The organism is Neobacillus sp. Soil_C_43 (assembly GCF_057656715.1).
Map to the genome: position 1 here is coordinate 159565 of NZ_JBDGJV010000002.1, position 115343 is coordinate 274907.

The 115343-nt window shown below is 37.6% G+C and carries 108 protein-coding genes, 2 tRNA genes, 1 other RNA gene and 1 pseudogene (1 of these 112 running past the window's edge); 101 read left to right on the forward strand and 11 right to left on the reverse strand.

Annotation, left to right across the window (positions count from 1 at the left end; all coding sequences use genetic code 11):
- The 41 genes from fdhF to AC3A54_RS05660 form a co-directional block, all read left to right on the forward strand.
- Nucleotides 1-313, forward strand: the 3' portion of a protein-coding gene (gene fdhF / locus AC3A54_RS05460; protein WP_487653637.1) for a formate dehydrogenase subunit alpha. It extends 2660 nt beyond the left edge of the window; only the last 313 of its 2973 coding nucleotides appear in the window; its start codon lies beyond the left edge, outside the window; the stop codon is at nt 311-313.
- Nucleotides 313-792, forward strand: a complete 480-nt coding sequence (locus tag AC3A54_RS05465; RefSeq protein ID WP_487653638.1) for a helical membrane plugin domain-containing protein — start codon at nt 313-315, stop codon at nt 790-792. The genes fdhF and AC3A54_RS05465 overlap by 1 nt, the downstream gene beginning before the upstream one ends.
- A gap of 93 nt (nt 793-885) precedes the next feature.
- Nucleotides 886-1242: a Na-translocating system protein MpsC family protein gene (locus AC3A54_RS05470; protein ID WP_309863247.1), complete on the forward strand. Its 357-nt coding sequence runs from the start codon at nt 886-888 to the stop codon at nt 1240-1242.
- Between the two features lie 16 nt (nt 1243-1258).
- The gene (gene fdhD, locus AC3A54_RS05475) at nt 1259-2074 is read left to right on the forward strand and encodes a formate dehydrogenase accessory sulfurtransferase FdhD (protein WP_487653639.1); all 816 of its coding nucleotides are present in this window, start codon (nt 1259-1261) and stop codon (nt 2072-2074) included.
- Nucleotides 2075-2265: 191 nt separating this feature from the next.
- On the forward strand, nt 2266-3120 hold the full coding sequence (locus tag AC3A54_RS05480) for a hypothetical protein (RefSeq protein WP_487653640.1): 855 nt from the start codon (nt 2266-2268) through the stop codon (nt 3118-3120).
- An 11-nt stretch (nt 3121-3131) separates the two neighbouring features.
- Nucleotides 3132-3722 (forward strand): gamma-glutamylcyclotransferase family protein, encoded by a 591-nt coding sequence (locus tag AC3A54_RS05485; RefSeq protein ID WP_487653641.1) that lies wholly within the window; start codon nt 3132-3134, stop codon nt 3720-3722.
- Entirely contained in the window at nt 3719-4609 is an 891-nt protein-coding gene (locus AC3A54_RS05490; RefSeq protein WP_487653642.1) for an ATP-grasp domain-containing protein, read from the forward strand. Before AC3A54_RS05485 ends, AC3A54_RS05490 begins: the two co-directional genes overlap by 4 nt.
- 60 nt (nt 4610-4669) lie before the next feature.
- Nucleotides 4670-5359 (forward strand): hypothetical protein, encoded by a 690-nt coding sequence (locus AC3A54_RS05495; protein WP_487653643.1) that lies wholly within the window; start codon nt 4670-4672, stop codon nt 5357-5359.
- A gap of 42 nt (nt 5360-5401) precedes the next feature.
- Nucleotides 5402-5722, forward strand: a complete 321-nt coding sequence (locus AC3A54_RS05500) for a ribonuclease E inhibitor RraB (RefSeq protein WP_487653644.1) — start codon at nt 5402-5404, stop codon at nt 5720-5722.
- 257 nt (nt 5723-5979) lie between these two features.
- Entirely contained in the window at nt 5980-7350 is a 1371-nt protein-coding gene (locus AC3A54_RS05505; protein ID WP_487653645.1) for a dipeptidase, read from the forward strand.
- Between the two features lie 334 nt (nt 7351-7684).
- Nucleotides 7685-8017 (forward strand): DUF3870 domain-containing protein, encoded by a 333-nt coding sequence (locus tag AC3A54_RS05510; protein ID WP_487653646.1) that lies wholly within the window; start codon nt 7685-7687, stop codon nt 8015-8017.
- 219 nt (nt 8018-8236) lie between these two features.
- Nucleotides 8237-9334, forward strand: a complete 1098-nt coding sequence (locus tag AC3A54_RS05515; RefSeq protein WP_487653647.1) for a M24 family metallopeptidase — start codon at nt 8237-8239, stop codon at nt 9332-9334.
- 39 nt (nt 9335-9373) lie between these two features.
- A complete protein-coding gene (locus AC3A54_RS05520; RefSeq protein ID WP_487653648.1) occupies nt 9374-10975 on the forward strand; it encodes an ABC transporter substrate-binding protein in 1602 nt (533 codons plus the stop codon).
- 64 nt (nt 10976-11039) lie between these two features.
- The gene (locus AC3A54_RS05525; protein WP_487653649.1) at nt 11040-12023 is read left to right on the forward strand and encodes an ABC transporter permease; all 984 of its coding nucleotides are present in this window, start codon (nt 11040-11042) and stop codon (nt 12021-12023) included.
- An 11-nt stretch (nt 12024-12034) separates the two neighbouring features.
- Complete coding sequence (gene nikC, locus AC3A54_RS05530; RefSeq protein WP_487653650.1) at nt 12035-12937, forward strand: nickel transporter permease; 903 nt, start codon at nt 12035-12037, stop codon at nt 12935-12937.
- 17 nt (nt 12938-12954) lie between these two features.
- A complete protein-coding gene (locus AC3A54_RS05535) occupies nt 12955-13893 on the forward strand; it encodes a succinylglutamate desuccinylase/aspartoacylase family protein (RefSeq protein ID WP_487653651.1) in 939 nt (312 codons plus the stop codon).
- 1 nt (nt 13894) lies between these two features.
- The gene (locus AC3A54_RS05540) at nt 13895-15094 is read left to right on the forward strand and encodes a hypothetical protein (protein WP_487653652.1); all 1200 of its coding nucleotides are present in this window, start codon (nt 13895-13897) and stop codon (nt 15092-15094) included.
- Between the two features lie 11 nt (nt 15095-15105).
- Nucleotides 15106-16425 (forward strand): aspartate aminotransferase family protein, encoded by a 1320-nt coding sequence (locus AC3A54_RS05545; protein WP_487653653.1) that lies wholly within the window; start codon nt 15106-15108, stop codon nt 16423-16425.
- Nucleotides 16426-16438: 13 nt separating this feature from the next.
- Nucleotides 16439-17449, forward strand: coding sequence for an ABC transporter ATP-binding protein (locus AC3A54_RS05550; protein WP_487653654.1), 1011 nt, complete (start codon nt 16439-16441; stop codon nt 17447-17449).
- The gene (locus AC3A54_RS05555; protein WP_487653787.1) at nt 17439-18419 is read left to right on the forward strand and encodes an ABC transporter ATP-binding protein; all 981 of its coding nucleotides are present in this window, start codon (nt 17439-17441) and stop codon (nt 18417-18419) included. The genes AC3A54_RS05550 and AC3A54_RS05555 overlap by 11 nt, the downstream gene beginning before the upstream one ends.
- A 16-nt stretch (nt 18420-18435) precedes the next feature.
- Nucleotides 18436-19620, forward strand: coding sequence for a M24 family metallopeptidase (locus AC3A54_RS05560; protein WP_487653655.1), 1185 nt, complete (start codon nt 18436-18438; stop codon nt 19618-19620).
- 161 nt (nt 19621-19781) lie between these two features.
- Nucleotides 19782-20102 carry a ribonuclease E inhibitor RraB gene (locus AC3A54_RS05565; RefSeq protein WP_487653656.1) on the forward strand — a complete coding sequence of 107 codons (321 nt, stop codon included), beginning with the start codon at nt 19782-19784 and terminating at the stop codon, nt 20100-20102.
- A gap of 256 nt (nt 20103-20358) precedes the next feature.
- Nucleotides 20359-21174 carry an SDR family NAD(P)-dependent oxidoreductase gene (locus tag AC3A54_RS05570; protein WP_487653657.1) on the forward strand — a complete coding sequence of 272 codons (816 nt, stop codon included), beginning with the start codon at nt 20359-20361 and terminating at the stop codon, nt 21172-21174.
- A gap of 10 nt (nt 21175-21184) precedes the next feature.
- On the forward strand, nt 21185-22234 hold the full coding sequence (locus AC3A54_RS05575; RefSeq protein WP_487653658.1) for a ketopantoate reductase family protein: 1050 nt from the start codon (nt 21185-21187) through the stop codon (nt 22232-22234).
- Complete coding sequence (locus AC3A54_RS05580) at nt 22218-22877, forward strand: GntR family transcriptional regulator (protein WP_487653659.1); 660 nt, start codon at nt 22218-22220, stop codon at nt 22875-22877. Before AC3A54_RS05575 ends, AC3A54_RS05580 begins: the two co-directional genes overlap by 17 nt.
- A gap of 14 nt (nt 22878-22891) precedes the next feature.
- Nucleotides 22892-23908 (forward strand): ABC transporter ATP-binding protein, encoded by a 1017-nt coding sequence (locus tag AC3A54_RS05585; RefSeq protein WP_487653660.1) that lies wholly within the window; start codon nt 22892-22894, stop codon nt 23906-23908.
- Complete coding sequence (locus AC3A54_RS05590) at nt 23862-24857, forward strand: ABC transporter ATP-binding protein (protein WP_487653661.1); 996 nt, start codon at nt 23862-23864, stop codon at nt 24855-24857. The genes AC3A54_RS05585 and AC3A54_RS05590 overlap by 47 nt, the downstream gene beginning before the upstream one ends.
- A gap of 20 nt (nt 24858-24877) precedes the next feature.
- Nucleotides 24878-25891 carry an ABC transporter permease gene (locus AC3A54_RS05595; RefSeq protein WP_487653662.1) on the forward strand — a complete coding sequence of 338 codons (1014 nt, stop codon included), beginning with the start codon at nt 24878-24880 and terminating at the stop codon, nt 25889-25891.
- A gap of 14 nt (nt 25892-25905) precedes the next feature.
- Nucleotides 25906-26724: a nickel transporter permease gene (gene nikC / locus AC3A54_RS05600; protein WP_487653663.1), complete on the forward strand. Its 819-nt coding sequence runs from the start codon at nt 25906-25908 to the stop codon at nt 26722-26724.
- An 88-nt stretch (nt 26725-26812) separates the two neighbouring features.
- On the forward strand, nt 26813-28444 hold the full coding sequence (locus tag AC3A54_RS05605) for an ABC transporter substrate-binding protein (RefSeq protein WP_487653664.1): 1632 nt from the start codon (nt 26813-26815) through the stop codon (nt 28442-28444).
- A 72-nt stretch (nt 28445-28516) separates the two neighbouring features.
- Nucleotides 28517-29458, forward strand: coding sequence for a M14 family metallopeptidase (locus AC3A54_RS05610; RefSeq protein WP_487653665.1), 942 nt, complete (start codon nt 28517-28519; stop codon nt 29456-29458).
- A gap of 1 nt (nt 29459) precedes the next feature.
- Nucleotides 29460-30779: an amidase gene (locus AC3A54_RS05615; protein ID WP_487653666.1), complete on the forward strand. Its 1320-nt coding sequence runs from the start codon at nt 29460-29462 to the stop codon at nt 30777-30779.
- The gene (locus AC3A54_RS05620; protein ID WP_487653667.1) at nt 30772-31911 is read left to right on the forward strand and encodes a M20 family metallopeptidase; all 1140 of its coding nucleotides are present in this window, start codon (nt 30772-30774) and stop codon (nt 31909-31911) included. Before AC3A54_RS05615 ends, AC3A54_RS05620 begins: the two co-directional genes overlap by 8 nt.
- 14 nt (nt 31912-31925) lie before the next feature.
- Nucleotides 31926-32651: a creatininase family protein gene (locus tag AC3A54_RS05625; protein ID WP_487653668.1), complete on the forward strand. Its 726-nt coding sequence runs from the start codon at nt 31926-31928 to the stop codon at nt 32649-32651.
- Nucleotides 32635-33909 carry a hypothetical protein gene (locus AC3A54_RS05630; protein WP_487653669.1) on the forward strand — a complete coding sequence of 425 codons (1275 nt, stop codon included), beginning with the start codon at nt 32635-32637 and terminating at the stop codon, nt 33907-33909. Before AC3A54_RS05625 ends, AC3A54_RS05630 begins: the two co-directional genes overlap by 17 nt.
- Before the next feature lie 78 nt (nt 33910-33987).
- A complete protein-coding gene (locus AC3A54_RS05635) occupies nt 33988-34524 on the forward strand; it encodes a GNAT family N-acetyltransferase (RefSeq protein ID WP_487653670.1) in 537 nt (178 codons plus the stop codon).
- A 114-nt stretch (nt 34525-34638) separates the two neighbouring features.
- Entirely contained in the window at nt 34639-36399 is a 1761-nt protein-coding gene (locus AC3A54_RS05640; RefSeq protein WP_487653671.1) for a M28 family peptidase, read from the forward strand.
- Nucleotides 36392-37129 (forward strand): SDR family oxidoreductase, encoded by a 738-nt coding sequence (locus AC3A54_RS05645; protein WP_487653672.1) that lies wholly within the window; start codon nt 36392-36394, stop codon nt 37127-37129. The genes AC3A54_RS05640 and AC3A54_RS05645 overlap by 8 nt, the downstream gene beginning before the upstream one ends.
- Before the next feature lie 201 nt (nt 37130-37330).
- On the forward strand, nt 37331-37714 hold the full coding sequence (locus AC3A54_RS05650) for a J domain-containing protein (protein ID WP_487653673.1): 384 nt from the start codon (nt 37331-37333) through the stop codon (nt 37712-37714).
- A 154-nt stretch (nt 37715-37868) separates the two neighbouring features.
- Nucleotides 37869-39239: a dipeptidase gene (locus tag AC3A54_RS05655; RefSeq protein ID WP_487653674.1), complete on the forward strand. Its 1371-nt coding sequence runs from the start codon at nt 37869-37871 to the stop codon at nt 39237-39239.
- 127 nt (nt 39240-39366) lie between these two features.
- Complete coding sequence (locus AC3A54_RS05660) at nt 39367-39687, forward strand: ribonuclease E inhibitor RraB (RefSeq protein ID WP_487653675.1); 321 nt, start codon at nt 39367-39369, stop codon at nt 39685-39687.
- A 170-nt stretch (nt 39688-39857) separates the two neighbouring features.
- On the opposite strand, the gene AC3A54_RS05665 is transcribed toward AC3A54_RS05660, so the two are convergent.
- The gene (locus AC3A54_RS05665; protein ID WP_487653676.1) at nt 39858-40853 is read right to left on the reverse strand and encodes an LLM class flavin-dependent oxidoreductase; all 996 of its coding nucleotides are present in this window, start codon (nt 40851-40853) and stop codon (nt 39858-39860) included.
- 18 nt (nt 40854-40871) lie between these two features.
- Nucleotides 40872-41156: a DUF3219 family protein gene (locus tag AC3A54_RS05670; protein WP_487653677.1), complete on the reverse strand. Its 285-nt coding sequence runs from the start codon at nt 41154-41156 to the stop codon at nt 40872-40874.
- A gap of 360 nt (nt 41157-41516) precedes the next feature.
- On the opposite strand from AC3A54_RS05670, the gene spxA reads away from it, so the two are divergent.
- From spxA to AC3A54_RS05705, 7 genes are all read left to right on the forward strand, one after another.
- The gene (gene spxA, locus AC3A54_RS05675; RefSeq protein WP_487653678.1) at nt 41517-41912 is read left to right on the forward strand and encodes a transcriptional regulator SpxA; all 396 of its coding nucleotides are present in this window, start codon (nt 41517-41519) and stop codon (nt 41910-41912) included.
- A gap of 25 nt (nt 41913-41937) precedes the next feature.
- Nucleotides 41938-42072 carry a BA3454 family stress response protein gene (locus AC3A54_RS05680; RefSeq protein WP_308079419.1) on the forward strand — a complete coding sequence of 45 codons (135 nt, stop codon included), beginning with the start codon at nt 41938-41940 and terminating at the stop codon, nt 42070-42072.
- A 139-nt stretch (nt 42073-42211) separates the two neighbouring features.
- Nucleotides 42212-42625 (forward strand): RrF2 family transcriptional regulator, encoded by a 414-nt coding sequence (locus AC3A54_RS05685; RefSeq protein ID WP_487653679.1) that lies wholly within the window; start codon nt 42212-42214, stop codon nt 42623-42625.
- A 103-nt stretch (nt 42626-42728) separates the two neighbouring features.
- Nucleotides 42729-43067, forward strand: a complete 339-nt coding sequence (locus AC3A54_RS05690) for an IDEAL domain-containing protein (RefSeq protein ID WP_487653680.1) — start codon at nt 42729-42731, stop codon at nt 43065-43067.
- A gap of 420 nt (nt 43068-43487) precedes the next feature.
- Nucleotides 43488-44354, forward strand: a complete 867-nt coding sequence (locus tag AC3A54_RS05695) for a ParA family protein (protein WP_487653681.1) — start codon at nt 43488-43490, stop codon at nt 44352-44354.
- The gene (locus AC3A54_RS05700; RefSeq protein WP_487653682.1) at nt 44341-44748 is read left to right on the forward strand and encodes a hypothetical protein; all 408 of its coding nucleotides are present in this window, start codon (nt 44341-44343) and stop codon (nt 44746-44748) included. The genes AC3A54_RS05695 and AC3A54_RS05700 overlap by 14 nt, the downstream gene beginning before the upstream one ends.
- 326 nt (nt 44749-45074) lie before the next feature.
- Nucleotides 45075-45302, forward strand: a complete 228-nt coding sequence (locus tag AC3A54_RS05705; protein WP_487653683.1) for a hypothetical protein — start codon at nt 45075-45077, stop codon at nt 45300-45302.
- A 277-nt stretch (nt 45303-45579) separates the two neighbouring features.
- On the opposite strand, the gene AC3A54_RS05710 is transcribed toward AC3A54_RS05705, so the two are convergent.
- Entirely contained in the window at nt 45580-46983 is a 1404-nt protein-coding gene (locus AC3A54_RS05710; protein ID WP_487653684.1) for an AAA family ATPase, read from the reverse strand.
- Between the two features lie 243 nt (nt 46984-47226).
- On the opposite strand from AC3A54_RS05710, the gene AC3A54_RS05715 reads away from it, so the two are divergent.
- From AC3A54_RS05715 to nadR, 3 genes are read left to right on the forward strand one after another with little or no spacing between them, the layout of a single operon-like run.
- Nucleotides 47227-47997, forward strand: a complete 771-nt coding sequence (locus AC3A54_RS05715; RefSeq protein ID WP_487653685.1) for an NUDIX domain-containing protein — start codon at nt 47227-47229, stop codon at nt 47995-47997.
- 13 nt (nt 47998-48010) lie between these two features.
- Entirely contained in the window at nt 48011-48706 is a 696-nt protein-coding gene (gene pnuC, locus AC3A54_RS05720; protein ID WP_487653686.1) for a nicotinamide riboside transporter PnuC, read from the forward strand.
- On the forward strand, nt 48707-49735 hold the full coding sequence (gene nadR / locus AC3A54_RS05725) for a multifunctional transcriptional regulator/nicotinamide-nucleotide adenylyltransferase/ribosylnicotinamide kinase NadR (RefSeq protein ID WP_487653687.1): 1029 nt from the start codon (nt 48707-48709) through the stop codon (nt 49733-49735). It abuts the gene before it with no gap.
- A 109-nt stretch (nt 49736-49844) separates the two neighbouring features.
- On the opposite strand, the gene AC3A54_RS05730 is transcribed toward nadR, so the two are convergent.
- Complete coding sequence (locus AC3A54_RS05730; RefSeq protein WP_487653688.1) at nt 49845-50087, reverse strand: glutaredoxin family protein; 243 nt, start codon at nt 50085-50087, stop codon at nt 49845-49847.
- Between the two features lie 211 nt (nt 50088-50298).
- Here AC3A54_RS05730 and AC3A54_RS05735 point away from each other — a divergent pair, with 211 nt between their 5' ends.
- The 21 genes from AC3A54_RS05735 to AC3A54_RS05835 all read left to right on the forward strand — a co-directional run bounded on the left by AC3A54_RS05735 (nt 50299) and on the right by AC3A54_RS05835 (nt 79374).
- Nucleotides 50299-51624, forward strand: coding sequence for a hypothetical protein (locus AC3A54_RS05735; RefSeq protein ID WP_487653689.1), 1326 nt, complete (start codon nt 50299-50301; stop codon nt 51622-51624).
- A 129-nt stretch (nt 51625-51753) separates the two neighbouring features.
- Nucleotides 51754-51990 (forward strand): hypothetical protein, encoded by a 237-nt coding sequence (locus AC3A54_RS05740; protein ID WP_487653690.1) that lies wholly within the window; start codon nt 51754-51756, stop codon nt 51988-51990.
- Between the two features lie 49 nt (nt 51991-52039).
- A complete protein-coding gene (locus AC3A54_RS05745) occupies nt 52040-53173 on the forward strand; it encodes a DUF6946 family protein (protein WP_487653691.1) in 1134 nt (377 codons plus the stop codon).
- 543 nt (nt 53174-53716) lie between these two features.
- A complete protein-coding gene (locus AC3A54_RS05750) occupies nt 53717-55927 on the forward strand; it encodes an McrB family protein (protein WP_487653692.1) in 2211 nt (736 codons plus the stop codon).
- Nucleotides 55927-57150, forward strand: a complete 1224-nt coding sequence (locus tag AC3A54_RS05755) for an McrC family protein (protein ID WP_487653693.1) — start codon at nt 55927-55929, stop codon at nt 57148-57150. The genes AC3A54_RS05750 and AC3A54_RS05755 overlap by 1 nt, the downstream gene beginning before the upstream one ends.
- A 95-nt stretch (nt 57151-57245) precedes the next feature.
- Nucleotides 57246-58307 (forward strand): restriction endonuclease, encoded by a 1062-nt coding sequence (locus tag AC3A54_RS05760; RefSeq protein ID WP_487653694.1) that lies wholly within the window; start codon nt 57246-57248, stop codon nt 58305-58307.
- Between the two features lie 428 nt (nt 58308-58735).
- Nucleotides 58736-61600, forward strand: coding sequence for a PD-(D/E)XK nuclease family protein (locus AC3A54_RS05765; RefSeq protein ID WP_487653695.1), 2865 nt, complete (start codon nt 58736-58738; stop codon nt 61598-61600).
- Between the two features lie 14 nt (nt 61601-61614).
- Nucleotides 61615-64995, forward strand: a complete 3381-nt coding sequence (locus AC3A54_RS05770) for a UvrD-helicase domain-containing protein (protein WP_487653696.1) — start codon at nt 61615-61617, stop codon at nt 64993-64995.
- A complete protein-coding gene (locus AC3A54_RS05775; protein WP_487653697.1) occupies nt 64988-65977 on the forward strand; it encodes a helix-turn-helix transcriptional regulator in 990 nt (329 codons plus the stop codon). The genes AC3A54_RS05770 and AC3A54_RS05775 overlap by 8 nt, the downstream gene beginning before the upstream one ends.
- Nucleotides 65978-66059: 82 nt before the next feature.
- The gene (locus tag AC3A54_RS05780; RefSeq protein WP_487653698.1) at nt 66060-66725 is read left to right on the forward strand and encodes a hypothetical protein; all 666 of its coding nucleotides are present in this window, start codon (nt 66060-66062) and stop codon (nt 66723-66725) included.
- Nucleotides 66726-66956: 231 nt separating this feature from the next.
- Nucleotides 66957-68042: a hypothetical protein gene (locus tag AC3A54_RS05785; RefSeq protein ID WP_487653699.1), complete on the forward strand. Its 1086-nt coding sequence runs from the start codon at nt 66957-66959 to the stop codon at nt 68040-68042.
- Between the two features lie 257 nt (nt 68043-68299).
- Nucleotides 68300-68614, forward strand: coding sequence for a hypothetical protein (locus AC3A54_RS05790; protein ID WP_487653700.1), 315 nt, complete (start codon nt 68300-68302; stop codon nt 68612-68614).
- Nucleotides 68615-68718: 104 nt separating this feature from the next.
- Nucleotides 68719-68910 carry a hypothetical protein gene (locus tag AC3A54_RS05795; RefSeq protein ID WP_487653701.1) on the forward strand — a complete coding sequence of 64 codons (192 nt, stop codon included), beginning with the start codon at nt 68719-68721 and terminating at the stop codon, nt 68908-68910.
- 215 nt (nt 68911-69125) lie between these two features.
- Nucleotides 69126-69482, forward strand: a complete 357-nt coding sequence (locus AC3A54_RS05800; RefSeq protein ID WP_487653702.1) for an HNH endonuclease — start codon at nt 69126-69128, stop codon at nt 69480-69482.
- A gap of 267 nt (nt 69483-69749) precedes the next feature.
- On the forward strand, nt 69750-69875 hold the full coding sequence (locus AC3A54_RS05805) for a hypothetical protein (protein ID WP_487653703.1): 126 nt from the start codon (nt 69750-69752) through the stop codon (nt 69873-69875).
- A 1174-nt stretch (nt 69876-71049) separates the two neighbouring features.
- Nucleotides 71050-72921 (forward strand): DNA adenine methylase, encoded by a 1872-nt coding sequence (locus AC3A54_RS05810; protein ID WP_487653704.1) that lies wholly within the window; start codon nt 71050-71052, stop codon nt 72919-72921.
- An 85-nt stretch (nt 72922-73006) separates the two neighbouring features.
- Nucleotides 73007-73963, forward strand: a complete 957-nt coding sequence (locus AC3A54_RS05815) for a hypothetical protein (RefSeq protein WP_487653705.1) — start codon at nt 73007-73009, stop codon at nt 73961-73963.
- Nucleotides 73964-73973: 10 nt separating this feature from the next.
- Nucleotides 73974-74969: an AAA family ATPase gene (locus AC3A54_RS05820; protein ID WP_487653706.1), complete on the forward strand. Its 996-nt coding sequence runs from the start codon at nt 73974-73976 to the stop codon at nt 74967-74969.
- 17 nt (nt 74970-74986) lie between these two features.
- Nucleotides 74987-76246, forward strand: coding sequence for a hypothetical protein (locus tag AC3A54_RS05825; RefSeq protein ID WP_487653707.1), 1260 nt, complete (start codon nt 74987-74989; stop codon nt 76244-76246).
- A 382-nt stretch (nt 76247-76628) separates the two neighbouring features.
- Nucleotides 76629-76955 carry a nucleoside triphosphate pyrophosphohydrolase gene (locus tag AC3A54_RS05830; protein ID WP_487653708.1) on the forward strand — a complete coding sequence of 109 codons (327 nt, stop codon included), beginning with the start codon at nt 76629-76631 and terminating at the stop codon, nt 76953-76955.
- Nucleotides 76948-79374: a DEAD/DEAH box helicase family protein gene (locus AC3A54_RS05835; protein WP_487653709.1), complete on the forward strand. Its 2427-nt coding sequence runs from the start codon at nt 76948-76950 to the stop codon at nt 79372-79374. The genes AC3A54_RS05830 and AC3A54_RS05835 overlap by 8 nt, the downstream gene beginning before the upstream one ends.
- Before the next feature lie 64 nt (nt 79375-79438).
- Here AC3A54_RS05835 and AC3A54_RS05840 read toward each other — a convergent pair whose 3' ends face one another.
- Genes AC3A54_RS05840 through AC3A54_RS05850 form a run of 3 tightly spaced genes read right to left on the reverse strand, consistent with a single transcriptional unit; the run spans nt 79439 to nt 80261 of the window.
- Entirely contained in the window at nt 79439-79654 is a 216-nt protein-coding gene (locus tag AC3A54_RS05840; RefSeq protein WP_487653710.1) for a hypothetical protein, read from the reverse strand.
- Nucleotides 79651-79812 carry a hypothetical protein gene (locus tag AC3A54_RS05845; RefSeq protein WP_487653711.1) on the reverse strand — a complete coding sequence of 54 codons (162 nt, stop codon included), beginning with the start codon at nt 79810-79812 and terminating at the stop codon, nt 79651-79653. Before AC3A54_RS05845 ends, AC3A54_RS05840 begins: the two co-directional genes overlap by 4 nt.
- Before the next feature lie 50 nt (nt 79813-79862).
- On the reverse strand, nt 79863-80261 hold the full coding sequence (locus AC3A54_RS05850) for an ABC transporter ATP-binding protein (RefSeq protein WP_487653712.1): 399 nt from the start codon (nt 80259-80261) through the stop codon (nt 79863-79865).
- Nucleotides 80262-80445: 184 nt separating this feature from the next.
- Here AC3A54_RS05850 and AC3A54_RS05855 point away from each other — a divergent pair.
- From AC3A54_RS05855 to AC3A54_RS05915, 13 genes and pseudogenes are all read left to right on the forward strand, one after another.
- Nucleotides 80446-82353: pseudogene (locus AC3A54_RS05855) on the forward strand (3'-5' exonuclease).
- Nucleotides 82354-82745: 392 nt separating this feature from the next.
- Nucleotides 82746-84062 (forward strand): M20/M25/M40 family metallo-hydrolase, encoded by a 1317-nt coding sequence (locus tag AC3A54_RS05860; protein ID WP_487653713.1) that lies wholly within the window; start codon nt 82746-82748, stop codon nt 84060-84062.
- 5 nt (nt 84063-84067) lie between these two features.
- A complete protein-coding gene (locus AC3A54_RS05865; RefSeq protein ID WP_487653714.1) occupies nt 84068-85273 on the forward strand; it encodes a M24 family metallopeptidase in 1206 nt (401 codons plus the stop codon).
- A gap of 2 nt (nt 85274-85275) precedes the next feature.
- Nucleotides 85276-86598, forward strand: coding sequence for a M20/M25/M40 family metallo-hydrolase (locus AC3A54_RS05870; protein WP_487653715.1), 1323 nt, complete (start codon nt 85276-85278; stop codon nt 86596-86598).
- The gene (locus AC3A54_RS05875) at nt 86558-87772 is read left to right on the forward strand and encodes a M24 family metallopeptidase (RefSeq protein ID WP_487653716.1); all 1215 of its coding nucleotides are present in this window, start codon (nt 86558-86560) and stop codon (nt 87770-87772) included. Before AC3A54_RS05870 ends, AC3A54_RS05875 begins: the two co-directional genes overlap by 41 nt.
- Nucleotides 87753-88712, forward strand: a complete 960-nt coding sequence (locus AC3A54_RS05880; protein WP_487653717.1) for an ABC transporter permease — start codon at nt 87753-87755, stop codon at nt 88710-88712. Before AC3A54_RS05875 ends, AC3A54_RS05880 begins: the two co-directional genes overlap by 20 nt.
- 26 nt (nt 88713-88738) lie before the next feature.
- Nucleotides 88739-89662, forward strand: a complete 924-nt coding sequence (gene opp4C, locus AC3A54_RS05885) for an oligopeptide ABC transporter permease (protein ID WP_487653718.1) — start codon at nt 88739-88741, stop codon at nt 89660-89662.
- 18 nt (nt 89663-89680) lie between these two features.
- Entirely contained in the window at nt 89681-91381 is a 1701-nt protein-coding gene (locus tag AC3A54_RS05890; protein WP_487653719.1) for a peptide-binding protein, read from the forward strand.
- 87 nt (nt 91382-91468) lie between these two features.
- Entirely contained in the window at nt 91469-92533 is a 1065-nt protein-coding gene (locus tag AC3A54_RS05895; protein WP_487653720.1) for a M24 family metallopeptidase, read from the forward strand.
- A gap of 11 nt (nt 92534-92544) precedes the next feature.
- Nucleotides 92545-93576, forward strand: a complete 1032-nt coding sequence (locus AC3A54_RS05900) for an ABC transporter ATP-binding protein (protein ID WP_487653721.1) — start codon at nt 92545-92547, stop codon at nt 93574-93576.
- Nucleotides 93542-94510 (forward strand): ABC transporter ATP-binding protein, encoded by a 969-nt coding sequence (locus tag AC3A54_RS05905; RefSeq protein ID WP_487653722.1) that lies wholly within the window; start codon nt 93542-93544, stop codon nt 94508-94510. The genes AC3A54_RS05900 and AC3A54_RS05905 overlap by 35 nt, the downstream gene beginning before the upstream one ends.
- 21 nt (nt 94511-94531) lie before the next feature.
- Nucleotides 94532-95674 carry an NAD(P)/FAD-dependent oxidoreductase gene (locus AC3A54_RS05910; RefSeq protein ID WP_487653723.1) on the forward strand — a complete coding sequence of 381 codons (1143 nt, stop codon included), beginning with the start codon at nt 94532-94534 and terminating at the stop codon, nt 95672-95674.
- 15 nt (nt 95675-95689) lie between these two features.
- Nucleotides 95690-96169 carry a DUF3830 family protein gene (locus AC3A54_RS05915; protein ID WP_335548691.1) on the forward strand — a complete coding sequence of 160 codons (480 nt, stop codon included), beginning with the start codon at nt 95690-95692 and terminating at the stop codon, nt 96167-96169.
- 107 nt (nt 96170-96276) lie between these two features.
- On the opposite strand, the gene AC3A54_RS05920 is transcribed toward AC3A54_RS05915, so the two are convergent.
- The gene (locus AC3A54_RS05920; protein WP_487653724.1) at nt 96277-97404 is read right to left on the reverse strand and encodes an aminotransferase class V-fold PLP-dependent enzyme; all 1128 of its coding nucleotides are present in this window, start codon (nt 97402-97404) and stop codon (nt 96277-96279) included.
- 37 nt (nt 97405-97441) lie between these two features.
- On the opposite strand from AC3A54_RS05920, the gene AC3A54_RS05925 reads away from it, so the two are divergent.
- The 9 genes from AC3A54_RS05925 to AC3A54_RS05965 all read left to right on the forward strand — a co-directional run bounded on the left by AC3A54_RS05925 (nt 97442) and on the right by AC3A54_RS05965 (nt 103050).
- A complete protein-coding gene (locus AC3A54_RS05925) occupies nt 97442-98146 on the forward strand; it encodes a Crp/Fnr family transcriptional regulator (protein WP_487653725.1) in 705 nt (234 codons plus the stop codon).
- Nucleotides 98147-98494: 348 nt separating this feature from the next.
- On the forward strand, nt 98495-99079 hold the full coding sequence (locus tag AC3A54_RS05930) for a hypothetical protein (RefSeq protein ID WP_487653726.1): 585 nt from the start codon (nt 98495-98497) through the stop codon (nt 99077-99079).
- A 375-nt stretch (nt 99080-99454) separates the two neighbouring features.
- Nucleotides 99455-100108, forward strand: a complete 654-nt coding sequence (locus AC3A54_RS05935) for a DsbA family oxidoreductase (RefSeq protein WP_487653788.1) — start codon at nt 99455-99457, stop codon at nt 100106-100108.
- A gap of 130 nt (nt 100109-100238) precedes the next feature.
- Complete coding sequence (locus AC3A54_RS05940; protein ID WP_487653727.1) at nt 100239-100790, forward strand: GNAT family N-acetyltransferase; 552 nt, start codon at nt 100239-100241, stop codon at nt 100788-100790.
- 111 nt (nt 100791-100901) lie between these two features.
- Nucleotides 100902-100992 (forward strand) — tRNA-Ser (locus tag AC3A54_RS05945).
- A 12-nt stretch (nt 100993-101004) separates the two neighbouring features.
- Nucleotides 101005-101086 (forward strand) — tRNA-Leu (locus AC3A54_RS05950).
- An RNA gene (ffs, locus tag AC3A54_RS05955) (signal recognition particle sRNA small type) lies at nt 101086-101171 on the forward strand. Before AC3A54_RS05950 ends, ffs begins: the two co-directional genes overlap by 1 nt.
- 107 nt (nt 101172-101278) lie before the next feature.
- A complete protein-coding gene (locus AC3A54_RS05960; protein ID WP_487653728.1) occupies nt 101279-101635 on the forward strand; it encodes a hydrolase in 357 nt (118 codons plus the stop codon).
- Between the two features lie 173 nt (nt 101636-101808).
- Nucleotides 101809-103050 (forward strand): Bcr/CflA family multidrug efflux MFS transporter, encoded by a 1242-nt coding sequence (locus tag AC3A54_RS05965; protein ID WP_487653729.1) that lies wholly within the window; start codon nt 101809-101811, stop codon nt 103048-103050.
- A gap of 64 nt (nt 103051-103114) precedes the next feature.
- Here the strand turns inward: AC3A54_RS05965 and AC3A54_RS05970 are convergent, their stop codons facing one another.
- Nucleotides 103115-103738 carry a LysE family translocator gene (locus AC3A54_RS05970; protein ID WP_487653730.1) on the reverse strand — a complete coding sequence of 208 codons (624 nt, stop codon included), beginning with the start codon at nt 103736-103738 and terminating at the stop codon, nt 103115-103117.
- Nucleotides 103739-103877: 139 nt separating this feature from the next.
- Here AC3A54_RS05970 and AC3A54_RS05975 point away from each other — a divergent pair, with 139 nt between their 5' ends.
- Nucleotides 103878-104423 (forward strand): helix-turn-helix domain-containing protein, encoded by a 546-nt coding sequence (locus AC3A54_RS05975; RefSeq protein ID WP_487653731.1) that lies wholly within the window; start codon nt 103878-103880, stop codon nt 104421-104423.
- 158 nt (nt 104424-104581) lie between these two features.
- Here AC3A54_RS05975 and AC3A54_RS05980 read toward each other — a convergent pair whose 3' ends face one another.
- A complete protein-coding gene (locus tag AC3A54_RS05980; protein WP_487653732.1) occupies nt 104582-104803 on the reverse strand; it encodes a hypothetical protein in 222 nt (73 codons plus the stop codon).
- A gap of 151 nt (nt 104804-104954) precedes the next feature.
- Between AC3A54_RS05980 and AC3A54_RS05985 the strand changes: the two genes are divergently transcribed.
- A complete protein-coding gene (locus AC3A54_RS05985) occupies nt 104955-105683 on the forward strand; it encodes a YwaF family protein (RefSeq protein WP_487653733.1) in 729 nt (242 codons plus the stop codon).
- A 107-nt stretch (nt 105684-105790) separates the two neighbouring features.
- Here AC3A54_RS05985 and ppsA read toward each other — a convergent pair whose 3' ends face one another.
- Nucleotides 105791-108391, reverse strand: coding sequence for a phosphoenolpyruvate synthase (gene ppsA / locus AC3A54_RS05990; protein WP_487653734.1), 2601 nt, complete (start codon nt 108389-108391; stop codon nt 105791-105793).
- A gap of 417 nt (nt 108392-108808) precedes the next feature.
- On the opposite strand from ppsA, the gene AC3A54_RS05995 reads away from it, so the two are divergent.
- The 5 genes from AC3A54_RS05995 (at nt 108809) to AC3A54_RS06015 (ending at nt 114861) form a co-directional block, all read left to right on the forward strand.
- Entirely contained in the window at nt 108809-110470 is a 1662-nt protein-coding gene (locus tag AC3A54_RS05995; protein ID WP_487653735.1) for a LytS/YhcK type 5TM receptor domain-containing protein, read from the forward strand.
- Nucleotides 110467-111246 (forward strand): LytR/AlgR family response regulator transcription factor, encoded by a 780-nt coding sequence (locus AC3A54_RS06000; RefSeq protein WP_487653736.1) that lies wholly within the window; start codon nt 110467-110469, stop codon nt 111244-111246. The genes AC3A54_RS05995 and AC3A54_RS06000 overlap by 4 nt, the downstream gene beginning before the upstream one ends.
- Nucleotides 111247-111395: 149 nt before the next feature.
- A complete protein-coding gene (locus AC3A54_RS06005) occupies nt 111396-112643 on the forward strand; it encodes an L-lactate MFS transporter (RefSeq protein ID WP_487653737.1) in 1248 nt (415 codons plus the stop codon).
- 484 nt (nt 112644-113127) lie between these two features.
- On the forward strand, nt 113128-114129 hold the full coding sequence (locus AC3A54_RS06010) for a macro domain-containing protein (protein WP_487653738.1): 1002 nt from the start codon (nt 113128-113130) through the stop codon (nt 114127-114129).
- A gap of 78 nt (nt 114130-114207) precedes the next feature.
- On the forward strand, nt 114208-114861 hold the full coding sequence (locus AC3A54_RS06015; RefSeq protein WP_487653739.1) for a vWA domain-containing protein: 654 nt from the start codon (nt 114208-114210) through the stop codon (nt 114859-114861).
- Nucleotides 114862-115343 lie beyond the last annotated feature (482 nt).

Consider the following 115343-nt stretch of genomic DNA (forward strand, 5'->3'; position numbering starts at 1 on the left):
TGATCGTGTGGAAGGAAAAACGGTTTATGTGCCAATGCATTCGTCAAGCCACGAGAGTGCGGTAAACCTTCTGACTGGTGGGGCAGTAGATGTCGTGACACATACACCAGCGTACAAACAAACGAAAGTACGGATGGAAGTACTTGAACTGAATGGTGAAAATCCACTTCCAAGGTATAATCCACGAAATGCCACTCGTACACCGCAAATGGGTCTTGAAATCTACCGCAAGTGGGAACGCGGCGATTACACACCGATTGCAGATGTAAACGAGCATATTAACCCTGGTTTCTATGACAGGAGGAATGCGTAATGGCACAACCGATTAAAGTCATTCAAAAGACAGAACTGACAGAAGAACAAAAGAAAATGCAATCCCTGGAGAATCTTCTCTCCGGGGTTGCGGAAAATAAAGATTCACTGCTCGAGACATTGAATCTGCTCCAGGAGTTACACGATAGCGGGATCTTGGACGCTTTTGGAAGTCTTCTAAAAGCCAAGGAGAAAGCAGCAAAAATTGCGGTCGGTCAGTTTACACGCCAGCCTGTTACAAACATGATCAATAATGCGATGGCTGCGGGCGGTATTTTAACGGAGCTAGATCCAGAAACTACAAGTAAGCTTGCCAAAAGCTTAACGGCCGGTTTGAAAAAAGCTGAGCAGGGATTAAAAGAGGATTCAAAGATTGGGATCTTTGATTTAATGAAGGCCTTAAAGGATCCTGATATTAATCGTGTCTTAGGGTTTGGATTTAACCTGTTAAAAGGTATGGGTGAAGGCTTAAAAGAGTAAGATGAAAGACAAAATACAAACCCATTCGTTAAAGTAATGAATGGGTTTCCTCTTTAGAATTAAACTATGTGGTATGGATAGGGAGGACAGTCAATGCCAAAGAATCTGGAGCATCAATTTAGTATGCTTGTTCGCGAAATTAGAAAAGAATATGTCGGCAATGGTCCGAAAGAAATCACCACCAAATTTATCGGTTCTTGGGCAATCAGTGAAATGAAAGGGAACCTGACAAATGTGGAGAAGTTTATGATTACTTCCGAACATGGCGAACAGATGGTCCATGAGACGAGAACGCGATTTGTAAAGGAAATCTATAAAAAGCCAGAGGTTCTTATACGGTTTGAAAACCTGATGGGGGCAAACGTAGTACGGTTATTTTCTGATATTAATATTAAAGAAGATATTGCCATGACTGTATTCGTTTTTGACCAGCCGATTGAGGGTAAGTAACTAGGAGTGAAAAAGTATGGATCAGCCAATGAAACTGGAAAGCAATATATGGCGGTATGAGGACGGGGCCATACAAAAAGTAACGGATACTATCGTTACGGAATATCCGATTACCATTGTTCTGAATGACCAAGAATTCGCAACACTTGTTTGCAGCCCTGAGCACATAGAAGAACTAGTGTTTGGCTTTTTGGCGTCAGAGGGGATTATCAGAAGTATTACAGAAATTAAAGAACTGACGATTATAGAAGCGACTGGCCGTGCCATTGTAAAAACGCACAAGGTCAACAAACTAAACGAATTGTTCCATTCGAAACGAGTAGTCACATCCTGCTGTGGAAAAAGCCGTCAAAGCTTTTATTTTTATAATGATGCTAGAACCGTTAAACCACTGGAAAACGTAGATGCGACGATTTCTATTGACCAATGCTTTCATTTAATGCGACAAATGCAAGAGTCGTCTGTAATCTTTCAGGATACAGGGGGCGTTCACAATGCTGCCCTTTGTGACACGAATGGCATCATCGTAGATAGAACGGACATAGGACGACACAATGCCCTGGATAAAATTTACGGTCATTGCTTGCAGAATTCAATTTCTCTTTCAGACAAAATTATTGTTTTTAGTGGTCGTATTTCCTCTGAGGTATTACTAAAAGTAGCTAAAATAGGCTGCGGTATTGTTTTGTCAAAATCAGCTCCAACCGAATTGGCCCTCAGGCTGGCGGAAGAGCTTCAGATTACGACCGTTGGTTTTCTTCGCAATCATTCTTTAAATATTTATACAAGACCGGATCGGATTGAGGTTCATGGGGTTCAATCACTTACTTAATGAAGTGCCGTTTCAGCATTGGAGCGGTGCTTTTTTATATCATAATAATTATTGGAACAGATCTATAAAAAGAAAATCAACGAAAAATTTCCTCATTGGGGTCTATCGTTTTCACTATGAAAATGGTAGAATACGGTAGGTTCATTCGGTTTTTTAGGATTGATAAATCTAGATAAGGAGGGAACCTACTATTGTCCAAATTCTTCTTTCATTTTTTTAGAAAAGAAACGAGTCACCCGATCACGCTGGATCATTTAAGGCCGTTTTTAGCCAAACATCGCCTTAGCGTCCTCGTTTTTTATTTTTTCTTATTTAATTTATTTCTAAGTTTAATGTTTGCAATTCTCTTTAAAAACTTCGAACCTCCACAACACAGCTTAAAGTTCTGGTGGTATTATACCTTTATGTACTTTCTAGGCGGAAGTGTCCCCGGTAAAGAAGTCATACTTACTTCAAATTATAGTTATATTCTTTATGGAATTGGAAAGATCCTCTCCATGCTGCTTCCATCTTTATTTTTCGGTTTAATTGTATTTAAAGTGTTCATACCACCTAAAATCATTACGTTTAAAAAGAAATGTAATATTTTTATGAATGATTCTAATCAACCCGTTCTAGCGATCCGTTTTTACAGCTCTACAAAATTACGATTAATTAATATCGATTTAAAAGTCACCGCACGTTTCACGAAATTACGGGAAGACCAAAAAACGCATTTTATAAAAAATGTGGATTTAAACCTAAAAAATAATAGCTGGAAATTAGCTGTGACACACGTTCCTTTTACCATCTATATACCTTTAGAAGAATCCGATTTTAATTACGGAACGAAAGAAATTACTCATATTCAAGGAAAAGATTTTACTGACTGTACGCTTTTAGTTTCACTTAATGGGAAATGTCCAGATTTGAACAGTGAATTTCAACAATTCCATAATTACAAGATTCCAAACGATTTAGATTGGAGCCGGTTTAACGATATTGATTCAAAGGATTACAATATTAAATCTGTCAGCTGGGATGGTTGGTCAGATTTTGATATGTAGGAGGTTTTAAAATGACCGACCATTATATTTTTGGTTACGGCTCTTTAGTGGACGAACAGCAACTTGAAGTGTATTTAGATCAGAATGAAATCAAAGAAGAGGTTATTCAGTTTTGCCGATTACGTAAATACAAACGCACGTGGAATGTCGCAATGGCCAACTCTGAAAATCTGCAAGGCTACAAGTATTATATAGATAAAGAAACAGGAGAACGCCCGGATGTATTCGTAACCTATCTAAATATTAAAAAAGACGATACCTGTTCAATTTTTGGAGTTTTATTTAAAGTGAATGTGGACGTTCTTGAACAACTTGACCTACGAGAGCGTAATTATGAACGTGTGGAAGTAACTGATTGTGTTGAGGTTCCAGTTAACGGGAAAGCATGGGCATACATTGGATTAAAAGAAGCGGAGCAAAGGTTTGAATATGGACTCAAACACGACAAAGCCGTGATCGCATTGGATTATTTAAATCTGGTAGAAAAAGCCTTTTTAACACATGGGAATGATTGTTTGGAAGATTATCGAATGACAACAGACACTCCAAATATTCCTAAAAGAGATCTGAAAAGAATAAAAATTAAGGATGGACATTCATGAAGTATGGGTGGATTATCAACAAGAGGAAAGTAGCCGAAAGACCTACTTTTCCTCACTATCAGAAATGGATTGCTGAGGAAGCCGAAAAACACCATTTTAAAATAGACATTTTATTTATTGAGGAAATCTCCATCCAGTTCATCAACGGGAAGGGCTATGTATTTGTTAATGGTGAAAGGGTCACTCTTCCAGACTTTGTTTTATTTCGTGCCTATGATTTTCATTTCGTTCGATTTTTGGAATCTGAGAACATCCCAACGTTTAATACGGCAGAATCACAAGAGTTGTCTCTTAATAAATGGAGAACACATCAAACTTTATCTCAATATCAGATTCCTCAACCGCTGTGCATGTATTATTGCTCCGTTGACCATTCTAATTTTGAACAGTTGAAACAGTCATTCGGCTTACCTTTTATTGCCAAGGAATCAAGTGGCGCACAAGGAAAAGAAGTCTACCTCATAGAGAATGAGACAGATTTTCTTTTGATAAAGGAATCGGCAAAAGAAAGCGGGCAGGAATGGTTTTACCAAGAATTTGTCAAGTCGAGCTTTGGTAGAGATGTTAGGATATATGTAGTAGGAGATAAAATTCTAGGCTCATTTCTCAGGACTTCTGATATAGATTTCCGATCGAATATTTCACTGGGGGCAACGGCAACTCCGATCGATCTGGATGATCAGACAAAAGACATGGTACTCAAGGTGACTCGAACAATTGGCCTCAGTATAGCAGGTGTAGACCTTTTATTTGGAGAAATGGGGTTTGTTTTCAACGAGATCAATGCAAACCCCGCAATCTCTTCGTTATTAAAATCAGACGTTAATTTTTATGGTGAAATTTTTCAATTTATTACAAGGAAGCTGCATGTGAGACAACCGCTGTAAACATGTAAAAAAAGATATTTAAATTCGTGTGATTGAATTTAAGTTTTGAGTGGAGAATAAATGGATATTGAACAGATTAATAAACAAAGTGAACAATACATAACGAACCAGTTTGAACCTGGTGATCCCCATGTTTTTTTGCAGGGTTCTCTCCCCATCATGATATCAGCACCACATACGGTCAGTCAGATGAGAAACGGGAAGGCCAAGAAATCGGAATCATATACAGGAGTGATGGCATCATTACTTCATAAAAATGAAGGTTTTCATGCTATCATCAAAACGAGAAATTTACAAGATGATGCTAACTTTGATCGGAACAGTTTATATAGAGATGACTTGATTGCCTATATCAATCGTCATTCGATTAAACTCCTAATTGATTTACATGTCATGCATGCATCAAAAGCAAATATATTAGAGATTGCTACTGGAAATGGGAAAAATATACACGGGCAATGGGAACTGATCAACGAGATGACAACCATAGCCATGAATCATGGCATTACGAATATTGGGATTGATCATAAGTTCCGTGCCTTAAACCCAAACTGCGTTTCTGCTCATATCGCAAATCAATGTCAGATTCCAACCCTTCAAGTGGAAATGAATTGGGGGTATATTAAAACTAGTAAAGAGAATCATCAAGGTTTTATGACCGTTTATGAGTTTTTAAAAAATATGAGTGACCTTGTCACGAAAGAAATCGCTTATGAAAAAATAAATGAACCGTCTATAATAAGTAGATAATTATGACACCATTGAATGTACTAGAATATGGAGGAAAAACAAATGAAATTCCCAAATGATGCAGATGGAGAAGCATTGCAAAGTCTATACAAAGATGGAGTGAATTTTAAGAAACCTCAATCTGTCGAATTTTTTGTAGCTGTGCCGGATCAAGCCACCGGTGAAAAATTATCGCAAGTACTTAAAGGAGAAGGCTACAATTGTTTCTTAGAACAAGACGATGAAACGGATGAGTGGGCATGTAGTTGTTCTAAAAGAATGGTATTAAATTATAATCAAATAGTTAAGATCCAAAAGGAATTAGATATTTTAAGTAAACCATATGGTGGTTATTCCGATGGGTGGGGCGTTTTTGTAGATTAAAAAGCAGGAAAATAGATGTATGTTAAAAAGGCGAACAGTGACTGACACTGTTCGCCTTTTTAATGTCTAAAAAACCACCAGAACCGTCCCTTTGGTCTTTTCAAAAAGAGAAAGTAGAAAAAGATAAGTTATTTGATAAATTACTGGAAATTTAGATGGTTTTTGTTCAAACTAAAAGAGACCAAAGAATACATAACATCTAAAGTCAATCCTCTCTTATCAAACAGAATTGAAAATAAACGAGAAAAGGTGAGAACATGAGTCAATTATCAGAATTAGTATCCAATGAACATACTCAAAATGTCGAGGAATTAAAAGATCTACTAAGAATTCCAAGCATTAGCTCCTTATCCGAGCATAAAGAGGATATTCAAAAAGCAGCGTCTTGGATTGCCAAAAAGCTAGAATCCATTGGAATGGAACACGTTGAAATCATCCAGACAAAAGGTCATCCTATTGTGTATGCAGACTGGCTTCATCAAGAAAATGCCCCAACCGTTTTAGTATACGGGCATTATGATGTACAGCCCGTTGATCCTGTTCATCTATGGGAAACGCCTCCATTTGAACCGACGATTCGTGATCAAAAGATTTATGCTAGAGGGGCAACTGACGACAAGGGGCAAACATTCTTACATATAAAAGCAGTAGAAACACTACTAAAATCAGAAGGTAAATTACCAGTAAACGTTAAATTTTGTATAGAAGGGGAAGAAGAAATCGGAAGTCCTCATCTTCCGCCATTTTTAGCCGAAAACAAAGAGAAATTAGCCTGTGATGTAGTTGTAATTTCTGATTCAGATATGTGGGACAGGGGTGTACCTGCGATTACCTATTCTTTAAGAGGTCTTTGTGCATTAGAATTTTCACTAAAAACCGCTAACTCTGATTTGCATTCCGGCATGTATGGCGGTGGAGTTCAAAATGCCAACCATCTATTGGTACAGCTTCTTTCCACACTTCATGACGAAAACGGAAAAGTAAAGGTTGAACATTTCTATGATGATGTAGTGGAACTCACCGAATTTGAAAAGGAACAAATTAAAGCATTAGATTTCAATGAAGATAAGTTAAAACAAACATTAGGGTTAATGGAATTAACGGGAGGAGAAAATAACGATTTTCCTTATTCTGAAAGAATCAATTCACGTCCAACATTAGAAATAAATGGGGTATGGGGAGGATTTCAGGGAGAAGGGACAAAAACAGTCATCCCGAACGAGGCTCATGCTAAAATTACCTGCCGTCTCGTACATAATCAAAACCCGGTAAAAATTCAGGGATTAATTAAAAAGCACCTGGAAGAACATGCTCCAAAAGGATGCACGGTGAATGTGACCTTGCAAGATACGGGTAATCCATTTTTAACGCCGATCGATAGTCCGATGATTCAAAAAGCGGCAGCAGCATATGAAACCGTATATGGGAAAGCGCCTGTTTACAAAAGAGAAGGTGGTTCGATTCCAATTGTATCGGATTTCAGCCATTCACTACATGCACCTGTTGTCTTAATGGGATTCGGTTTGCCAGACGAAAATCTTCATGCACCAAACGAACACTTTAACCTAGAAAACTTTGATAAAGGAATCTTAACTATTTGTTCCTTTTTAGGTCTTCTTAATAAGTAAAATAGTGCCGGTGGGGCGTTCTTGTTTATTAGAGATCAGAGGATTGGTTTTTGTTACGAAAATAACAAATATATGAATGTAAAAATTGCGAACTGTGACAATCACGGTTTGCAATTTTTTTTACATAATTTTATCTTCATATTTCAGCCAATTTTGATTGATTGGTGCGGATAACACTATACTCGGGGATTGGTTTAATTAGTAGGATAATAGGATACAATAGGTCATCTCTTTTTAGTATTATTATTGGATTGAAACGAATTATTTGGTATGATGATTTTATTATAAATATACAAAATATTTTTACTATTTAGGTAGAAGGGGGTACTTTTGAATGTTGACTAGTGAAACAATTATTTGTACTGGGTATTCTCGATTGCCTGATGGGATGGCTGCTAAGAATCTCTATGGGGTAATGGGGGTGGGATTTGAAATCGATCCAAATAATGATTGTATAGTAAATGCATCATGCACATTTGTCACCAATATGTGTACCGATTTTATTAAAAGTATTTTGACTGGTCATGATTTAAAAAAGGGAATAGAGGAACCGATTGAAAAGTTTGAACAAAGGTATTTTGGCTTAGGAAAAAAAGCAATTATTTCTGCTATGCGAGATGCATATAATCAATTTTCTATTTATAAATCATTGAAACTAGAAAAATAAAATAAAAAAGTATTGATTTAAATATAATTTTCAGTATAATTAGAATATATTAAGTATTCAATAAAAAGTAAAATTCAGCGTGCCTAAAGTTCAGTGGATAGGCGTCCCCTATTCATACCCAAGAATTTTAAGACCAAGCTGTTCGAAACCATACCTTTCCCAAAGGTGTATTTCGACATGGCTTGGTCTTTTATTTTTTATAAAAAGGAGTGAATATTAATGGATGCATATAATGCAAGGATGTTGAAATGTATAAAGCTTACTGAAGACCATCAGTTCGATCACTTAGTTGTATCTTCAATTTATAACCTAAAGTATCTTTTGGGTGCAAACATAGATACCGGTGAAAGAATGACAGTTCTACTAGTATCACCGGGGAAAAAAGTTAAATTATTCATACACCAAATGTTTTCCGATCAGGTTCCAATATCAGATGAACTTGAAATCGTCTACTACAGTGACGAAATGAACCCCTTACTAGTTTTAGCTGAAAACTTTACAAATAATGAAAGACTCGGAATTGATCAGAATTGGTTATGTTCCTATCTCATTGATTTATTAAAAGCACTACCAGCCATAAGAATAGAAAAAAGTATGGTAGTTGAAAAGTTAAGAGAAATTAAAGACGAAGATGAAATTGATATTCTTAGACAATCTGCAAGAATCGCTGATGCAGTTATGTATCAAATTATTCAACTTCAGTATCTTCCTGCAACAGAAAGAGAAGTGGCAGGTACGATTGCAAGTTTTTTCGCAGAACATGGAGTAAATGAACTATCATTTAAACCAATTATAGGATTCGGGAAGAATTCAGCAAATCCTCACCATACGATTTCAGATCAAACATGTCAGATCGATCAACCTATTTTGATTGATATGGGGGGACTGTTCAACCATTATTGTTCCGATATTACGAGGACCTTTTATTTAGGTAAAAAGAATCAACAATATGAAGATTTATATCAAATTATAAAGGAAACACAAATGCAGGCAATTGAAATGGTAAAACCAGGAGTTGCATTTTCAGAAATTGACTTATTCGTTAGACGTTCTTTTGCTAAATGGGGGTACGAGCATTTGTTTTTACATCGAACAGGTCATGGAATTGGATTAGAACTGCATGAGGGTGTATCTATACATCAAAAGAACCATGACGTCATCAAACCAGGTATGGTGTTTAGTATTGAACCAGGATTATATGTTCCGGACCAATATGGTATTCGGATTGAAGATATAGTGGCTGTTACCGATCATGGAAGTGAAGTTCTCAATCAGTGCAGTAAGGAGGTGCAGTATTTAGATTTTGTAGGTGTGTAAAGGATGGAACTATTAAACAATCAAAAGGGGAGAAATAATATGAAACAGAAGAATAGGTTATCTTTTTTATTTGTTATTGCTGTCATTTTCTCTGTGATTCTATCAGCTTGCTCCTACGACAAACCAACAAGTAATTCCAGCTCAGGCAAGTCTGATAAGGGAGATGCTGTAACTAAACGAGATGAGATAAAGGTAGGTCTTGATGTAGATGCAGGTACTATGGATCCGCGTCTTTCCAAAGATACTTCGGCTAAAAGGGTATCAGAACTGGTATATGATGGACTTATTCAACTTTCAGCTAATTTAGAGGCTGAACCTGCCCTTGCAACAAAGTGGGAAAATCCAGATCCGAAAACATGGATTTTCACACTCAGAGAGGGTGTAACCTTCCATGATGGAGAACCATTCACAGCCGAAGACGTTAAGTATACCTATGACAGCCTCATCGATCCAAACTTCAAAGCACCATATGCATCTCTCTATGCTCCAATTCAATCAGTCGAAGTCGTAAATGAGCACCAAGTGAAATTTACTTTAAAAGAACCCTCTGCACCACTATTAAGTTACATGGATATTGGTATCGTTCCGAAACATATCGGTGAAAAGAATGATAATTCCCTATCAAACACTCCAGTTGGTACTGGTCCTTACAAAATGGTGAAATGGGATAAAAACAGCAAAATTGCATTTGAAGCAAATGAAAATTATTGGAATGGAAAACCAAAGACCAAAAAGGTAACTTACTTTATTATTCCTGACAACTCAACACGAGTTGCATCCTTGGAATCAGGAGACATTGATTTAGTACATTCACCACTATCACCGCAAGATATTAAAAGGATAAAGGGAAATGATAAATTTGAAGTGAAAGAAATGGAAGGACTAGGATTTACTTATTTAAACTTTAATCAAAAAAATCCTATCCTCTCAGATTTAAAAGTTCGTCAAGCTATTGCACACTTGGTAAATAAGGAAGTCATTTCAAAAGATATTTATCAAGGAATGGATAAACCAGGAAAATCGCCACTCATTCCAGCATCTTGGGCATATGATGATTCAATTTCGGGATTCTCTTATGATCCTGACAAGGCAGCTGCATTATTTAAAGAAGCCGGATGGCAGGATACAGATGGAGATAAAATCCTAGATAAAGACGGTAAAAAATTATCAATCACTTTATCAACCCATAGTGAAGATCCAAACCGAATGCAAACTGTTGAATTTTTACAAAATGAATTTACCAAATACGGCATTCAAACAGAAGTTAAAACAAGTGAATGGCCTACTTTTAGCACCAGTTTAACAGAAGGTAAATTTGATATCGCTCTCGTTGGCTGGCTAAATCTAGTGGACCCTGACCGTTCTTTCTATAATCCATTCCACACTAACGGAGGAAGTAACTACGGTAAATATAGTAATCCAACAGTTGATAGTTTAATTGAAAAGGGTAGAACTGCTTTAGATGCAAATGAACGTACTAAGACTTACCAAGAGGCAGCCAAAATTGTAACGGAAGAAGTAGCGTATGATGTACTACTATATCAAGGATATATTGCTATGTATAACAAAAATGTATCTGGATTTAACGCTCATCCTAGTGGAAGTTTCTATGGATTAAAAGATACAGAAGTATCAAATTAATGAAGACTGAATGGAGGATAGGGGAGGAATAGCCTCCTCTTCCTTTAAAGTCAGGAGTGATCAAATGGCAACATTTATAATAAAACGATTTCTACAATTCATACCAGTATTAATAGGGATATCCATATTGGTTTTTTTCCTTCTCCATCTAATTCCGGGTGATCCTGCCTTAACCCTGCTTGGCCAGGATGCCACACCGGAAGATCTTGAACGATTAAGAGAGGTCATGGGATTGAACGAGCCAATTTACATTCAATTAATGGTTTTTCTTAGAAACTTGGTTCAAGGGGACTTGGGATTATCCATTTTTCAAGATACACCGGTTATTACTTTAATTGCAAAGCATTTACCGGCAACCATTGAACTCGCTCTTGTTGCGATGGTGATTGCATTAATCATTTCAATTCCTTTAGGTATCATTTCAGCAGTCAAACAATTTTCATGGCTCGATTATGTAAGTATGTTTTTTGCACAACTTGGAGTTTCCATGCCTGTTTTCTGGATGGGACTATTACTCATCATTGGCTTTTCAGTGAATTTAAATGTACTTCCTTCATTTGGAAGAGGCGAGCCTTTATTTGAAGCTATCGGCCATACAATACAAACCGGAAACCTTTACTATGTTGTTGATAGCTTTCAACATTTAATATTGCCTGCGTTCACACTGGGTGTCATGAGTGCAGCACTAATCACCAGAATGGTTCGTTCTGCCATGCTGGAGGTATTGAAGGAAGATTATATTCGAACAGCAGAAGCAAAAGGGGTAAGAGGAATTGTTGTGATTATCAAACATGCATTTAGAAATGCATTAATTCCAGTCGTAACAATCGTAGGGCTTCAGTTTGGAAATTTACTTGGCGGTGCGATTGTCACCGAGACGGTCTTTGCCTGGCCAGGAATTGGTCGCTTAGTGATTACAGCTATCAGTCAAAGGGATTTCCCAGTTGTTCAAGGTTGTGTGTTAATGATTGCCTTAATCTTCGCGATAATCAATTTAATTGTTGATATTCTTTATGCCATTATCAATCCAAAAATCCAACAAGTGTAAGGAGGGAGATGATGGAACTATCTAATCAAGTTAAAACAGAGAATAATACAAAATTTCACCCCAAAAAGGGTTTTCAGTGGAAAGAATTATTTTATTTAATTACAAAAAGTAAATCAGTTTTAATTGGCGGGATTTTCATTCTTATGGTCGTGATATGTGCCATTTTTGCACCAATCATATCTACTCATGACCCTTATGAAATGGTGATGAGTGATCGTCTTTTAAAACCAATGGAAGACGGACACATACTAGGAACGGATCAATATGGCCGAGATTTGTTTACGAGGATTGTTTACGGAGCAAGAGTCTCACTTGAGGTCGGGTTAGTATCAGTTGTATTAGCCATGTTTATTGGCGTAACTCTGGGATTAATATCTGGATATTACGGAGGATGGATTGACACCATTATTATGAGAATCGTAGATATAGTTTTATCCTTCCCTGTTTTGCTTCTAGCGATAGCACTTGTGGCAGCGCTGGGACCGGGTATAGAAAATGTTATTTTGGCTCTTGGATTTGTGTATTGGACCAATTACGCGAGGATAGTCCGAGCGAATGTTCTTGCCATTAAGGAAGAGGAATATATTCAGGCAGCAAAAACGATTGGTTCTAATGATTTTCGGATTATCTTCTATAATATCTTACCCAATTGTCTAGCACCTATAGTGGTTGTTGCCACATTAGGACTGGGAACAGCCATTGTATCTGAAGCTACACTTAGCTTTTTAGGGTTAGGTATTCAACCACCTGAATCCAGCTGGGGCTGGACATTGGCATTTGGGATGAAATTTATTAGGGAAGCACCCCATTTGTCTATCTATCCAGGTTTGGCGATTATGTTTACGGTTTTGGGCTTTAATTTACTAGGAGATGGGATTAGAGATTTAACGGATTCGAAACTAAAAAGGAATTAATAAGGAGGAAATAAATCATGACAGTTACATCTACACGTGAATTTAAAGAGGTTGTTGTTACACATTTATCGAATGGAACGCCATTATCATTACCTATTCATACCATTCGAGGGGTTAAAGAAGGTCCGGTATTAGGGATTTCTGCCCTTGTCCATGGGGATGAAATTATTGGTGCAGAAATTATTAGAAGAGTCTATAACCGTTTAGATGAGTCGGAGCTTTCTGGTGTAGTGAAGCTCCTTCCAGTCTCCAATCCACTTGCTTTTGAAAGCATGACTCGAAATACTCCCCTTGATATGAACAACTTAAATCGTGTGTTTCCGGGAGATAAAAATGGGTGGGTAACAGAACAACTGGCTCATTCCATGGTTAAAAACTTTCTAGATGAAATTGAAGTATACATTGATCTTCATGCAGGTGGAGCTACTCCAATCGTGGACTATGTGTACATCCAAAATGACGAAGAACTATCAAGAGCTTTTAATTTCCCTGTATTGTATCGTCCTGCTCATCCATATGAAGGAACAACAGCTACCTATACAGGTGAAAAAGGAATTCCAAGCATTACTGTCGAGGTAGGCGGCGGACCTAACTATGATAAAGATATTGAACGAGGAGTTGAAGGGATTTTTAATGTTATGCGGAAGTTAAAAATGATTCCTGGTGCCGTTACTCCTCCCCCTGAACAAAAGGTTATGACGGAAATTACTATTCTTCGTCCGAAAGAAGGCGGAATCATGGTTCCGGAGTTTGACTTTAGCTCAGTAGGAACGGTGATTGAGGGAAATCAGGTGCTAGCACGTACATACAACCCTAGAACCTTTGAAGAACTTGAAGTCATTCGAGCACCTTTTAAGAAGAATTTAGTGATTTTAACGAGAGGACTATTTAATAAAGTAAGCCCTGGTGATTATGGATTTATGTTAGGGAACCTAGATACAGCGGAGGAGATTTAACATGAATACGAAAACGGCAGGTTTTGAGTCGTTGGATCTCAAATTATCCCAGGAATATGTACAAATTGTTTTAGGAATGGATCAGTTTTACCGAAAAAGCGCTTCAATAGGAAATGAAGCATCCCTGGATAAAGAAGGCCTAGTACCCATTAATTTGACCAATGAAACGCCAAATTCCTACCAGAATTGGAATGATTTACTTTCAGACTTAGAGAATTTAAGAAATAAATATATAACGATTCAATCGGAAGTAAGAAGAAATTATATGCAGCAGCAAATTGGTTCATTATTAACACTAGCGAAATGGTGCAGTGGGAAGGAAATACCTTTTAGAGAAAAAGTAAGAGATTTATTGTATGTAAACGAAAATCCCTTTTCTATTTCTGAGAGAAATGAACTCCACCAACGACTAGATGCTCTTTTAATCAAAAAAGGCTTAAAGGGCTCGTTGGCAGAAAAAGTGAGTAAATGGGAACAAGAGCAAAATGTTCCTTCACAGCAGATTGAAACGGTTTTAAAAGACTTACTTTTACAAGGAAAAGAACGAGTAGTTCAAAAGATGTTTAAAGAAATGGAAGAGGTAGAGGTGACACCAGTAGTTGTGTATGGGGTTCCCTATAGTGCTTACTGCGATTATGTTGGCGGGAAAATGTATATTAACGGGGATTTGTCCTATACCTATGCAGCATTAAAACATTTAGTTACCCATGAGTCCTTTCCAGGACACACCACCCATATGAGAATTAGGGAATTAGGTGTACAATCCGGCGACCTACCTCTGGATACTGCATTAGTTATAACAAACACGGTAAGTAGTTCCATTTTTGAAGGGATAGGTGATAATGGGATTCATTTCATTGACTGGGTTACCACCATTGATGATGAAATTTATCAAGTCTATCAAGAAATAAAATCGATCGCTGGATTAAATGCCGCTCACATGATTCATGCTGAACATAAGTCAGATGCAGAGGTCGCTTCCTTTTTACAGGAGTTTGCTTTTGGTGACGACAATTGGATTCAATCTAGACTCCGGTTCTTTAAACATAGCTTAAGGGCCCCATTTATTTATTCCTATTGGAGAGGGAATGAGGCCGTTCAAGAAGTATATCGGAAGCTGACTGCTTCAGCAAAACCATCATTCTATGAATTTTTATATAAAAATATGTTATCTGCAGATACAGTTAAACAATTTAGATAGGAAGTGACAGAATGGAACACGCGAAATCAAGAGCACTATTCGAAAGAGCTGTAAAATCTATCCCTGCAGGAGTTCATTCCAATTCTCGTTATCGAAATCCACATCCAATTTATTTTCAAAAGGCAGAAGGAGCTTACTTAACAGATCTGGATGGGAATCGTTATATTGACTGCATCATGGGGAATGGGGCAATTATTCTTGGTCATAACGACCGAGAGTTTAACGAGCGAATGCAATATTATAGTACCTCTGGTATTGTGACAGGTGTAGAAACAGAACTAAGTATCAAAACAGCTGAAAAGTTCCTTTCTCTCGTCCCAACTGCAGAACAGGTTCGATATACAAATACAGGGACAGAAGCTGTCATGCATGCGATGGCGATGGCAAGGACGTATACAGGAAAACCGGATATTGCTGTCATTGAAGGAGCGTATAACGGCTGGCATGATGCGGTTTATGTTAGTACCTGGCCTGATTTACAAAAGGCAGGTGATCGTTCTGCACCGAATTCACTTCCCGGAGCCTCTGGATTGATAGAAGATGTCGTTAAAAGCACGCTGGTTCTTCCTTATAATGACTTGGAAGTGGCGGAAAAATTACTTACAGAAAATAAACATCGGATTGCTGCATTAATTATTGAACCAACTATGATCGATATTGGTTATGTACCAGCCAAAAAAGAATACCTACAGGGGCTAAGAAAACTCTGTGATCAATTAAATATTGTTCTTGTATTTGATGAACTCTTAACCGGATTTAGAGATTCACCTGGTGGTGCACAAGGTCATTATGGAGTAACCCCTGATTTAGCTACATTTGGTAAGGCTATCAGCAACGGGTATATGTTAGCCGCCTTAGCAGGAAAATCGTCCATTTTTGAAACAATAACCCCAGGAAAGGGGACGTGTTCTTTTGTTGGGACGTATAATGGGCATCAAGTTTCTTTAGCAGCGTCACTGGCTTTCATGGAGATTTATGAAGAACGACGAGTATTTCAAACTCTACAATTGAGAACAGAAAAGCTGATTTCAGAATTTGATAGATTAGCAGATCAATATGAAGTAAAAGCAAAAATGCAGGGTAGGGGCGGACATTTCCATTGGTACTTCACTGATGAAGAAATCAGTGATTATAGAAGTGCCACAAAGAGCGATAAAGGAAAATATGCCACATTTATTGAAGCATTTACTTCAAATGGAATTTACTGTTCACCAAATTATTTGCTTCATCATGCTATTTCAATGGCACATACGGATGAAGTCATCCAACAATTAGTGGAATATATGGATGTAAGTCTTCAGCAAACAGCTGGTATTAAAGCAGGTTCATAAGGGGGAATGATTCGTGCAGTCGAACATTCTAGAAGTCAAAAACTTAAAAACGACCTTTTCATCAAGAAAATCTTCCTTTAACGCTGTGGATGGAATCTCTTTTCAGGTAGCGAGAGGGGAAACACTAGGAATTGTCGGGGAATCTGGCTGTGGGAAAAGTGTGACCTCCCTTTCCATTATGGGACTTGTCAAATCGCCGGGAAAGGTATCTGGTGATAGAATAGATTTTAACGGAGTCAATCTCTTCGATCTTTCAAAAAAGGAAATGAGAAATCTTCGCGGCAGTGAAATGAGTATGATTTTTCAAGAGCCAATGACATCACTCAATCCTGTTTATAGTGTAGGGGATCAAATCGGTGAATCACTAAAAATTCATAAAAAATTAAAAGGGAAAGAACGAAAAGAGAAAGTAGTGGATTTATTAAAACAAGTCGGAATTCCACGAGCAGACGAAATTTATGATAGTTATCCGCATCAATTATCAGGAGGTATGAGACAACGTGTGATGATTGCCATGGCGATGGCTTGCGATCCGAAATTAATTATTGCCGATGAGCCAACAACAGCACTAGATGTGACGATTCAGGCTCAAATACTGGAGCTTATGAAGGAGCTTCAAGGTAAAAAAGGGATGTCGATGATCCTCATCACCCATGATCTTGGAGTGGTGTCGGAAGTGTGTGACCGCCTTGTGGTCATGTATGCAGGTAAAATTGTGGAGACAGGTCTGGTAAAGGAAGTATTAAGCAACCCTTCTCATCCGTATACAAAAGGCTTATTGGAGTCTTTGCCTAAAAAAGGTCAGGAAGCAAAAAGGCTAAATTTTATTCCAGGTCAGGTGCCGGCACCAATGAACTGGGGGAATGGATGCAGGTTTGCTGACCGTTGTCCTTATGTCATGAGTGAATGTCATAACAACATGCCACCTTTAACGGAGGTAAATAAATTGCATGAATCTGCTTGCTGGCTTGCATCAAAAGGGGAGGAGAAGGATACTAATGGCCTTATCGGAACTGCAAGATAAGCAAGATGAATATATTTTGGAAATAGAAAATGTAAAGAAGTACTTTCCGATCAAAAAAGGCGTGTTTTCAAAACAAGTAGGCGCCGTAAAAGCAGTTGACGGGGTTTCACTTCAAGTACGTAAGGGAGAAACACTTGGAATTGTTGGCGAAAGTGGCTGCGGAAAATCAACGATTGCCAGGTTAATTATCCGTTTACTTGAAGTTACCGATGGGCGAATTAAATTGGAAGGGAAGGATTTAACCTCCATCTCCAAAGAAGAAATGCGAGCCACAAGAAGAAATATTCAAATGGTATTTCAAGACCCTTATGCCTCCCTTAATCCTAGGTGGACGGTTGAAAGAACATTATTAGAGCCGATGAGGGTGTATCAAATGGGAACTAAAAGTGAAAGAAATGAAAAAGTCGCTGAATTATTAAATAAAGTAGGGTTAGACCATAGCTATGCTAAACGACATCCGCACGAATTTAGTGGTGGGCAGCGCCAAAGAATCGGAATTGCACGTGCATTAGTGTTAAATCCAAAGCTAATCATTGCGGATGAACCTGTTTCTGCGCTTGATATTTCCGTTCAAGCACAGGTAATCAATCTCATGCAAGACCTTCAAGACCAATATAATTTAACGTACATGTTCATTACCCATGATTTATCGGTTTGTGAACATATATCTGATCGAGTGGCCGTGATGTATCTTGGTAAAATAGTAGAATTGGCAACTAAAGACCAGTTATTTTCAAACCCGCTCCATCCTTATACACTTGCTTTAATTTCTGCTGCACCAGAAGTAAATGCAGCGCAAAAGAGGGAAAGAATCGTGTTAAAAGGGGATGTTCCTAGTCCGGCGAATCCGCCAAAGGGTTGTGCCTTTCACACTAGATGTCCTAGCTGTATGGATATATGTAAAGTTGAAACACCGGCCTTAAATGAAAAAGAACCAGGACAGTTTGTTGCCTGTCATTTATATCAATAAGACATAGGGGGTCACAATGAGATTATCTATTTCTAAGAAGGAAATTCTTAATAGGCAGGAAAGGTTTTCGCAAAAGCTTCAACAACAAGAACTAGACTGTGCCATTCTTTTTAGCCCCATTGATATCTTTTATTTAACAGGTTTTCATTTCCATCCCACAGAACGGCCCATTGCCTTATTTTTTGACCCTAAGAAGCAAGCACATCTTTTTGTACCCTATTTAGAGGAAGAGCATGCAGAGGATTTCTCCATTGAAATTCGATATGTTCATTCCTATCCTGAATATCCTGGAATCAAGCATCCGATGGAGTATTTTAAGGATGAATTAATACTAGCGGGATTTCAAGGGAAAAGAGTTGGGGTAGATAGTCTCGGCTATGGTTCACCAGCAGGATACCGTGGTCCTACAGTAGACCAGTTGTTAGAAGTAAAGGAATTTCAATCCATCAAGGATTTGGTTCCTGAGTTAAGAGCCATTAAGTCTGAAGAGGAAATAGAACTAATCAATGAATCTTGTCGATGGGGAAATCTTGCCCATCGACTATTACAGAAATATTCCAAGCCAGGACTTAGTGAACTTGAAATAACGAGCCGAGCTAGCACAGAATCAACCTTGGCCATGATTGAAACATTAGGTCCCGATTATAAACCGCATGGTGAAACAGCATTTGCCTTATTTCGAGGGCAAATTGGAGAAATGTCCGCCTATCCACATGCTGTTACACAAAATGCAGTCTTAAAAACAGGAGATACACTGGTAACGGCCTCATCCGCGAGCATCTGGGGTTATAAAAGTGAATTAGAAAGAACAATGTTTGTTGAAGTCGTGAGTAAAGAGCAAGAAAAATATTTTCAATATATGTACGAAGCACAAGAAGTTGCTTTCCAACATATAAAGCCAGGTAAACCAGTATCCTATGTTGAGGAAGCAGTTCAAAGATATTTTAAAGAAAATAACATTACACACTTAACAAGACATCATACAGGCCATGCAATTGGATTATTGTTTCATGAATCACCATTTTTTGATTTAGGTGATCATACTATTATGAAACCAGGTATGGTATTTACTGTTGAACCAGGTATCTACGTCAAAGGTGTCGGTGGATTCCGACATTCAGACACCGTTCTAGTTTCAGAGAATGGAATGGAAATGTTAACTTACTATCCTAGGGACATAGAGTCTATGATTTGTTATTAATTATTGTTGTGAGAGTCTTTCTTTTTGGAAGACTCTATTTTTTTGAGGGGGATTTTTGTAAAGCTTCATGCCTATGTAATTTGCATGTAAGGTATTACTAAAGTAGGCAAAGTGAATTATAATGACACCATTGAATGAACTAGAATATGGAGGAAACACAAATGAAATTCCCGAATGATGCAGATGGAGATGCTTTACGAAGTCTATATAAAGACGGATTAAATTTTAAAAAACAACAATCTGTCGAATTTTTTGTGGCCGTGCCTGATCAAGCAACAGGTGAAAAATTATCGCAGGTACTAAAAGGTGGAGGCTTCAATTGTTTCTTAGAGCAAGACGACGAATCAGAAGAGTGGGCATGTTGTTGCTCTAAACGAATGCTATTAAATTATAATGAATTAATTAAAATCCAAATGGAATTAAATAATTTAAGTAAACCGTATGGTGGCTATTCCGATCGTTGGGGCGTTTTTGTAGATTAGAGAACAGGCGAATAGATGTATGTAAAAAAGGCGAACAGTGACAGCCACTGTTCGCCTTCTTTGCTTTTTTGAAAATTGCTTAATGGCAAAAAGAGTATGTATAAGAACCAAATTATAGAAAAACTGAAAAAAAGATATTGTAGAAAAATATTAAAATTGAAAATTATAAATTTTCAAAAAACTCTTTGACTTTAGGACACGAATCTTTTATAGTAAAAACAACGACAGGAAAATAAAGGATAGGAGTGATGTCTAGTTGCAAAGTGTTAACAGTTTACAGTCTACACTTTTTGAAGGAAAAGTAGTGTTGGTAACAGGGGCAGCACATGGAATTGGGAAAGGGATTTGTGAGGCATTTATCAAACATGGAGCAACCGTTATTGGAACAGACATCCTTGAAGAAAAACTTGTAGAAGTAAAACAGGAACTAGGGTCCTTGATCGAAAATCACAAAAAACAAAACAGGTTTGAGACATACATATGTGATCTTACAGACGAAGGGGAAGTGAATGAACTCATTCACTTTATTATCAACCAGTTTAATAGAATTGACATACTAGTCAACAATGCTGGTGGGGTATGCGGCCAGGTACACCAGCCTGTTGAAGAGGTTACTCCAGAGGAATGGCGGAAAATTTTTGCAGTAAACTTAGATGCAGCTTTTTACACAACAAAGGCGGTAGCCCCTTTTATGAAAGAGCAAAAATACGGAAGGATTATTAACATTTCTAGCGGGGCAGGACGCAGTACGAGCTTAACCGGAATCCAGGCCTATGCAAGCGCTAAGGCCGGTCAAATTGGGTTTACCCGTCAAATGGCACAAGAACTTGGTCCTTATTGTATTACAGTAAACAATGTTGCCCCGGGATTCGTTATTTCCAACCCCTCTACACGTAAACAATGGGAAGCAATGACAAAGGATCAACAGAAAGCATTAGTAAAATCGATCTCTCTTAAACGGTTAGGGGAGCCGGAGGATATCGCTCATCCTGTTCTGTTTTTTGCATCAGATTTTGCGAGTTATGTAAGTGGACAAACCATTTCGGCAGACGGTGGTCAACAACTATTTTAGGGGGTTAAACATGGATATCACAATTATTGGTGCAGGGGCAATTGGAGGTGTTCTGGGAGCATACCTCGTCAGAGATGGTAATGACGTTACTTTTTGTGACATTGATGAGGATCATGTGAACGCGATTAACCAGAAAGGTCTTAGGATAGAGGGACCAGATGAAACCTTTACCGTAGAGGGCAGAGCCTATACTCCAACAGAATTAGTTCAAAGTAAACCAATTTTAGAAACTGTATTTTTATGTGTCAAAGCACAGCACACCGAGATTGCACTTCGTCCATTCCTTCCTCTAATTAATGACAAAACACAAGTTGTTTCTTTCCAAAACGGTTTATGTGAAAACGTAATTGCTAGATTAATAGGAAAAGAAAAAACAATTGGCTGTTTTGTTAATTTCTCTGCAGATTACTTGGAACCGGGAAGAATATTATATGGTGGCACAGCCGCCCTTTACATTGGTGAATTAGATGGAACTATCAGTCTGCGGATCCGGGAATTGGTAAAGACCTTACAATGCTGGGGGCCGGCAGAAGCCACAGATAATATCTGGGGCTACCTATGGAGCAAAATGTCCTATGCAGGTTTATTATATGCCACCGCACTCGTGGATGAAACGATGGCAGCCGTGGTAAGGAAACGGGATCTTAGAGACACGCTTATGGAATTATGTTCTGAAATCCTTGAGGTGGCAGAAATAGAAGGAGTGAAACCAATCAGTTTCGATGATTGGGTCCCTGCTTTCGTCTACCCAAGAGAAAGGGACCAAGAAGCACTAGACCATCAGCTGGAAGAACTGGCTGAGAGGATGGCGTCGAATAAAAAAACGAAAAGTGGTATCTGGAGGGATTTAGCGGTAAGGAAAAGAAAGACGGAAATTGACTCACAGCTAGTCCCTATTTTAGACCTAGGGGAAAGACACGGGGTTAGCATGCCATTAACCACACAGTTAGTAAGTATGATTAAAGACTTAGAAGTCGGTGCGATCCAAATGGATTGGAAAAATTTATATAGTTTAAAAGAAATGTATGATTGCGGTGAGAATTATGTTACTAAACCATGAGAATCTTTCGGACCATGTGGCAAAGATTATTAGAAAAATGATATTGAATGGAACGCTGAAGCCAGGCGAAAAGGTGAATCAAGTCCAGCTCGCGGACAGCCTCAATATTTCAAGAGGGCCCATACGCGAGGCACTCCGAATGCTACAAAATGAAGGGCTAATTATACATGAAACCAATAAGGGGACCTATGTTACGACCCTTTCCTATCAAGATGCCTATGAGATTTATACACTCCGGGCATTACTTGAAGCAAAAGCAGCCGAATTAGCTGTACCACATTTAACAGAAAGAGAGTTCAGCAGACTAGAAGAGCTCTTAGAGGAGTTTGAAGACGCTTTACAGGATGATGATCTTGAAAGAGAAGCAAGATGCGATATTAGTTTTCATCATACAATCATTGGAGCTTCAAAACATCAAAGGCTGATTCATATGCATGAACAGCTCGACACGCAGGTTGGAGCCATGTTTTTAACTGTAGCTAGTAAACTACCAGTTCGGGCTGCAATGGTTGTTGAGAATCATAGGAAGCTGTTACATGCACTAAAGTCTAAGGATATTGAAAGAGTGAGCAGGGAGTTTTCAGACCACTATGTACTAGCCCTAAAGGAATTGGGGAATGCCAGAGGTCTTCTGACAATTTAAAGGTGGTGTCTTTCATGTTACTAGAATTAAACGACGTATCCCTTGAATTAAAGAGGGACGGGAAATATGTCAAAATACTTGATCAAATATCCTTTCAGGTTAAAAAGGGAGAAACCGTAGGAATTGTTGGGGAATCAGGCTGCGGAAAAAGTATGACGGCATTGTCGATTATGAAGCTTTTGCCGGAGAAAGCAAAACTAAAGGGCTCCGTTAAGTTTAACAATGAAGAAGTAACAAAATTTTCAAGAAGAGAGATGGAAAAAGTAAGAGGCAATAAAATGTCGATGATTTTTCAGGATCCTTTAACATCGTTAAACCCACTCCATACAGTTGGAAGACAAATCGAAGAAACGCTCGTACTCCACACCAAACTAACGAAACAACAGCGAAAAGAGCGGGTCATTCAGCTATTAAAAGAAGTAGGACTTCCAAGGGCCGAAGAGCTGGCAATGGAATTTCCACATCAGTTATCCGGTGGAATGAGGCAAAGAATTATGATTGCCATCGCCATGGCCTGTAACCCTAGCCTGCTTGTCTGCGATGAACCCACAACGGCATTGGATGTGACGGTTCAAGCACAAATTCTTGAATTGATGAACCACCTAAAGAAAGTTAATGACATGGGCATTATCATGATCACGCATGATTTGGGTGTAGTGGCAGAGGTGTGCGATCGAGTAATCGTAATGTATGCCGGTAAAATAATAGAAGAAGCAGATGTTAAAGAGTTATTTCTTAACCCAAAGCATCCTTACACAAAAGGGCTGTTGGAGTCGATTCCAAAGTTGGGCGTAAGAAAGGAACTTCTTGGTTCCATTCCTGGAATGGTGCCTTCGCCTGATAAAATGCCAAAAGGCTGCCGCTTTTATGACCGATGTAGTTCCGCCATGGATATTTGCAAAGGGGCAGTCCCTCCTATCCAGAGCGTAGGAGAAAATCATGCAACTGCTTGTTGGTTATATGATGAGAAAAGGGGGGAACAAAATGGCACTGCTGGAAGTAAAGGAATTAAAACAGCACTTCACTATTAAAAAAGGCTTTCTTGGTGAAAAGAAAACAGTAAAAGCGGTTGATGGAGTCAGCTTCCAAATCGAACAAGGAGAAACCTTAGGGATTGTTGGGGAATCGGGATGTGGTAAGTCCAGCCTTGGTCGAACAATTCTTCAGTTACTAAAACCGACCTCTGGAGAAATTATTTTCGGTGGACGGAACATTACTCATCTTCCCAGAAAGGAAATGAAAGCATTACGAAAAGATATGCAAATTGTCTTTCAAGATCCTTATGCCTCACTCAATCCACGAAGTACCGTTCGGACTATTCTTGAGACGCCGTTAATTGTCCATGGGAAGAGGAACAGGCAAGAGCGGACGAACATCATTGAGGGTTTGATTGATAAAATAGGTATCCGTAAAGATCAATTGGACAATTATCCACATGAGTTTTCAGGGGGACAACGTCAACGAATTGGAATTGCCCGGGCCCTTACCCTGAGTCCAAAGCTCATCATTGCGGATGAACCCGTATCTGCCTTGGATGTTAGCGTTCAATCTCAAGTATTGAATCTGATGGTTGACCTGCAAAAGGAACTCAATCTTAGTTATATGTTTATTTCTCATGACTTATCTGTGGTACAACACATTTCCGACCGAGTGGCCGTGATGTATTTAGGTAAGATTGTGGAAATCGCAGAGGTAGATGAGCTATACAGGAACCCACTACACCCCTATACCAAGGCTCTCTTAACAGCTGTTCCGCTTCCCGACCCTACTCAAAAAAGAGAGAGAATTATTTTACAGGGAGATTTGCCGAGTCCAATCAATCCTCCGAGCGGCTGTCCATTCCATACTCGTTGTCCAGTTGCTACACCTGAATGTAAAGTGGAAGTTCCTGAACTAAGGGAAAAAGCAATGGGGCATTTGGCAGCTTGTATCCATGTGCATCCAGGACAGAGTGAGAAAAAACAGTCTATTATTTCATAACCCTAAGGGAGGCGACATAGGTGGATGCACTCCGCTATATAGTAAAAAGAATATTACTGATGATTCCAATCCTGATTGGTATAAGCTTGTTGACTTTCTTTATCTCTAATACGATACCTGGTGATCCGGCTAGATTGGCTGCAGGGCCTTATGCTGATGCAAAAGTAATTGATGAGCTTCGTGAAAAAATGGGGTTGAATGATCCTATTTATGTTCAGTACGGACACTACATGAAAGACCTGCTGAGTGGGGAATTGGGGAACAGTAACTACTCACACCAGCCTGTAATGAAGGATATTAAACAATATTTCCCGGCTACTCTTGAGTTAACTCTTTTCTCGATGTTTATTACTATTCTGATTGGTATCCCACTGGGTGTGATTAGCGCGAGTAAAAAGGATAAGCTGGCAGATCAATTTGCCCGGGTGATGGCATTAGTGGGAGTGGCCATGCCTGCCTTCTGGTTAGGTATCATTTTTCTACTATTCTTCTATCTGCAGCTTGGCGTTCTTCCTGGTTCCGGCCGGTTAGATACAGGGTTGGCACCGCCGGAAACGATCACTGGAATGTACACGATAGATGCATTAATAACAGGAAATTGGACGGTATTCTCTTCTGCACTGATTCATTTAATCCTTCCGGGTATCACCCAAGCAGCGGTTACCATTGGAATGCTAACCAGAATGACAAGATCTTCCATGCTTGAAGTGTTAAAAAGCGATTATATTCGGACCGCCTTTGCCAAGGGAGGATCGGAGAAACGAGTCCTTTACGGCCATGCACTTCGGAATGGGATGATGCCAATCATGACACTTCTTGGAATGACATTTGGACATTCTTTAGGAGGAAGTGTACTGGTGGAGTCCGTCTTTTCATGGCCGGGTCTCGGTAAATATGCAGTTAATGCCATTACTTATCTAGACTTTCCTGCGGTTATGGCCGTGACCATCTTAATCGCAGTTCTCTTTATTATCGTCAACTTAATTATTGATATTCTCTACCAAGTGGTCGACCCTCGACTCAATTACGATTAAAGGAGGCAACGCATATGGTTAGACGGGTTTTACTTAGCCCTTTAACAATGCTTGGACTTTTCCTTGTGGCAGCCATTATAATTCTTGCGATTTTTGCACCATGGATTGCTCCAAAAGACCCACTGGAAGTAAACCTCGGTCAAAAATTGCTCCCTCCAAGCTCGGAGCATTGGTTTGGGACGGATGAAGTGGGGAGGGATATTTTAAGCAGAATTATTTTTGGGACCCGAATTTCACTGAAGATTGGTTTACTCGTAGTTGTCATTGCTTTCCCAATTGGAACAGTACTGGGTGCGATTGCCGGCTATGTTGGAGGAATGGTGGACCAGGTGATTATGCGGATTACTGATATTTTCCTTTCATTCCCTGGCATTATTTTATCGATGTCCATTGCAGCGGCTCTCGGACCGTCAATTGAAAACGTACTCTTAGCTTTGGCAATCACCTGGTGGCCTTGGTATACAAGGATTGTCCGTTCATCTGTTTTATCAATTAAGAGTTCTGAATTCGTAGAATCTGCTCGGGCCATTGGGGCCAATCCAATTCGGATCCTATTCAAGGATATCATCCCTAATTCAATAGCCCCTGCAAGTATTCAGGCAAGTCTTGATCTTGGATTCGTTATTTTAGCGGCGGCGGGCTTGAGTTTTATTGGTCTTGGGGCTCAACCGCCTTCACCAGAATGGGGAGCGATGCTTTCTTCTAGCAGGGAGATTCTCCGAGACGCTTGGTGGGCAGCCACATTCCCTGGGTTAGCAATCCTGTTAACAGTCCTTGGATTCAACCTTTTAGGTGACGGGTTAAGAGATTTGCTCGATCCTAAAAACAGGTAAGTTTAAAGCCATTGAAGGGGGTGATTTTTACACCTGATTTCAATAATTAGTGAAAAATTACCGTAATATCAAAATTGGGGGGAAACAAATGACAAAGAATAGGTTCTTATTAAAAGTGGTCACACTTGGCCTTATCCTTTTGCTTGCGTTAACTGGCTGCAATAAGTACAACCAGGAGACAACAACAAAAGAAACAGAAAAAGGGAGTACAGAAACCCCTGCAAAATCACAAGGTTCTGGAAACCCTGATGTCTTTAACTTTGCTACCAACCAAGATATTCCTCACCTTGACCCGCATGGCACAGCAGCCAATACTTCTTTTCGTGTAACATACATGCTTTATGACCGTCTAGTTACGTACGATGGAACCGACACCGAAGTCAAACCACAATTAGCCGAGAAATGGGATATTTCTGATGACGGCTTAACGTATACCTTCTATTTAAATAAAGAAGCAAAATTCCATGATGGAACACCAGTCACAGCCGAAGCGGTTAAATATTCCTTTACACGTGCGATGGAAGTAGGTAAATCAGCCGCTGGACAGTTTGATGGAGTCATCAATAAAGACAGCTTTGAAATTGTGGACGACCATACGATTAAAATCAAATTAGATAAACCATTTGCTCCATTCATTAAGACACTAGGAACGGTTTATGCCAATATCGTCAACCCTAAGCTGGCCGAGCATAATGGGGATGACCTTGGACAAACGTACTTAGCGGACAAAGACATGGGTTCAGGACCGTTTGTTCTTGATAGCTGGAACCGTGGTCAAGTTCTTGTCCTGAAGGCAAATGATAGTTATTGGGGCGAAGCTCCTAAGTTAAAGACAGTCAACATCAAAATTGTCAACGAACCTTCAACTGCCCGTTTAATGCTAGAGAAAGGTGAAATTGACCAGATTGACGATACGATGCTTTCTCCAGATGTCATGAAACAAATGGAAGGCACAGATGGTATTGAAATTGTAAAATCTCCAGGTTATCAAATTGATGACATTGCCATTAATATGGAGAAAAAGCCACTTGATAATGTAAAGGTTCGTCAAGCATTAGCGCATGCGGTCAACTATGATTCAGTTAATAACGATATCCTTTTAGGTGCAGGTAAGCGAATTGGTGGAATTATTCCAGAGGGGATGTTCGGATATAATCCGGATCAAACGATGTATGATTTTGATCTTGAAAAAGCAAAAGCATTATTGAAAGAAGCAGGCTTAGAAAAAGGATTCGATCTTGAAATCCTTATCTCTGAGAACAATGAAGTCCGCAAAAACATTGCCGTCATGCTTCAATCTGATTTCAAAAAAATCGGAATTAATCTAAAAATTAAAACATTGGCATGGCCGACATTCCTTGAAACAGTAACGAGTGGTGGGCATCAGTTATCACTTGCTGCCTGGACACCAGACTATGCTGATCCTGATTACAATCTCTGGTACTTTGCTCATTCCTCTAGTAAAGGTCCTGGCTTTAACTTAGCTTACTATGATAACAAAAAAGTGGACGATTTACTTGTAGAAGGTAGAAAAACAGTGGATGAAGGACGTCGTGAGGAAATCTATAAAGAAGTCCAAAAGATTATGTCTGAAGAAGTCCCTTATATTTTCCCGGCTCAGCGACTTGTGCAAGCGGCAAAGAGAACATGGGTTAAAGGATATGAGATTAACCCAATGAACACTTGGTATGTGCCTTTCCAGAAAATGACGAAGGAATAACATTTAGTAGAGCGACCGTTGATTTTTCCTAGAGCGGTCGCTCTATTCAATCGAGGTATGAGGAGGATAAGAATGTGGGAATTTGGGAACCTTCAGGCTGCTAGGGGAGAAAAAGTAAAAGGATATCTTGAGTTTTCAATAATAGAAGAAAAATTGGCTGCTTTTCTAATTAATGGGAAGACAGAAGGACCAACAGTACTTATTCTTGGAGGAATACACGGCTGTGAATATACATCAATTGATGCGGCCTTAGAGTTAGCACGAGGACTTGAAGCAAAGGATGTCAAAGGGAAGGTGGCCATTATTCCAATAGTGAATCCAGAGGCTTTTTATGCTAGAAGTATCTATGTTCACCCGAAAGACCAAAAGAATCTTAACAGGGTTTTTCCTGGAAAATCAGATGGTACTGCGTCAGAAAGATTAGCGTATTGCCTGAATGAAACCGCAATCGGGTCTGTTGATTACGTAATTGACCTTCATGGCGGCGATATGATTGAAGCACTCGTTCCCTTTACCATCTACCAAGTAACCGAGGATCGAAATCTGACAGAGCAATCTAGATTGCTAGCTTCTCTGTTTGGTATTGAGTATGTGGTTGGCTCAACTGGTCAAGTTGGCGGTTCTACCTATAGCTCGGCTGCTTATCAAGGAAAAGTGGCGATCATTGCTGAGGCAGGCCAGCAGGGGATATTAGATCGTAACCAATCCTACCTTCTTCAAGAAGGAACGAAAAATGCTCTTCGCTCAATAGGCGTAATGGAAGGCGAAGTAACCAATAGTTCAACCAGGCAATTAAACACGTTTGATTGGTCGTTTGCCGACTTTACAGGCTTGTGGTATCCAAATGTAGAAATCGGTCAGCAGGTAGAGGAAGGGGAATGTATCGGCAGAATTGCCGATGAATTTGGAGAAACGCTCAAGGAGTACTACGCGGGAACGTCTGGAGTGGTCCTGTTTTTAGTGACATCCCTTGCCATTAATGTCAAAGACCCATTGCTGGCGATCGGTGATTAAGATGAAAAAGTGGTATGAGCTATCCATTTTGGAAGTGGCAGATTTATATCGAAAACTAGAATTGTCCCCAGTGGAAATGGTTCGGAACATCTTTGATCGGTATCAAAAGCTGGAGCCAGCACTTAATAGTTTTATTACCGTACTTGAAACAGAGTCGATGGCTGAGGCAGAAAAGGCTGAAAAAATATTTTTACAAAAAAAGGAAGTTCATATCCTTTGCGGCATTCCCTTTAGTGTAAAGGATCTTTTTGATACAGAGGGAATAAGGACCACGTGCGGCTCAATTATATTAAAGAATCATATTCCAAAAACTACTGCACCATTGGTAAAACATCTCCAAAGCTTTGGGGCCATTCTCCTTGGGAAAACAAATATGCTTGAGTTTGCTTATGGCATTGTGAACCCTGAGTATGGTCAAACCAATAACCCTTATGATGTAACAAAAACGGCGGGTGGTTCAAGCGGCGGTTCAGCCGCTTCTGTAGCTGCGGGTCTCGGTTACTTTTCACTAGGTTCCGATACAGGCGGCTCGATTCGAATACCGGCAGCCTATTGCGGGATAGCTGGATTGAAACCAACCTACGGATTGCTTTCCCTTGAAGGGGTATTTCCGTTATCACCCTCCCTCGATCATGCTGGGCCATTAGCGAAAAGTGCAGAAGACTTACTAGTGGTTATGGATGCGCTTGTTCCAAATCTTCATGCGCAACATGAAAGAGAAGTGGTCGTGGTTGGCATTCTCTCATCTAAAGAAATGATGGGTGTTGAGGACGATGTGTTAGCTGTTTATACAGAGGTGTTAACACAGTTGGAAAACCTCAACTGGCGTGTGAAGGAAATTGACCTTACGTATTTTCATAGAACAGAAGAAATCGTGATGAATGTTCTTCTACCAGAAGCGGCGTTGATTCATGAGAAATGGCACTCAAGAAAGGTGGACTATGCACCGCTGACATTCAAACAAATAGAAACGGGGTTAAGTCACTTTTCTCTTAATTACTTAAAAGCAAAACAAGAGGTAACCTATGCTCAGAATGATATTAATCAAGTGTTAGAGGGAGTGGACCTCTTAGTGATGCCTACCGTTCCTTATCCGGCACCAGCAGAAGACCCTGCTCTTGAAGAAGACAATGAAATGAAATTTACCGGGATTTTTAATGTTTCAGGACATCCGGCTGTGACCATTCAAGCTGGTTTTTCAAAGGAAGGTCTGCCGATTGGCATTCAATTAGTGGGTAGACTCGGTGACGATAAAGGTCTTCTAAAAAAAGCTATAAAAATAGAAGCACTGTTAAAGAAAGGAAACAAGACAAATGTCTAAGATTTTAAACTACTTAAGAGAACAACATTTCTCCATTACGGAAACATTACTAAAGCTGACAAAAGCAGAGTCTCCTTCCCATACAAAAGCCTTGGTAGACCAATGCGGAAACGTGTTAAGGGCTGAATTCGAACAATTGATTGGCGGCTCAATTGAGGTAATAGAAAAAGCAGAGGTCGGCAATCAATATAAATTTACATATGGGACAGAAGAAGAGCAGGACCAGATCCTGGTCATCGGCCATATGGATACGGTTTGGGATCAAGGAGCACTAAAAATTAGACAGGAAGGTAACATCCTCTATGGTCCCGGTGTTTTTGATATGAAGGGCGGGCTAACAATTACACTTTGGGCTCTTAAAGCATTAAAAGAGACAGGTGCTGACTTGAAGCGGAATGTAACCTTCCTTGTCACAACAGATGAAGAAATCGGAAGTGAGTATTCCAGGGAAATCATTATGGAAGAAGCGAAGAAAAGCTCTGTCGTGTTTGTACCAGAATCAAGTATCGGTCCCCATGGAGCGGTGAAAACTGAGCGAAAAGGAGCAGGACAATTCCTGTTAGAGATTGAGGGAATCTCTGCCCATGCCGGTATCAATGCTTGGGATGGGGCAAGTGCCATTGAAGAACTAACCCATCAAATTCTTGATTTGAAGAAATTAGCCAACAGAGACGAAGGAATATCCATCAATGTTGGAGTGATTAAAGGCGGTACTCGTTGTAATGTCATTGCAAAAGAAGCAACAGCAGAAATCGACGTCCGGATTACCAAAAGATCACAGGCTGAACCACTGACGGAAAGACTCCTCAACCGTCCTACTTTTGTTGAAGGTACCAAGACAAAGGTAATGGGAAAAATAGAGCGGTATCCTCTTGAACGTACAGATGCGGTTATCCAATTATACGAAGATTTGAAACAAATCGCAGCCTCCCATGGATATGACTTAAGGGAAGGTTCCTCTGGTGGAGCGAGTGATGGAAACTTTACGGCAGGACTTGGAATTCCAACCATTGATGGACTTGGACCGGTTGGAGAGGGAGCTCACTCAGAAAATGAGCATGTAGATTTAGCTAATCTCCCTTATAGGGCCGCCTTATTAGCGGAAATTATTTATAAATACGCGAACAAATAGGAAGGGTGAATGAAATGTACATGATGGATTTAACGGCCACAAAGTATAAAGAGGTTAGAAAAAAGGTGGATACCGTCCTGTTACCCATCGGTATGATTGAGATGCATGGGCCGCATTGTTCGTTGGGGACGGATGTATGGATTCCACGTGAATTTGTCCGCCGCCTCGACCGTGTCATCGGAGACCGTGTCATCATGGCTCCAGAGGTTGCCTATGGACATTCATGGGGACTTGCCCCATTTGAAGGTACAATTGACGTCTCAGCTGAAGCCTTTTCGCAATATGTCTATGAAATTGGAAAAGAGTTTTATAGAAATGGCTTTAAACAGATTATTCTTTTTAACGGTCATGGGGGGAACATTCCCAGTTTAACGACTGTTGCTGAAAAATTAGCAGATTTAGGTATGAGGGTTTTGACCATTAATTGGTGGGTCGATTACCGTGAACAAATTCTAGAGATTACCAACGGTCCAGGTCACGGTGGGGAGGATGAAACCTCTTTGATTCTAGCGATTGATGAGAAGTTGGCGGATCCTACACTCGCGGGGAATCATCAAATAAAGCTGAATCCAAAAATCAAGGTTGCTAATGGAGGCAAACAGTTGTTTAAGGATGGCTACCTCGGAAACGCAGGAGCTGCAACAGCAGAAAAAGGCGAACGCTTATATCAAATGATGCTTGAGCTTGTGCTAGCAGACATTAATGAATTATGGAGGGTTTCGTATGAATCAATTAACTAAAGAAGGACAACAGTTGTTAAGATGGACGGATGCCCCAATTGGTGAAAAGATTGTGGATATCGTTGTGAGCTTAAATGAACAAGCACAAAAGCTTTATTCTACGGAAGTAGCAACCGCCAGCTATAGTGAGGTAAAACCTTCGTTGGCGACATTTGACGAAATCGGAAGAGCCATCGATGAGGTAGAGCCGGCCCTCCAACCAATTGTAGGGCATGAAGGTGAGTATCTACGGTCCATGGTGAATGCTTTCCGCTATTTTGCCCGGAGTCTTCAAGGTGACCAGGTTCCATACGGAGAATTAATTGCGAACATCCAGGAACTGCCTTCCGTCTTGATTACAGACGCCCAGCTTGAACATGCGAAAGAGTTGGTGGATAAAGGGTTAACAGATCTCGGCTACAAAGGAAACTTAATAGAAAAAGCAGGTGCATGGCGTACCGATACCCTGATTAATCCTGAAGAGGTCACAACTGTTGCAGAAAACTTCCGTGAAAACAGTAAACAAGGGACATTACAAAAAGTGATTGGCCTTCCGGAAGAGGATGGGATTGATTGGATCAGACCCATTCGTGGCGTGTTCTGGAGTGGGTATTCTAAATATACCGGTAATTTCCGCGGAAACTTAACGTTTAATATTGATCGTCCGTGGACAGAGCCCATACTTGCCCAAATCATGACGCATGAAGGATATCCTGGGCATCAAGCATTTTATTGCAGGTGGGATTACTTATTTTTACAGGGGAAACTTCCACTAGAAGCCTCCTATTACCTTATTAATAGTCCGACAAATGCTTTATTTGAAGGTGGTCCGGAAACGGCATTAAGTTTTCTAGGATGGGATGATGTGAACGAGGAGACACCCAATGTTTCCGATAAGCAAAAAGAACAATATTTGTTAGCAAGAAATTATTTAGACTACCAACGGATGTTCACGACGAACGCCTGCTATATGTATAACCTTGGTCATGTATCCAAGGAGGAAGCGGTTCATTATATGATCAACCGCGGCGGGATTACAGAAATTGAAGCCAATAATGCGTTCCGTTTCTTCTCAGACCCTGTACAGAAAACATACTTCCCTTGCTATTTCTACGGCCGGTGGATGGTGGGGAATGCCTATAAAGAAACACCAAAAGAAAAACGTAAGGAGTATTTCTCCATTCTTTACGATACTCCTCACACTACGAATACGTTTATTAAGGCAATCAGTGAGCTAAATGGAAAACCTTTTAATGCTTTTGATACTCTAAATCAATAAATGGGTGATTATGAAGGTGAAGTTCTTTTTATAAGGTCTTCACCTCTATTGGACTTGTAGAAAAAGAGGTAGATGATCATGATTAAATTAGAGTTTTTTGGTCGTGAGGATATTCCTCAGTTGATGGAATGGATAGGAGATAGTCCACAGTTTTTACTGCAATGGTCAGGGCTCAGCATGAAGCATCCTTTAACGGTTGATCAGCTGCTACGTTATAGTGAAAATGCAAATTCTGCAGACTCAGATGTGTTAGCGTTTAAAGTGATACATCTTGAATCTGGGAAAGCAATTGGTCATATTTCGCTTGGCAGTATTAATCGTGAAAATGGTACAGCACGGATGTGTCGTGTGCTAGTTGGTGATAGCACGATGCATGGTAAGGGAATCGGACTATTAATGGTAAAAGAACTATTAAGAATCGCTTTTGAACAAGAAAAGCTTCACAAGGTAAGCCTGGCTGTCTTTGATTTTAATGTGTCCGCTATTAAATTGTATGAAAAAGCGGGATTTACTACGGAAGGAGTTATCCGTGAAGCCTGCAAGATTGGGGAAGATTATTGGAGTTATTATGAAATGAGCATCTTGGAACGTGAATGGCGGGCAAGGGAGTTTTAAATTCTAGGCTGTGTTAAAGAACAGTGTTGATTTTTACACCCTGTTGTTTGGAGCGGAATTCAACAGGAAATTTTAACAGAGTCAAACTCTAAAGAGAATTAGGTGGTGTCAAAAGTGACGGAACAACTTAGTTCAATTGAAAAGGAAATACTACAGGAAATTGATGCGAACAAACTAATTGAATTTAATAAGGAAATGGCTAAAGAGGTTCGGTTATCGGGTTCTGAAGAAGAACTTAGAGCGTTTCAATATGCCAAAAAAACGTTAGAAAGCTTTGGTTTGGATACAAAATTGTCATTTCACGATGCCTATATCTCTCTGCCGAAAGAGGCGCAGCTAATTGCCGGTGATCTCGATATCCCTTGTATCACACACGCAATGGCACCGAGTACACCAAAAGAAGGAATAGTGGGAAAACCAGTTTATCTAGGGGAATTTTCCAATGATACTCATTCAGTAGAAAAAGCAAGCATTCCAATTGTTGAAGGTATTGCATCTCCATTTATTTTAAAAGAATTAGAAAAAGCCGGTGCTGCTGCTGTTATTTTTATCAATGGTCCTCTAACACACGAAATGATTGTCTCTACGGTTTGGGGGAGTCCATCAGAAACAAACATCGACCAGATGCCGGAGATTCCGGTTATTTCTATCAATGATGCGGATGGATTAAAGTTGCGTCAGTTAATTGAAAGCGGAATGAACCAAGTAGAATTACATACATCCGTTGAAACAAAATGGACACCGATCCCAACGTTAACAGCAGAAATAAAGAGTAGTATTGAGCCTGACCATTTCGTCCTATTCAGTGGCCATATCGATTCCTGGCATTACGGGGCGATGGATAATGGATCCGCAAATGCCACTATGCTCGAGGTGGCGAGAGTTCTTTCTAAATTCCATACACATTTAAAACGGTCCATAAGATTTGCCTTTTGGTCCGGGCATTCTCATGGCAGGTACGCTGGATCCCAGGCCTATGCCGACCAGCATTGGGAAGACATCCATGAAAACTGTGTCATGTATTTTTATATTGATTCCGTTGGGGGAAAGGGAGCTTCCATTCTAAGTGAAAGTAACTGTATGGCTGAAACAAAAGACATTGCTACCCATTATGTCAAACAGGTTGCAGGACAAGAATTTATAGGAAGCCGTTATGGGAAATATGCTGATCAGTCCTTCTGGGGAGCTGGTGTTCCATCATTGTTTATGGGAATGTCAGAACAAGAACTATCCGATGATCCTAAATCACAGAAGGTGTTTAAGGTTTTCCACGGGAAGAAAGCAGGCGGCTTTGGCTGGTGGTGGCATACGGTTGAAGACACGATTGATAAAATTGACCCAGTTGTCTTAAAGCGTGATTGTGAGATTTACGCGCTTTCGATTTTTAAAGTGTTGACCGATTCTATTCTACCAATCAATCAACTGGCAGCAGCAAACGAATTAAAGCAAATCATAGCAGACTATCAGGAAGCTGCTGGAAACCGAATCAGCCTGGATATCACTATGGAGCGCTTAAACAAGCTGGAAAAGGTACTTGAAGAGTTTCAACTTTTAAAAGAAAAGGGAAGTTACACGGTTGAATCTACTAAACAAGTAAATAAACATTTGTTGGCTATATCCCGTTCTCTCATCCCACTAAATTATGTGGGGGTGGATCGCTTTGAGCATGATGCGGCTGCAGGAATGCTGCCGATTCCGATGCTGTCATCCATCTATAAGCTTTCAGAGGTAGAAGAAAATTCACATGAATTCTACTTATTGAGAACCTCGATTAATCGACAAATCAATAAGGTCAATTATTTATTGAAACAAGCGATCTTGGATAGCGAACAACTAATATCTTTAGTGAAGAATAGGAGTGGGGAGCATGTCTGAACTCAATAACAAAGTTGTTATTATAACAGGGGCAAGCAGTGGGATTGGCAGGTCAACAGCGAAAAAACTAGCGCAGGAAGGTGCCAAGGTTGTTTTAGCTGCTAGAAGGGAAGCTCGGTTAGTAGAATTGGCGGAGGAAATCAGATCATTAGGTGGAAGTGCCGTCTATAAAGTGACCGATGTAACCTCTCGAAAAAATGTGGAGGAGTTAGTGTCATTTACTCTTGAAACCTACGGCCAAATTGATGTGCTCTTTAATAACGCAGGTATTATGCCTCTTTCTTATATGAAAAACGGTAGAGTAGAAGAATGGGATCAAATGATTGATGTCAATATTAAAGGAGTACTACATGGTGTGGGTGCGGTCCTCCCACATATGTTGGAAAGAAATAGCGGTCACATCATCACGACGTCTTCGGTAGCCGGTCATGGCATTTTTCCATCAGGGACTGTTTATTGTGCAACAAAGTTTGCAGCAAGGGTCATCATGGAAGGATTAGCAAAAGAATTGGTAAAAACACAAATCAGAACAACGACCATTTCACCCGGAGTCGTTGATACCGAGCTTCCTGACTTAATAGCGGATGCTGAAGTAAGACCTATATTTGAGAATCCCGACCTCCCTTCTATTAAAAGCGAAGACATCGCCAATGCTGTATATTTCGCACTTTCGCAACCACCTTCCGTTGCCGTTAACGAAATCATTATCCGTCCCACCAACCAAGGTTGACAAGTGTCAGGCACCACATAGTGCCTGACACTTGTTTTTGTTATTTTTATTCTTATCGCCCATTTAATGTCTAAAAAACCACCAGAACAATCCCTTTGGTCCTGGTCTTAAAATACGAATATTTAATATAAAACAAGAATACTATTTTGGAAAGATTAAAACGGAAGATAAAGCTATTTAAACCGAAAGAGGGTGGAAATCATGGGATCCATTGGTAATTACTATCGTATTTTAGATGTACCCTATGATGCAACATTTTTTGAGATTAAAGAAGCTTATCGAAAAAAGGTAAAGGAAGTACATCCAGATAAAGTAAAAGGGAATGCTGAACAGTTTAAAAGAGTGAGAGAAGCATATGAAGTTCTTAAAAATGGTGAAAAAAGAAAGAGGTATGACAATTTATTTTTTAATGAAGCACATGACAAAACACTTAATCAAAAACAGGAATCTGCAGCTAAAACGAATCCTAGTATAAAAATCGTAAAGATAAAGAGTAAAACTCGAAAACAGTTTAGTTTATCATCTGTAACCTTAAATGCGTCTCTTATTTTAATTGGAGTTTATCTAAATAAAAAGAGGAAGTAAAATGTTCCTGTGGTGTTCAACCAAAGCAATATCATTGAAAATATTTAATTAATTACTGGAAAAATAAATGGTTTTTGTTCAAACTAAAAGAGACCAAAGAATACATAACATCTAAAGTCAATTCAATTGAAAATAAACGAGAAAAGGTGAGAACATGAGTCAATTATCAGAATTAGTATCCAGTGAACATACTCAAAATGTCGAGGAATTAAAAGATTTACTAAGAATTCCAAGCATTAGCTCTTTATCCGAGCATAAAGAGGATATTCAAAAAGCAGCGTCTTGGATTGCCAAAAAGCTAGAATCCATTGGAATGGAACACGTTGAAATCATCCAGACTAAAGGTCATCCTATTGTGTATGCCGACTGGCTTCATCAAGAAAATGCCCCAACCGTCTTAGTATATGGGCATTACGACGTGCAGCCTGTTGATCCTGTTCATCTATGGGAAACGCCTCCATTTGAACCGACGATTCGTGATCAAAAGATTTATGCAAGAGGGGCAACTGACGACAAGGGCCAAACATTCTTACATATAAAAGCAGTGGAAACATTATTAAAATCAGAAGGTAAATTACCAGTAAACGTTAAATTTTGTATAGAAGGGGAAGAAGAAATCGGAAGTCCTCATCTTCCGCCATTTTTAGCCGAAAACAAAGAGAAATTAGCCTGTGATGTAGTTGTCATTTCTGATTCAGATATGTGGGACAGGGGCGTACCTGCGATTACCTATTCTTTAAGAGGTCTTTGTGCATTAGAATTTTCACTAAAAACCGCTAACTCTGATTTGCATTCCGGCATGTATGGCGGTGGAGTTCAAAATGCCAACCATCTATTGGTAAAGCTTCTTTCTACACTTCATGACGAAAACGGAAAAGTAAAGGTTGAACATTTCTATGATGATGTAGTGGAACTCACCGAATTTGAAAAGGAACAAATTAAAGCATTAGATTTCAATGAAGAGAAGCTAAAACAAACATTAGGGTTAACGGAATTAACGGGAGGAGAAAAGAACGATTTTCCTTATTCTGAAAGAATTAATTCACGTCCAACATTAGAAATAAATGGGTTATGGGGAGGATTTCAGGGAGAAGGGACAAAAACAGTCATCCCGAACGAGGCCCATGCGAAAATTACCTGCCGTCTTGTCCATAATCAAAACCCGGTAAAAATTCAGGGATTAATTAAAAAGCACCTGGAAGAACATGCACCAAAAGGATGCACGGTGAATGTGACCTTGCAAGATACGGGTAATCCATTTTTAACGCCGATTGATAGTCCGATGATTCAAAAAGCGGCAGCAGCATATGAAACCGTATATGGGAAAGCGCCTGTTTACAAAAGAGAAGGTGGTTCGATTCCAATTGTATCGGATTTCAGTCATTCCCTACATGCGCCTGTTGTCTTAATGGGATTTGGTTTGCCAGACGAAAATCTTCATGCACCAAACGAACACTTTAACCTAGAAAACTTTGATAAAGGAATCTTAACTATTTGTTCCTTTTTAGGTCTTCTTAATAAGTAAAATAGTGCCGGTCACTACTAGAAGAATCGTTCACCAAATCTATAAAATCTTAAAACGATCATTAGTAAAAAAGAAATAATTGAATTACAATGACACCATTGTATGTACTAGAATATGGAGGAAAACAATGAAATTTCCAAATGATGCTGATGGACAGGCATTGCAAAGTCTATTTAAAGATGGAGTGAATTTTAAGAAACCCCAATCTGTCGAATTTTTTGTAGCGGTACCGGATCAAGCCACCGGTGAAAAATTATCGCAAGTACTTAAAGGAGAAGGCTACAATTGTTTCTTAGAACAAGATGACGAAACGGATGAGTGGGCATGTAGTTGTTCTCAAAGAATGGTATTAAATTATAATCAAATAATTAAGATCCAGAAGGAATTAGACGATTTAAGTAAACCATATGGTGGTTATTCCGATGGTTGGGGCGTTTTTGTTGATTAGAGAGCAGTGATGCATTCTAGTGACACTATCTTATGAAAAAACGGAAGGCTAAACTTCTCAATGAAATTTTAGTGGCAATTAGCATTATAGAATGAAATGTAAAAACCCCCTTATGTTTCCAAATTATGAGGGGGTTATAACTAATTTGAAAAAATTGTTTTTATTAAAAATTATGAAAGCACTTCTGCTGCAATTAGTCTATAAGATTCCATGCGGTCCTTCGGAGAGTGAGTAATCGTCACCAACATGATTTCATCCGTCTTAAATTCAGCTTGTAACTGATAAAGTTTCTTACCGACCTCTTGCGGATTGCCCACAATCATATTTTGTTTCATTTGCACTAATTTTTCTCTTTCTTTTTCATTAAGTTCATAATTCTTAGCTTCTTCCATAGAAGGAACATATTTGCCTTCACCTTTATCTTTTTGAATGGCCCAAATAAGTGAACTCAACGCAATCTCTTCTGCTTTTTCCGTAGTTTCTGCACAAATCGCGGAAACTGTTAACAATACTTGAGGAAATGGACCGTGTTTCTTTGGTTCAAATGCATCTAAATATTGTTCAATGATAGCGGCTCCGTTATTTTCGCTCATAAACTGACCAAATGCATAAGCCAAACCATTTTTAGCTGCAAGTAAAGCACTTTTTTTACTTGTGCCAAGGATCCACGGCATTGGTGGCACTTGTGGCATTGGCGAGGCCGTGATTTTTGAAAACTCATGATCTTCAGGAAAATCATCATGGAGAAAATGAAGCAGTTCTTCCACTAAATTTGGCATTTTCCATACCTGTTGTAAAAAGTTATCTGATAAGGCATTAGTGGCTTCAGCAGAACCGCCGGGTGCACGGCCAATGCCAATATCGATGCGATCCGGAAATAATGTAGCCAGCATATTGTAAACTTCTGCCACTTTATAGGGTTTATAATGCGGCAATAAGACAGCCCCGGAGCCGATCCGGATCTGTTTTGTATGGACTCCAATATAACTAAGCATCACTTCAGGGGCAGAGCAGGCAAGTCCAGTAAGATCATGATGTTCGGCAATCCAATACCGCGAATACCCTAGCGCTTCACCAGCTTGCGCTAGCTTCACAGATTCATTCAACGCATCACTAGCAGTTTGATCAGAAGAGATGGGTGACTGATCTAATATACTTAATTTCACTAATCTATGCCTTCTTTCTTAATTTTTCACTTCGCGCAATGATAATGTAAAATCTCCAACCTGTTCTTTTTCATATAAGTTTGTAATGGAAGTGGAATATTGCTGAATTTTTCCTCTAAACGCTAAACCTCTTTCAGGAACGTTTACATCAAAGACGCCTTCGTATAACAGTGTCGTAATGTCATGATATTTCTCACTCGTCACTTTGAAAATAATAATAATATTATGTAAACCATCGTCTGTCTCTTCTTTATAATGGTCTACATGAATCGATGTATCATTTAAGATTATTTCTTTTACCATAAAAATCATTCCCTTATGAAGTTTGTATGAAAAATAATAGCATTGATCCAATAGTGGAGCAAATCAAACGGATTATAAAAATCAGTTTCAAGTATTTAGTTAATGTATGTTAAAAAAGAAGAATTTAAAAAACTAAATAAAAATATTATAAATTTTACTGTTGACATTTTTAACTGTAACGATTAAATTTACAGTATATAAACTGTAATTTTTTTTATTACATTTAATAAAGAAGCGATAACTCAGCAGCTTAATAATAACTGTGAGGTTTTATCGCCTAATTTCGGGGTAAATACCCAATAACCAAGTAAGGTATTATACCGTATATTTTCCAACAAATATTAAGGAGAGTGAATAAGGATGGTAACTCTTTATACAACCCCTAGCTGTACATCTTGTCGAAAAGCGAAAGCTTGGCTTGAGGAACACCCAATTGACTATATCGAAAGAAATATTTTAGCTAATCCGCTAACAGTCGATGAGATTAAATCGATTCTTCGCTTAACGGAAGAGGGGACTAGCGAAATTATTTCAACTAATTCAAAAACTTTTCAGGAATTAAATATAGATATTGAATCTCTTTCGCTAAATGAACTCTATACCTTAATAATGGAGAATCCTAAAATGGTACGCCGGCCAATTATTCAGGATGAAAAAAGATTACAGGTGGGCTATAACGAGGACGAAATTCGTAGTTTTCTGCCTCGAAAGGTTCGCACATACTTGTACAACGAATTGCAAAAAGCGGCAAATTAATGGTTTTTTAAAGGAGGAAAAAGGAATGATCGAAGTATTCGTAACTGTTAATTATAAAGAAAAAAATTACAACACCAATGTTATTGTGAAAAAAGATACAGCATGGGAAAACATTCAACGGTTAGCCGAGGAACAAGTCAAAAAACAATGGGATATTTAAATTAGTCACTAACCTTGAAAACCCTAATGTTTGACAAGATAATCTGTAATGTATACTATTACAGTACGTCATTAATATTGAAAAGATGCACACAATAGTATTAAGGTATGTGTCGTTTCATTTCTTAGGAGGCAAGAACATGAATAGTAATTTTACCCTTGCCATTCATAGTTTGACTTATCTTGCGCTACAGCCGGACCGGATGTCAACAAGTGATGCTATTTCAGAAAGTGCCGGCGTCCATCCAGTGCGGATTCGAAAAGTGCTGAGTTTGTTAAAAAAACATGAATTTATTAAATCCAAAGAGGGAACTGGCGGAGGATTTATTTTTGCGCTTGATCTAAATAAAGTGAACCTTTGGGATATATATAAGATTACTTCAGAAGGTGCTCTCCAGCCTAAGTGTCCTGAATCGAATCATGAGTGTATTGTCGGCGCCAATATGCAAAGTGTTTTATGCAGCATTTTCTTAGGTGCGGAAGAACATCTGGGTGAATATTTAAAGGATTATACCATGAAAGAGGTTGTCAATCTCGTTAGTAAGCGGCTTTGACCGCAGATCTCTTTAATTGAAATGTAATAAAAAAAATTACAGATTTATCTAGTGGGTATATCTAATTGGATGAAACTAAGAATAAATAAAGAAGGTGAGACGTATGTTGTCCATTAATACCATCTTACAACCAGGCGATTGGATTAAGGGAGAATCACGGGACGGGGAATTAATCATTGGTTATATAGAATCACTGTCACCTAATATTCCTGAAGGATTAGTAAAAGTAACGGTTGTAACTAGCGACAATAATGAAACGATTGGAAAAACAATCCCAGTTTTAAGCAAACGGGTTAAACGACTACCGGTTTCGAATGTGACAAACAAGGTACAAATAGAATTTCTCATAGACTTGGCCTTATCAACAGGGGATAAGGAATGGTTTAAGGAACTTTCTTCCGAGTTAAACGTAATGAAGCAGCTTGTTAATGAAATGGAATAACACTTCTTTATATAAAATGGGCCAGACAATGGCAGACAATAAAATCATTAAAATAGCGAACAGGGTGAACAGTGCTAGTCACTGTTCGCATTGTTGTCACGCTTGTGGAAAAAGGGTGCGGCATTGTTCTATCTAAATTAGCTCTGACCGAATTGGCTCTAATGCTAGCGGAAGAGCTACATTTTATAACTGTTGGTTTTCTCTGCAATCATTCAGTAAATACTTTATACACGACCTGATCGTATTGAGGTTCAGGGTGTTCAATCTCTTACTTAATGAAGTGCCGTTTCATCAATTGAAGCGGTGCTTTTTTTCGTCCTATGGAATTACTGTCTTATCAGAAACTCCATATTTGTATGAAATGGGACAAAATATCTATGAATATATTTATGACATGCTACTTAGAATGGGGGAGTTAGTATGTCTAAAGTTATAAGTATTATTAACCTTAAAGGGGGTGTGGGAAAGACTACTCTTACCGTTGGCTTGGCTGAGTTTTTAGTTGTTGAAAAAGAGTATAAAGTCTTAGTCATTGATTTGGACCCACAAACAAACTCGACGGTCTCCTTGATAGGAGAAGATGAATGGGCATTGAGGAATAGTTCTAATAGAACATTATTTCATTTATTTAAAGACAAGATAGATGATACCAGCGATTTTGACTTAGAAAGCTCAGTTGTACAAGGATGTTCTAACCTTTATGGAGGATTGTCAAATTTGCATTTATTGCCATCAAGTTTGGACTTCGTTCAAATTCAGGATCGTTTAATTAATATTGGCCAAACTGCATTAATTCGTCCGATTGATGTACTAAAACGGTCTGTAAATGACTACATAAAAAATTATGATTACGTTTTGATTGATTGTCCTCCGAATTTAGGACTTGTCACACAAAATGGATTAAATATAAGTGATTATTACCTAATTCCCACTATTCCTGATCATTTGTCTACTTACGGAATCCCACAAATAATTTCAAGCGTTAATAGTTTTAATAGAAGAACAGAATCAGACGTTCAAGCCCTTGGTATCATCGCTTCCATGTATCGCTCCAACGTAACCAGGCACCAAACTACCTTAATGAAAATGCAAACAAAAGCAGCTGCTGGAGAGTTGCCTAGGCTTTTTGAAACCAGAATTCCTCTTGCTTCCAAAGCGGCTGATGCGACTCATTTTGAAGCAGATGGGATAAATACATTAAAACAAAAATATGGTTCATCAGGGTCCTCTCTATTCGAAGCGTTTTCGCAAATAACTGAGGAGTTTTGTCACTATGTTAGATTATAATGATCCAAATATTAGGAAGCTAATTGCAGAGGTATTTAAAACAATTGCCAAAAAGATTGAAGAAGATGACGAATTCACAAAAAGTATACTCAGCTGTTTAGATGAAAGATCTAATGACATAAAAAATACGAAGAAAAAGAAAAAATCTTCACAGGCCATCTCAAAAAACTACGATATGAATATTTTTGAAATGTATCAAAAGGATGGCCCTCATGGCCTATTAGAATTTCTCGAACCCTTAGATTTGAAAGATTTGAAAAGAATAGTAGTAGAAAATGGTCTAGACCCAGCACAGAAGGTAAGAAGATGGAGATTAAAAGAGAAGATAATCAAACATATAGTGGAAACAATAGGTAAACAGATGTCAAAAGGAGAAGTATTTTTCAAGCAATAGGCAGTTCCGTAAAACTTTCTATTGAGGATTGTGGTGGAAGGATGAAGGTTTAAATACTTAAATTGAAAGGATAATAATATTATGTAAACAATTGTATGAACACTAGATATCGGGGTTATATTAAAACTTCCTGAATTGTAGAAATTCTATTAACTGCTGTAATGGCTGATCTATCATTAAAAGTGCTCGGAAAAATCTTAATATGCATGGTGTGGAGTATAAGGATCAAAAACGCGAAGAAAAAATTCTTTATAAAGAACGTTTTGGAAGGAAAATACCTCTCAATTATTGAATATATATATATTACCTAATGGGGGGATTGAAAAATGACAATTGAATCACCAAAATCAATATTAGCGAATGCTTATTCTTCAGCTCTGAGTTATTCAGCCGAAGTGGTAGAAGATAGTGAGTATTATAATGAATTAGTTGATATGACAACTGAGTTTTTGCAAAGAACTTCAAGATTAAAGGAAATTCTGGAAATGGAAAACAAATCAAAAGCAATGGTGTTATTGAAAGAATTCATGGAAGAAAAATATGTTCATATTTAAAAGAAGCTGAGGTTTATCAGCTTTTTTTATTTTGTTACTACATATTTTATTCCTGCAATAACATAAGTAGTTTAACCATCTGTATTTGGAGTTGTCCATAATATTGTTGTAATGCTTGTGGAATAAGGATGCGGAATTGTTCTGAACGTATTAGCTCTTAGGGCAGCGAAAATCTACATATTTCAAATGTTGGTTTTCTCTGCAATCATGCTTCCAATATTTATACAAGACCGGAACGGATTGCTGGCGAACAGTGACTGTACAGTTCGCCAGCACCCTAAGCTTTAGTTTTCAAAGTAAGCGGCATTCCTTTTTTTACTGTAGCGGTGATAACTTGAGTTTCTGGAGCATTTAGATGGGTGATGCTCTCAAGGTTATCAAGAAAAATAGGATAATTTGCATTTATATTAAGTATTCTAATGATTTCGAGCATACACCTTACTTTTTCACTATTTGAGAGCACTCTGTAAGGCCTGGTCTTATAGGTAATCTTGAAATCTGGACGAAATTCCCCATTTTTTAGCTGCTTAAATAATATAATTCTAGTGTCTGCTAGGTTCTGGTTTATCTGACCTTGATAATTATTGGTCAATTCACCCATCTGATGTTTTATCTGATTTAATTCTTTAGCTAATGAATTTTTCTTTTGTCTAAGTTCAGTTAATCTTATTTCTACTTCGCTTAATTGCTGGACAGCCATATCATTTTTTTCATGGGGAGGATAGCGGTTGTCGAGATCCTTTAACTCTGTTTCTATTATAACTTTTTGTCTCGATAATTCCTGGTAATCTCGCTTTTCAATCTCTAATTTTAATTCCAATGCTCGTATTTCATCATTTAACTTACTTTTTTTCTCCTGGTCAATTAATCGAACAGAATGGAGTTGACTTTCAGGAAGCTTTTGATGACAAGTAGGGCAATATTCTTTAGGGGCTTGATCAGCTGTCTCAAGTTCCTGGAGTTTTTCCTTACAAGTAACCAAATTAGCCTTGTGATTAGCCCCTACTTGAATCAATTTATCAATTTGTGTTTGGATGGAAAAAAGCTCTTCATTCAGCTGTTGTTTCTTTACCAATATATTTTCAGGGAAAGTAATGTCTAAGTTTTGAATAGTAGGAAAAGATTCTAGTTGTTTTTTTAGTACAGCTTTTTGTCCCTCGTAAAAAGTAATAGAAGAACTAACTCTTTTTTGTTGTTTAAGAAGGTTGTTCTTTTCACGTTCATACTCTTCTAAATCCTTTTTATTTGGAATGAGTTTATCAATTAAGAAGGATCTAGCAGTATTCTTTTCTTCTTCAGGAAAAATGTCTGGGAAAAAGCAATAAGTGTAGGATTGGAAATCACCAATCAGGTTTTTTATTCTTTTTTCATCTGCTCCCTCGTTTCCAATGAATACATTTGTGGTTCCTCTTGAATTCATCGTTCTGACTATTATGTATTCCTCATTATTCACTAGTAATTTCACTTGAACCCGCATGGACGTTTTTCCTTCTTGGAGATATTCTTTAACAAAGGATTTATGTCCATGTTTGGTATTACCGTATAGGCAAAAAACGATAGCCTCTCCAATGGAAGATTTCCCAGCATAATTATCTCCAAAAAAATGATTTACTTTTCCAAAAGTAAAGCTCGAACTAGTGTGACACTTAAAATTAGTTAGTTCAATATGAGTAATGAACATAAAATCATCCCTTAGTTAACATATAGATATACATATTATTACAGATTACTGGAATAAAGGAAATATTTACAAATAGTAATTAAGATTGGCGAACAGTGACTTTCACTGTTCGCCATTTTCATGGTTAAAAAACTACCAGAACCGTCCCTATGGCCAAATGGAAAATATTGTTGACAAAACAAGCGGTAAAGGAATATATTGTAATTAACAATTAACAAAATGTTAAATAAAGAGGTGGTAAAAATGGAAACAAACAATAAATTTAAAACTCCAGATGGTTATACCAGCGATATAGCTGTATTTACGATCACATCTGAGATGATTGGTGAGTATAAGCCGCCACGAAAAACATTGAAAATCATGCTGATTAAACGAAGTGAACACGATCATGAAGGCAATCCAAACGTCGAAGCAGGGAAGTGGGCATTACCAGGTGGTTTTGTCCGCCAAGACGAGACAGCATTCCAAGCGGCAGAGCGTAGGCTACTCGAGGAAACAGGTGTCGGTGGTTTACGGATCAAACATTTTGGTGTCTACGATGAACCCAATCGTGATAGTAGGGGATGGATCATCTCCAATGCTCATTATGTCATTGCGAAGGAATCTGCCTTAAACAGTCGTAAAACAACATATGATGCTGCAGATATTAAACTATTTTCAATAGAGGAAGCACTAGAACTCGACCTTGCGTTTGACCATCGTAAAATTATTGATGATGCCATTTGGTTTATTCGTAAGGATATGGCGCTAACTACATTGGCAAAGCACTTTCTCCCGGAAGAGTTCGTCCTTTCTGAATTACAAGGTGTTTTATTAACCGTTTTAGATGATCCATCAATATCGACAGATGCGGCGTTTTTCAGGAAGGCCCCAACATTACCGTTTATTGAAGCGGTATCAGAAAACGGAAAGCTGAAAAAATCAAATCGCTATTCGAAAACGCCTGCACAGCTTTACCGGTTTAATGAGAAACAACCGATTGTATCTGTTTATAGAAATAAACTACAAGGTTAAGGGAGAGCGTAAAATGGGGATATTTAAAAATTGGTCACGATTTGAAATCATCTGGCTGCTTACCTTCACTATGGTTAACATCTATTTATTTTTTGCTTGGGAAGACTCACTCATCGGCCTAATTTCATCAATAACCGGAATGCTGTGCGTGGTTTTAGTAGCGAAGGGGAAAATATCAAACTATTACTTTGGGATCATTCAAACAGGAACCTATGCTTATATTGCCTACGGTTATGGTTTGTACGGAGAGGTAATGCTCAATGCGCTGTTTTACTTCCCAGTGCAATTCATCGGGATTTATCTGTGGAAAAAGAACAAAACCGATCATGGAGTGAAAGGCGAAGATGTAATCGTTAAAGGCCTCACAAAAAATGGGTGGCTTTATACCATATTATTGATGTTAATTCTTACAGTGTTATATGGATTCTTCTTAAAATTCCTCGGTGGCAACATTGTTTGGACGGATTCCGCCACAAATGTATTATCGATTGCAGCACAAATCTTGATGTTAAAACGCTATACAGAACAATGGCTATTATGGATTGCTGTAAACGTCCTATCCATTTTCCTATGGGTAACTGCTCTCGTTACGCAAGGTGGGAATGATTTCTCCATGTTAGTCATGTGGTCAGCATTCCTGGTAAACAGCATTTACGGGTATATCAACTGGAGAAAGTTATCGATCAAACAAGTGCAGGAGGTGGCGTAAATGACAGTTGGATTTATCGGAGGAAAATTCCTTCCACTACATCTTGGCCATGTGTATGCCATCACCTGTGCTTCATCCATGGTGGATGAACTGTACGTTATTTTATCACATAGCGAAATACGAGACAGTGAGCTCTGCCTGGATACAAAAATGGATTATATCCCAGCTAACATTCGATTGCGCTGGCTTTCCCAATTAACAAAAGATATGCCGCATGTAAAAGTAATAGCGATTGAAGATGATCAAGATACTGACAACTACAACTGGGCAGAAGGTGCTCACCTCATAAAACAGAAAATAGGAAAGCCGATTGATTACGTCTTTAGTTCTGAAAATGGATATAATGATATTTTTAAAGAGTTATATCCAACTTCCAAACACATACTGATTGACCCGATGCGTACGCATGTGAACATTTCGGCTACTGCCATTCGTAAGGAAGGTGTTTTTAGGCATTGGGAGTTTATCCCTACTATTGTTAGACCTTATTTTGTAAAAAAAATCGTAGTGGTTGGTACAGAAAGCTGCGGGAAATCAACCCTAACAAGAAACCTCGCGAAAATATACAATACAACCTATGTTTCTGAATATGGCCGAACCTTATGTGAAGAATTAGGCGGCTGTGATGGTATCTTAGTTTCGGAAGATTATCAAAGGATTGCCTATGGTCATAAAATGGAAGAATTTAAGGCTATTGAACAGGCAAATAAACTAGTTTTTATTGATACGGAAGCCATCGTTACCCAGTTTTACTCAAATCTTTACAATGACGAGCATCAACCGGTGCTCGATGAAATTGCCAAACTACAAGATTACGCCCTTTGGCTATTCCTTGAACCCGATGTGAAATGGGTGGATGATGGGTTAAGAGTGCATGGAGAGGAAACAGTCAGAGACCAAAACAATCGCCACTTAAAGGCATTGTTAAAGGAGCATAACATTGAGTACCAACTATTAAATGGAAGCTATGAAAACAGATTAAAAGGTGCAATGAAGTTGGTTGATAAGTTGTTATGGGGAGACAAATAATAATCTGCTTTCAATCAAATAAGGAAGGTCCTGGGGGATTTTCCAATTGGGAACAAAATTACAAAAAGACAAAACTGGCGAACAGTGACAGTCACTGTTCGCCAGCTTTTTATATCCCTAAAAGTTCAGCCAACTTCGATTGATCAAACCCCATGACCACTTCCTCAGTGTCTCCGTCTTTAATAATAGTTACTGGTGTAGCCGCAGCACCTAGTGCAATAACTTCTTGGAGGAATTGATCGTTTATACGTATATCTCTATTTTCAAATTCAATTCCATTTTCTTTGAACCATAGTTTTTCCGCATGGCAAGGCGGGCATGTTTCTTGAGTATAAATAATTACTTTTTTCATATTTAATAACCTCCATTTCATTAAAGTTATTGTAGCATGTGGACGGTCCTTGGGTGCAACTAACTTAACTTATTAATAAAGGAGGGTTAGCTTAGGGTATCCCAAACTTTTTTATGCGCTTCATTTTTATAAAAGGGTTTATTTTCCTTTTGTCGAATATTGAATAAAAAAGGTAAGGGTCCTTATGTTTTTAAATGGGGGGAATATTTATATGCTTAATATTAAAAGAGTACTAAAATCTCTTTCTCAAAAGAGACCAATTTTTCACGCAGAAGCTGATTTTCAGCAGTCATTGGCATGGGAGATTCGAGAATATTATCCGGATTCTAAAATTCGACTAGAAACAAAAGTGTTTGGTGCAGCTAGGAAAGTGTATTTGGATATATTATGTATTTATAAGGGACGTAAATATGCTATTGAGCTAAAATACAAAACTCTATCTTATACATGTTCAATTGATGGGGAAGAGTTTAATTTAAATAACCAGGGTGCCCAAGACATAGGGAGATACGATGTGTTAAAAGATTTACAACGGCTAGAGGAAATGGTTGCTGCTGGTGTGGCTGACGAAGGAATTCTTATTTTTCTTACAAACGATAAGTCCTATTACTCAAACCCTTATCAAGAAATAAAAACAGTTGATAGAAATTTCCGTATTCATGATGGAATCCAATTGGGTGGTCAATTGTTTTGGGCAGAAGAGACAGGGATAGGGACTATGAAGGGTCGTGAAGTACCAATTCATTTAAAAGGAAATTATGATATGCGTTGGGAAAAATACAGTCAATTAAACTTAGATAATAGAAGTCACTTTTTTTACTTAATGCAACAGGTAAATAATAATCAATCCCAACATGATAGTGAAATAAATATTAAAGAGAGTTTGCAAATGAATAGCGATGACATAGAACCTGAACAACTAAGTAGTTCTCTAGAAAGTCCATCATGGTTTTTAGCATTTTCTAAAAGGGGTGAGATTCCAACCTCTCAAAGAGATTTAAGAGATAAAATTGCAAATCATTTACATCAAATCGGCTACCAAGTTCAGTTAAACAGCACAATAGATAATGACAAAATAGATATATGGGCAGTAAAAGGAACCGAAATTATGGCGATAGAGGTTAGATATAAGACAGCTTTACTTCAAACAGTTTATGAAGGTAATCACATTCACTTGAAAAATCAAGGAGCTCAGGATATTTCTAGATATGATTACTTAAGGGACCTTGGAAAAATTGAAAGGATAGTACAAAACAGACCTGGTATAAAAGGTTACGCACTATTGATAACAAACGATCGTTTATATTGGCAATACCCTAAAAAACAGAATTCTGTTGATGAAGCATTTCATATACATAATGGAAACGTCGTAAAAGGAATATGTGCTTGGAAAGAGGAAGCCTCTAAAGGAACAACTGCCGGTCGTGAAAAACCTATCCTACTCTCTAATTCATATAAGATGAATTGGAACCAATATCTTGAATTAGGTGGTAAAAAGAATAAACTTTTTCAAGCATTATTAGTTGAGGTTAAGTAATTAAATAAAATCTCGTAATGTTTTAATTTTTGAAAAGCTTAGCTAGAAAACTGTGGCAGAACGCATATAACTTCCATTTCGTTATCTAATGGAAGTTATCAATTTTAAAATGTTTGGAGGGGTGAACTTGTGGAATTTAAAGATTATTTAATGAAGAAACATTTGTTAAAAAGCGGCGAAAAGAAATTAAAGGATATATCAGTGAAACAGTATATTAATAGACTTGAAAACATGCGTCGTGATGGGATTTATAAAGAGGAAAAACATATTGATTCAGTTCTGGAAGGGAAAGTACAAGAACGTTATAAGGATTGGAAAACATATAAGAAGACGATTGAACACTATCTTTCTTCAAAAAATTATTAATTTATAGAAATAGAATAACAATTCTTCAAAAATACTAAGAGGTGAAAAAATGACCAAATTTTTTGTTCCTTCGGATGGGGCAATTTCCTGGAGAGATTTCCTTGCGGATCCAGATAAGCATTGGAAAGAAGGGTATTCTGCTTATGAATTAGCTAATTGTTGGGAACAGGCTGGGAGGTTACCATATTGTGTAGAAAAAGCATTCAAACACAGTAAGCTTCCTCTTTTTAACAATGTAGAAGTATTGTATGGGTTTCCTGAGTATAAAGTTTCTTTACCAGGAGGCAACACAAACTCACAAAATGATCTTTATGTACTTGCAAAGGCAAATAACGAACTTTTAACGATAATGGTGGAAGGTAAAGTTTCAGAACCTTTTGGAGAAACGGTAGCAGCCTGGTTAGGTGATAATCCTAGTGATGGTAAAAGAATAAGGTTGGATTACTTGCTTAATCTACTGGGTGTACAAGAGGGGAGCTTACTAAATAAAAGGTACCAACTACTACATAGGGCTGCATCTGCATTAATTGAGGCAAAGAATGTTAATGCAAAGAATGCACTTATGCTAGTTCATTCATTTAGTGAGAGTGGTAAATGGTATGAAGACTATGCAGAGTTTGTGGAACTCTTCCATTTATCTCCAATGAAGAATGGAATTGTCCGCCCAGTGCAATTAAATGGAGTGAATCTTTATTTTGGTTGGGTGACTGATGGATTGGCAGTTAAGGGAGAAATCGATCAAAATTTAGTTACCAAACCAAAAGAGTATTTTTATAGTTTGTTTAAAACAGGCAAAGCTAGATTGCTAGCTAAAGAAATCGATGATTATATTTATAGAAGAAGTTCATATAAGGATGAAGTCGAAGATTATCATATTCGATATAAAAAAGGGATTCGAACAGATTGTATAGGCTATGTAAGTAAAAAAGGATCATATAAATTCGCAACAATAACTGAAGCAAGGAAAGTATGCTTTGTCCTTCATCTAGGGAAAAAACTCCACACAGAAACAGCTAAGAAAATACAAAAGGAGTTAGATTATTTACTTGGTCATAAGTATGAAGAATCTGATCATACGAGACTAACCCCTGGTGAAGTCTATATTAGGTTAGAATGGGTAAATAATTTGGAGCAAATTACTAGCTTTATAGATAGAGCGTATGAAATGAGATTGCAGAAATAGTAGTTTAAATAGTTCCCGACGGTTATTTTTCTTTTTTTTGATTTTCTCTACTACATTATTTTCATTCAATTGATACGGATTTATGAATGAGTAGTCTGCTATCTTACAGGTTACAGTTGTAAACACATGCTTCCCAAAGATATATATATTATGATTTTTATGCAATTATTATTTAACATTTATACATGACCTGAACTTATTAAGATCCAGGGTGTACAATTACTTACGAAAAGAAGTGCCGTTTCAGCGTTGAAGCGACACTTTTTTCTCGTCTTAAAATTATGTGAGGGGGAGTTAGTTTACGAAGTGCAATGAATAACTTAGAAAGATTTAAAGTTTCGATAAAGGATTGGAAAACTGATAAAGGGCTATGGTTAATGATGTAGGATAAGAATGAAGCTAAAGCTATTATTTATAAAATGGTTTCTCAGATAAACTTCTAGCTTTGGAAAAGAGAGATTTATTAATTGTAAAAATTTGATAAAATAATAGAGTCACTTACTTAATTGAAACTTTAAAAACAAAATAGAAAGGTTTGAAATAATGACTATAGAAAACCTAATACAAGCAGCGAGTCAGTTTACGATAGATGAAGAATATATAAGAACTAGTGATGAAAAGAGAAGGCATTTTATTGAACGGTTTCCCTTGGAACAATTGCCAAATTTATCGGTGGAAGACTACGCAAATACCCAAACAAGAGATGCCTTTATCTATTGGCTTGAGAGAAAAGAAGTTCTAGGGGGAATTGGAGGAGGTAATGCTTCTAAATTCGGTATTTATCGTAGTAGTAATGGTGCTTACTGTATGGGAGCTTCTTCAAAGAAAAGAGAGTTAACTGGGGAAGAACTTGATACAGAGTTTACTAGATTAAGAGACCAAATTGTTACCAATCTTCGCCTTGCCTCCGAAGATCGGGTGGAAGAGATAAAAGTGAATGAATTACGTATATGGCCTATGGTCATGTTGAAAATTTTAAACATATATTTTCCCGATAAATTTTTTAACGTTTATGCTCGAAAAGTATTAGAACCCCTTGCAGAGGAAATGGAACTTTCGGAAGAAACCATAAATGCAACGGCAAAAAATTTTATTTTATTACAATATCTTGAATATAAAAAGCTCAAAGAAATTGAGCCTTTTAAAAATTGGACCTATGTTAAACTAAGTGAATTCATTTGGAAGCGATATGGAGAAAAGGAGCAGACTCAGTATTGGTTAATTGAACATCAATACGAAGACCGTGACTACTTATCTGACTTTTTAGAAAAAAGTGAAATATCTATTCCTTTATTTAAGACGGACCTATCCAGCTATTTAACCAGTGATGAGTTTCCACAATTGATTGATGAAATTAGAGATGAAAAGGAAAAAGAGACTCTTTCTTTATTTTTAAAAATGAAAAAAGGCGATATCGTTGGAGTTAAAACTACATATTCCGAACGACAGGACGATGGAAGTTTAAAGTACATATTAAAGATTTCTGCCATTGGTAAAATAAAAGCGACTACGGTAGACGGGTATCAATTTGATGAATTCTTAGGTCATATCATTCCAGTGGAATGGGTTTCGGCTGAAGAGAGAGTTTTACCTGGCTATGGTGGCTTTCGTAATCAGATCCATGAAGTGAATAAGAAACGTCATATCAATATTATGTTCAATGGATCTAAAGCAGAAGTGGAACCAGTATCTAAGGATCAAGAGAAAACCATTCAAAACCTGCCAAGTGGTCCATTAAACGTAATCTATTACGGGCCTCCAGGTACAGGAAAAACATATAATATTGCAAAAAATGCTGTAGAAATGATCGAGGGTTCCTATGAAGATATTGATGTTAAGAAGCACTTTAAAACTCTTACGAATAAAGGTCAAGTTCAATTTATTACCTTTCATCAGAGTTTTTCATATGAAGACTTTATTGAAGGGCTGCGATCAGATGGAAAAGGCGGATTTAAATCAAAAGATGGGACATTAAAGCGGATTGTGATAGAAGCCTTATATGAAGGTCTAAAGAGTACTATCCCGACTGATAATTATACGAGTAAAAAAAAGGAAGTACTGAAAGCCCTATTGGAAAAAGACAAATTTGATTTTTCATCGGCCAATCGATATGTACTTGTCATTGATGAAATCAACCGTGCCAATATATCTAAAGTTTTTGGTGAACTTATTACACTTCTGGAAGAGGATAAGCGATTAACTGGCCAAAATGAAACTGTAGTTAAACTTCCATATTCCAGGGAACCATTTATATTGCCACCTAACCTTTTTATTATTGGAACAATGAATACAGCTGATCGATCAATCTCGCTATTAGATACGGCATTGCGTCGAAGGTTCTCTTTTGAGGAGATGATGCCTAAGTCAGCCCTTTTACAGCCGATAGAAAATATTGATTTACCTAGACTATTAGAAATAATGAACAAAAGAATTGAAGTGTTATTTGATCGCGATCATATGATTGGCCATGCATACTTCATGCAAGCTGAATCAGAAAAAGATGTGTTCCATGTTTTATTAAATAAAGTTGTCCCTTTATTGCAGGAGTACTTTTATGATGATTGGGAAAAGATTGGTTTAGTTCTTGGTGGAATTGGAGCTTCTGAGGATGAAGCTTGTATCGTTTATCGTGAAGAAGTCAACTTACACCAGTTATTTAAGAATTCAGCAATGGTTGCAACACTAGATTTGCCTCTTAAATATAGAATTAAGAAGCTGATAAAGCTCCGTGATATCCAAAGGATTTATGAGTAATGAAGATGATTAGCATTAGAGAAGCCTATGACTGGCTTCTCCTTGGGCAACATATAAACCAAGAAGAATGGAATGAGCTATTACAATTTGCACATAAAAAGTATTTTTCTTTTATAGAATTGGGCTATGACAAGATGCGCTTTATCAATCTAGTGGGAGTTATACAGTTGTCATCAGTAAGGATTGAAATTCTGCCAAAGATTACAATAAACCATGATTCTGAAGAGGAAAATCGCATTGGTCTATTAAACATGTTAAGTAGATCACGCACCTTACCAATTTCATTGCATGAATCAACGTATAGTCAGCTTGCTAAGTCCGATCTATTCCATGTCTTTGCAAGGGTTTATATCGAAATGTTACTAAAGGAACTTAGACGGGGAGTTTATAAGGAATATAAATTAATACAGGAAAATAATTCTTCCTTAAAAGGGCGATTGGTATTCAATGAACATTTAAGGAAGAATGCTTTCCTATCTGTGAAAGCTTTTTGTGAATTTGATGAATTTCAAGAAGACATTATATTAAATCAAATCCTTAAAAGGGCATTAAAATTACTTTTTCCTTATATTTCAAACAACACACTTAAAACAGAAACTCTTTTAATAATGGATATGCTCCAAAATGTTTCAGATGTAGTCATACAAAAGTCTCAATTAGGCTCAATTTCCTTTCAAAGACAAAATCGACGTTTTGAACAGGTATTTAAGATAGCAAAAGTGATTATAGAAAACGAGATGATGACTTCTAAATTTTTTAACAGCCAAAGCTTTTCCTTTTTATTTGAAATGAATCAACTATTTGAAACTTATATTGAAACTGCTTTTCAGTTCTTGACTTTCGAAAATAAAATTAAAGTTCTCACTCAGCATGACGAGAAGAGACTTTTAATTAATGTCCATTCTGGTAAGGAAAATATTAAGCTGAAACCAGATTTTGTGATAAGTGGAGATGGCTTTCAGACAATCGTGGATACAAAATGGAAAAAAATTGTCCAAGAAGGTCGCGTACTTTATCAACAAAGTGATCTATATCAAATGTATGCCTATGTTACCTCGTACAAAGAAGCTGAAAAATGTATACTTTTATATCCTAGAACTGAAGAAACTAAAAGTCTTCCTAAGTGGAAAATACCAGAAAAAGAAAAATATATCGAGATACAAACTGTTAGTTTGACTAGTTTTAGGGAAACTTTGGAGGATCTGGAGAGAATTTTAAATTAATAATAAAAATAATCACAGAATAAATTAATTTGATCAGTAGCCTTGTAATTAGGGAAATTTATTCATAGATAATGTACTAAAAGGATGTGGAAATATTGAGTTTAACAAAAATAATGACCAAGGCTATTTGGCTAGTAAGGGCAGGGAGTCATGGAGAGCACGAGCAACATTGTTTGGACAATAACATTGTAATTATTGGATGGGAAGAATTAGGTGACATTTCTCAAATCAAATCAAGAGATGAACTTATTAAATTATTTGAATCAATATATCAAAATCAAAAACCAAAAGCTAGACTTAATAAAGCGAATCAGGTTTGGAGGTTTATGAATGAAATTCAGGAAGGAGATTTGGTGGTACTTCCATTAAAAAGGGAACCATCCATTGCAGTAGGAAGAGTAAAAAGTGGATATAAATTTACAACTAAATATGGTGTTGATGCAGGTCACTATCGTGAAGTAGAGTGGTTAACTAAAGATATGCCAAGGACTAGACTAAAACAAGATTTACTTTATTCATTAGGAGCTTTTTTGACAGTTTGTCGTATTCAGCGGAATGATGCAGAAACACGAATTCCTGATGCTGTTCAAAGGTACATAAACGGAACACCTTCAACATCAAAAGGTACAATCGTAACAAATGATGACATAGGCGATGACAAAGTTGAGCAAGTAGATTTAGAGGCACTTGGAAAAGATCAAATTCGTTCATTTATTGAACAGCAATTTGCTGGTCACAGACTTCAAGACTTAGTAGCGGCTATTTTTGAAGTAGAGGGTTATGCAACTACAGTTTCACCACCAGGTAAGGATGGTGGAGTTGACGTCCTAGCAGGTAAAGGACTTCTTGGATTAGAGGAGCCTAGGATTTGTATTCAGGTTAAAGCAACATCAACACCAGCTGGAATCGACGTAGTAAATGGTCTTTTAGGAGTGGTATCAAGTTATGGTGCAACCTATGGACTTGTTGTTTCATTAGGTGGCTTCACTCAAGATGCAAGAAAAAAAGCAAGAGAACAATTTTTCAAAGTACGGTTATGGGATTCTGAAGATTTAATTAACGCAACATTACGAAACTATCCAAAACTCTCAGATGATATACAAGCTTCTCTACCACTTAAACAAATTTGGGTAACCGTGGATGAAGATACTGATTGATTCAGTTATTTATTTATATTGAATTAGGCGCATTTTAATTGTGAACAACTAGGAAAGAAGATTACCCATACTGATGGATTAGAGAATTTCTATCCACTAAAACTTGAAGAAAGATTTTTTAAACTATAAAAACAGGATATTATTTCAGAAATATTTATTAAAAGTTGGAATGGATTAAAAAAGTGAGGATTAAAGCTGCACATTTTTTGAGAAATAGTGGTGCAGATTATACTGAATTTGAATTAGAAAGAATTTTAATTACCTTAATAATTAGATGTTGATTAATCTCATTTGACCAAATTTTGAATATAGTATGGATTCTTAAAATTAAATAATTATTTACATCAGGAAATAAAGGTGTACTATTTTTAGTACACCTTTTTGTCTATAATGAAAGTAGGTATTATAACCTAGAAGGGGTGATAAGTGTGGGAGAGTTAGTTTTTACCGGATTGAAAGAAATAGCATCAAAAGAACGCCTAAGTCAGTGGTTTGATTACCAATCAAGCAAACAAAAACCACTCTATTATTTACTCCCTTCCGTGAAATGGATTTCATCTGCTCGAAAATTGCAGCCAGGAATTTCGTTTCAAACCTTTGACGAATTATCACTACTGCTTTTAAAAACGGCGAAGGTAGAGTTTACTTCGATCTCGGATGAGGATCGAGTATTGATTTTTTACGACATAATCAATCGAACGGACCATCACTTATCAGAAAAAGAACGTTCTCAAAAAGCACAAGCGTATGCGGATAGTTATGGACAATTAAAGCGCCTGGGGTTAAAGGTAGAGGAAACGCCGAAACCATTAAAAGCGCTTGTTGAAGCTTTTTATACATATGAACAGGAATATCGGGACCAAAAAGGGCTATTTGATCTGGAAAACCGTATCCTTAAGGCGGTGGAAACAGCCATACAGGAATTCCCTCTTAGCCATGTGGTCATTGATGGATATTTCGATTTTAGTCCTGTCCAGTATCTTTTCATTGAGTATCTAGTAAATGCTTCAGTCCCATGTACGATCTACTTACCTGCATTAGATACAGAGATCATCCATGAAACCGTATCTACATTAAGAAATCTGGGCATTCAAGTCTCACAGGAAAACATTCCAGCGCTAGATGTCGTTTGCCAGAACACCAGTGTGACCGGTGCAACCACCATCGAGGAAGAGATTCATGGAGTAATAGAGACCATTGGACAAATAAAGGACACGGGGAACTATAGCCAATTCGGAATCGTGCTCGCTAATGAGAGTTCCTATTTACCTGAGTTAGAACGGATTAGTGTACAAAAACAAGTGCCTCTAAAACGGGCAAAGAAAACACGACTTGAAGAAACAAATTTCCTTCCGTTTTTGCAACAAGTACTTGAAAAACAAGAATGGGTATCGAAATGGGACAAGCTCCATCTCGTTGATACGATCTCAAAGCTTTGCCTCCTATCAGCCATTGAATTTAACACAGTCAAAGAATCCTTTATCCGAACAGGTGAATTAGGTCAGGATGAGATCGGTTCCATATTGGGGTTAGTTAGTCAATTCCAAGCCAGCTTACCAGAGGAGGATACGGTAGCTTCTTATATGAAGAATGTGCTTCATTTTCTTGAAGAACTGCCGCTGCCAACCATTTGGAAAAAGATCATTCAAGCTAGAACACCTTCGTCACTTACTAAAGCAGCATTGGAAATGCGTGGATATCAGCTTGTGAAGGAAATTGTGAAACACACGATTGAATCACAGCCTGTTTTAGAGGTGACCATCCAGTTAGAAACATTTAGAAGCAAGCTCCTTCAAAAGCTAAATGAAGAATCGCTTTATATTGACAGGAAACCGACGGATGGGATCGAATTATATTCCTTCCGTGACGTGGCTCTATTTAAAGGTAGTCATCTTTTTGTACTTGGGCTCAATGAAGGAGAGTTTCCTAAACAAACAAGTTTAAGAGGTTATTTTCAGGAACGATATGTGGAGAGCCTGACTAGTCCATTTCCATTACCTTTATCGGATTATTTTCGGAAAAAGGAGGACGCATCCTTTACCCAATTAAAATATATCGCTCATCACTTATATTTCTCCTTTGTAGAAGGGATGAATCCGCATCAACCGCAATTACCATCTAAATACTTAATGGACATATCAAATACAACCGCTAGTTATTCAACTATCTCAAGACTTGAAGGGGATAGCTATCTAACCGAGGATGAATACGAAGAAAAACTATCCTATCATACGGGGATTGGAAAAGAATTAAGAGATTGGCCTCCACGATTAGAGGAGTATAGGAAAAACCTTGAATATTTACAAACAGGAGAAGAATTGATTTCGAGCAAATGGGAAGAAAGACTCTCATCAGAAAGAATATCCATAACAAGGCTGGAGAGCTATGCCAGTTGTTCCTTTAAATTTGGTTTAGAAAAATTACTGAAGGTTCAAGATCCGCTAGAAAAACAGTGGAAGGTTGACCCAATTGAAACAGGTAACATGCTTCATCGATTGATTGAAACATTTTATCAAACAGCACAAGGCAAACCTTTTAGTGAGTTACATTCCTTTTTCGAAGGAAAGGATGAAGAAAAATTAGCTGAGATTTTTGAAGAAGAATGGGAAACCGTTCAACAAAAACATCCGGAAATTCCGATGCCTACGCTTAATAAAGAAAAAGAAGAATGGTGGAATAAGCTAAGAAAATGGCTGGCGGCTGAAAGATTCCGTTTTTGGGAAAATGAACAGTTGGCGAACATGATGATTTTTAAATTGGAGGAGTCGGTCACGCTTACCATCGAGATGGGTAATCAAAAGGTCCTAACTCTTACGGGGAAAATTGACCGTGTCGATTTGGATGAACATGGCTTCGTTATTTATGACTATAAGTCTAGTGATAAGGAATTGGATTTTGAAAATAAAGTACCAGAGGGCTTATTATTACAAATTCCGTTATATATGATGGCACTTGAACATGAGTTCAAACACGGAAAATATCAAGAATATATGAACAGAGAGACAATTGGCGGCGGGTACATCTCCATTAAGACCCCTCACCATCGAAAGACCAATATGGTTTGGAAAAATGAAGAACACAAGGAACGATTTGCAAACGAAAAGGTCAAAACAAATATTATGACACTCGACAGTGAATCACTAAAGCAGCAATTCAATATCCCAGAATTAATTGAACGGCTTTGGCAAGGAACCTTCACCGATTTCTCAGTCAGACCTTATTCCGCTGAATCGTGTACGTATTGCAGCTTTAAATCGATATGCCGAGTAACTAAGGAACAACAAGATTTCTAAAAGGGGGGAAGGATATGAATTTCAATACCGAACAAGGAAAGGCCATTTTTGGGGAAGAACCTTTAATCGTGGTGTCTGCTGGGGCAGGTTCCGGCAAAACCAGAGTATTAACCGAACGCTATGTCCGTTTATGCGAAGGGAAGTTCCAAAGCGAAATGGGACTAGACGTGAATAAAGAGATAGGCGCAGAAGTAAGTGAAATCGTAACACTTACTTTTACGGAAGATGCAGCACTTGAAATGAAGAGTCGGATTCGAAAAAGGTTATTAGAAAAGCTGCAAAAGGCAGAGACGGAATATCCCGAACATCCGGAAGCCGCTCGTTCCTACTGGAAAAAGCAAATTGAAAGCTTAGATACAGCGATTATTTCCACCTTTCACAGTTTTTGTCAGCGAATCGTTCAGGAAAATTCACTAGAGGCAGACATTTACCCAAATGTTCAGGTGCTAGATGATGTTCAAAGTAAGCTGTTGAAAACGGAAATTTATTCAGATTTGCTTGAAGAAGCAGAGCAATATCAGAAGTGGCAGGCATTGTTTAAGGCTACTAACAGATGGTCTCTTGAGGAAAGTCTTTTTTCCGTATACGGGAAGATAAGAGAATATGAAATGAACGGGTCGCTAAGGGATAGTTTACATGTAGAAGGTTTGATTTACTCTTGGCGCACAAGTTTGGATGCATTTGAACAAGACTTTTATCAATTTTTCGAATCCAATCCTGATCCTTCTAAGTACACAAAGGCCATCACTACCCTATTTAACACTCTAAAGGCCATTTACCAAGAGGGACTGTGTGGTGAACTTTTATTTAACAGCCTTAAAATGGCATTGGAATCTTCAGTAAAGAATAAGGTTCCAGTAAAAATAGCTGAACAAAATCGACAGTTTTATGATTTATTACAAAATTGGCTGCAGGTTCGTGAATTATGGTCCTATTATGAACTTCAGCATAATGATGTGGTGGAACCTGTACTTTTGGATTTCCAAGATTTCTTGGTTACTTTTGATGAAGTGTATGAGCAGAAAAAACGCGAATCGGCTTTTCTGGATTTCTCTGATCTACAGCAAAAGGCGATCAAGCTGATGAGCAACCCAAACATTCAAAACTACTACTCTTCCTTCTATAAGCACTTCCTAGTTGATGAAATGCAGGATACGAATCAGCTGCAGCTACGGATGATTGAAAAAATAAACCCTAGTTATCGCTTTATTGTTGGGGATGGGAAGCAATCCATTTACCGCTTTCGCGGAGCGGATGTTCAAATTTTTAACAGGTTAATACATGAAGCAAAAGAAGACAGCAGCTTTTCCTTTATTGATATGAATATCAATTACCGTACCTGTGATTCGATTATTCGCTTTGTCAATTTATTATTTGAGCAAAAAAACCTAATGGGAGTTGTGGCAGGCGAAGTGATCCCATCCTTCAAAACGGAATATTCTCCGATGACCGCATTTCGCCAGACCGAACCTGAGAGGGAGAACCGGGTTGAATATATAAAGGTAAGCGAGGACCAGGATCAGACCCAGCACCAGAATCAATACGTGATGATGGCTAGAAGAATGGTGCAGCTAATAAAAGAAAAAAAGGAAATCTTCGATAAGGACCAAGAGGTATGGCGGCCTGTCGAGTGGCGGGATATGGCTGTACTCATGGCTTCTCGTACCAACCTGACATCACTTGAACTAGCCTTAAAGAATTATGATATCCCTTATAACGTTTATGGTGGTTTAGGCTTTTATGAGCGGCAAGAAGTAGTGGACTTCCTAAGCCTTCTTCAGTGGGTAAATAAGCCATATGAACCGCTTTACATGATGGCCGTGTTAAGAGGCCCGCTCTTTGGTGTGACCATGGAGGAATTCCTAGAGATTCGACATGAACAAGGCGACCAGTGGAATTTCGCTTCCTTTATCTATGAAAAGCATTTTCATAACCTTGATAGCCCTGCACTTCAAACGAAGCTGGAGAAATTCTGCAAACTATATGAGACATGGACTCCGTTCTACTGGACCGTGAACAATCGTTCGCAGCTGTTTCATCTATATGAAAACAGCGGGTTAAAAAAGGTCCTGCTTTTGCAAAAGAACAATCTCATGAGATTGAAGAACGTCGAAAAACTTATTGAGAATATCAATAATATAAAGGCCGTATCAATGGATGACATGCTTTCGAAAATCTCCATTTTAGCAGACCTTTCGAAAAAGGAAGGGGATGCCGAGGTAGAGCTAACGGGAGGTAACTTCGTTCATGTCATGACCGTGCATGGTTCGAAGGGTCTTGAGTTTCCGGTTGTCTTTGTTCCCAACCTGTCTAAAGGAATGCAGTATGAAAAGTTGCCGTTTCGGTATGATGTGGAGGAAGGACTAGCTGTAAAAATCAAGGTGGAGGACGAAACCGACCTTCTGGCCGATCCAAATGAGTTCTCCTCGCCCAATTTTAAACTGATTCAAGGACTTTCAGGCGACCAAGCAGTGGAAGAATCGAAGCGGTTATATTATGTGGCTTTGACGCGTGCACGGGATTTATTAATTTTAACTTCTACGGATAAAGGGAATAAGAATACATGGTACGGCTTGTTAGAGGAAGCCTTAAAAAATAGCGCCCAGTTAGCGGATTATGTTCAAATAAAAGAAGGAATCGAAGATCAAAAGGTACTTCAAGAATTCAAGGAAATCTATGATGGTCCAAAAGTGAAGGTAGATAGAACCATCCCCGTCAGTTTCTCCGTTTCTGAAGTCATGAGCTATTTGGCCGATCCAGAAGGCTTTCTGGAGAAGCATTTGTTAAAGCTGGATGAGATGTGGCTGAAGGATTCTGATGAATTCACGATTGATGAAAAGTTAGAAGAGGCTGATGTACAAAATCACGTGGATCCTCGGACATTAGGAACTCTAGTCCATCGAATCTGCGAGCTCCTTGATAAAGGCTATACTGAAAAAGATGCCTATCAGGAGGCTTTTACTGAGATCGTTGATAAAGTAACCTATCTAAACAAGGTAAAATCTTTGATCCAGTCTTACCAAAACAAAGATTTTGGGCAGCCACTTGAGAATGAATGGGAATTTGTGCTGGATATCAATGGGATCCATATTATTGGAGAAATTGACAAGGTCGTGCGTAAGGATGGTCAATTGGAAGTACTGGACCTTAAAACCAACCGAATCAAAGACAATGTGGAAGAGTTGATGACCTATTATAGGCCACAGCTTTATTTATACAAAATGGCTTATGAAAAACAAAATCAGGTCCAAATAGACAAAATGTCCTTGGTCTTCTTACGTGATGAAGGACAAGGAGTATACGAAGTCGACTATGATTTTAATTATGAACAACAGCTGCTCTCGGCCATTTATGAAATGGCTAGTTTAAAAAAGGGGGTAACGTTGATTGGCTGAGGTATCGAATACAACCAAGATTCTTGCCCTTAAAAAAATTTTCTTTGAAGAAACAGACGAAGAACATAAATTAGCGGTGACAGAGTTAATTGAAAAACTGCAGCTTTCCTTAGCTACAGATGAACCTATCGATAAAAAGAGAATTAAACGGTATATTGATTCTTTAAATGAAAGCGGGTTTGAACTCATCCCTGAACAAGAAAAGTACGGCAAAATCGTCTACAGTCATCAATCCAGGTTATTTGAAACGTATGAGCTGCGAATGCTAGTGGATGCGATTCTTTCAGCACGATTTGTGACGGAGGAACAGGCCAAAAATATTATCAAGAAGCTAAATCAGCTTACTAGTAATCATATAGCCAAAACCTTGCCGAGTCCCATTAAGTACAACAAATCAATGAATCATATCTACCATTTAACAAAGGTGTATATTGATCAATTACACCGCGCTATTGAAGAGAAAAAAGTCATTACATTCACATATGGAAAGTATACTATCGATCTTACCTTTGAGTTAAACCGGAACGGTCAAGAATATGTTTACCACCCATATGGCCTCATTTGGGATCAAGGCTTTTATTACTTAATTGGCCAAAAAGAGAATAAGGAAGGCCTAAGTAATTATCGAGTTGATAAAATGAGAGATGTTAAGGTATTAGAACAGCGCTACAGAAGCAAGGATTATAATATCGACGAATATTTGCATATTAATTTTCACATGTTTTCTGGTAAAGGGGAATGGGTGGAGATTGAGTTTAGAGATAAAGGTCTAATCAATCCAATTATAGATAAATTCGGGTTGGACGCTGATATCGAAAAGGTGGACGAAAATACCTTTATTCTAAAAACAAAAGTGATTGTTGGCGAAGGCTTTTACAATTGGCTCCGAGGGTGGGGAAGCAAAGCGAAAATCGTATCCCCGCCTTCCTTGGTTCAGCAAATGAAAGAAGAAGTGCAGAAAATGAATCATTTATATTCCTAGAAGGTGTGCTATTTTTGGCACACCCTTTTTAGTATACTTCAGTTTGTAAGGCAAATTCAGTATACAAATAGGGGGAGTTACTGTGAAAAAGTATGTAAAGATAGCAGGAATGATTATAGGTGCGTTCGTCTTACTATTTATTGGAACAGGAATAGGATCAAGTGGCGCTGAGGCAACAGTTCATGATAAAAAAATGGATGTAGCAGAGCTAGATAAAGAGATTGGAAAATTGAAGAAAGAACTATCATCAATGAAAAATTATAGGGATGAATCAGAAGCAATCATCAGTAAAAAGGATTCAGCAGTAAAAGAACTAGCAGCTACTGAGGCAAAGTTAAAAGATATCAAAGGTACACTCGATCAAGAACTTGCAGAAGGTCGTAAAGATATCGATGCTAAGCTGGCTGAAGCCAAGAAAGGTCTATCGGATGTTCAAGCACAGTTAAAAGATACTCAAGCTAAGTTAGCATCCGCAACAGGGCAGCTACAAAAAGCGGAAGGAGCACCAAAGAAATTAGGTTCAGGACAATATGTGGTAGGCAAGGATATCCCTGCGGGTAGATATATTGCTCACGCATTAGGACGTGGATCAAACTTCTTCGTCTATGATGCAGGCAATGGAACTGCAAAGGTAAATACAATCCTTGGAAATGCAGGAGGAATTGGTGCTGGTGACTATACATTTTTCTGCGATGACGGTGACATCATTGAAACACACGAATCAGTGGAATTAACTCCGGTTAAATAAAAATTTTTGAGAAGTTAGTAGTTATCTAGTGGACCACAGGAGCAGTTCTTGTGGTTTCACTAGCATTAAAACATACCAAAAAGGGAAGGATTTAAATGCCTAGATACAGTTGCGGGAATAGTAAATCCATCACTAGATCTGGTTCATAACATACTTGACGCTGGGGATTACAAAAATTATGGTGAAATCTATTCACGTAATAAACTCTCTACTCTTGATGCAATCAGCTATTTGTATAAAAACTATATTCAAGGACCACTTCCATTCGATGAGAATAGCTTCACCTATCTTCAAGATATAGCAAAAATTCATTTGGAATTTGAATTAGGAAATAACATCAAATCATTGGAAAATATGCTAAGGAATGTTGAAACATTTTTACTTGTGGATTCATCTACATTTGAGTACTTTGATGACGAAACTATCTATAATGAATTAATAGAAGAAATAGAGGCCTACTTAAATAAGGAATTTAGTAAGAGAGAATCGATGAATGTTAAAGAGCTATATGAAGAGTTTGAAGAATCTCTTAAGCATCTAAATATCAATAACAAAATCCACCTTTATTCCATAGTGAAGCATTTTCTTAGCAACAAGTTTACGGTTGGTAAAGGAAATACCTTTAACATTTATAAAAAAGAGATGACAAAAGAGATTTCTAAAAAGATAGTAGGTCCTAATTCTGAAAACGTTATAAAGACCATAACCACGAAGTTTCCAAAACAAGTAAACAAACACGAAATTCATCAGTTTGCAAAAAATTATGGCTACAAGGAATGGCATTCAGCTTCTCTTATTAATGGCCTTATTTCGGAAGGATTATTTATTGAGATTGATATAGACAAGCTCTATAACGCTAAAAACTTTTCATTTCATAATTCAACACTCGTAAAATTAAAAGAACTTGCAGCTGAAAAAATGGGTAAGGAACCCTATTTATCCATTAGTCATCTAAAGGGGTATGAGCATATTCTTCCACCAGTTGTTTTTTTCTGGAACTCCGTCTTGCTAAAGAGTTTATTAGAGCGATGTGGATATCGTCAAATAAAAAAGTTCAGACATGATAATCGGTATGAAAAAGTGGTTGTTGTAAAGGAAGATAGTCCAATTAATTCATTTGAAAACTTGGTGGCCCATATTATTGTAAAGCAATTCAACGGACAGGGACTTGAAAGTGAAATTTATGCTTTTCTTGTAAGAAAAGGGATTATGCGCGAACAGGCATATCCGAATCTCATGGTTTTGCCGCAAGAAATACAAACAAGTAAAAGATTTATCTTTGATACAAAGGGACGAGTAGCAGTAAAAAATAGATAGGAAAGAAATGTAGAAAGCCTCATTCTATTGAAAGGAATGAGGCTTATTTATATTTTATAGAAGAGTAGACTTTGATTCATTTTTCGAAGTTTTACTCCGCATATTTAAATTTCTTTTATTAAGAAGGAATACCCATTTTATTACATATATTCTGTATAATAGAGTTGTCGAAATCTAGTATAAAAATAATTATTAAGTAATTTATGGAGCGATAAACACAGAATCGTCCAATTATCCAACATGAGGAGTGTTATTAAGTGTTGTCAGAAAATGCAATAATGCTATTAAAATATTTAGTTGAACGTTTACCAAGTATAAATACTGGAGACTCATATACCTATCTTTCGTATAAAAAAGTACATAACGAACTTGGTCTTCAGTTAAATGGACAAACTTTTGGTCAAACCCTCAGGGTTCAAGGGTTAGGAGAACTAGCAGATTGGTTGTATAAAAATCAACTACCTGCAATTACTGGTATTATTATTAGCTCAGAAAACTTTATGCCTGGTAAAGGATACTATGAGGCATTAACAGAAAGAATGATGACTTTGTATGGTGGAGAAAACAAATAGAAGAATCTAAGAATATAGACTGGTATAGCAAAATTAAGTTTTCATCGAAAACTAGCAAGCATAAAAATATTTGGATTTTCCAGGGGAATCCTGATGATTTTAAAGTGGATCAGTATATAAGCGAAAACAATGAAATTTGGTGGTCACTGAATCAACAACATTTTCTTGATGTCATTTCAGAAGGGGACATTGTTTATATTTGGCGTTCGGATGGCAAGCAAAGAGGTACAGGTGGAATTATTGCGAAAGGGACTGTTAAGAGAGAGCCAAATTTAAATATTTCTCCAAGTAATTAAAATCGAAAACCATCTAGTAAATGGTAATTACATACGAAGAACGGAACTAAAAGAACATCACCAACTCAATGACTTATTAATACTTCGTATGGCTAACAAAACAAATTACATTATTAAAGATGAACACGCCAAACTACTACATAAACTTTGGGATAAATATACGAGACAACATACCAAACAATTGAGAAGAAACAATTTAAAAGATACCGTACTAAATGATTTTAGAAGCAGATAAAGCTCAATTTGACTCCTATTATAAAGATGGTGAAGTGAAAAGTTATTATGGAAATCGTTATGAAAGGAAAGCAAAGAACCGATTAAGAGCAATAGAGATTCACGGAACAACATGTGCAGTTTGCAAATTTAATTTTGAAGACGTGTATGGTGAACTTGGCAATGACTTTATTGAAATCCATCATAAGCATCCATTAAGTACTCTTGATGTAGCAACTGAAATTGATCCAAGAACGGACTTAGTACCGGTTTGTTCTAATTGTCATAGGATGTTACATCGGGACAGGGATCATGTGTTAAGTGTGGAGGTTCTTAAGGATATGATAAAGGGTAGGTAATTATCTAAGTTAATATGAGGGATGTTTATTTCTAAAGTGAAGGTAGGAATGGTGAGACTGGTTTAACCCATCTGAACGTTCAGGTGTATTTAAGAATTTTGCTTTAGTTTTTTAACTAAATGTGAATATTTATCAATCGGCGGAGGGTCTATGTAAAATTACCAAGTAAACAAAACAAGCGTAAACGCATAAATAAGTTGGATAAGTCAAGGGTATTGTAGCCATTCCTTGAACAAGGTAAATAAGTGCGTGGATGATGGGGTATGAGTGATTGGAGTGGAAACAGTCAGAAACAAAAAACAGTCGGCACTTAAAGGCAAATTGATTACTACCACTGATTACCGTTTATTAAGAGAAAACTATGAAAACCGATTAAAAGGTCCATTGAGATAATTGAAAGGTTGCTAGTGGGCTGTAATTGATATTACGACAATTAATATGTAAGCATTAAACAAACAAGGAAAGTCATGGGGAATTTTCTGAAAAAAAGTGACCAGTGAAATGCACTGGTCGCAAGCTTGTTATAACCCAAATAATTTTGAGCTTACCAATTTAATCTCTATTGTTTCCTTAATTTAGTTATAGATAATTCTTTTTTGTTTCTTATCTGTTTGATATAATTATTAAAGGACTTTGCTAGTTTCCTTCTGAAATCTTCCACTCTGTATTGATTCGACTCCTTTACAGTTGAGGAAATAGGACAACTGGCAAGTCTTTTTCTATTATGGTAAGTAATCTTTGAGCAATTGTAACTTTTAATAATTCATTTAAGATATTTAATACCTGCTCTTGACATGTTCATATATTGTTCAATAATTTTTGGAAACCTATAACCATCCTGCTATTTTTCGATTAAGTGCTTTGTTTAAGTTATTAATAAAGTTTCATTAAATAACCAATTCATTTGATTCCTTGTAATAACACAATCTACACTTAGAATACATCTCTAAATCAAGTCATTATACAATTAAGAAACTCCGTGTTAATACTCCAATCAATAAAAATCACAAAACGCAAGTGGATTTGAACAAAGGGATTCTTATGTTCATTGTTAAACTTCCGCAAGGTAGCAGCAATGAAAAGGGGAACTCCTTTTTCATTCATTCAGTTTTTAAACATTAGTTCTATCACAAAGATCACGTCTTAAATTGTTTGTCCATAATAGTAGGAGCTTAGGGTTATCAATAATGGACAGAAAAAAACACATTTTAAGAGCTCAGATCAATCATAAGTTTCCCTATGTTTTGTTATTTGTTATAGTAGTATTATTAAAAACTTGCACACAAACGAACAATTTAGGAACATGTGTTCTTTTTTTGTGGCGTAAAATAAAAAAATGCGATAATATAGATATATACATTTAATAGATGCACGATCTAATTGGGGTAAAATAATTCTATTTATCATAAATGATTGAGAAAACATGAACTTTCGTATTGAATGCCTTAATAAATTATATAAGCAATCATCTAAATCCCTTAATGAGATTATTATTAATATGAAAAAATTTATATGAATAACAACTTTTTAAATAGATATTATTGCATGGAAAGAAAGAGGGAAAAAAATGAGATACTTAGGAAACAAAACTAAATTACTCAATTTTATTGATAGTATAATGGGGAAACACAATATTAAGGGAGAAATATTGGCGGATTTGTTCGCTGGAACCGGATCAGTAGGGGACTTTTTCAAAGGAAAATATCGGATCATTTCAAATGATTATATGTACTTTTCAAAAATATTGAATAAAGCTAAACTCTTAAACAATACTTCCCCTGTTTTTGAGAGTTTTATAGAAAAATTTGAGGTTTCACCGTTTGAATGGTTGAATTCAAAGTGTTATGAACCTCAGGATAATTACTTTATTTATCAAAACTATACTCCAGTTGGTGGAAGAATGTATCTGACCGAAGCTAATGCCATAAAGATAGATGGGATGCGATTAGATATTGAAGAGTTTTATAAAATGGGAATTATTAATGAAAAGGAATATGCGTTTCTATTAGCTTCTTTAATTGAGAGTGTTCCGAAGGTCTCGAATACATCTGGAACTTATCAGGCTTTTTTCAAATTCTGGGAGTCTAGAGCATTAAAAAAATTTGTTTTAGAACCCTTGGAAATGAATGAGTCACTAAGTGTGGATAAAAATAACATGGCTTACAATGAAAATACTAATAAACTAGTAAGAGAAATTTCTGGGGATATTGCTTATATTGATCCACCATACACGACTACCCAATATACAAATTCATATCATTTATTAGAAACTGTTGCAAGATATGATTATCCTGAAATTTTTGGGAAGACAGGAAGACGTGTAAAAAGAGAGTTCTCGGGTTATTCGAATAAGCAAAAGGCATTATATGAATTTGAAGATTTATTTCGACAAATTAATTTTGATCATATATTAGTGAGTTATAGTAATCAATCTATTGTCCCGTTAGAAGAATTGATAGGTTTAGCTAAGTTATTTGCGGTAAACAATGAAGTGTTTGTGGAAACAAATGAATACCGTGAATATTCAACTAATAATTCTAGTTACAAAGGCAACGGTGAAAAACTAAAAGAAGTTATTATATATTTTAAAAAGAATCATGCAATTAAAAAATCACCACTTAATTATTCTGGAAGTAAAGATGTCTTACTTCCGATCATATTTAAGCAACTTCCAAAGCATGTTGGAACTTTCGTTGATGCGATGGGTGGTGCTTTTAATGTTGGGGCAAATGTTTTTGCTACAAATAAAGTAGTCTATAATGAATATAATCCTTATGTATATGGAATAGTAGAAATGCTCGTTACCAAGGACAATAATGAGTTAATAAGAGAGGTTTCCGAAGTAGTAAATAGGTTTGGTATGAAAAAGAAGGCAAAAGATGCATACAATGCTTTAAGAAATCATTATAATAATGAAGACAATTCCCCTTTAAATCTATTTACAATACAAATATATGCATTTCAAAATATGATTCGATTCAATAGTTCCCAAAAAATGAATACACCAGTTGGGAACAATGAGTTTAATGATGGAACTAAAGAACGTATTGAGAAGTTCAAAATTAATTCCCCTAAGTTTGAATTACTACATGGAAAATATGAAGAACTGGTAATAGAAGAATTCCCAAAGGATACAGTATTTTATTTTGATCCCCCTTATTTTATTACAAATGCCGAATATAATGATGGTAAACGAGGACTTGATGGATGGGATGCTGACAAGGAATCTGCATTACTAAATTTTTTATCATCTATAGATCAGAAGGGTTACAAGTTTATGCTCTCTAACGTAATAGAACATAGGGAAAAAAAGCATCACTTATTAATTGAATGGACTCAGACACATGAATTTAATGTGGTTGAAATCGGTAAAACAGGAATAAAGTATCCTCGAACAGAAGTATTAATTACAAATTATAATATTTTTGAAAAATATTAGGCCACCTTGAGTGGTCTTTTTTTATGGCAATTTATGTTAGATTCGTGATAGATTATAATATGTAATGTATGGAGGTGAAATTGAAATGGGGCGTATATTGTTATTGGAGAGAACTGGTTTTCCAGAAAAGTTCCGAAAGGTAGAAGTACAACCACCAGGTAGTCTGACGAAGCAAGACTATCTTGAGCAACAAGTTCTTGAATCGATTAATACCTATAATCCTAAGTTAAACCTAACGAAAGTAGAGTACGCAAATTTAAATACTCAGTTTCCGCAAGTGCAAGTTAGTAAGTTTACAGGACTTATTGTTGAAGATATAGAAATTCAAGATACTGAACGAGGGCGGTTTTCCCAGTTAGGTTATTTTATATGGAATAAAAGTAATCAATGGTTTGCACGGAAAATTGTAATGTATGTCTTTTTAACAAATCCTAAAGAAGAGAGTAGAAACATTTTAGTTGCACAATCAATTTTTCCAGCATTGATCGACTACATGAGCCAATTTATTGCTTCACCAAGTTACACAATTGCAAATCATCCAATTTATTTTATTAATATTATTAATAAAAGGATTACGGCAGCAAGTGTCTTAAAACCATTGGCTGGAATTATTGCAGCAGGAGTAAATTATATTGAGGTATTTCCACCAACGATTGATGTAAAAACTGTACCAACTAGTGTAGAAAGCTTTGTAAGAAAATATGAATCAAACTGTAATGGATATAGTTCTACGTTTGTGTCTAATTATTATGAGGTAGATTTTGCTTCAAAAAAATTGAAGTTAAAAACGACTAACTTGGTAACCGGTGATTATTTAGAAAGAAGTGGCCCTAATTTGCAATTCAAGGGAAGTTCTGAAAAGTTTTATTGGATGGGAGTTTTACCCATTTTCTTAATATCATGTCAGGATGGTTACGATATTGATTATTCAGAAATAGAGAATTTTTATAATTCAAACATAGGTAATTTCTCTGCCAGTAATGAAAAGTTTCAACGTTTTTCAGTGCTTTTAAAATTTATGAAAAAATTAACTTTTAGTTGAGGTGATAAATATGTATGAACAAATTATTTACTTTGGTGCACCTGGTACAGGAAAAAGTCACCTTGTAAAAGAAAAGCTGCAAGGCGTAAATAAGGATAAAGTTTTTCGAGTGACTATTCATCCAGAGTTTACATATTCTGATTTTGTTGGACAATTATTGCCTGAAGAAAATCCAAAGACGAAATCAGTGGAGTTCCCATTTAAAGAAGGCCCTTTTACTAGGGCTCTAGTTGAAGCCTTCAGTGATAATAGTCAGGAAGTATATTTAATATTAGAGGAATTGTCTCGTGGGAATGTTGCTGCTATTTTTGGTGATATTTTTCAACTTTTAGATAGAAATGATAAATTTGAAAGTAAATATCCAATCCGTAATAAAAATATTGCTGATAAAATCGTACACTTACTTACTGATGAGGTTTATCTTCCGTCGAATTTTAATATCATTGGTACAGTTAATGTAAATGATCAAAATGTTTTCCCAATGGATACAGCATTCAAAAGACGTTTTAATTGGGAATATGTATCAAGTCGTCCTGCTGTAGATGTTCATGGGAATACTCTAAAAAAATTAAATAACCCTAAAATATCAGTGGCCATTGATACAAATCACTCCAATAATCTCACTACTACTTGGCAATCATTTTATTCAGCATTAAATATTTTTATTACTGATAAAGAAAAGGGGTTAGGGAAGAGTGAGGATAAGCAACTTGGACAATTTTTTGTTAATTTTGATGATACACTAACAGCTAATTCTCATTCGGGAGTTTCTGCGACAGCACAGGATGCGGAAAGTAAAATTAACAATCTAATAAAAAACAAGTTGCTGCTTTATTTATGGCAAGACGTTCAGGGGAGTTCTTCATTTAATACGTCTATAAAACTTTTCTCAAAAGAAATAAGAAGTTTTGATGACTTATATTCAAAATATGGAAAAGATAAAGTGTTTAGTGATAATTTCATTGAAGCCTTCTTGAAGCCAAATCTTAGTAAATATCCCTACTAATTGAAAGTGGTGGTTATATGATAATTGACTATGCTAAAGATGGCCAAGAATTTGATAAAGAAAAGCTAATTAGGGAAGGTTTTAATCTTAATGAGGAGAGAGACCTTCGAAGAAAATATGCGGGAGAAAAAACAGATGAATACATCTATGTTCTAGATTTTGTAGGTTTTCTTATAAACCGTAATAATGATGTGTTTTCAGTATTCCCTAAAAATTATCGGGTAGAGAATCTAAACTTAGATTCTGTGCAGTTATTTAAACTAATTGCAAGACACAGTCAAAAAAGACCAGATCTTTATTTTGGAAATGAATATGGTAAAAATTTAAAGACAAACTATCCATTCGCTGCTTTTTTTGGCATTTACGACTATTTTGCTAAATATGGATTGTATATTGAAGATAAAATATACATAAAGCCTAATATTGGTGGGAAAGTCAATTGGAAGGAAACAGTCCGTCTTTCAAATAAGTTTATTTCAAATGGAAAACTGAGCTTCAATCCCATTTACAATGAAAAAAAGTATTATTTTTCAGCGTTCTTAACGGAATGTATGATTTTTGCCATTGATTATACTATAGATAAATTTAGATTATTTATCGATTTAGAGAAAACTGGCAGGGCATTACCTAATTTTAATTTTCTAAGTGAAAAGGAACTAGTTTTGGAAAAACTTTTTTCGTTTCGCCAACAGACCTTCAATGATAGTCTGATTGAATTGATTGATCATCTTATCAATTTCTTTAAGGAGTTGAATGAAGGTGGTTATTATTATTTTAAACATTATTCATTTTCTTCAATTTGGGAAGACATGGTAATGAGTTATTTGAAGGCAAATTATAAAGAAATTAAGGATAACAATATTGTTTTTGATGAAAATAATCCCAAACACATTGAATTTACTAAAGTTTCATTTCGCCCAAATCTAGCTAATAAAGACCACTATGTTACGCCAGATTACTATTATGGTGAAGGAGATACTCAATTAATATTTGATGCAAAGTATTATACGAGTGTTAAAGGAATGGACTACAAACAAATAGCATACTACATATTTTTATATGAGTATCGTGAAATTGAAAATGAAGGAACTGGAAATGAAAAAATAACTGATAAACCTAAGTTTTCAAAAACGTTTTCTGCATTGCTTCTTCCATCGGAAAGTAGAAGTAGTAAAATTCATTTTCAAATGGACCCAAGATTCAATAAGTCTAATCAAGGTTTAGTGATTTCCGAAGAATACTTAGATATTCGAGAGGTCATAAATTTTTATTTGTAAGTGTCAAATAGCGCCCAGTTATCAAGGGGCGCTATTCATATGTTTTTTGTGACTAATTTATTTCAGAAATGGGCACCTGATCGGGAGTCCTTATGCCCTAGGATTAACGCATGTACCGATTTATCGTCCTTAATGTCATTAAGCTGTAGTTGATTTAGTACATAAGTAAGAAACTGAAATGAATCTATAAAGCGATAGTAGTCGGGTGAAGAGAAGATAGATCATCTTATGACTATGCTGAAAAAATATGACACCACTTTACTATCTATTAAACTGTATACCACATCTAACTCAAAACGGTGAATGAGGTTAAAATTTTATTATTTTAATCAATTCATTAGGTATAATATTATTATATTTATTTTCAAAGGGGTAGAGTAGAATGCCTTTATATAACAAACTAGTTAGAGACCGCATACCAGAAGTCATTGAAAACACAGGAAAACAGTTTTCCACAAGAATATTAAATAGTGAAGAATACATAAAAGAACTAAAAAACAAGAGCTTTGAAGAACTTGAAGAGTATGTAAATGCTGAAAATGATCAAGATGCTATTGAAGAATTAGCTGATCTATTAGAAATTATCCATGCACTGGCTGAATGCCATGGAGCATCAATTGAAAAGGTTGAAGAAGTGCGACAAAAGAAAGCTGAGAAGCGTGGTGGCTTTAAGGAAAAAATCTTTTTAATTGAGGTTGAAGATGAGTAAGGTTCAGCTAATAACAAGTAATCTAGGTAGCCAACTAATTGAGAAGCTTGAATGTGTTGACACTGTTTGTGTTTTATCTTCCTTTGTTATGAAGTCAGGTGTGAGCTATTTAAAGGATGCTTTAAAGAGGTCTGCACAAAGTGGTGCAGATATTAAGATATGTACGGGGGATTATCTCTATATAACACAACCAGAGGCTTTGGAAGAGTTGCTAGCGATTGATGAGAGGATATGTGTTCGTATATGGAAAAGTAACGGTGTATCCTTTCATCCAAAGGCCTACCTTTTTCAATCAAACGAACATGATACTCTGTTTATTGGATCATCTAATCTTTCACGATCCGCATTGAATCATGGTGTGGAGTGGAACCTTTCAGTTCGTGATGAGAAAGATGTCTTTGATGAAGCACTAACAGAGTTTTTAAATGTTTTTTATTCTGATCGTACAGTCCCATTAAATAAGGAAACTCTAGCAGAATATAGAACTGCTTATGATGAATACCATCGTAAATATCCCAATCTATCTGGAAAGTGGTCAGAGCTTGAGGAATTAGATTTAATGCTACCTTCAAAAGAGGAAAAGAAGCCCCAGGTTGTCTTAGAAGATCCAGTTGTATATGAAAGTGCAATTCAGCCTAGATTTGCTCAGATTGAAGCACTTGAGGAATTAAATAGAACACTGGAAGAAGAGTACAATAAAGCGCTGGTGGTCATGGCAACTGGACTGGGAAAAACATATTTAGCAGGATTCTTTGCGCAAAACTTTAAGAAAATTCTTTTTGTGGCCCATCGTGAAGAGATCCTTTATCAAGCTAGAGATTCCTTTAAAAGGATTATGCCGGAAAAACAATATGGCATTTACAATGGGAAAATCAAAGAGAGTCAAGCTGATGCAGTATTTGCATCCATATATACCTTAAGTATAAAAAAACATCTTGAGCAATTTCAACGGGATGAATTTGATCTGATCATCGTTGATGAATTCCATCATGCAGCTGCCGATTCCTATAAGCGTGCCCTTGAATATTTCCAACCACGATTTTTGTTAGGAATAACTGCTACACCTGATAGAAATGACAATAGAGATGTTTACGCCATTTGCGATGGAAACGTGGCCTTCCGATTAGATTTTTTAGAAGCGATTAACCGGAGATGGTTAGCACCTTTTAAGTATTTGGGAGTATATGATGATACAGATTATAGTCAAATTACCTGGCTGGGAAATCGATATGATGAAGAGGAGTTACTTCTAGCACAATTAAGAGAGGAATTGGCTTTTAAGGTACTCCGTGCCTGGGAAGAGAATAAGCAGACAAAAACCTTAGGCTTTTGTTCTTCCATTAGACAAGCAGACTTGTTATCAAATTTTTTCAATAAACAGGGGTACAACACTGTAAGTCTCCATTCACAACAAACGGGATTAATCAGGGAAAATGCAATTTCTCAACTTTCAAAAGGAGAAATTGATATTATCTTTACAGTCGATCTCTTTAATGAGGGTGTAGATATTCCATCAGTAGATACGCTCTTATTCGTTAGACCGACGGAATCATTGACCGTTTTTACACAACAAATTGGTCGTGGCCTTCGATTACATCCTGGCAAGGAAGCATGTGTAATCATAGATTTAATCGGAAACTATCGAAATGCCGATATTAAACTAAGTTTATTCGACACCCAACCAGGTGAAGGGAAAACTAGGAACATCCAACCTACTTTACCGGAATTCTGTGAGATCAAATTAGATGTAAATGTTATTGATCTCCTACAAGAAATGTCCAGAAAGAGGCAGCCAAGAAGAGAAAAGCTGTTGAATGACTACTTAGAATTAAAAAAGGAGTTAGGAAAAAGGCCAACTTATTTGGAATTACATTTACAAGGTCGATCTGATTCTCCTCAATATCGGCAAGAGTTTCAGTCATATTTTGGTTTTTTAAAATGGGCAGAAGAGCTAACCGCTCGTGAAATCGAAGTATTTGACCGTTACGAAAATTGGTTTATCGAAGTGGAAAGAACGGGAATGGCGAAAAGCTATAAAATGGTGGTCTTACTAGCGATGCTGGCCCGTGGACAATCGGGTTGGTACAATACTATAACATCAAAACAAGCTGCACCTTTCTTCCATCAATACCTTATGGAAAAAGAACACCGGAAAAGAATTGACTTCTCGGATAAAGGCGCCCAAAAATTATGGATCTATGATGAAAAAGGTGTCAGCAAATTAATCGCAACCATGCCAATGACAAAATGGAGCGGTAGTTCAAAAGGATTAATATCTTATGAAAATGATATCTTTACACTGAACTTTGTTGTGGCTAAGGAAGATGAAGAAATCCTTTTCAATTGGACCAAAGAAATTTGTGAGTACCGGTTGCATTATCATTTTGAGAGGAAAGCGAAAAATCCCCAGATGCATTAATATCTGGGGTATATTTTATGCTCCTAAATGACAATTGAAGAGTAAAACTTCTCTTTTATAGGGATTACTTATAGCTCATAATTTTTTGCAAATTCCTTAAAAGAAATTCTTTGCCTGTATCATTAAACACTACTTGTTCATATTGTCTGTCATTATAGTATCTAACAGCAGTGACAATACCGTATCCTTCAGATTTGTCATTTGTAACTGTTCTAGTTTTTCCTTCTTCAGTTTTCCCCTCACTTAATATCCCTAATTTTTTTAGTTGCTTATTTATCATCGCTCAATTAATTCTAGAAAAAATAAAGATCTAATTATTCTCGGGTCATTAAGAAAATCCTCAGCTTTAATTGGCATACTATCCACAGGATTCATCCCATTAGCCATTTTATGTAATAGATTTCTTGATTCAACCAATTTTTCATAATCTTTTGTCATAAAATTAGATGCCTCCACTAATATTAAAATAAATAATTTAACCAATTATATTATTTTTTCTTTAGAACACCTTTTTTGACCAAATTAACTAATATCCCTTTATTTTTAAACCTATTGTAAGCTATTAATTTATTTAAATCCTTTACTGTTAAAGTTACAGGATCCACATCAAGTTGAAATTCCCTCGTTTTTTCAATTAATGCTAGCGCGAAATCAATTTGCTTATGAGATAGTGAATAGTCTTCTTGATCCTTGGTTTGGACTGCTGAGTTTACCTTTTTTTCAACTGCTTGTTCAATGGTTGCAGCATGCTCGCGTAATCTTGCTTCTACTAATGCTTCGACTTCCTCTTGACTGATCGACTTAGCCTCAGACTCAGAAAGCTTTTGATTGTTATTGAATAATTTATCAAGGATTCCTTTTAACAATTTATGACACTTCACTTTCATCACATTTTCAATCTTTACCTATGTATGAAAAGATTTCCTTTTATTCTATTATTCAAACAAATACATAAAAAGACAATATTTTTGGTAGAATTTGTTGAATAATTGCCTAATTATTGTAATTTTTTAGGTTCATGTTCCTATTTGTAGTATAATGGAGAAAAATGCAAATTTTGGAGCGGTTGTTATGGCGGTTACGATTCCAGAGACGATTCGTTCATCGGCTACAGCTGGAGAACGGTTATTTTTTCGGACATTGAAAAACTTTTTACCCGATGATTATATCGTCTACTACGAACCTGAGATTCAAGGGAGGCGACCTGATTTTGTCATTCTTGGTCCAGACCTTGGTATGGTCGTTTTAGAGGTTAAGGATTATACGAAAAATACACTTTTTCAAGTAAACCATGATGAGTGGCATATTGTGAATACCGCGGGTGAACAAACGGTGGTAAAGAGCCCGATGAAACAAGCGAGAGACTACATGTTTCATGTGGTAGATGTGTTGAAAAAGGATAAAAGTCTTGTTCAATTAGAGGGGAAATACAAGTTTCAATTAAAGTTCCCTTATGGACACGGTGTGGTGTTTACGAGGATGACTTCGCAGGACTTTGTTAAAAATGATCTTTACACCGTAATCGAACCTCATCTTTGTTTAACCAGGGATGAAATGGATCCAGAAAAGGATGGCTTTTCCGAAGAAGTATTAATGGAAAAGATTTCAAATATGTTCGTGGTTCCCTTTCGTTTAAGAGAGCCGCTTACCATGGATGATATAAACGCCATTCGGTATCATTTATTCCCTGAGGTTCGGATCAGTGCTGAGTACAAAGCACCAGTCCCATACCAGGACCAGCTGTTGTTATCACTCCATGATATTAAAACGATGGATCTTCATCAGGAGAACCTGGCCAAACAGATAGGGGATAAAAACCGGTTGATTCGAGGAGTGGCTGGAAGCGGAAAGACGATTATTTTAGCAAGCAGGGCGAAAATGTTGCTGAAACAAAACCCTAATTGGAAGATTCTCATCCTTTGTTATAATATTTCACTTGCCAATGCGATCCAGCAAATGATCTTTCATATGTTAAATGAACCTGAGGATTTATTTGATTATGACCCAGAGACCAAAGTGGTACAGAATCAAAATATTATTGTACGGAATTTTCATTCTTGGTTGAAGAATGATTTAAAAATAAAAGAGCAGCAGCTTCCAGAAATAATGGAGAAAATTGAAAAGGGTGAAACGATTCTTCCAACTTATGATGCAGTAATGATCGACGAGGGGCAGGATTTCGAAGGGGATTGGCTGAAGCTGGTTAGTTTGCTGATTAATGTGGATACCCAATCGCTTTTACTTGTGGAGGACCGGGCTCAGACGATTTATAGGCGGAAGAGATCTTATCTACAAGACACAGGTTTGAGCTTTCAAGGTAGGTCCAAGGTGTTATCGATTAACTAACGGAACACGCAACAAATCGTAAAGTTTGCTTGGGATTTTTACCGAAAACACTCGGTGTTTAAGAATAAGGTTGCAAGCAGGGAGCTAGACGGGGAAATTATTGCCCCCCAAAGCACGAAAAGAAAAGGACCTGAACCAGGTATTATTAAAGCGGCGAGTTTATTTGATGAAATAAGATTAGTGGCCAGACAAATGAAGAAGCTGCACGAAGAGAGAAAAGTGCCTTTTGATGAAATGTTAATTCTTTATCGTGTGAAGCGAACTCACAAATATCCAGTTGTCGATTTAATTAAACGTTCGTTAAATGACTCAGGAATTCCGTTTTACTGGATCACAGAAAATGATGTTTCGAAGCGTTCTTTCAAGAAAGAAGACGGGAAGGTCAAAATCAGCACGATTGATAGCAGCAAAGGTCTGGATTTCCAAGCAGTGTTTATCGTCAATGTGGATTCCATGCCGTTTCCATTAGAGGAGGATAAAGAGAGGGAAGTTTCCTTGCTTTACATAGGTATGACGAGGGCAAAACAGTATCTTTGTTTGTCTTATTCAGGGGAATCGGAGTTTACCAACTATTTGGATTCGAAATTACTGGAGCGGAAACAAATTAAAAATGATATAGAAAGAGTCAATTAAGAAAAAAGAGGCGGGAGGACGTCTCTTTTTTTGAATAGGAGGAGAGAAAGACAAGTGGATTTACTTAGTACCATCTGAGCCTTCAATTGCTAAGAATATTATCAAAGGATCAACGTTTGGATTTTTCTTCTACTTTTGTTTATGTTAAAAAAATGCCGGTGATTTTGTTATGCAGTAAGTTGTGTCAGGCCCTTTATGAAGGTGCCTGGCATTTTTTATTCCACTCTATCTTGTTAACTACACTATTATCTGCGGTTAATTAAACTCATATTTAATTAATAGCTTACATTTAGAAATTTTAGAAAATTTTGATTTTGTAAACTGTTTTACATTCAATTGGGTGGATAAACCTTATAATGAGTTAAAAGTTGGATAGTAAAAAGGTGATAAATTTGAATTTGATTAAGAACTGGTTGGATGTGAAAAGTGAAGCGGCTGAGTATCTTCGTCAGATTATTCGAATCAATACTAGTAATCCCCTTAAAAATGAAATGGACGCAATTCAGTATCTTGTTGAAGTGGCTGAACAGAATGGATTGTATACATACGTCCATAAAACAGATGAAAATCGGGGAAATATAGTCATTTCATTAAACCCGGATTATAGTAATCCGATTGTTTTATTGTCCCATTTAGATGTTGTACCAGCAAATGAGGAAGATTGGGAGGTGCCTCCATTTAGTGGGGAAATTATCAATGACGTTTTATGGGGAAGGGGAACCATTGATACAAAACAATTAACCATCACTCATCTAATGGTATTGATATTATTGAAACGTAACAACGTCCCACTTAACAGGGATATTATTATGATTGCGACCTCAGATGAGGAAAACGGGAGTCAGTTTGGGTTGCTTCCTTTTTTAGAAAAACACCCTACTTTGTTTAATAATAGCATCGTATTTAACGAAGGCGGAGGGTTCCCGTTATTGATTGAGAATCAAGTTTATTATTTATGTGAACTTGGGCAAAAGGGATTGGCCAAAGTCAGAATAACAGCAAAGAACGATTCCTCATCAAATCCATATCTTCCTAACAATAATGGAATGCAGGTAATCCTTGACGTGATCAATGCTTTCCAAGAACCAAATATCTACGAAAAGATTCCTCCAGCTACCTTAGCCTTATTTACTACAATTGCATCATCTCAGGATTGGCATTTTTCTGAACATGAATTGGAGCTGTTTTTAAATAAAATACCACCTAACCACCTTTCTTTATTTAAAGCCATGTCAAAAACCACTTTTTCCATTACAAAATGGAATGGCGGAAAGAAGCATCCGGAATTAGTGAACCAATATGAAATTTATTTGGATAGCAGACCAGTTCCGGCTGTCAATAAAGAAGAATATGAGAAAGTGCTTGAGGCCATTCTAGGTGATTTACCCGTACAGTATGAGATTTTATCCTTTTCACAAGGCTATGAGTCCGAGATTAATCATGATCATCTGGCGCTCTTTGAGCAGGAGCTTCAAACGGAGGTTCCTAATGCCAAGGTGGTTCCATTTTTATCGATTGGCGGAAGTGATTCAAGGCACTTAACGGGATATAATTCTCAAATTTATGGTTATTGCCCAATGCTGCCCGATATGAGCTTTGATAGAGTCATTAAAATGGTGCATGGGGTAAACGAAAGAATACCGTTGGAGTCATTGAGATTCGGAATTCAAAATATGTATAACATCCTTGTACAAATGGAAGGAGTGTAAAGAGAATGATATCTGCTGCGAATTCAATCACATCTGAAAAATTGGAACAGGCCACAAGACTGCTAAACGAAAAGGGATTGGATACATGGCTCATCTTAACGAGGGAAGGCACGGATCCCGCCCTGCCCTTAATAGTAGGAATTCGATCTGTCCATAAAGCAGCCATTTTCATTCGAAGTAATGGGGAGCATATTGCCCTTACCTCTGTTAGTGATAAAGGAAGTTATGAATCCACAAACCTATTTACAAAAGTGCTTGTCTATGAAGCTGGTATGGAGGAGGCATTCCTTACACTCTTTGAGGAAGTCCAGCCGCAAAAGCTTGCCTTAAACATTTCAGAGAGTGACCATCTTTGCGATGGGTTAACACAAGGATTATATGTATGGCTAGAAAATGTAATTGGAAAAGAGCGTCTTGCTGGGTTGGAGGTTTCAAGTGAGTCGGTTTTGAAGAAGCTACGCAGTGTGAAAACAGCAGGAGAGCTTCAAAATATTAAGAAGGCCATTGCGTACACAACAGATATTTTTGATGAAGTATTTAAGAATATTACATGCGGAATGACAGAATTGGAAATCGGCCAATTATTTGTTGATGAGATGGGGAAAAGAGGAGTGACAAACGGTTTAGGTCATCCTAACGATCCCCCTCTTGTATGCATTGTTAGAAAAGGGCTGGCACATCGGAAACCTGCGGACCATCAGACTGAGCCTGGCGATATTGTCATAATCGACTTCAGCCTAAAGTATAGCCACTATGTATCAGACATTGCCCGTACCTGCTATTTTTTAAAACCGAGTGAAAAGGAAGCCCCTGTGGAAATCCAGCATGCTTTCGATACCGCGATTGATGCGATTACGGCTTCAATAGAGGCTTTAGTTCCTGGAAAGGGTGGATTTGAGGTGGATGCCGTTGGAAGACAGGTAATTGAAGATGGCGGTTATCCAACCATTCGCCATTCAGTCGGTCACCAGATTGGCCGTGCCACACATGATGGAGGAACCATATTAGGACCCAAACGTGTACCGCCAAGACCCGAAGTTGAAGGGATTATTGAAGTTGGGGAAATCTATGCTATTGAACCAACTGTCATCCAAGATAACGGTCTTCCATGTATCTTAGTGGAAGAAAATGTTCTTGTCACTGAAAATGGACCAGCTGTTTTGAGCAAAAGACAAACTGAACTTGTACTGATTTCTGCGGAAGGTAAATAAAGATGAGTTTGAAAAATGATGCACTGTATTATTTTAAGAACATGCTCAAAATCAATACAACAAATGAGCTTGCTACCGAATATTTACTAGCCAATCATCTAAAAGAAATCCTAGACAACAATAATATCGACTCCCAAATAGTTTACAGTAACAAAGGCAGGACATCTATTATTTCTAAATTAGCCGGAGAGAATAAACAATTTCAACCTGTTATTCTTCTTTCACATTTAGATGTTGTGGCGGCGAAGGAAGAAGAGTGGACGTTTCCCCCTTTTTCAGGAGACATCTATGAAAATAAAATTTGGGGGCGGGGAACGCTTGATACAAAACAACTTACTGCGATGCATCTAATGGCTTTCCTGCATCTAAAAAGATTGAATCTACCATTGAAGCGAGATGTCTATTTTATAGCTACTGCGGATGAGGAAAATGGAAGCCAGGAAGGAATGGAGTTCATTTCCAGACAGTTTCCAGCCATTTTTAGAAACAGTATTGTTTTAAGTGAAGGCGGGGGATTTACGGTCAAAAGTGAAAACGGAGAAACCCTTATGTTATTTGCCTCCGGTGAAAAGGGGACAGCAAGGGTATCCATCACAGCGGCAGGGGACGGGGGGCATGCTGGCTGTCCGCCAGAAAACCAAGCCATAGGAAAGCTTGCCAAGAAACTTGACTCCCTAATGAAAATTAGTTTTCCTGCAGGAGATTACCCGGTTCTTCAAAGGTTTCGTGATGAAATGGAAGAGATGATGTATCAAGAAAATGAACAGGGACAATTGGTGAAAAGACTCTATGAATATATGAAGGAAACAACCGTTACGCCTGAACTCATTCGTATTGGTGATCAGTTAAATGTGATTCCTTATAAGGCTGAAGTCATTCTTGAGTTCAGAACACTGCCTAATCAAACAAGAGAACAGTTTGAATTATTTATGAAAGGATGGACTGCGCCACCTAATGTACATTACCAATTATTGTCCTTTCAGCAGGGATATGAAAGCGAACCTGATGGTGAGATTATTTCTTGGTTTAAGACTCTATCAGAACGATTGGGTTTCAACATGAGATGGGTACCTTTTACAGCCTTAGGTAAAACGGACGGAAGATTTCTAGGGGAAATGGCCAGCGAAATATACGGGCTTTCACCTACCCTGACATTATTTACAGAGGTGCTCAATAGGGTGCATAACAAGGATGAACATATCGAACTGGAATCCTTTGAATATGGTGTACAACTGATGAAGGATGTTTTAGAGGAATTTTGCATAAGCAAGGGAGGCGGAGAGAATGTATCAGATACAAAAGGAAAAGTTGAATCAGACTATTGATAGCTTAAGAGAATTAGAGATTGATATGTGGCTCATTCTTACATCAGAGGGCAGTGATCCTTGTATCCCCCTTATTACAGGGGTAGGAACAGTTGGGCCCGGTGTGTTCATATTTACAAAAGAAGGAAGAAAACTGGCATTATGCAGTAGTATCGATGCTCAAGATTTAGAGGAGTCGGAGCTTTTTGATGAAGTATGTAAGCATACTGGAAGTCTTGAAACTCTATTAGTTGAAACAGTAAGAAAGTTAAACCCAAGGAATATTGCTTTAAATATTTCGGTTGAGGAGCATTTGGCTGATGGTTTAACCGCAGGCCGTTACCGTTGGTTAAAAAATACTCTTAAAGGGGTATTTAATGGGGAATTTGTATCTTCAGAACCATTTCTAACCCTAATTAGAAGTATTAAATCTAAAACTGAGATTGAAAGAATTGAAAAAGCAGTGAAGGTAACTGAAAGAATCTATAAGAGAGTATTTACAAAAATGAAGGCAGGAATGACAGAACGCGAATTGGGAACTTTATTCATTGCAGAAATGGAGAGGGAAAATGTTGTGAATGGGGTGGATCGTTCTCTTTCCTTGCCTATCGTTTTAAAGGAAAATATCGCCCATAGAGGGCCGGGCGAGGCTGTCATTCATGAAGGCGATCTTGTTATCTTCGACTTTAGTGTTGAGGTGGATGGATATGTTTCGGATATTGCCAGAACTGTTTACTTTTTAAAAGAAAGTGAAATCGAAGCCCCTGAACCTATCAAGGCTGCCTTTTCAGCTGTTCATGAAGCCATAACAAGGGCTGCTCTTATGATGAAACCTGGTGTAAAGGGGTACGAAGTAGACGGGGCAGCTCGAAATTACTATGTGTCTCTAGGCTACCCGGAAATTACTCATGCAACAGGCCACCAAATTGGGAGAGATGTACATGATGGGGGAATCCTTTTAGGCCCTAGATGGAAACGATATGGAAACGCGCCGTATGGGGAATTAAAAGAAGGTATGGTTTTCACCATTGAACCTACACTTTTTTTGGAGAATGGTATTCATTTTATTGTAGAGGAAAATGTTGTTGTTACTTCTAATGGAATTAGGTATTTATCCGAGCGCCAAGATGAATTGATTCTTATTTCCAATAACAAGAAAGTGGGGGAGGAGATTCTTGAAAAAATACCTGATTAAAAGATTACTTCAATCGATACCCATTCTAATTGGAATTTCTATCATGACTTTTGCCATTATGCAGCTAGCACCGGGAAATCCAATGCAAACCATGATTGATCCGAAAATATCGGCAGAGGAAATAGAAAGAGCTCAGGAAAACCTTGGGTTAAATGATTCGCTTCCAGTTCAGTATTTCAACTGGATTACGCAAATTTTACAAGGAAATCTTGGATATACGATTAAGACTGGTCAGCCAGTTGGTCAGTTAATACTGGAACGCCTCCCAGCTACATTGTTGTTGACAGGAACTGCATTTATTATTGCGTTTGTTTTTGGGGTTCCTTTAGGGGTATACTCCGCAACTAAGCGGAATAAATTGCCTGATTATGTACTGACTGTTATGTCTTTTATAGGTATCTCTATTCCATCATTCTTTTTTGGTTTAGGCATGATTTTTATCTTTGCCTTAAAGCTAGGATGGTTGCCAACTTCTGGGATGGTTACGATAGGGGCAGATTATACTGGGTTTGCCCTCTTTATGGATTATTTTAATCACGTTATTATGCCAGCTCTTGTCTTGGCATTACCGACAGTGGCAGTTGTTATGCGTTTTACACGTTCCAGTATGTTGGAAGTTCTGAATCAGGAATTTATCCGAACAGCAGACTCCAAAGGGTTAAGCAAATCAAAAGTATATCTCAAGCATGCATTAAGAAACGCTTTAATTCCAGTGATCACCATATTTGGACTATCCATTCCCTTTTTGTTTGGAGGGGCATATATCACAGAACACATTTTTAACTGGCCAGGAATGGGTAGCTTAGGAATTCAATCTATTGTTGCAAGGGAATACCCCGTTATTATGGCCCTCAATCTGTTTACATCCATTTTAGTTATGGCCGGTAACTTACTGGCAGATGTCATGTATGCATGGGCAGATCCACGGATTAGGTATTAAAAAAGTGGGGAAAGGGGGAATTGTCCTTGAATAGCAGTATTGAGGTACAGCAAACAAACAAAGAGCTCGTCCAGCAATATAAAAAGAAAAGATGGCGGGACCATGCTGCTTGGAAACGATTTAAAAAGAATAAGCTTGCGGTCTTTGGTGCCATTATCCTTCTGATATTTCTCATTCTAGCAGTTTTGGCACCACTTATATCTCCTTACAGTCCCTATGAATCAACGAAAGGAGAACTTGGGGACATTAATGTCCTAGCACCGCCAGGCGATGGTCATCTACTAGGCACTGATAGTCTGGGAAGAGATATGCTATCGAGGATCATTTATGGAGGGAGGGTTTCCCTAAGTGTAGCATTTGTTGCGGTTATGATTGCGACAATAACAGGGGTATTTCTCGGACTTGTAGCTGGCTTTTATGGGAAATGGGTTGATACTGTAATTATGCGTATTACTGATGTCGTCATTTGTTTCCCGGTATTATTCTTAGCCATTACCGTAGCCACCATTTTAAAGCCCAGCCTTTTTAATGTAATGATTATCATTGGATTGGTTAGTTGGACAACGATGACAAGGCTTGTAAGGGGAGAGGTATTGCGTCTTCGGGAAATGGAATACATCGAAGCCACAAGGGCAATGGGCCAGAACGATGCGATTATCATTTTAAGGCATATCCTGCCCAATATTATGGCACCAATTGTAGTCCAGGGAACGTTACAAACTGCCGAGGCGATTTTAACTGAATCAGCATTAAGCTTTTTGGGAGTTGGCGTACAGCAGCCTGTTCCTAGTTGGGGCAATATGTTAAATGAAGCTACATCGATTATGGTTTTACAATTTAAACCTTGGGTATGGATGCCTGCTGGATTTGCTATTTTACTCACCATTCTTTGTATTAACTTTGTAGGGGATGGCTTACGGGATGCATTAGACCCAAAAGTAAAAAATTAAATAAAGGGGGAAATTGTAATGAAGAAAAAGAGAAGTTTAGTCGGTTTAATTTTCTTAATTTTCACACTACTATTATCAGCTTGTTCTTCTGAGAGTGCTTCCACCACAAAGAACCAAGAGAAAAGCAACGAGCCAGCAAAAGAAGTAAAGGAAAAAGTAGGGGGAACTGTTACCGTTGCCTTTAATAGTGAACCAGGTAATCTTAACCCTGTTATTTGGGCTACTACCTCAGATACGAATGTCACCCATATGATATTTGATTCGCTTGTTATACCCGATAAAGAATTAAAAATGGTTGGTAGTTTAGCAGAAAATTGGGATGTGTCAGAGGATGGAAAGTCTTATATCTTTCATCTTAAAAAGGGTGTGAAATGGCATGATGGGGAGCCATTCACGGCAAAGGATGTTGAATTTACTTTTACATCTTTGGCAGATGGTAAATATGACGCAGGGGCCTATTGGAGAGTTGATCCCATTGTAGGAGCTGCAGAATACAAAGCAGGTAAGGCCGATAAGATAACAGGCATTGAGGTCATTGATGACAATACCATTAAATTTACAACGAAAGAGCCATTTGCACCGTTTATTTCTGGATTATTTATAGGGATTGTTCCGGAACATATTCTAAAAGATGTATCACCTGGTGAATGGGAAAAACATCAGACCAATCGTGCTCCAATTGGAACGGGTCCTTTTAAGTTTGTTAAATGGGAAACTGGACAGTATATAGAATTAGAGGCAAACAAAGATTATTTTGGCGGGGCACCTAAGTTAGATAAGATCATTGTTCGTTTTGGGGATGCGAATACAATGTTAGCATCTGTATTGAGTAAGGATGTTGATATTACCCCAGTACCTGTTGCCGAAACTCCTTCTGTAAGTAGTCTCGACTATGCGGGATTAGTTACTCAAACATCTTTAAGTGTGTACTATGTAGGGTTCAATTCAAAAAATGCTCAGTTTAAGGATGTTAGAGTCCGTCAAGCATTAGCACATGCCATTGATAAGAAAGCAATCGTTTCTACTATTCTTGGTAAATATGGTCAAGTTGCGGATGATATTTTCCCATCTAAGCATTGGTCACATAATCCTGATCTACCAATCTATCAATATGATACAGCTAAGGCCGAGGCATTGCTGGAAGAAGCCGGTTATAAGAAAAATAGCAAGGGAATTTATGCAAAGGATGGGAAGGAACTTAGCTTTACGATGGAAGTTCCTACAGGTACAAAAGAAAGAGAAAAATCAGCTGTTCTCTTAAAAGAAATGTGGGAGAAAGTTGGCGTGAAAATGGAAATTAGATCGCTTGATTTTCCAACGCTGGTCACAAAACTTTTACCGAAAACAAAGGATGGAAAACAAAGAGCAGTAACAAAGGACGATTATGATGCCTATATCCTTGGTTTTGGTGTTGAAGCGGATCCAGATGAATACAGAAGCTATTTCGGAACTGCGTATATGCCGCCTAACGGATATAATTTCGTCAGCTATTCGGATCCAAAAGTAGACCAATTGTTAGAGGAGCAGACCAAGGAGATTGATTTAGAAAAACGCCAAAAATTAATTTGGGAAGTTGGTAAGAAACTTGCTGAAGACGAAATATGGATTCCATTATATGAGCAGGTTTCACCATTCGTAGTAAATAATAGAGTCTCCGGTTTCGACCCAGATTTTAGAGGTGCTACATTCAATGCTGAAGATTGGGCGATAAAGGAATAAAAAGGTTAGTGGAAAGGGTGATATCGCTCGGACACAAGAGGGAGGTATCACCCTGACTATATGAGGTACCTGTATGGAGGTGTAAGGATGAACAGAAGGATAAACAAGCTGCGTAATTTGATGCAGGAACAGGGGCTGGATGCCTTGTTTATCCAATCCTATGAAAATAGAAGATATTTTTCAGGTTTTTCTGGCAGCAACGGCTATTTGCTTATTACTTCTGGGTATTGCGGCTTGATTACTGATCAAAGATATACGGAACAGGCAAAGGAACAGGCTCCTGATTTTGATGTCATCACACATGGAATTGACCCATTTGTTACGATCCAATCTGTTTTTCAGGAAAAAGAGATTTCGACCATCGGTTTTGAGTCAGAATCACTTTCATTTCACCTATTTAATAAAATTAAGTACTTAATCCAGAAATGTGAATGGGTTCCCCTTACAACTGAACTCCTCAAAATAAGAAGGATCAAGGATGATGAGGAAATTAAAATAATCCGCCAGTCTATTACTATATCAGATCAAGCATTTAAAAATCTAATACCGTTAATAAAACCTGGAATGACTGAAAGGGAAGTCGCAGTAGAATTAGAATATTTGATGGGAAAACACGGGCATGATGGTCCTGCCTTTGGAACAATCGTTGCTGCCGACGAACGTGCCGCACTTCCACATGCAGTTCCTTCAAATAATCAAGTTAAGGAAAATCATTTTCTATTAATAGATTATGGAGTTAAATACCAAGGATATATGTCAGATATGACACGTACTCTCTGGATTGGTATGCCTAACGAGGAATTAAAAGGATATTATCACCTTGTTCATGAAGCTTTAGAACGGGCCGTTGAAGAAGTAAAGCCCGGAATGACCGGTCATGATTTAGATGCTGTTGCAAGGGAAGTATTTTTTAGAGAGGGACTGGAGGGTTACAGTTTAAGAGGTCTTGGACATGGTGTAGGACTACAAATTCATGAAAATCCAAGGATTGTCTTGCAATCTGAAGAGGTATTAGAACCGGGAATGGTGTTCACCATTGAACCAGGATTATATATACCTGGAAAAGCGGGTGTTCGGGTGGAGGATGTTGTCCTAGTTACGAACAACGGTTGTGAAGTTCTGACTAATACACCGAGACATATCCATATCTAAGTCAAAGGAGAATGGCTATGGAAAACTTATTGGAGGTCAGGAATTTAAAAACTTATTTTTATCATGATGGCAAGGAAACGGCTGCAGTTGATGGGGTCACTTTTGACTTAAAAAAAGGGGAAACTTTAGGAATAGTGGGGGAGTCGGGAAGTGGTAAGAGTGTTACCTCACTGTCCATTTTGCAGCTCATATCTAAGCCGCATGGAAAAATTATAGAGGGTGAAGTAGTTTTTAAAGGAAAAGATCTCGTGAAAATGGGAGAAAAAGAGATTAGAAAAATAAGAGGAAATGAAATCTCCATGATTTTCCAGGAACCAATGACATCGTTAAATCCAGTTTTTACGGTTGGTAATCAAATTATGGAGGTTCTTACACAGCACCAAGGACTTTCGTCTAAAGAAGCAAGAGCTAAGGCAATAGAGATGCTTAAATTAGTGCGAATCCCCTCTGCAGAAAAAAGGGCAGAGCAATATCCTCATCAGTTATCTGGCGGAATGAGACAAAGGGTAATGATTGCAATGGCTTTAGCATGTAACCCGGATTTGCTTATTGCGGATGAACCAACAACGGCACTTGATGTGACAACACAGGCGCAAATATTAGAACTTATGAATGATCTGAAGGATAGGTTGAATACGGCCATCCTTTTGATTACTCATGATCTTGGCGTAGTTGCGGAAACAGCCGATAAAGTTGCTGTAATGTACCTTGGCAGGATTGTGGAATATGCCGATGTCGAATCATTCTTCGAATCTCCCAAGCATCCTTATTCTATTGGACTACTCAAGTCAATTCCTAATATAGATGGCAGGGTGGAACGGCTGAATCCAATTACTGGGCAAGTTCCGCATCCTTCTGAAGTAACACAAGGCTGTCGTTTTGCAAACAGGTGTGAATATGCACAATCCATTTGCCAGCAGGAGGAACCACCGCTTAATGAATGTAAAGATCGTAAAATTAGGTGTTGGATCTATTCAAACCAATGGCCAGGTGGAAAGGGGGATTTAAATGGCAGAGAAATTGCTACAGGTGGAAAATCTTAAAAAGTGGTTTCCTGTCGAGGGAGATAAGTTATTTACCAAGACCACGAGCGTTGTTAAGGCAGTTGATGATATAAGCTTTTATATAGAAAAAGGTGAAACTCTGGGACTTGTTGGTGAGTCTGGGTGTGGAAAGTCAACTGCAGGTAGGGTTATTCTTCGATTAATCGAGGCAACCGAAGGTCGTATTCTCATCGAAAATGAGGACATTCGAGCACTCACATCCAAAAATTTAAAACAAAAAAGAAAGGATATGCAAATTGTATTTCAGGACCCTTATGCCTCACTAAATCCACGCTTAAAGGTAGAGCAAATTTTGGAAGAACCAATGTCTATCCATTTAGACATATCTAAAAAGGAACGAAAAGAAAGAGTCAAGCAAATTATGCAGGATGTTGGATTAAACCATGCCTATATCGACCGGTATCCGCATGAATTTTCTGGCGGCCAGAGGCAAAGAATCGGTATTGCCAGGGCATTGGCTGTGAATCCAAAACTAATTATCATGGATGAACCAGTGTCGGCACTCGATGTATCTGTACAAGCACAGGTATTAAATCTAATTCAGGACCTTCAAAAGAAATATGGTTTAACCTACTTGTTCATCACACATAATCTAGGTGTCGTTAAGCATATTTCAAACCGGATTGCTGTCATGTACCTAGGGAAAATAGTAGAGATCGCGGATCGTGATGAATTTTTCGACAATGCTAAACACCCGTATTCTCAAGCGTTATTGTCTGCCATCCCAAGACCAGATCCCAAATTAAAAAGGAAACGGATTATCTTAAATGGGGATATCCCGAGTCCGGTGAATCCACCTGAAGGTTGCCGGTTCCACACTCGTTGTCCATACGTGATGGAGGAATGCAAGTCGATATCTCCAGAATTAAAGGATACAGGAAATGGCCACTGGGTTGCTTGTCACCTTCGTTAAAGACTAGAAAGGGAGAGTAATATGAAAAATTACGATGTCATTATTGTTGGAGCTGGAATAATTGGCTGTTCCATTGCTTATTTTCTCACCGAAAAAGGTTATTCAAATGTATTAGTTATTGATAAAGGTGGAATCGCATCGGATATTACCGGGATTTGCCCAGGTGGTGTCAGGCAACAGTGGGGTACAGAAATTAACTGTATCATGTCTAAAGCATCAACAGAGTTTTTTAAAAATATTAATGCATATCTTGAGCCTGAACATGAAATAAAATTTAGAGAAGTTGGATACCTTTATACCTTCCATTCCGAAGAAGCAAAAAGGAAATATGCTCAGAGTGTGACATTACAAAACTCACTTGGAATTCCTACTAAGTTTTTATCCCCTTTAGAGGCAAAAGAAATTGTACCAGGTATTAACGAATCAAGTTTCATTGCAGCTTCCTTTTGTGAAACCGATGGGTTCGCAGATGATGCTTATCATGTTACGCATAGCTTTGCGACAGCTGCCAAGCGGAAAGGTGTTCAATTCATAAATGATGATGTGGAGCGAATCATTGTAGAGAATGGCGTGGTTAAGGGAGTTTATTGTAAAAATCGTGGGAGCATTACTTGTGATAAAGTCGTGAATGCGGCTGGATTGGGTTCTAAAGGATTAGCAAAAACTGCTGACATTGATTTGCCTATTAATTTTGAAGTAAGACGAATTTTATATACCAATCGGGTTACAGAACGAATTCTTGAGCCCCTGCTTATTTCATTTGAAATGGGGTTTGCTGCCAAACAATTAACCGATGGGACTATATATTTAAGTTATCTTGGAAAAGACTTGCAGCCACCGTTTAATATGTTTGATTTTCAGTTAAGGGCTGCAGAAGTCGGAACAGAAATTTTTCCGCCTCTTACGGATCTTGTCATCCATTCACATGTTGATGGTACATACGACAGTACTCCGGACCATCAGGCTATTCTAGGTTGTGTAGATGGTTTACCAGGTTATTATCAGGCGGTGGGGATGAGCGGTCATGGGTTTATGATGTCACCTGCGGTTGGGGAAGCTGTAGCCACAATCGTAGCTGAACAAACACCAAAGATTGATGTTTCAAGTTTAAATTATCGGCGATTTAAAAATAACCAGCTGATTTTTGAACCAAGTGTGGTATAGGAGGGAAAGATAATCTTGAATACATTTACGATTACCTTTTTAGATTCAGATGTTTCACTCAAGGCAAGATTATTAAATGAGAAGGCCCCTTCAACAAGTGCCGCTTTCATGAGATTGCTTGGGAACCCTATTTATACTACCGGAAGGCATGCAATGTATACAGGGAAGGAAATTTCTATCCAATTGCCAGTAGATGTTTGTAAAGATACATCTCTTCATGATCCAGCAAAAGAAAATCTAACGTGTTTCCCTCAGCCAGGAGATATTCTTTTTACCTTTATGCCTGAGTACGCATGGGGGGGAATTCCAACTCCAATCTATGATTTTGGGCTTTTTTATGGAAAAGATGCACGCACCTTTTTTCCAGCTGGTTGGATTCCGGGTAATCTTTTTGCAAGAGTGGTAGAAGAAGATTTGGTGGAACTTGAGGAAATTGGCAAAGTCATTCATATGAAGGGACAGCAAAAAATAATGATAAGCCAGAATCTTAAATAATCCAAAATTATTAAATTGAGCGCGCCTGTTTTAATAGGTGCGTTTTTAATTTCAAAAAAATTGCTAGCCTAATATTAGGCTAGACTCAATAAGTATAATAGGGGGAATCACAAAGTTAAACGGCTTAACTGAGCTAAACTTTCATAAATGTCTTCTTTGGTATTATAAATATGTGGTGCGACACGGATGACATCTTTTCGAGCCGATACAATGATGCCTTGCTCTTTCAATAAATATTCAATCTTATTAGCATCCTTAACATAAATTGCTGTGCTGGCACCTTTCGTTTGTAAATCTAATGGACTAGCAATCTGAAATCCCATTTGAGTAGCCGTTTCTAAAGTATAAGATGATAAATTGTACAAATGTTGCTCTATTGCCTTTATCCCAATCCCATTTATGAAAGATAGAGCTGCATCAGCGATATAAGCATTAACTACTGGAGGGGTCCCAGTATTAAATCGCTGCGTAGACTCAGCTAATTCCAATGATTTTAAATTAAAGTCAAATGGGTTTTTCTGCCCAAACCAACCAATGGTCGAGGGTGATAATTGCTCTGAAATCTCTTTTTTTATATAAAGGAACGAGATGCCAGGTACACCTAGAAGATACTTCTGCATTCCCGTTACCAATATATCAATATCCATATCCTTAACGTCTATTTCTAAACTGCCTGCAGACTGATAGGCATCTACTAAAAGAAGGGATCCCTTTTTATGGGCAATTTTTGCGATTTCTTTAATATCTTGTTTGAATCCATTGTAATAGGAAACATGTGGAATACAGGTAAGTGCTGTTTTCTCAGAAATAAATGAATCATAGTATTCTAGTGGTATAACATTATTAGCCGATGGTATAAATGTAACTTTAAAATTTTGAATTCTTTTTTGTGCCAAGACTGCGTGGCCAATACAAGGAAAATCCATTTCTGTTACACAAACCTCTTGCATATTTAAATCTAATGAGTGTAATATGGATGAAATAGAATCAGAAACTGAAGATAAAATGGCTACTTCATCAGGTCTACAGTTAATAAGTTGAGAGAATTTCACCTTCGCGCTATTCACCTTTTCCATCCAAACATCCCAAGACATGCCTTCTTCTATTAAGCTATTCTTATATGCATCCATGGCTTCAATTACCTTACGTGATATTGCACTTTGTGAACAACTTGAAAGTATGATTTTCTTTTCTAAGATGGGAAATTCCGATCTAATTCCTACTAAATTTTCCATAAACAAAGTCCTTTCATATCAAAATGAGGTGAAGAAAATGAATGATATTGTTAATGAGTTCAATTTGCTAAATCCTTGGCTGGACTATCTTCCTTTCACGTGGCAGGAATTAAAGCCAAAATCCGAACAAATTAGATTTGAAAAGCACGAAACTATTTTCCATCAAAACGAAGTTGGCCATTATATATATTTAATTGAATCTGGACGCGTTCGGTTGTTCTTGATTTCACCAAACGGAGAAGAAAAGGCGCTCGCAATTATCGGGAAAAATGGGCTACTAGGTGAGTGTTCTTTGAATGGTGACTCCCGTTATGCTACTAATGCAATAACCGCATCTGAAGTAATACTACATAGAATTTCAATCCCAACCTTTTTTGATTTTCTTTCGAATAACCCACAATACATTCATCAAACTCTTGACCTTATTACAAAAAAATATCGGCTGTTGTGTTCGCAATCTTTACAATTAAGCTATATGAAAGCCCTGCCGAGGGTTTGTGCAGCTTTCATTCAGCTATCTTTACAATATGGTGTAAAGATAGGTGAAAATCAGGTTCAAGTAACCATTAGTTTTACTCATCAGGAAATGGCAAACTTATTAGGTACTACAAGGGTAACCATTGCAAAGAATATTAAATGGCTTGAAGATCATTCATATATTGTGAAAAAAGGAAAGTTATATATGATTAACAATATTGAGGAACTTGCTGAATTGGCAAATGAAAAAATGCTATTTCCTTAGGTTTATTATATTTTGAAAGTTCAAAAAATAATGTAAAATAGTTAACAATGTCATTATTTTTTTGCTTTTGATCTTTTTATGGTGTCAGGTACCAATAAAACAAATCTATCTAAGTAGAAACGTCTTCTTTTTTATTGTTTACTTGAAAGATTTACGTGCAAGAGGCTGAAGTGGCGCCTCTTTTTTTTTCTGAAAATTAAAAGTTTATGTCATTTGATGTCTGAGTTATAATGTGAAGTATGTTGCAAAATCTATTGTCTAATCAGCTAATAAGAACTTAGTTAAGTAAGATGGTCTTAACCTGAGACCGATTCACAAATACGAAATTAATTAGAGGAGACGATAACATTGTCATTAGAATTATTATCAAAAAACACAGCAGAAGTCATTCATGCTTTTATTAGTCAGCCTCATTGGGATAAAGTTGAGCGGGAAGAAGGGGTTAAAAAGGTTTTAATAAAAATAAGAGAAGGTGTAGGTTCGCACGAAGAGTATTTAGAGGAACTCTTAGAAATTGTAACCTTTCAATACGCAAATACAAATACGGCCATCTCATTTTTAGCACAGTGTATTGAAGAAGAACAGTTTTTCCCACTAGAAATTTTCCATTCTCTCATGGCGGATGTTCCTAAACAAGTACAAGAAACTAATTTCCTTGCAGAAAATATGCCTCGGTTTCAACAGTTAGTTTACCAAGGCTCGGACATTAAAGAGCAAGTAATCCATGCTGAAGGTGTTTTTTTCCATACCAAGCTAGTAAATGATTTGTTGGTTGAATTTATAGGGACATTCTTGCAACCGGATAATAGGGACTTCATGGTGAACTTCATGGAATATTCAACAAAAGTAGTCATTGATACGGTTATGAATTTATGCCAAACGTATGCTAATCATATTATAGAAGAGCTGAATGCCATTCATTCAGCTAGATAGGACAGCTCTTTTTGCGAGTAAAGCTGTCGTTTTAAAAAAATAATCCCCCTTGATTTTTTCGAGGTTCGGGTGGATTATCACACCACAATAGCTGCCCTTTTGAGGGGACCATCTATTGATTGACCAGACATGTTACAGAATGTCTGGTCTTTTTTCTTATGGTAGTTTTTTCTGCTATATCATCTGCCAATGTTGAGGTTGTGAAGTTGATCGAGAAGCAAAATATGATTCGGAAAAAGTACTACTTGAGTTCACCAATGAATCATATTCTGTGTAAAAAATCATGGTTTCCCTTATACTATACAAGAAAAACAAACGGGAGGGACAAACATGCATATTGAAATGTGGACTGATTTTGCTTGACCATTTTGCTATATTGGCAAAAGGCATCTGGAGGATGCCATTAAACAGATTGACCATCCGATTGAAGTAACGTATCGTTGCTACGAATTGGATCCGACAGTGGGTCGGGACATTAAAGAAAACATTTATGAAGCGTTAGCAAAAAAATATGGGATGAGTATCGAGCAAGCTAAAGCCAATACTGAACGAATGGTTCAAATGGCGAAGGCAGCTGGGTTGGATTACCATATGGATACGCTCATTTTAACAAACACCTTCGATGCACACCGTGTGACAATGTTTGCTAAAAAGCATGGTTTAATGAAAGAGATGACAGAGCGCATTTTACATGCTTATTTTACGGAATCCAAGCATATTGGCGATCATAAAACATTAACAGATTTGGCGGTAGAGGTAGGGTTAGACCGGGTAGCTGTTGAAAACATGCTTGCTAGTGACGAAATGGCTAATGACGTACGTGCGGATGAGCAAACCGCACAGCAGTACCGGATTACAGGTGTCCCATTCTTCCTAATTAATAAAAAGTATGCCCTATCTGGTGCACAACCAACTGATGCATTTGTTCAAGCATTGAGAAAAGTCATTCAAGAGGATGAAATCGTTGTGTTAAACAACGATGATGGAATCGTCTGCGATGAAAATGGTTGTGAAATACCTAAAAAGTAGGATGCTGCCATACAAAAAACAACCTGATTCAATTTCAGGTTGTTTTTTACTAATCAGTAAATAATAATAACAAAATGATGAGGAGGTATATCTGGTAGCATGTTTGCGACAATGCTCCAGGTAAATAGTTTTGAATTATCAAACGTATGATCAATGGAATGACGAGATTTGGGCCGATGCAGGCTTCATCTATAAACAGGCTTTTAAAGAGAAGGGAGCAAAACCAGAGGACATCATTCGAAACATGTTTCAAAAAGGGATTTGCTATTTACATGTGGGATATTTGGATGGCCAAATCGTAGCGATGGCCCTTACCGGTAAATTGAATGAAATGGATGCCTTATTAATTGATTATTTGGCTGTTCACCCAGATTATCAAAACCAGGGGTTAGGCAAGAAAATGGTGAACTATATTCATGAATGGTCTCTGGGTAAAGATCACTTTGATGCATTAATCATTGAGGTTGAAGCAGAAAAAACACCGGTAAACATTAAAAGAATCCATTTTTGGCAGAAGTGTGGTTTTACTTTGACTGATTATATTCATCATTATATATGGGTGCCGGAACCTTATCAGGCAATGTATGTTCAAACCAAGTCTAAGCATAAGGACTTTACTGGTGAGGATTTGTTTAAGCATATTGGAAAGTTCCATAAAGCATCGTTTCAGAAAAAGAGATAGAAACCTTAGGACTTTTGACTACCAAAATTTACAGCTATCTTCCAATCTGTATAGATGATATATTTGTCTTGTAAGTTCTTAACCGAACTTTATTGAAGTAGTTCTTCATACAGAGAAGTACTCAAGAGGCTGAAGAGGCGCCCCTGCTAAGGGTGTAGGTCGGGTAACCGGCGCGAGGGTTCAAATCCCTTCTTCTCTGCCATAATTTTAAAATGCGGGTGTGGCGGAATTGGCAGACGCACCAGACTTAGGATCTGGCGCCTTCGGGCGTGGGGGTTCGACTCCCTTCACCCGCATCATAGTCCAACAACGACACTAGGAAACTGGTCAGGGCAGGAATGCAGCAGCCATAACTAGTGAAATTGTGTGGGCTATTACATAGTGCGAAAACGAAAACGCTAATCTCTTTTTGAGGTTAGCGTTTTTTCTTTACGGTTTTGGACTCGAAAAGTTGTGGTATACATGGAAAAAGGATAGGAGATGATCTTATGGATGAAAAACACAGCTATTTTATTAATATACAATCTCACGAGATTTTTACTGAACCTAATGGAGCGGAATGGGATTTTAGGATTTACGCAACGGAAAGTCAAGCTGCTGTCCTTGAACGGCTATTTGATAAAACCGATGAAACCGATTGGGAAAGTTATATCCGGGCACATATTCCATTTCTTGAATATCATCATCAGCCCGAAAATAAAGAATATGACATACGAATGATGGTGATTTATTCTTTACTCTATTATTTGGGAGATGAAAAAACTCGAGCACACATTCGCGAAATGGGGATCTTGAATAGTGAATTAGAAAACGAACAGGACCTACTAGGGTACCGGGAGTTTTAATGCATTTTAGCACTCAATTTTTGAGTGCTTTTTATTATGATCTAAAAGGAATAAATCACCATTGTTTACGATTGAGGAAGAATGGGTTATAATGAAAATTATTTTTATTTAGCATATCGAAATAAATTGAAATAAGTGAATAACCAAATATTTTTTTAGAAAGGCGATGAACATTGAATAAACCGAGTGGAAAGAAACGAATACAGCTGGCTTTACTTCTAGGATCACTTGGACTATTAGGACCTTTTACAATTGATACGTATTTGCCGTCTTTTCCAACGATTGTAAAAGATTATCACACCACAGCTTCATTGGTTCAAATTAGTTTAACTTCCTGTTTATTAGGTCTGGGTTTGGGGCAATTGATCATTGGTCCAATGAGTGATGTGAAAGGCCGTCGAAAACCTTTGATCTTCTTTATCATCTTGTATCTACTTGCATCGCTGACATGTGCGATTGCACCAAATATCTATTTCCTTATAGTATCCCGTCTAGTCCAGGGCTTTGCTGCAGCAGGTGGACTTGTGATCTCAAGAGCGATTGTCAGGGATCTTTTTAGTGGAAGGGAACTGACCAAGTTTTTTACGATGATGGTGTTAGTGGGGAACCTAGGGCCAATCGTTGCACCGATTGCTGGAGGGGGGATTCTTGCTTTTACCAATTGGCATGGGGTTTTTGTTGCTTTGGCTTGTTTAGGTGCGGTGTTGCTTTTCACTGTTTCATTAAAATTAGAAGAAACTCTGCCAGTAGAAAATCGTGTTCCTAGCAATTTACCACAAATTCTGAAGAACTTTGGTTCATTATTCAGAGATCGAACATTCTTAGGATACGCATTAACACAAGGTTTTACGACTGCCGGGATCTTTGCCTATGTATCTGGGATTCCGTTTGTCTATCAGAATATATATGAAGTCACACCCCAACAATTTAGTTTTTTATTTGGAGTAAATGGAATTGCTTTAATTATTGGAAGTCAGTTGGTTGGCCGTTTGGCAGACATCATTCCGGAGCGGACTTTCTTAAAAATAGGGTTAGCGATTTCTACCTTTGCGGGTGCTTCATTATTAATCGCTTTGTTTTTAAATGCACCGCTTCTCGCCGTAGCCATTCCGATCTTCTTTTTTGTAGGATCTATCAGTATTATTGGAACTACGTGTTTTGCTTTGGCGATTGAAACGCAAGGACATATTGCGGGTAGTGCCTCTGCCTTATTAGGGGTATTGCCTTTTGTCCTCGGCTCCATATCAGCTCCGCTTGTGGGTATAGCAGGGCCGAATACAGGCATTCCAATGGGTGTCATCATCTTCTGCGCTAGTTTTCTGGCATTCCTATCCTATTTTGGGTTAGTACGAAAAGGTGCGATACAGGTGGTAAAACCCACTAAAACATCTATTAAGTTATCTAAACAAAAATAATAATAAATCAAAAAACGCTAAACTCATTTTTATTTGAGTTTAGCGTTTTTTTGTATCAAGTTACTTATTGTTGTTTACCTAAAGCCAATTTTAATCCAAATCCAATTAAGATAACTCCTGTTGTCTTATCCATAATCCTTTGCACTTTCGGAGATATAAGCCATTCGCGCAAATAGTTAATGAAAAAGACATATACAAAGAACCAAGTGATGGATAGGAATGTGTATATAACACCCATAATAATCAGTTGTTTTGTAACTGCAGCTCCCGGTTGAACAAATTGGGGTAAAAAGGTTAAGAAGAACATGGCCACCTTAGGATTGAGTACATTTGAAAAGAGACCTTGTTTAAAAGCGGATTTTTTCAAGTCAGAATGATTTTGCATTTCAATATTAGCAACTTTCTTCTTTTTCCTAGAGATGAAAGAAGATAATCCGAGGTAAATCAAGTAAATGGCACCCGCATATTTAACAATTTCAAAAGCAAGGGCAGACTGCATTAATATAGCGGAAAGGCCAAAGGCAGCAGCGAAGGTATGCACCAATGAGCCCGCTGTAATACCTAAAGCCATTTTATAGCCATCTGTTCTTCCATCTGAAATCGTCCTCTTTGTAATAAGTGCTGTATCGATTCCTGGACTCATGACAACGAATAATGAAAGGATTAAAAACGTAAAGAAGTCATTCATTCTCTCCACTCCTTCCTGACTTGTAAAATACAAGTGGGTAAAATATAATTTTATAAAGTTAAATATAATTTAACGCATTTACAAATAGTTGTTAATTTTTATTTAATAAAATTTAATGATATTTAACAAGAGGAGTACAATGGAAAATATAGATATTGGTAAAAAAGTGGAGAAATTCAGAAAAGCAAGAGGTTTAAGTAATAGAGAATTAGCGGAAATAGCTGAAATCACACCGTCCATGTTAAGTCAAATTGAACGAGGGTTAGCCAATCCTTCCATTCAAACTCTAAAGGTATTAGCTAAGGCGCTTGATGTTCCTACTTTTAGTTTTTTACTAGAAGAGGCAAATACAGCTGATTTAGTTGTAAGGTCAAATGAGCGAAAAAAAATGATTGTTGATGGTCTTTCATATGAATTATTATCACCTGATTTTTCAGGATCGCTGGCAACTGCGATTATGAATCTTCCTCCGCATTCAGTTTCATCTGAGAAACTTTTGGCACATAAAGGAGAAGAGGTTGCTTTTGTACTGGAAGGAAAAATAAAGGTGTATTTAGAGGATGAACAATACATATTAGAGCCTGGGGATAGTGTAAAGATACCCGCACATATGAAACATAAATGGGAAAATCATTTTAATGAAAAAGCATCAATCCTTTTTTCGGTCACTCCACCGGCTTTTTAAAATCCTGGTTGAACGTACAACAGGGGAAATTTACTAAAAAAACTGCTTAAATCAAACAAAAATGACCAGCTAATTTGTTGGTCATTTTTTATTTTACTGTTTATTATGTTTTCGAAAGGTAACGGACCTGTTAAATCAATCCGCTTCTCTTATCAAAATTACAAACCTTTTGCTGAATCACGAACTGGTGCTTGCAAGGGAACAGCAGGTGCTGTGGGTGCTGTAACTTGCACTAGGCTCTCTCCAATGGTAGTATAACCGGCTGAAGGACCTCGTTTTTTTCTACCAGACCCCACACCAATTTGTAAAGCTCCAGTATTGGTCATTGTGCCGATTTTCAGAAAATTGATTTTAAATGCTTGTTCTACTTTATTCTCCATATCAATCACCCACCCATCATGATTATATGCTAAGAATGAAACTTACGTTACCTTTCTTAGATACGAATTAAATTCGTGCCATTTTTTTCTATTGGTGAATACACTTAAAATAACAGCATTTCACTGAACAGCGAGAGGTGGTGACAACATCATGTTTTCTGTGACAGGAATGCAGGGATTTGAGTTATTTTCTTCTGTTCATATCTGGACATTAGTGGCATTCTTTGTAGCCTGTGGTGTTTTAGTGTATTTTAGAAACAAACGTAAGATGTATCAGCAGATTATTAAATGGACACTGTTTCTTCTTTTAGCAGCCTGTGAGATTTCCTCGCATCTATGGCTAATTTTAACCGATCAATGGGATGTGAGTGATCTTCCCTTACAGCTGTGTTCACTTAGTACCTTTTTAGCAATGTATTTATTTTTGAAAAAGAATCATAAAATGTTTTATTTGTTATATTTTTTCGGTACACTTCCTCCATTTTTAGCAATGGTTACACCAGAAATGGTCTACACATTCCCACACTTTCACTATATTGAGTATTTCCTTCATCATTCAGTCCTTCCGTTAGCCGCATTGTATTTTATCCTATATGAAGGTTACAGAGTTCCAAGAAAAGCTATCTTGTTTAGTTATGTAACCGCTAATATTATTGCCGTTCCCATATTTATCTTGAATAAGCTGATTGACACGAACTTTTTCTACCTGGCAGCTCCAACAAAATCAGAAACCATTCTCACATTCTTTGGAACTGGGATTATGTATTATATCAATCTAGAGATTGCTGCACTGATTGTATTTGGTATTACCTATATTCCAATGGGAATTTTACAAATGATAGAAGAAAAACAAAAAGGTGAAGGAAGCGGGTTAAGTTGACACATTCAATAAAAGTGCAGTAAAAGGATGGAGACTAAAAAACCCGAAATGAAAGGCTCAGTTCACTATACTGAGCCTTTTCCTATATTTTGTTTTCAATTTCCTTTTTACAATATTTCGATAAACCCTTCTGTCCCATGTACGCGAATTCGTTGGCCATCTTTTATTAGTTTGGTAGCATTTTCTACACCAACAACTGCCGGTAAGCCATATTCACGTGCGATAACTGCTCCATGGGTCATCAGGCCCCCAACTTCGGTGACTAAGCCTTTTATGGATACAAACAATGGTGTCCAGCTAGGGTCAGTAAAGGGGGTGACTAATATATCTCCATTTTCTAAAGCAGCATCTTCCATGTTTAAGATGACACGCGCGCGTCCCTCTATCACTCCAGAAGAAACAGGTAGACCTACAATCGCTTCGGCTGGGAGATTTTCTCGTTTGTATTCACCTGCAATGATTTCACCATCGGAGGTAATCACACGTGGGGGAGTTAGTTTTTCGTATAATTTATACTCGTCTTTTCGTTTGCTGATAATCTGGTAATCCAGTTTATTTGTGCGTACGACTTCGCCAAGTTCTTCAAAAGTAAGATAATATATATCTTCTTTTTCATGAATAACGACATCTTGTACGAGTTTTTCGGCTTCTTTCAGTAATGCCTGTTTGTAAACAAAGTAGCGATTGATCATGCCGTATTTTGGATATTCCCTAAACCCGCTGAAATTCCGAATGATGCTAATCATTCGTTGTGTCTCTTTGGCTTTTTGTTTACCATCCGGCAATTGCTTCAATCGATTTAATAACTCTTGTTCTTTTTTCAAGGCTTCCTGCAGGCCTTCTTCAAATTTCCGGCGGCTGGCATTCGGCTCAAAGTTTTTGATATTACCAAGAATCACGGGGATTAGTGTAATTGGTTTCTCGCACCAACGGGTTCTCGTAATATCAATTTCTCCGGCACATCTCATTCCATATTTATCGAGAAAAGTGATTAGTGCATCTCGCACTTTTTCTCCACCTTCAAACTTCACGATTTTCTCCAAAAAGTTATCATCTTTTACATGTTGTAAATAATCAATGACTTCTGGATAAGGACGAATCACATCTGCAACATCCATTAACGCTAGACCCATTTCTGAAGTAATATTGTTTGGTACAGATTGAGAAAGTGTGTCTGCTGCGTTTTTTTCACCTAACCACTCGTTCATTTTTTCATTGATCCATAATAAAGCATTCATCGCTACCCTAATGATAGCCGAACTTTGTTGGTTAAATAAAATCTTCTTTAATTCCTTAAGATCTTCTAAAATAAATTCAAAAACTTGTGAACCTGATTTCGTTTGAATGTTTTGTTTTAACTCTTCTACGGATGTTTGACTAGTCTTGATTAAATTCGTTACTATGGACGGATCATTATCGAATTGTGCCATCATATCTGGATTGTTTCTATTAGGACTTGGTGCTTGTTTATCGTCTGGCAACGTTTTTATAAAATCTCCTCGCTCGACTACAGTCATAAGGGCGTCTTTAATGAGCGGTTCGTGTTGCCCCATAACGGTTAATAGATTGTTTCGACTGACAGTTGAAGCGAGTTGTCCTGTGACATCAACAAACAACCTTCCACCAGCTTTACGCATTGGTGCAGGAGTTGTTAACAAGAAAAATGACAATCCCAATGGTTTCATGGGGTCTGTCATCATTTGTTGATGACCGACAGATACATAGACATGGTTTTCTTGATCATTCGCTTCAGGGATAGGGAAAAGAGTCGTGATAGGACGACTCTGGACAATATAAAATGTCTCGTCAACCAAACACCATTCGATATCTTGAGGGCAACCAAAATAGGCTTCAATCTGTCTTCCGATGCGTGCCAGTTGTAAAATTTGTTCATCAGTAAGTGTTTGGGACTTTTGCTGATCAGGCTCGATCAACACGGTCGCTGTTCCGCCTTCTTTTCGTGCATAGATAGCCAATTTTTTTGTGGCTATCATCTTATCGACGATTTTCTGTTCCTGTACTTTGTAACAATCGGCAGATACCAAGCCAGAGACCAGTGCTTCTCCAAGCCCAAAACTGGCATCGATTGATAGCAACTTTCGGTTAGAGGTAATCGGATCAGCGGTAAATAAAATCCCTGATGCTTGTGGAAAAACCATCCTTTGAACGATAACGGATATATAAACCTTGCGATGATCAAATCCGTTTTGCATGCGATAAATCACAGCACGATCCGTATATAGAGAAGCCCAACATTTTCGGATATGCTGCAAGATGGCTTCTTTTCCGATGATATTTAAATAGGTGTCTTGTTGACCAGCAAAAGAGGCATATGGTAAATCTTCTGCAGTCGCACTAGAACGCACGGCATAAGCATTTTCATCGCCATACTTGGAGAGATAGTCGGCAACTGATTTCACCACATCATACGGAATTTCAGCTTCCATAATCATTTGCCGAATCTTCCTGCTGATTTCACCAATTTGATCACGATCCTCTACTTTTAACATGGTTAGTTGATTCAACAATGCTTGAAACGTTTCGTTGTGTTCGATGGCTTTTTGATATCCCACAGTTGTAACGCAAAATCCTTCTGGTACGTGTATTCCTTGAATTTTTGATAATTTCCCTAAATTTAACCCTTTTCCGCCAACAAGCAAAAGCTGTGTTTTTTCTATTTCCTGAAAGCCGAGAGCCAATGAACCCATCCATATCCCTCCAACAAATCACATTAAAGTTCTATTGCATTTTAGCAGTAGTAAATGGGAATAAATAGTCTATTTTGACTGTTTTTTATATGTTATAATTAATATAGGAAGAGTACAAAAATCACCATACAGTAAGTGATGTCCCGGGCCCGAAAATCAATCATTGAAATTTTCAAAACCATTAATGAAAATACCAGCTAAATAATGTAATAAACAGTGGGGAGCATTCGTTCCCCACTGTTTTGTATTTTGGTGAGTTTTTAGAAGCGTCATATATTTTCTATGTTAAAAAATGTCTCAGTCTTCATCCTTCTATTAGATTATTCATGGTACATAAATTTCAAGCAAATAAGTGGAAATAATAAATAGATATCTCCAAAATAGAAGTGTTTTTAGAAATATAGAGAGGAACTTTAGATGAATACAACATTAGAAATGCTGATCCATTTATTTGAACGGGCTGCCTTGCTTTTGATTTGCCTGTTCTTTATGATACGAATCCCGAGGTTTAAGGAATCGCTTCAAAAAGACCGCCATTCACTTACAGAGCGCGTTGTCATTACACTTGTGTTTTGTTTATTTGCCATATTTGGTACCTATTCAGGAATTAATGTGGAAGGGTCACTTGTGAATGTTAGGATTATCGCAGTTGTTTCGGGTGGGATCTTGTTTGGACCTTGGGTAGGAATCATTACCGGGATTGTTTCAGGAGTACATCGATATTTAATTGATATTGGTGGACCCACTTCAATCCCATGTCTCATTACGAGTATTTTAGCGGGGATTGTTTCAGGTTATATTAACCGAAGAGTGAAGAGGTCATTGCGCTGGATTTATGGTATAGCAGCCGGAATGTTATCTGAAATGTTGACTATGGTGCTGATTCTTGTGATGGCGAATCCATTTGAATTAGGTTTAGACATCGTCTCAAAAATCGCCTTCCCTATGATTGCAGGAGAGGTTAACATTGGGCTTATTGTTATGCTAGTGATGAGCGTTGAAGGTGAAAAGGAAATGATTGCTGCGAGACAGGCAAAGTTAGCCCTGGATATTGCCAATAAGACACTGCCTTACTTTCGGTCTATTAACGCGGATTCCCTTAAGAAGATTTGCCGTATTATAAAAAATGATATAAAAGCTGACGCAGTTGCTATTACAGATACCCATAATGTGCTCGCTTATGTGGGCTTTGGAGAAGAACGATATGCAATCGGCCAGGAAATCATAAGTGATTTGACTAAAGAGGCGATTCACAGTGGGAAATTCATTATTCGCAATCAAGTCGCGGATCACCATACTCCCCAAATTCACTCCCTTTTAATTGTTCCTTTTGAGGAACATGGAGAGGTGACAGGAACTCTTAAAATTTATTATCGAAAAGCCTATAAAATGACCCATTCGCTGCAAACTATGGCCATCGGACTTTCACAAATCATCTCCACACTTATGGAGGTATCACGCATTGAGCAGATCAAGGAAGCTGCCAACAAGGCTGAACTGAAGGCACTCCAAACGAAGATTAATCCGCACTTTTTATTTAATGCACTCAATGCGATTGCTTCCACCACACGCAAAAATCCAGAAAAGGCGCGTGAATTGATTATCAATCTTTCTGGCTATATGCGTTACAATTTAGAAGTTAGTGATGAATTGATTGATATTCATAAAGAATTAGAGCAAGTTCGTGATTATGTGCAGATAGAGAAGGCGCGTTTCGGTAGCAGATTAACGGTGGAATACGATATTGACGATGTGAATGTCAACATACCTAGCCTGCTCATCCAGCCTTTAGTTGAAAATGCTATTATCCATGGAATCTTAACGATAAAAGGCCCAGGAGTGGTAACCATTTCAGTTAAGGATTTGGGAAATAAAATAAGAATTAGTGTGAAGGATACGGGAGCTGGAATTAGTGAAGATGTCATTCAACAGTTGCTGCATGATGATGTACCAGCCAACAAAATCGGCTTGTATAATGTTCACCAGCGAGTGAAACTCATCTATGGCCATGGACTGGTCATTCATCGGTTATCACCTGGAACAGAAGTTTTTTTTGATATGGTAAAGGAGAACCTATGAGAGCGATTATTGTGGAAGATGAAATACCAGCTCGTGAAGAACTGGAGTATTTAGTTGAATCCTATAGCGAAATTAAAGTGACCCATTTCTTTGATGATGGTTTAGATGTTTTAAAATTTTTGCAGGAACATGAAACAGATGTAATTTTTTTGGATATTAATATTCCGTCTCTAAATGGCATGTTGTTAGCGAGTACGATAAGTAAATTTACAAAAAGGCCTTATATTGTCTTTACTACTGCCTACAAAGAGCATGCAGCACAAGCTTTTGAACTTGAAGCCTTTGATTATATTTTAAAGCCCTATGACGAGAAGAGGATTGCCGCGATGTTAAATCGGCTCGAATCTGCGTTTAAACGAGATCACGCCGAAACACCTCTCCTAAACAGAAAAATCGAATCGCAGCCGAAATCTCAAGGACAACAAAGAGAAATCTCATCGAAGACGACTAGTCGAATCAATTTGAAAAAGAACGATAAAATTATCGTCACAGATGTGAATGATATTTATTACGCTATAGCTAGTGAAAAAGTTACATTGGTGTATACCCAACAGGAAGAGTACACCATGCCGATGAGCATAACGGAATTTGATTCCCTTTTACCAGAGGATCTTTTCTTTCGCTGTCACCGTTCATATACGGTTAATTTGACCAAAATCCGAGAAATTGTACCATGGTTTAATCAAACTTACATGCTGCGTCTGAAGGGACAATCAGAGGAAATTCCGGTAAGCAGAAGTAAAATGAAAGCGTTTCGACAAATTATGCATCTTTAACAGCCATTCATTCCGAATAATAGGCATCTCATTCTGAAAACGGTTTCTTCTTTTTCTTCGGTGCTATGATGATGATGTAAACAAAATCAAATAAAGATTCTGATGTGAAACATTATCATTTTTTATATGGAAGAAAAGAGGAGATCGCTATGAAATCAACTACAGATCGTCGATGGCTAATTGTGTTAGGAACTATAATTGTACAGATGGGATTAGGTACCATCTATACTTGGAGTCTTTTTAACCAGCCGTTAGTCGAACTCTTTCATTGGAAGTTAAATTCTGTTGCTATTATTTTTTCAATCACCAGCTTCGCCTTGGCATTCTCTACATTGTTTGCCGGGAAGCTACAGGATAAATGGGGGCTTCGACGCTTAATTGGTTGTGCAGGTCTTGTGATGGGAGCTGGATTAATCCTTAGTTCTCAGGTCTCGTCATTGTGGATGCTTTATATTTTAGTTGGTATGGTAGTTGGAGCAGCAGACGGTACTGCTTATATCTCCTCCTTATCAAACTTAATTAAGTGGTTTCCTGAGAGAAAAGGACTTATTTCTGGAATTTCTGTTGGTGCGTACGGTACGGGAAGTTTGTTATTCAAATTCATTAACGGTTCACTTATCCAATCAGTTGGTGTGTCCCATGCCTTCTTTTACTGGGGATTAATCGTCATGATTATGGTTGTCGGTGGTTCATTCCTTGTAAGGGAAGCAAAAATGAGTCATGAGCCGAAAACCCTTGATGGTAGCATCCAAAAAGATTTCACAGTTAAAGAAATGCTAAAAACAAAGCAAGCTTATCTATTATTTGTCATATTTTTCACAGCGTGCATGAGTGGTTTATTCTTGATAGGGATTGTTAAGGATATTGGTGTTAGATTGGTAGGACTTGATATTGAAACAGCAAGTAATGCTGTGGCATTAGTTGCCATCTTTAATACAAGCGGACGCATCATTCTCGGGGCATTATCAGATAAAGTGGGCCGCTTAAGGGTGGTATCAGGTGCACTTCTTTTAACTGCGGCAGCCGTTACAGTTTTAAGCTTTGTCCAACTTAATTATGTCTTGTTCTTTACCTGTGTAGCCGGGATTGCTTTCTGTTTTGGCGGAAATATTACTATCTTCCCAGCTATTGTAGCCGATTTCTTTGGCTTGAAAAATCAGAGCAAAAACTACGGAATCATTTATCAGGGCTTCGGAATTGGAGCCATTTCTGGATCATTTATTGCCTCTGCCTTAGGTGGTTTCATACCTACCTTTAAGCTTATTGCCGTATTGAGCATTGTCTCATTACTCATCGCCATGACGATCAAAGCACCGGACTTTGGTAATAAGAAACCGAAGGAAAAAAGGAATCATGGCAAGGTACGTAGCCTTTCACCTGAGACACGGGCAAGTTAATCGTGTGCTATTAAAAGGATGCCGGCATGTTTTATCGGTTTCCAATACGTGGTGCAAAAAAGTAAATCACAATAAGTTTGAGGCGTGAATTCGTATAAGAATTCACGCCTTTATTTTTTGTTGTAATATCAAGGATTTTCCTAAGATTTTTCTAGCAAATTAAAATAGAAATTCTTTAAAGTAACAATACTTTTTGTTCATTGTAAATGCAATTGTGAGTTAGTTTGCCAAAACCATGATTAGCTAACAAAATTGATTTTTCCGGAGGGGCTAGGTCTTTGAAGGGTGAATAATTTGATGAACGGTAACTAGTCGGAGGGGCTAGTGCCTGTGGAGAGTGAAAAATCCGTTGAATGGTAACTAGTCGGAGGGATTAGTGCCCGTGCACGTAAAAAATCAGTTAGTTCTGGTAGTCTATTCCCTATTAGTAATTTGATATAATAGACATAAGAATTAAACGATAAACTTGGGGAAGGGAAAAATTATGCCATTAGAAATTGTTCGTAACGATATTACGAAGATGAAGGTAGATGCGATTGTGAATGCTGCGAATACATCGCTTCAAAAGGGTGGCGGTGTATGTGGGGCTATTTTTCGTGCGGCAGGTTCCAGTGAGCTACAGGAAGCATGCAATCAAATCGGTAGCTGCAAGGTGGGAGAGGCCGTTATTACTGATGGGTTTAAGCTGGATGCAAAATACATCATTCACACTCCAGGACCGACTTGGAAAGATGGTACGAATCAGGAAGCAGCCTTGTTAAAGGAATCCTACTCTAACTCTTTGGAACTAGCAAAGAACTATCGATGTGAATCCATTGCCTTTCCGTTGATTTCAACTGGCATTTATGGCTATCCCAAGGAGGAAGCCTTACAAATTGCTATTTCCACCATTAGTTCCTTCTTATTACAACAAGATATGTATGTTTACCTAGTTGTTTTTGACAAAAGTTCGTTTGGTATTAGCAAGAAATTATTTCAATCGATTGATGAATATATCGATGAGAATTATGTTGATGAAGCCGTTATCACTTTTAATCGAAATAGACAAGAACCATATGTGTTAGAAGATTTGTTTGAGGATGAACCCACTCAACACGAGATATTTAAGGAAGCAGAGTATTCCTTAGTAAATATGTTGGATCAACTCGATGAGTCTTTTTCTGAAAGATTGTTACGATTTATAGATGAAAAAGGTATGACGGATGTGGAAACGTATAAACGGGCCAATATTGACCGGAGATTATTTTCTAAAATCCGGAATGGCGTTGATTATACTCCAAAAAAGAAAACGGCCGTTGCGTTAGCCATTGCACTTGGATTGTGTTTTGAGGAAACGTTGGAACTGCTGTCTGCAGCGGGGTTTACATTGTCACGAAGCAGTAAATTCGATGTCATCATTGAGTACTTTATCCAGCAGGCTAACTACAATATCTATGAAATCAATGAAGCGTTATTCGCTTTTGATCAACCGTTACTCGGTGCCTGAAATGTCGCTTTCGGAGCGACCTTTTCTTTTTGAAAAATTGTTATCCTTTGTTTATCAACTAACGGAGGATGATAATTTATGAAAAAGAATGTAACTGAATTAGTGTTTATTTTAGATAGAAGTGGATCAATGGCAGGACTCGAGGCGGATACGATTGGCGGTTTTAATGCAATGCTTGCGAAGCAGCAGAAAGCAGAAGGAGAAGCCATTGTTACTACCGTATTATTCGACCATCAATACGAATTATTACACGATCGAATCAATGTAAAAGGCATTTCTCCTATGACCGATGAGGATTATGAAGTTAGGGGCACGACTGCTTTATTAGATGCCATTGGCTTTACGATTCAAAAAATCGTGAATGTCCAAAAGAAAACGAGTGAAGAGGAACGAGCAGAAACGGTTCTATTCGTGATTACAACGGATGGAATGGAGAATGCCAGCCATGAATTTACAGCTGATAAAATTAAAAAAATGGTTCAACATCAAAAGGAGAAGTATGGGTGGGAGTTCCTGTTCCTAGGAGCTAATATTGATGCGGTGACAACGGCCGCCAAATTTGGAATTGAAGAGGACTTCGCCGTGGATTACCATTCGGACGAGGTTGGAACGCAATTAAATTACGAAGCGGTAAATGAAGCAGTAAGCAATCTTCGCAGCGGGAAAAAGATTGAACGGAACTGGAAAGAAGGCATTGAGAGGGATTATAATCGCCGTATGAGGAAAGAATAGTTTTAGATTTTAAGGAAGCATGAAGAGTGCTTCCTTATTTGCGTTTTTTAAAGCTCATTTCGTTAAAAGTTATTGCACTCTTTACTTAATTTTTTAATATAAATAGAACTTTTGACAAGGTTAATGAATTTAAGTTCAACTCGGTCTGGACCTGAGGCAACTTTTGACAAGTTCTATGATTTAGGGGTGGATGAAGGACAAAAAGAGATAGATTCAGATGAAAAATGTCTTTCATCGGGTGGATGAAGGACAAAAAGGGATAGATTGAGATGAAAAATGTCTTTCATCGGTTGGATGAAGGACAAAAAGAGATAGATTGAGATGAAAAATGTCTTTCATCGGGTGGATGAAGGACAAAAAGGGATAGATTGAGATGAAAAATGTCTTTCATCGGGAGAATGAAGGACAAAAAGAGATAGATTGAGATGAAAAATGTCTTTCAATCAGGGGCAACTCTGTGCAAACCTGGATCAACATCTGAT

Coding starts and splice junctions, on each gene's coding strand:
- AC3A54_RS05830 (WP_487653708.1), top strand. CDS start 76,629: ATGCCTTTATATAACAAACTAGTTAGAGACCGCATACCAGAAGTCATT.
- AC3A54_RS05580 (WP_487653659.1), top strand. CDS start 22,218: ATGTTACTAAACCATGAGAATCTTTCGGACCATGTGGCAAAGATTATT.
- AC3A54_RS05615 (WP_487653666.1), top strand. CDS start 29,460: ATGAAAAAGTGGTATGAGCTATCCATTTTGGAAGTGGCAGATTTATAT.
- AC3A54_RS06010 (WP_487653738.1), top strand. CDS start 113,128: ATGCCATTAGAAATTGTTCGTAACGATATTACGAAGATGAAGGTAGAT.
- AC3A54_RS05705 (WP_487653683.1), top strand. CDS start 45,075: ATGACAATTGAATCACCAAAATCAATATTAGCGAATGCTTATTCTTCA.
- AC3A54_RS05800 (WP_487653702.1), top strand. CDS start 69,126: ATGATTTTAGAAGCAGATAAAGCTCAATTTGACTCCTATTATAAAGAT.
- AC3A54_RS05545 (WP_487653653.1), top strand. CDS start 15,106: ATGGAACACGCGAAATCAAGAGCACTATTCGAAAGAGCTGTAAAATCT.
- AC3A54_RS05750 (WP_487653692.1), top strand. CDS start 53,717: ATGACTATAGAAAACCTAATACAAGCAGCGAGTCAGTTTACGATAGAT.
- AC3A54_RS05510 (WP_487653646.1), top strand. CDS start 7,685: ATGTTGACTAGTGAAACAATTATTTGTACTGGGTATTCTCGATTGCCT.
- AC3A54_RS05895 (WP_487653720.1), top strand. CDS start 91,469: ATGAACAGAAGGATAAACAAGCTGCGTAATTTGATGCAGGAACAGGGG.
- fdhD (WP_487653639.1), top strand. CDS start 1,259: ATGGATCAGCCAATGAAACTGGAAAGCAATATATGGCGGTATGAGGAC.
- AC3A54_RS05470 (WP_309863247.1), top strand. CDS start 886: ATGCCAAAGAATCTGGAGCATCAATTTAGTATGCTTGTTCGCGAAATT.
- AC3A54_RS05820 (WP_487653706.1), top strand. CDS start 73,974: ATGTATGAACAAATTATTTACTTTGGTGCACCTGGTACAGGAAAAAGT.
- AC3A54_RS05870 (WP_487653715.1), top strand. CDS start 85,276: ATGAGTTTGAAAAATGATGCACTGTATTATTTTAAGAACATGCTCAAA.
- AC3A54_RS05730 (WP_487653688.1), bottom strand. CDS start 50,087: ATGAAAAAAGTAATTATTTATACTCAAGAAACATGCCCGCCTTGCCAT.
- ppsA (WP_487653734.1), bottom strand. CDS start 108,391: ATGGGTTCATTGGCTCTCGGCTTTCAGGAAATAGAAAAAACACAGCTT.
- AC3A54_RS05490 (WP_487653642.1), top strand. CDS start 3,719: ATGAAGTATGGGTGGATTATCAACAAGAGGAAAGTAGCCGAAAGACCT.
- AC3A54_RS05755 (WP_487653693.1), top strand. CDS start 55,927: ATGAAGATGATTAGCATTAGAGAAGCCTATGACTGGCTTCTCCTTGGG.
- AC3A54_RS05590 (WP_487653661.1), top strand. CDS start 23,862: ATGGCACTGCTGGAAGTAAAGGAATTAAAACAGCACTTCACTATTAAA.
- AC3A54_RS05840 (WP_487653710.1), bottom strand. CDS start 79,654: ATGATAAATAAGCAACTAAAAAAATTAGGGATATTAAGTGAGGGGAAA.
- AC3A54_RS05610 (WP_487653665.1), top strand. CDS start 28,517: ATGTGGGAATTTGGGAACCTTCAGGCTGCTAGGGGAGAAAAAGTAAAA.
- AC3A54_RS05645 (WP_487653672.1), top strand. CDS start 36,392: ATGTCTGAACTCAATAACAAAGTTGTTATTATAACAGGGGCAAGCAGT.
- AC3A54_RS05575 (WP_487653658.1), top strand. CDS start 21,185: ATGGATATCACAATTATTGGTGCAGGGGCAATTGGAGGTGTTCTGGGA.
- AC3A54_RS05635 (WP_487653670.1), top strand. CDS start 33,988: ATGATTAAATTAGAGTTTTTTGGTCGTGAGGATATTCCTCAGTTGATG.
- AC3A54_RS05865 (WP_487653714.1), top strand. CDS start 84,068: ATGATATCTGCTGCGAATTCAATCACATCTGAAAAATTGGAACAGGCC.
- AC3A54_RS05810 (WP_487653704.1), top strand. CDS start 71,050: ATGAGATACTTAGGAAACAAAACTAAATTACTCAATTTTATTGATAGT.
- AC3A54_RS05680 (WP_308079419.1), top strand. CDS start 41,938: ATGATCGAAGTATTCGTAACTGTTAATTATAAAGAAAAAAATTACAAC.
- AC3A54_RS05535 (WP_487653651.1), top strand. CDS start 12,955: ATGACAGTTACATCTACACGTGAATTTAAAGAGGTTGTTGTTACACAT.
- pnuC (WP_487653686.1), top strand. CDS start 48,011: ATGGGGATATTTAAAAATTGGTCACGATTTGAAATCATCTGGCTGCTT.
- AC3A54_RS05605 (WP_487653664.1), top strand. CDS start 26,813: ATGACAAAGAATAGGTTCTTATTAAAAGTGGTCACACTTGGCCTTATC.
- AC3A54_RS05890 (WP_487653719.1), top strand. CDS start 89,681: ATGAAGAAAAAGAGAAGTTTAGTCGGTTTAATTTTCTTAATTTTCACA.
- AC3A54_RS05495 (WP_487653643.1), top strand. CDS start 4,670: ATGGATATTGAACAGATTAATAAACAAAGTGAACAATACATAACGAAC.
- AC3A54_RS05565 (WP_487653656.1), top strand. CDS start 19,782: ATGAAATTCCCGAATGATGCAGATGGAGATGCTTTACGAAGTCTATAT.
- AC3A54_RS05655 (WP_487653674.1), top strand. CDS start 37,869: ATGAGTCAATTATCAGAATTAGTATCCAGTGAACATACTCAAAATGTC.
- AC3A54_RS05770 (WP_487653696.1), top strand. CDS start 61,615: ATGAATTTCAATACCGAACAAGGAAAGGCCATTTTTGGGGAAGAACCT.
- AC3A54_RS05585 (WP_487653660.1), top strand. CDS start 22,892: ATGTTACTAGAATTAAACGACGTATCCCTTGAATTAAAGAGGGACGGG.
- nikC (WP_487653650.1), top strand. CDS start 12,035: ATGGAACTATCTAATCAAGTTAAAACAGAGAATAATACAAAATTTCAC.
- AC3A54_RS05985 (WP_487653733.1), top strand. CDS start 104,955: ATGTTTTCTGTGACAGGAATGCAGGGATTTGAGTTATTTTCTTCTGTT.
- AC3A54_RS06005 (WP_487653737.1), top strand. CDS start 111,396: ATGAAATCAACTACAGATCGTCGATGGCTAATTGTGTTAGGAACTATA.
- AC3A54_RS05515 (WP_487653647.1), top strand. CDS start 8,237: ATGGATGCATATAATGCAAGGATGTTGAAATGTATAAAGCTTACTGAA.
- AC3A54_RS05670 (WP_487653677.1), bottom strand. CDS start 41,156: ATGGTAAAAGAAATAATCTTAAATGATACATCGATTCATGTAGACCAT.
- AC3A54_RS05925 (WP_487653725.1), top strand. CDS start 97,442: ATGAATGATATTGTTAATGAGTTCAATTTGCTAAATCCTTGGCTGGAC.
- AC3A54_RS05685 (WP_487653679.1), top strand. CDS start 42,212: ATGAATAGTAATTTTACCCTTGCCATTCATAGTTTGACTTATCTTGCG.
- AC3A54_RS05920 (WP_487653724.1), bottom strand. CDS start 97,404: ATGGAAAATTTAGTAGGAATTAGATCGGAATTTCCCATCTTAGAAAAG.
- AC3A54_RS05520 (WP_487653648.1), top strand. CDS start 9,374: ATGAAACAGAAGAATAGGTTATCTTTTTTATTTGTTATTGCTGTCATT.
- AC3A54_RS05690 (WP_487653680.1), top strand. CDS start 42,729: ATGTTGTCCATTAATACCATCTTACAACCAGGCGATTGGATTAAGGGA.
- AC3A54_RS05825 (WP_487653707.1), top strand. CDS start 74,987: ATGATAATTGACTATGCTAAAGATGGCCAAGAATTTGATAAAGAAAAG.
- spxA (WP_487653678.1), top strand. CDS start 41,517: ATGGTAACTCTTTATACAACCCCTAGCTGTACATCTTGTCGAAAAGCG.
- AC3A54_RS05970 (WP_487653730.1), bottom strand. CDS start 103,738: ATGAATGACTTCTTTACGTTTTTAATCCTTTCATTATTCGTTGTCATG.
- AC3A54_RS05900 (WP_487653721.1), top strand. CDS start 92,545: ATGGCTATGGAAAACTTATTGGAGGTCAGGAATTTAAAAACTTATTTT.
- AC3A54_RS05700 (WP_487653682.1), top strand. CDS start 44,341: ATGTTAGATTATAATGATCCAAATATTAGGAAGCTAATTGCAGAGGTA.
- AC3A54_RS05845 (WP_487653711.1), bottom strand. CDS start 79,812: ATGACAAAAGATTATGAAAAATTGGTTGAATCAAGAAATCTATTACAT.
- AC3A54_RS05905 (WP_487653722.1), top strand. CDS start 93,542: ATGGCAGAGAAATTGCTACAGGTGGAAAATCTTAAAAAGTGGTTTCCT.
- AC3A54_RS05975 (WP_487653731.1), top strand. CDS start 103,878: ATGGAAAATATAGATATTGGTAAAAAAGTGGAGAAATTCAGAAAAGCA.
- AC3A54_RS05815 (WP_487653705.1), top strand. CDS start 73,007: ATGGGGCGTATATTGTTATTGGAGAGAACTGGTTTTCCAGAAAAGTTC.
- nikC (WP_487653663.1), top strand. CDS start 25,906: ATGGTTAGACGGGTTTTACTTAGCCCTTTAACAATGCTTGGACTTTTC.
- AC3A54_RS05715 (WP_487653685.1), top strand. CDS start 47,227: ATGGAAACAAACAATAAATTTAAAACTCCAGATGGTTATACCAGCGAT.
- AC3A54_RS05625 (WP_487653668.1), top strand. CDS start 31,926: ATGTACATGATGGATTTAACGGCCACAAAGTATAAAGAGGTTAGAAAA.
- AC3A54_RS05910 (WP_487653723.1), top strand. CDS start 94,532: ATGAAAAATTACGATGTCATTATTGTTGGAGCTGGAATAATTGGCTGT.
- AC3A54_RS05745 (WP_487653691.1), top strand. CDS start 52,040: ATGACCAAATTTTTTGTTCCTTCGGATGGGGCAATTTCCTGGAGAGAT.
- AC3A54_RS06015 (WP_487653739.1), top strand. CDS start 114,208: ATGAAAAAGAATGTAACTGAATTAGTGTTTATTTTAGATAGAAGTGGA.
- AC3A54_RS05630 (WP_487653669.1), top strand. CDS start 32,635: ATGAATCAATTAACTAAAGAAGGACAACAGTTGTTAAGATGGACGGAT.
- AC3A54_RS05980 (WP_487653732.1), bottom strand. CDS start 104,803: ATGGAGAATAAAGTAGAACAAGCATTTAAAATCAATTTTCTGAAAATC.
- AC3A54_RS05995 (WP_487653735.1), top strand. CDS start 108,809: ATGAATACAACATTAGAAATGCTGATCCATTTATTTGAACGGGCTGCC.
- AC3A54_RS05465 (WP_487653638.1), top strand. CDS start 313: ATGGCACAACCGATTAAAGTCATTCAAAAGACAGAACTGACAGAAGAA.
- AC3A54_RS05540 (WP_487653652.1), top strand. CDS start 13,895: ATGAATACGAAAACGGCAGGTTTTGAGTCGTTGGATCTCAAATTATCC.
- AC3A54_RS05735 (WP_487653689.1), top strand. CDS start 50,299: ATGCTTAATATTAAAAGAGTACTAAAATCTCTTTCTCAAAAGAGACCA.
- AC3A54_RS05850 (WP_487653712.1), bottom strand. CDS start 80,261: ATGAAAGTGAAGTGTCATAAATTGTTAAAAGGAATCCTTGATAAATTA.
- AC3A54_RS05875 (WP_487653716.1), top strand. CDS start 86,558: ATGTATCAGATACAAAAGGAAAAGTTGAATCAGACTATTGATAGCTTA.
- AC3A54_RS05525 (WP_487653649.1), top strand. CDS start 11,040: ATGGCAACATTTATAATAAAACGATTTCTACAATTCATACCAGTATTA.
- nadR (WP_487653687.1), top strand. CDS start 48,707: ATGACAGTTGGATTTATCGGAGGAAAATTCCTTCCACTACATCTTGGC.
- AC3A54_RS05485 (WP_487653641.1), top strand. CDS start 3,132: ATGACCGACCATTATATTTTTGGTTACGGCTCTTTAGTGGACGAACAG.
- AC3A54_RS05695 (WP_487653681.1), top strand. CDS start 43,488: ATGTCTAAAGTTATAAGTATTATTAACCTTAAAGGGGGTGTGGGAAAG.
- AC3A54_RS05660 (WP_487653675.1), top strand. CDS start 39,367: ATGAAATTTCCAAATGATGCTGATGGACAGGCATTGCAAAGTCTATTT.
- AC3A54_RS05835 (WP_487653709.1), top strand. CDS start 76,948: ATGAGTAAGGTTCAGCTAATAACAAGTAATCTAGGTAGCCAACTAATT.
- AC3A54_RS05960 (WP_487653728.1), top strand. CDS start 101,279: ATGGATGAAAAACACAGCTATTTTATTAATATACAATCTCACGAGATT.
- AC3A54_RS05650 (WP_487653673.1), top strand. CDS start 37,331: ATGGGATCCATTGGTAATTACTATCGTATTTTAGATGTACCCTATGAT.
- AC3A54_RS05500 (WP_487653644.1), top strand. CDS start 5,402: ATGAAATTCCCAAATGATGCAGATGGAGAAGCATTGCAAAGTCTATAC.
- AC3A54_RS06000 (WP_487653736.1), top strand. CDS start 110,467: ATGAGAGCGATTATTGTGGAAGATGAAATACCAGCTCGTGAAGAACTG.
- AC3A54_RS05505 (WP_487653645.1), top strand. CDS start 5,980: ATGAGTCAATTATCAGAATTAGTATCCAATGAACATACTCAAAATGTC.
- AC3A54_RS05560 (WP_487653655.1), top strand. CDS start 18,436: ATGAGATTATCTATTTCTAAGAAGGAAATTCTTAATAGGCAGGAAAGG.
- AC3A54_RS05710 (WP_487653684.1), bottom strand. CDS start 46,983: ATGTTCATTACTCATATTGAACTAACTAATTTTAAGTGTCACACTAGT.
- AC3A54_RS05620 (WP_487653667.1), top strand. CDS start 30,772: ATGTCTAAGATTTTAAACTACTTAAGAGAACAACATTTCTCCATTACG.